This window comes from Streptomyces bicolor, from assembly GCF_000719285.1.
GTDB lineage: Bacteria > Actinomycetota > Actinomycetes > Streptomycetales > Streptomycetaceae > Streptomyces > Streptomyces bicolor.
This window is the reverse complement of sequence record NZ_JOFS01000031.1, coordinates 1-106,428: the sequence shown is the minus strand read 5'-3', so window position 1 is coordinate 106,428 and position 106,428 is coordinate 1. Positions and strand designations below refer to the sequence as shown.

The following is a 106,428-nucleotide window of genomic DNA, read 5'->3' as shown; positions in this document are numbered from 1 at the left end:
TGGAAGCACAGTAATGTGTGGAGGTGACCGGTACTAATAGGCCGAGGGCTTGTCCATAGAGGCTCGCGTCCACTGTGTTAGTTCTGAGGCAACGACCGTTGTCGGCTTTGAGTAGAACAGACAACAGAAGAGTGTGCTTGTTCGCTCGAAACCATTAGGGTTTCGGTGGTTATAGCGTGAGGGAAACGCCCGGTTACATTTCGAACCCGGAAGCTAAGCCTTACAGCGCCGATGGTACTGCAGGGGGGACCCTGTGGGAGAGTAGGACGCCGCCGAACAATCTTTGGAGGACCCCTGGTCACCAGCGTTCAGCTGGGACCAGGGGTCCTTTTGTTTTTACAATGCTTGCGGTACCGAAGACAGGAGTCACCGATGTCCACCAACTCTCCCGACGATCGACCGGAGCGCGACCAGCGGCGACGGGACAGTGGTGACCGCGGCGGTTTCCGAGGGGACCGTGGCGGCTTCCGTCGCGACAACGACCGTGGTGGCTACGGGCGTCGTGACGATCGGCGTGGTGACGACCGGGGCGGCGACCGCGGTGGCTTCCGCCGCGATGACCGACGTGACGACCGACGTGACGACCGCCGCGATGATCGCCGTGACGAGCGCCGTGGCGATGACCGTGGCGGGTTCCGGCGGGACGACAGCCGGGGCGGTGGCTACGGCCGGCGCGATGACCGGCGTGAAGGCGATCGTGGTTCCCGTCCGCCGTTCCGCAGGGACGACCGTTCCGGTGGGCCGCGTCGGGACGACCGCGACCGTGGCTTCCGACGCGAGGGCGATCGCCCAGCCTTCCGTCGCGACGACCGTGGGGCGCGTCGCGACGACGAGCGCGGTGGCTTCCGCCGCGATGACCGGCGGGACGACCGTCGGGATGATCGCCGTGACGACCGGGGCGGTTACCGGCATGATGATCGCCGTGACGACCGGGGCGGTTACCGGCGTGATGATCGCCGTGACGAGCGTCGTGGTGATGACCGTGGTGGGTTCCGGCGGGACGACAGCCGGGGCCATGGCTACGGTCGGCGCGATGACCGGGGTGGCGAACGCCGTAGCGACGAGCGTCGTGATGACCGGGGCGGCTTCCGCCGCGACGACCGGGACCGTGGTTTCCGCAGCGATGACCGGGACCGTGGTTTCCGCGACGACCGTGACCGTGGCTTCCGGCGTGACGACCGTCGTGGCGATGACCGCCGTGACGACCGGGGTGGTTACCGGCGTGATGACCGCCGTGACGATCGCCGTGACGAGCGTCGTGGTGATGACCGTGGTGGGTTCCGGCGGGACGACAGCCGAGGCGACCGTGGAGGGTTCCGTGGGCGCGACGACCGTGGCGGTCGTGGGCCCCGTCGCGACGACCGAGGTGGGCGTCCCGGAGGGTTCCGTGGGCGGGACGACCGGCGTGATGACCGGCGTGGCGGTGGCCGGTTCCGTGATGAGCGGGATCGGGACCGTGGGGACCGCGAGCCGATCAAGCGGTTGCCGATCCCCGAGGACGTCACGGGCGACGAGATCGACAAGGACGTACGGCAGGAGCTGCAGAGCCTGCCGAAGACGCTCGCCGAGGATGTCGCCAAGAACCTGGTGATGGTCGCGCGGCTCATCGATGAGGATCCCGAGGGCGCTTACGGGTACTCCAAGGTCGCGCTGCGGCTGGCGTCGCGCGTGGCTGCCGTGCGAGAGGCGGCCGGGTTCGCGGCGTACGCGAACCAGAAGTACGCCGAGGCGCTGGCCGAGTTCCGGGCCGCGCGGCGGATGACCGGGAACGTGGATCTGTGGCCGCTCATGGCCGACTGCGAGCGTGGGCTCGGGCGGCCGGAGAAGGCGCTGGACATGGCCGGCGCGGCCGAGGTGCACAAGCTGGACAAGGCCGGGCAGGTGGAGATGCGGCTCGTCGCGGCCGGCGCCCGGCGTGACATGGGGCAGCTGGACGCGGCCATCGTGACGCTGCAGAGCCCCGAGCTGGCCTCCAACGCCGTACAGCCGTGGACCGCGCGGCTGCGGTACGCCTACGCCGACGCGCTGCTTGCGGCCGGGCGGCAGGGTGAGGCGCGGGAGTGGTTCGCCAAGGCCGTCGAGGCCGACAAGGACGGCAGCACGGATGCCTCCGACCGGCTCGCCGAGCTGGACGGTGTCGAGTTCGTCGACGCCCTCGACGAGAACGAGGGCAAGAACGAGGACGCCACCGGTGAGGAGCAGCAGACTGAGGGCGGGTCTGACGAGGGCCACGTGGAGTGAGCGACGTCTGAGGTGAGGGGCGGGATCCCGGGTCGGGGTCCCGCCCCTCGCGCGTTCAGAGGTCCAGGGCGCGCAGGACCAGGCCCGAGGCCGGCTTCGGGCCGAAGGACGTCGACTTGCGGGGCATGGTGACGCCCTGGCGGGCGAGGTCGCGTACGACGTCCTCGCGGACGGGGTGCATCAGAACGGCCGTACCGCCGTCGCGTTCCGCCTTTCTGACGGTGGCGGCGGTGTCGTGGATGTAGGCGATGCGGGTGGGGTCGTCCTCGGGGACGCGCCAGACGTGGGCGAGGAGGGTGGCGTGCAGGACGGTCGCGTCCAGGGTGCGCCAGGCGGCGGGGTGCTCGGTGGGGACCGTGCGGGCGAGGAGGGCCGGGTCCGGTTGGTCGACGAGGTGGAAGGTGCCGTCGCCGGCGAGGAGGTAGGCGTTGCTCGCGCAGGCCGCGTCGGACAGGGCCTCCAGGGCCTCGGGCAGCGGGACTTCGAGGCGGCGTACGCGGAACAGGCCGTCGAGGGCGGCCAGGGCGTCCGGGACGGGCAGGTTGTGCAGGAGGCGGTGGATGGCGCGGACGCGGAGGGGATAGCGGGCCGTGTCGACCAGGAGGACGAGGCCGTAGTCCCAGGCGCTGGGGGAGGGGTGCTCCGCGCGTAGACGACGGTATGTCGCCCAGCGGTGGTGGCCGTCGGCGATCAGGGCCTGGTGGCGGGTCAGGTCCGACTGGATGCGGGACAGGTCGGCCGGGTCCGTGATCGACCACAGGCGGTGGCTGAAGCCGTCCTCCGTGGTGGTCGCGAGGAGCGGGGGGCGTTCGACCGCGCGCTCGATGACGGCGGTCGTGTCGGCCGCCGTGCCGTTGCCGCGGTAGGTCAGGAGCAGGGGTTCGAGGTTCGCGGACGTGGCGCGCATCAGGTCCGCGCGGTCGGCGACCACGTGCGGCATGACGTCCTCGTGCGGCAGGACCAGGCCCTCCGACGGCTCCGAGACGCGCAGGGCGCCGATGACGCCGCGCTGCAGCATGCCGTTGCCCTCGTGCTGTTCGTAGACGTAGAGACCGGGCTCGGGGTCGGCGGTCAGGACGCCTTCGGACAGCCAGTGGCGGAGGGTCTTGGCCGCCTGTTCGTTGCGGGCGCCGGGAGTGTCGGCCTGGGGGAGGATCAGGCGGACGATGTTGTGCGGGTCGGCCGACTCGAGATGGAGCAGGCCGTCGGGGCGGACCACGACGTCGTACGGCGGTGAGGTCACGGCCGCCAGGCTGCCGACCCGGTCGGGGTCGTAGCGAAGACCTCGGAACGGGGTGAGTTCGAGGCCTCGGTGCGCCGTTGCTTCCGGGTGACCTGCTGTGTTCATCCAGGCATCGTACGGGTGTCAGTGGCATGGGGGATGATCGGGGGAAAGCCGTCGAACGAGGAGCGATGCGGAATGAGCCAGAGCGTCAGGACGAGGCCAGAGGGCAGTGGCCAGGCCCTGAGCGAGGCGTACGACACGGCGCTGCTCGACCTCGACGGTGTGGTGTACGCGGGCGGCAACGCGATCGTGCATGCCGTCGAGTCGCTCGCCGTGGCCCGTGAGGGCGGGATGCATCTGGCGTACGTCACGAACAACGCGCTGCGGACTCCGGACGTCGTGGCCGCGCATCTGACCGCGCTGGGGATACCCACGGGCGCGGATGACGTCATCACCTCGGCGCAGGCGGTCGCGCGGCTGATCTCTGAGCAGGTACCGGCGGGCGCCCGGGTGCTCGTGATCGGCGGGGAGGGGCTGCGGGTGGCGTTGCGCGAGCGCGGGCTGGAGCCGGTCGAGTCGGCGGACGACGATCCGGCGGCGGTCGTGCAGGGGTACGGCGGGCCGGAGCTGCCGTGGGGGCGGTTCGCGGAGGCCTGTTACGCCGTCGCGCGCGGGGTGCCCTGGTTCGCGTCCAACACCGACCTGACGATCCCCGGTGCGCGGGGGATCGGACCGGGTAACGGGGCCGCGGTGGAGGTCGTACGGATAGCCACTGGCGCCGAGCCGCAGGTGGCGGGCAAGCCGTTGCCTCCCATGCACCGGGAGACGATCCTGCGGACCGGCGCCGAGCGGCCGCTGGTGGTCGGGGACCGGCTGGACACCGACATCGAGGGCGCGTTCAACGGGGACGTCGACTCGCTGCTCGTGCTGACCGGGGTGACCGACGGCGCGCAGTTGCTGGCCGCGCCGCCGCAGCACCGGCCGACGTATGTGGACGCCGATCTGCGGGGGTTGCTCACCGGGCAGCCGGAGGTCGTCGCCGACGGGGATGGCTTCCGGTGTGGTGGCTGGGCGGCGGTCGCGCGGGCCGAGCGGCTGGAACTCGAGGGTGAGGGTGCGGCTTTGGACGGACTGCGGGCGCTCTGTGCGGCGGCCTGGACCGTGGCCGGGGAGGGCACTTGCACGCTGGACGCGGAGAAGGCACTGGCCCGGCTGGGTTTGTGAGCTCCGTTGTACGGCTTCGGAGTGGTCGGTACGGCTTCCGAGGGCGGGGGTGCAGCGGGATCGTGGCCGAATAGGAGGGTAGGCTAACCTAACTGCGTGTTGGTCGACAGTCCTCCCGAACAGCGCGCGGAGTCCGTGTCCGCGCCCCCAACCCGACGGGCGATACGAGCCGTTGGGCTGCTCGTCTCCGTCCTGATCCTGGTGGTCGTCGCGTTGGCGAGCATCGCGATCGGGGCGAAACAGCTGTCCATCGGGGAGGTCTGGCACGGCCTGTTCGAGGCCTCCGGGACCTACGGCGACGTCGTGGTCGACGACCGGATCTCGCGCACCGTCCTGGGGCTGCTCGCCGGCGCCGCGCTCGGGCTCGCCGGGGCTGTGCTGCAGGCCCTCACCCGCAACCCGCTCGCCGATCCCGGCCTGCTCGGGATCAACGCGGGCGCGTCCGCCGCCGTCGTCACCGCCATCACCTTCTTCGGTGTCACGAGCCTGAGCAGCTATGTCTGGTTCGCCTTCCTCGGCGCGGCCGCGGTCGGGGCGATGGTCTGGTTCCTCGGCGGCAGCCGGGGCGCCACGCCGGTACGGCTCGCGCTGGCCGGTATGGCGATCACCGCGGCGCTCTACGGCTATCTGCAGGCCGTCATGATCATGGACGACGCGGCGCTCAACAGGATGCGCTTCTGGACGGTCGGTTCACTGTCATCGGCGACCGACGCGACCATCACCCAGGTCCTGCCGTTCCTCCTCGCGGGCACCGTCCTAGCGCTCGCCCTCGCCCGGCCGCTGAACGCCATGGAGATGGGCGACGACACCGCCAAGGCCCTCGGTGCCCACCTGAACCGCACCCGGGTGCTGTCGATGCTCGCCGCGACCGTGCTGTGCGGGGCGGCGACCGCCGCGTGTGGGCCGATCGTGTTCGTCGGCCTGATGGTGCCGCACGTCGTACGGTCCTTCACCGGCCCCGACCTGCGCTGGATCCTGCCGTACGCGGCCGTCCTGTCGCCCGTGCTGCTGCTCGGCGCCGACGTCCTCGGCCGGATCGTCGCCCGGCCGTCCGAGCTCCAGGTCGGCATCGTCACCGCGATCCTCGGCGGACCGGTCTTCATCTTTCTCGTACGACGGCGGAGGACGGCGCAGCTGTGAGGACCGCAGTGAAGAGCGATGCGAAGAACGCGTCGCGGAGCGAAGCGAAGACGGCGGAGAAGGCTTCCGCGAGGACCAGCCGTGCCACCCGCGCCGTGCGGACCCCGGGCGGGCTCTCCGTCCGCATGGACGTCCGGGCGCTGACCGTCGTCGTCCTGCTGCTCGTCGCCGCGCTCGCCGCGAGCGTTCTGCTGATCGGCACCGGAGACTTCCCGATCGCCGCGGGTGACGTACTCAGGACGCTGGTCGGCGACGGCAACGCGGGGCAGGAGTTCATCGTCAACGAGCTGCGGCTGCCGCGGGTCCTGGTCGGGCTCCTCGTCGGTGCCTCACTCGGCCTCGGCGGTGCGCTGTTCCAGGCGCTGTCCCGCAACCCGCTGGGCAGCCCGGACATCCTCGGCCTCGGGCAGGGGGCCACGGCCGGGGCGCTCGTGGTGATCGTGCTGTTCTCCGGAAGCGCCGGCCAGGTCACCGTCGGCGCGCTCGTGGGCGGACTCGCGACCGGGCTCGCCATCTATCTGCTCGCCTGGAAGCGGGGCGTGCACGGTTATCGACTGGTCCTGGTCGGTATCGGCATGTCCGCGATCATGACGGCGGTCAACGGCTATCTGCTGACCAAGGCCGACCTGGTCGACGCGGCCCGTGCGGTCGTGTGGATGACCGGATCCCTCAGCGGCCGTGACTGGGCCCAGGTCTGGCCGCTGCTCGCGCTGTGCGTCGTCCTCGTGCCCCTCGTCCTCGGCAACGCGCGAGCGCTGCGGATGATGGAGATGGGCGACGACGTCTCGTACGCCCTCGGAGTGCGTGTCGAGCGTGTACGGATGCTGCTGATGCTGGCGGCCGTACTGCTCACCGCGGCCGCCACCGCCGCCGCCGGTCCCGTCAGCTTCGTGGCGCTCACCGCCCCGCAGCTCGCTCGGCGTCTCACACGCTCGCCCGGGCCGAACCTGCTGCCCTCGCTGTGCATGGGCGCTGCCCTCCTCGTCGCCGCCGACTGGATCTCCCAGCGGGTCTTCGGAGCCGACCAGCTGCCCGTGGGCGTGGTCACGGGTGTGCTCGGCGGCGTGTACCTGCTCTGGCTGCTGGTCACCGAGCGCAAGGCGGGCCGTATATGAGCGCGGGCAGCAGCAACAGCAGCGAGAGCCTGAGCAGCGGGCCGAACAACGGGCTGAACAATCGAAGGAGCACTGTGAACCGCCTGTCCGCCGACAACGTCACCCTCGCCTACGACCAGCGGGTCATCGCCGAGCAGCTGTCGGTGGAGATACCCGACAACTCCTTCACCGTGATCGTCGGCCCGAACGCGTGCGGCAAGTCCACGCTGCTGCGGGCCCTGTCGCGGATGCTCAAGCCCAGCCAGGGCCGGGTCCTGCTGGACGGGCAGGCCATCCAGTCGATGCCGGCGAAGAAGGTCGCGCGCACGCTGGGGCTGCTGCCGCAGTCGTCGATCGCGCCCGACGGCATCACGGTGGCCGACCTGGTGGGCCGCGGCCGGTACCCGCACCAGGGGATCCTGCGCCAGTGGTCGACCGAGGACGAGCGGGTCGTACAGGAGTCGATGGAGCAGACCGGGGTGGCCGAGCTGGCCGATCGCTATGTCGACGAATTGTCGGGCGGTCAGCGGCAGCGTGTGTGGATCGCCATGGCGCTCGCCCAGCAGACCCCGCTGCTGCTCCTTGACGAGCCGACGACCTATCTCGACATCCAGCACCAGATCGACGTCCTCGACCTGTGCGCCGAGCTGCACGAGGAGCAGGGGCGGACGCTGGTCGCCGTGCTGCACGACCTCAACCACGCCGCCCGGTATGCCACGCACCTCATCGCGCTGCGCGGCGGCAAGATCATCGCCGAGGGTGCGCCGAACGACATCGTCACGGCCGAACTCGTCGAGGAGGTCTTCGGACTGCGCTGCCAGGTCATCGACGACCCGGAGACGGGGACGCCGCTGGTGGTGCCTGCGGCGCGGAAGGCGCGCGTCGAGGACAAGGCCGACAAATCCGACAAGACATACGTCAAGAAGGTCGCGGCTACGGAAGTGTCCTGAGGAGCGGGCTAGAGAAGCTTCCTGAGGAGCAGCAGGTCGCGCACACCCGCGTGCAGCTTCACGCGGCCCGAGCCCCAGGCCTTGGCGAAGTGCAGTTCGCCGTCGACCAGGGCGACCAGGTCGTCGCCGGCCATGCTCAGTCTGATCTGGGCCTTCTCGCGGGGCGGGCCCTGGATCGTGTCGTGGACGTGGATCCGGCCTCCGGCCATGCGGCCGGCGAACGTGACATCCAGGTCGGTGATGTGGCAGCTCACCGAGCGGTCCAGGGCCGCGGCCGTGCGGACGTCCCCTTCGGCACGCTGCATGTTGTCCGAGAGCTTTTCGAGTGCGGCGCGGCACTCCTCGATCGTGGCCATCGCGATCGACGGTACCCCAGCGGTTCGGGGTAGCGTCTGGGCATGAGCGACACAGTTCCGGAGAGGGAGATCCCGGAGGAGGCCGAGGCGGAGGTCGAGCCCGCTGCCGAGGCCGGGCTCGCGGGCGAACCCGAGTACGACCCCGCCGCCCCCGCCCCGCTGAACGTCCCGCGTACCCCCACCGGCAACGCCGACGTCGACGCCCAGCTGGAGCGGCTCGGCGACGCCGACCACCTCGCCACCGACGGGCACCTCGAGGTGTACGAGGATGTACATCGGGGGCTGCGCGACGCGCTCACCGCGCTCGACGCCCGCCCGGGACCGCCAGTTCCCACCCGTCACCCGACCACCACCCCTCAACGAGACCCTTCGGGTCGCACCTACTGAATTGCCGTATGGGACTAGGAGCTGAGCCGAAAGTGGCAGGAGTCGCACGTCGCCGTCTGGACGCGGAGCTGGTCCGCCGGAAGCTCGCGCGGTCGCGTGAGCACGCCAGCCAGCTGATCGCGGCCGGGCGGGTCACCGTCGGCAAGACCGTCGCGACCAAACCCGCCACGCAGGTCGAGACCGCGGCCGCGATCGTCGTGTCGGCCGATGACAGCGATCCCGACTACGTGTCCCGGGGTGGGCACAAGCTCGCGGGTGCGTTGAAGGTGTTCGTGCCGCAGGGGCTCGTCGTCGAAGGGCGGCGGGCGCTGGACGCCGGCGCGTCGACCGGTGGGTTCACCGATGTGCTGCTGCGGTCCGGAGCCGCGCACGTCGTCGCCGTCGACGTCGGATACGGACAACTCGCCTGGACTCTCCAGAGTGATGAACGCGTCACCGTCAAGGACCGTACGAACGTACGCGAGTTGACGCTCGAAGCGATCGATGGGGAACCAGTGGATCTTGTCGTGGGGGATCTGTCCTTCATCCCGCTCGGCCTGGTGCTGCCCGCCCTGGTGCGGTGTGTGAAGCCGGACGCCGATCTGGTGATGATGGTCAAGCCACAGTTCGAGGTGGGGAAGGAACGGCTGGGGAGCGGCGGGGTCGTCCGTAGCGCTGAGCTGCGGGCCGAGGCCGTGCGCGGCGTGGCCGAGAAGGCGTGGGGACTGGGCCTCGGCGTGAAGGGGGTCACGGCCAGTCCGTTGCCCGGGCCGTCCGGGAATGTCGAGTACTTTCTGTGGCTGCGTGCCGGGGCGCCCGCTCCGGACCCGGCCGACGTTGACCGTGCAGTGGCGGAGGGGCCTCGTTGATGCAGAACCGAGCTCGTACTGTTTTCCTGCTGGCCCACACGGGGCGGCCCGCCGCCATTCGCAGCGCGGAACTTGTGGTGAAGGGGTTGCTGCGGGAGGGCATCGGCGTGCGCGTCCTGGAGTACGAGGCCGCTGACCTGCCGCTGCCGGACGAGGTGGAACTCGTCAAGGAGGCGACCCCGCAGTGCCTCGACGGCTGCGAGCTGCTCATCGTGCTCGGCGGCGACGGAACGCTGCTGCGCGGTGCCGAGTTCGCCCGGGCGTCCGGGGTGCCGATGCTGGGCGTCAACCTCGGGCGGGTGGGGTTCCTCGCGGAGGCCGAGCGGGACGATCTCGACAAGGTTGTCGACCGCGTCGTGACCAAGGCGTACGAGGTCGAGGAGCGGATGACCGTCGATGTCGTCGTGCATCAGAACGGCAACGTCGTGCACACCGACTGGGCGCTGAACGAGGCGGCCGTGCAGAAGGCGGGCGCCGAGAAGCTGCTCGAGGTCGTGCTGGAGATCGATGGGCGGCCGGTGACGGGGTTCGGGTGCGACGGGATCGTGCTGTCCACGCCGACGGGTTCTACGGCGTATGCCTTCTCCGCGGGTGGGCCGGTGGTGTGGCCCGAGGTGGAGGCGCTGTTGATGGTGCCGATCAGTGCGCATGCGCTGTTCGCGAAGCCGTTGGTGACGTCTCCGGATTCTGTGCTGGCTGTGGAGGTTCTGCCGCATATTCCGCCGGGGGTGTTGTGGTGTGACGGGCGGCGGACTGTGGAGTTGCCGCCGGGGGCGCGGGTCGAGGTGCGGCGGGGGGCTGTGCCGGTGCGGCTGGCTCGGCTGCATCATGCGTCGTTCACTGATCGGTTGGTTGCGAAGTTTGCGTTGCCTGTTTCCGGGTGGCGAGGGGCGCCTCACTAGCCAACTGTGGGGGGTGGTTCGGAGCGTCGGTGGCTGCGGGTGGTCCGTGGCTGGTCGCGCCCGCGCGGCGGAGCCGCAAATCGATACAGCCCCGCGCCCCTAGGTGCCTCCACTCGCCTGGGTGACATGCGAGGCCGATACACATTCGTCACCTGGACCTTCACATCACGGGGGCTGGGGGGCGTCGCACTCCCCGCCCCCGACCTCGTAAGGTCGTGTCCGTGTTGGAGGAGATGCGGATACGGTCGCTCGGGGTGATCGACGACGCTGTCGTCGAGCTGTCGCCGGGATTCACCGCCGTCACCGGTGAGACGGGTGCGGGCAAGACCATGGTGGTCACCAGCCTCGGGCTGTTGCTGGGTGGGCGTGCCGACCCGGCGCTCGTGCGGATCGGGGCCGACAAGGCGGTCGTGGAGGGGCGGATCACCGTCGACGAGGGCGCGTCGGCCGTCGTGCGGGCCGAGGAGGCCGGGGCCGAGCTCGACGACGGGGCGCTGCTGATCAGCCGTACCGTTTCCGCGGAGGGGCGGTCGCGGGCGCATGTCGGTGGGCGCAGTGTGCCCGTGGGGCTGCTCGCCGACCTCGCCGACGACCTCGTGGCCGTGCACGGGCAGACGGACCAGCAGGGGCTGCTGAAGCTGTCCCGGCAGCGCCAGGCGCTCGACCGGTACGCCGGTGACGCGGTCGCCGGGCCGCTGGCCAAGTACGGCGAGGCCTACCGCCGGCTGCGGGCCGTGTCGGTGGAGCTGGAGGAGATCGTCACGCGCGCGCGTGAGCGGGCCCAGGAAGCCGACATGCTGCGGTACGGGCTCGACGAGATCGCGGGCGTGGAGCCGCGTGCCGGTGAGGATGTCGAGCTGGCGGAGGAGGCGGAGCGGCTCGGGCACGCGGAGGCCTTGTCGTCCGCTGCCACGGCCGCTCACGCCGCCCTTGCCGGGAACCCCGAGGATCCCGAGGGCATCGACGCCGCCACGCTCGTCGCGGGCGCTCAGCGGGCCCTGGACGCCGTGCGGTCGCACGATCCGGCGCTGGCCGCGCTGGCCGACCGGATCGGGGAGATCGGGATCCTGCTGGGCGATGTGGCGGGGGAGTTGGCGGGATACGCCGACGACCTGGACGCCGACCCCCTGCGGCTGTCGGCCGTCGAGGAGCGGCGGGCCGCGCTCGGCGCGCTGACGCGGAAGTACGGCGAGGACGTCGCCTCGGTGCTGGCCTGGGCCGAGAGCAGTGCCGCGCGGCTCACCGAACTGGACAGCGACGACGAGCGGATCGGGGAGCTGACCGCCGAGCGGGACGCGCTGCGGACCGAGCTCGGCGGGCTGGCGCAGGCGCTGACCGACGCTCGGGCGGAGGCCGCCGAGCGGTTCGCCGCCGCCGTGACCGCCGAGCTGGCCTCGCTCGCCATGCCGCACGCGCGCGTGTCCTTCGCCATCCGGCAGACCGAGGACCCGGAGGGGGTCGAGGTCGGCGGGCGTACGGTCGCGTACGGGCCGTCCGGTGTCGACGAGGTCGAGCTGCTGCTCGCGCCGCACCCGGGGGCGCCGGCGCGGCCGATCGCCAAGGGCGCGTCCGGTGGTGAGCTCTCGCGCGTGATGCTCGCCGTGGAGGTCGTGTTCGCGGGGACGGATCCCGTGCCGACGTATCTCTTCGACGAGGTCGACGCCGGAGTGGGCGGCAAGGCGGCCGTGGAGATCGGGCGGCGCCTGGCGCGGCTGGCGAAGTCCGCGCAGGTCGTTGTCGTGACCCACCTTCCGCAGGTCGCCGCGTTCGCCGACCGGCAGTTGCTCGTCGAGAAGACCAACGACGGGTCGGTCACCCGGTCGGGCGTGAAGGTCCTCGAGGGCGAGGAGCGGATCCGGGAGCTGTCCCGGATGCTCGCCGGCCAGGAGGACTCGGAGACCGCGCGGGCGCACGCCGAGGAGTTGCTGGCGACGGCTCGGGCGGACGTGTAGCGGAGCCCCTTCGCGCGAGGGCGGTTCTCTCGGGGGCTGCCGGGGCGTGTGGCGGACCGGGCTGTGATCGGCGGCCCGGTCGGTCGGTGGCGGTTGGGGTGGCGGCTGTGGCCGGGATTGTCAGTGACGGCGGGGGAGGCAGCTGTGGCCGGGATTGTCAGTGGTGGCTCGTAAGGTGGCCGAATGATCGAACGTGCCCCCAGGACCGCCGCCTTCGGCCTCTCCGCCGTCCTCACCCGCGCCACGGTCACCGCCCTGCGCGCCAAGGCCCCCGGTGGCCGCGGCCGTTGGGAGCGGAAGAACTACGCGGGGCGGACCGTGCAGCTGTACGCCGGTGCCGCCTCCGCGCTGGCGGCGACGGTCGCTGCCGGGCGGATACGGCCGGCCGCCGGGGTCGCCGTGGCCGTCGCCGGAGCCTGTGGGGCGTACGACGACGTCGCCGGGGCCGGTGATCCCCGGCGCGGGTTCCGGGCGCATCTGTCGGCCCTGCGGGACGGCGAAGTCACCAGCGGTGCGGTCAAGTTGTTCGGGATGTCCGCCGCCGGGCTCGTCGCGGGGGCGTTCCTTAGGGAGCGGCCCGTGGACAAGCTGCTCGCGGGCGTGGTGATCGCCGGGGCCGCGCACTTCGTCAACCTCGTCGATGTGCGCCCGGGCAGGGCCGCCGCCGCGGTGCTCGCGCTCGGGGCGCCGGGGCTGCTCCGTGAAGGGACCGGCGCCGGGATCGCCGCCGGCGCCATGGGAGCCGCCGCGGCCGTGCTGCCCGACGACCTGGGGGAGCGGGCGATGATCGGCGATACCGGCGCGCATGCGCTGGGCGCGGCCCTGGGCGCCGCTGTCGTCGCCGGCAACGGTCGGGCTGGGCTGGCCGCGCATGCCGCCGCCCTCGTGGCCGCCGCGGTGTACGGGGACAGGGTGAGCGAGGTGGCGCGGGCGTTGGGCACGCGCTGATTCGAGGGCTGCGGGTCCATCGACCCACTGCCGATCGGTCGGAGGCGACTGGTCAGCGGCCCAGTGCGGTGCGCTGGTTCGGGTCGGCTGTCGGGACATGCGCCACGCGCGCGTGTTCGGGCACACCAGCCCACCCCAACTCACTCGTGCAGGTGACTCGGTACGCCGTGTTGCCCGCCCTCCGCGCTCCCGCCGTTCCCGGAACACCGGTGCCTCCTGGCATCCTTGGCGTAAGCACGTCGTATGCGCGGGGATCCTCGCGGTACACCCCCTCCGCGCGATCCTTCTGTACTTTCTTCGTGACCGCCCGACCCACAACCAGGAGCCCCGGCCACGTGACCCCCGTGAGCAGCCACTCACCGCACGGCCAGTCGTCGCTGCGCACCGTGCAGGTGCTGGGCGGTGGCAACGCCGGCAGCAGCGCGCATGTGCGATCGCTGGCCTCGGGGCTCGTCGCGCGGGGTGTGCGGGTCACCGTGTGCGCCCCTGTCGAGGCCGATCACCTCTACGACTTCACCGGCGCCGGGGCCGAGCACGTGCACGTGCCGCGCAGCAGCGACCCCGGCTCCGTGGCCGCCCTGCGGGCCGCGTGCGCGGACGCCGACCTGGTGCACGCGCACGGGCTGCACGCCTCCTTCCGTGCCGTGCTGGCGCTCGGCGGGCGGCGCACTCCACTCGTCGTCACCTGGCACGACCGGGCGTATGCCGAAGGGGCCCGGGCCCATCTCGTGCGGCTGTTGGAGCGGCGGGTCGTCAAGGCCGCCTCCGTCGTGCTCGGGACCACCTCGGCGCTCGTGGACCGGGCCCGCCGGACCGGAGCACGGGACGCGCGCCTGGCCGCCGTCGCGCTGCCCGGGACCGGACGCCGGGCCGCCGAGCGCGACGAAACCGACCGGATGCGACCCAAGATCAGGGCCGAACTCGGCTCCACCGGGCGCCCGTTGCTGATCGCCGTCGGCTCGCTCGAACCGCATCGCGGTTACGACGTGCTGCTGGACGCCTCGCGCGCGTGGCTGCGGCTCGATCCGGTGCCGTTGGTCGTGATCGCGGGGGAGGGGGCGTTGCGGGCCGATCTGCAGCGGCGGATCGAGGACGAAGGGCTGCCCGTGCGGCTCATCGGGCGGCGTGACGACGTGTCCGAACTGCTGGCCGCCGCCGACATCGCGCTCGTGCCGAGCAGTTGGGAGTCGCGGTCCGTGCTCGCGCAGGAGGCCCTTCACGCGCGCGTGCCGCTCGTCGCCACCGACGTCGGAGGCATGGCGGAACTCGTCGGCGACGCGGCCGAACTCGTCCCGTACGGCAACGCGAAAGCGCTCGCCGACGCCGTAGTGAGGCTGCTGGGTGATCCGGAGCGCCAGGAGCTGCTCAAGGAGCGGAGTGGGCGGCAGGCGGCGACATGGCCGACCGAGGACGAGACCGTGGCCCAAGTGCTCAGTGTCTACGACGAGTTGACGCAACCACGGCCGATGATCTGAGCCCGGCCCTGAGCCAGACGCTCCTCGGCCGCCGTTCTTCCCTACGGCACATGCCTGCGCGCCCGCAGCGCCAGGCTCAACGCCAGCACCGTCTGCGGGTCGTCGAGGTCGGTGCCGAGCAACTCGCCGATGCGGGCGAGGCGGTTGTAGAGGGTCTGCCGGTTGAGGTGCAGTTCGCGGGCCGTCTCCGCCTTGCGGCCCGCGTGCGCCAAGTACGTCTCCAGCGTGGGCAGCAGGGGCGGCTTGGAGCGGTTGTCGTGGTCGCGGAGCGGGCCGATCGCGCGGTCCACGAAGGCCGCCAGGTCCGGGTGGTCGCGCAGCCGCCACAGCAGCAGGTCGATGTCCAGGCGGCGGGCGTCGTACCAGGGACGGTCCGACAGGCCCTGTGCCGCCGTCGCCGTCTCCGCCGCGTGCCGCAGGCTCGCCGAGGCCGCCGCCCACCCGCCGGCCACTCCGACGACCACGACCGGCGCAGGTGCCCCGGGCCGCTGGATCCCGGCCCGCTCCACGCCCGCCCGCAGCGCCGCCGCGACCCGGTCCGCGACCGACGACCGCTCCGCCTCCGAACGCAGGCCCAGCAGCAGCGGGACGCGCCCCTCGACCGGCCGTACGCCCAGCAGGACCGGCACTCCCACGGACGCCAGCTCCTCCCCGACCGCGCGCGCCAGCACCGCCCAGCCTCCCCCGCTCTCGAATCCGCTCGAGCGGGAGGTACCGCCGTCCGGCGACAGCACGTCCCCGAGCCGCATCACCACCGGCAGCAGCGGGCTGTTGCCCGGCTTGAAGCCCAGCACGCGCGCCTGTGCCGGGGCGTCCTCGGCAGAGACACGGCCCTCCGCGAGGTCGGTCAGGAAGTCACCGCGCCCGCGTGCCGCCAGCTCCTCCTCCTGCCGGGCCTGCATCAGCACCACGGCCAGGATGCCCGCGGCCCGCTCGGCGGCGATGCGGTGGACGGGGGTGAGCAGGCCCCGCACGGGAAGGAGGACCAGTCGCGCCCTGACCGAACCCGGCCCGGGGCCGCCACCCGGAACATCCACCAGCACCGACCCGGCGGGCGGCGGCGCGTCCTTGTGCTGCCCCCGCAGCCCCTCCCACACCTGCAACGGGTCCGCGCCCTCGGGACCGGCCCCGGCGGCGTACAGCAGCCGCCCGTCCGTCGTCTCCAGGAAGACCGGGTTGCCGCTGAAGTCGGCCAGGATGACGAGCACCTGGGGCACACCGCCGCCGCCGAGCAGTGCTTCCGTGCACCGGCGGTGCACCTCCTCCGCCCGTTGCAGCAGCGCGTAGTGGCCGTTGACGATCTCGGTGTGGATCTCCTCGGTCACCGTCACGAAGGGCACCTCGCGATGCAACTGGACCAGCGGCAGACCGGCCGTACGGGCCGTGTCGACCAGCGCGGCGGGCAGGCGTGTGAAGCGCGGGCCGAGTTCGACGACGAGGGCCGCGATGCCGCGCTCGGCCAGGGTGCGCACGAACGCGCGCTGGTCGGCGGGGCGGGTGCCGAGGCCGTAGCCCGTGGTCAGCAACAGCTCCCCGCCCTTCAGCAGGGACGCGATGTGGGGCACCTCGCCCGCGTGCACCCAGCGCACGGTCCGCCCCAGCCGGTCGGCGCCCGCGAGGATCTCGGGCAGCCCACTGCGCAGCCCGGGCAGCTCCAGCGCGCGCCGCACGGTGATCCCGGCGCCGGGGGTGTCGAATCCGCCGTCCACAGCGGCCGTGCCGCCGGCCATACCGCCCGTACCGCTGCCCATACCGCCCGAACCGCTCTCCATGAGCCGGACGCTACCCCTGGGGATGCTTCCACGACATATCCGGACCGTTACGGAGACGATCATCGGCCCCCGGCGCCCGACAACGCGCGCATGGCGGCGGCCCGGACACGGGCGCGCCCGCCGGCTTTCTCTTCGCGACGCTCGTGCTGACGGTGTTCTCCGTCGGATACGTCGCCATGGCCCGCCGTATCACCGCCGTCGGCGCCTTCTACGGCTACATCTCGCACGGGCTCGGCCGGATCACCGGCATGGCGTCCGGGATGCTCGCCGTGCTGGCGTACGTCGTCTTCGAGGCGTCCATCGTCGGCGTCTTCTCGTACTTCGCGCAGACGACGGTCCACGACCAGCTCGGCCTCGACCTGCCCTGGATCCTCTACGCCGCCGCCATGCTGCTCGTCACCGCCGTGCTGGCGTACTTCGACATCAACCTCACCGCGAAGGCCCTCGGCGTGATGCTGATCGCCGAGATCGCCGTCCTCTTCGCGGTCGCCACAGCCGTACTCCTGCACGGCGGCGGCCCGGACGGCATCCCCGTCGAGCCCATCGACCCCAGGAACGCCTTCACGGGCGCCTCCGCGGGCCTCGGCCTGTTCTTCGCCTTCTGGTCGTGGGTCGGCTTCGAGTCGACGGCGATGTACGGCGAGGAGTCCCGCGACCCCAAGCGCGTCATCCCGCGCGCGACGCTGATCTCGGTGATCGGCGTCGGGATCTTCTACATCTACGTCTCCTGGATGACCATCGCCGGCAACGGTCTCCCGGGGTCGGTCGAGATCTCCTCCGGCAGCAGCCCCCTCGATCTCTTCTTCGACCCCGCCCACACCTACATCGGCGCCTGAGCGGTCGACACCTTCAGTGGCTGCTGATCACCGGCTCGTTCGCCTGTGGGATGGCCTTCCACCAGTGCGCGGCGCGCTATCTGTACGCCGTCGGCCGCGAGGGCTTCCCGCACCCCGCGCTCGGCCGGACGCACGCCCGGCACGGATCGCCGGACATCGCCTCCTTCGTGCAGTCGGTCATCGCGGCCGGGCTCGTCGGCGCCTTCTGGCTGACCGGGCAGGACCCGTACATCCACCTCTACACACTGCTCGCGATCCTCGGCACGATGGCGATCCTCATCGTGCAGACCCTGTGCTCCTTCGCGGTCATCGGCTACTTCCGCCGCAACCACCCCGAGGACCGGCACTGGTTCCGCAGCTCACCGCCCCGCTGCTCGGCGGCATCGGCATGATCGCGGTCGTGGGGCTGCCGGTGACCAACCTGGACACCGCGGCCGGCACGGCGGCCGGCTCGCTGTTCTTCAGGGCCATCCCGTGGATCGTGGGGCTGGTGTTCTTCGGGGGCTCGGGCTCGGCTGGTATCTGAAGGTCCGGCGGCCGGAGCGCTACGACGTCATCGGCCGGATCGTGCTGGAGGACTCGGCCGAGCGGACACAAGCCCCGGTTGGGGCGCGCCCCGTGGGGTAGCGGCGCCTGCATGGAGTTCAGCGTGGTTGCCGTGGCACGGGAGGACGACAGTCCGGTCGAGGAGCCGCTGCGGGTGGCCGTGGTCGCCGACCGGCTCGGGTATCGCGAGGTGTGGGCGGGGGAGGGGCCCACCTGGGACTCCTTCGTCCTCGCCGCGGCCATCGGGCGGGACACCGAGCGGGTCGCGCTGACGGCCGGCCCGGTGGCGGTGTCGGTGCGGGACGCGTTCGGCATCGCGCGGGGCGCCGCCTCGGTCGCCGCGGTCATCGGGCGGCCGGTCGGAGTGGCGGTGGGAACGTCCAGCAAGCGGGTGGTCGAAGGCGTGCACGGCGTGCCGCGGGTGCGGCCCGCGGCGGCGATGGAGGCCTCGGCGGCGGCCGTACGCGGCTTCCTGCACGGCCGGCCCGGAGAGCCGGTGGTGCCTGGCAGCACTTTCCGGCGCCGTCTCCAACCGCCCGGCGGGCCGCTCACCGTGGCGGCCTTCGGCGACCGCGCGATCGCCACGGCCGCCGCGCACGCCGACCGGATGCTGCTCGACATCGTCTCGCCGGAACAGGTCCGCACGCTGCGCGCCAAACTCGACACCGCTGCCGAGCGCGCGGGCCGTACGTCGCCGCCGACCCTGGCCGCCTGGCTGCCGGCCGCCGTCGATCCGGACCCCGACTCCCTCGCGCAGGTCCTGCGAAGCATCGCCGGCTATCTGACGGTGCCGGGCTACAGCGACATGTTCGAGGCGGCCGGTTTCGGGGAGGCGGTCGAACTGGCCCGGACCGGTGCCGACGCCGGCGCGCTGGTGCGGGCGCTGCCCGCTGCGGCGGCGGGCACGGTGGGCCTGGTGGGCGACTTCGACGCCGTACGCGCGCGTGCCGAGGAGTACGCCGATGCCGGGCTCGACGAGATCGCCCTCGTCCCCGCGACGGCCGGCGATCCGGGCGGGGAGCGGACCCTGATTGCGCTCAGGCCGGCCTGATGTTGTGGTTGAACCGGAAGACGTTGTCCGGGTCCCACCGCCGCTTCAGCTCCGCCAGCCGCCGGGTGTTCCCGGCACCCAGACCGGCCACCACACGCTCCGCGCCCTCGTCGCCGATGAAGTTCAGGTACACGGCGCCGGTGCTCCAGGGCCGGACGCCGGTACGGACGTCACGCACCCACTGCACGCACCGCTCGTCGTCCGCCGGGTCCTCCCACATGCCGTAGGGATGGACCGCCCAGGGCGCGTCCCGGTAGGGCACCGGGAACTCGTGCGGACCGGCCGCGATCGCGCCGCCCTGCGGGAGGAGGGCGTACTGGGTGCCGGTCGGCACGGGCATCGTCCGGGCCTCGGCGGTGTAGACGTCCACGAAGTCGTCCGGCGCGCCCGTCAGGTACTCCGCCGACCAGTAGTGCCGCATGCCGGGCGGATCGTCGATCATGCACTGCACATCGGCGTACGGCATCGCGCCCACGATCTCCGCCTCGTGCGGCAGCGCCAGCAGCGGCTCGGCGTACTTGCGCATGTCCTGCTCGGCGCCGGCGTACGTGAGGAGCACACCGCACACCAGCTTGCCGACCAGGGACGGCGGTACGAAGTCCTCGGGCGGGCCGGTGAACCACAGGACGCCGCCGCCCACCTCGTCGGGGCCGGACTCGATCACGTCGCGGAAGGTGCGGACGGCATCGGGCGCGGTCTCGGGCCGGTACAGCGGCATCGCGATGGCGAAGCCGGGCAGTTCGTACAGCTTCAGCGTGATCGCGGTGGCGATGCCGAAGTTGCCGCCGCCTCCGTGCAGCGCCCAGAACAGGTCCGGGTTCTCGTCCGCGTTGGCGTGGACCCGGTCGCCGTCGGACGTGACCAGTTCCACACCGAGCAGATTGTCGACGGCGAGCCCGCAGCAGCGGTCCAGCCAGCCGGTACCGCCGCCGAGGACGAAGCCGCCGACGCCGGTGGTCGAGGCCCGGCCGCCGGTCGTGGCGAGGCCGTACGGCTGGGTGGCGCGGTCCAGGTCGCTCATCGTCGCGCCGCCCGCGATCCGTACCGCCTCGGCGGCGGGGTCGACGGTCACCGCCCGCAGGTGACGCAGGTCGACGACCAGGCCGTTGTCGTTCAGCGCCATGCCCGAGACGCTGTGCCCGCCGCCGCGCACCGCGATGTTGAGGTCCAGCTCCCGGCCGAACCGCACGGCCCGCACGACGTCGTCCTCGTCCACGCACTGCGCGATCACCGCGGGCCGCCGGTCGATCATGGTGTTGAAGACGGTCCGGGCGTCGTCGTACCCGAAGTCCCCCGGGGCGAACACGTCACCGGAGAGATCCTCGCGCAGCGCGTCGAGGGCCGCGCCCGCCTTCGACCGGGAAGCCATGGCCGCCCCCTTCCGACAAGGGGCAATCGCTTGCTTCCAGGCTAGGCGGGCACGTCACGTCCGTCCTGTCGGGCGGTGGGGCGGCCGGCTCAGCCGCCGTACGCGCCGGACGCCGTCAGCCGCAGGGCGGTGTCGATCAGCGGGACGTGGCTGAAGGCCTGCGGGAAGTTGCCGACCTGACGCTGCAGGCGCGGGTCCCACTCCTCCGCGAGCAGACCGAGGTCGTTACGCAGCGAGAGCAGCTTCTCGAACAGCTTGCGGGCCTCGTCGACGCGGCCGATCATCGCCAGGTCGTCGGCCATCCAGAACGAACAGGCCAGGAAGGCGCCCTCGTCGCCGGGGAGGCCGTCGACGCCCTCGTCGTCTCCCTGCGTCGGGTAGCGCAGGATGAAGCCGTCCTCGGTGGACAGCTCGCGCTGGATCGCCTCGATGGTGCCGATGACGCGCTTGTCGTCCGGCGGCAGGAAGCCCATCTGCGGGATCAGCAGCAGCGAGGCGTCCAGCTCCCTGGAGCCGTACGACTGCGTGAAGGTGTTGCGCTCCTTGTCGTAGCCCTTCTCGCACACATCCCTGTGAATGTCGTCACGCAGCTCGCGCCAGCGCTCCAGCGGGCCGTCGGCGTCGCCGGACTCGATGAGCTTGATGGTGCGGTCGACGGCGACCCAGGCCATCACCTTGGAGTGCACGAAGTGGCGACGCGGGCCGCGCACCTCCCAGATGCCCTCGTCCGGCTCGTCCCAGTGGTCCTCCAGGTAGCGGATGAGCTTGAGCTGCAGCAGCGAGGCGTAGTCGTTGCGGGCCAGGCCCGTCATGTGCGCCAGGTGCAGGGCCTCGGTGACCTCGCCGTACACGTCCAGCTGGAGCTGGTGCGCGGCGCCGTTGCCGACCCGGACCGGCGCGGAGCTCTCGTAGCCGGGCAGCCAGTCCAGCTCGGCCTCGCCGAGCTCGCGCTCGCCGGCGATGCCGTACATGATCTGCAGGTTCTCCGGGTCACCGGCGACGGCCCGCAGCAGCCACTCGCGCCAGGCGCGGGCCTCCTCGCGGTAGCCGGTGCGCAGCAGCGAGGACAGGGTGATCGCCGCGTCGCGCAGCCAGGTGTAGCGGTAGTCCCAGTTGCGGACGCCGCCGATGTCCTCGGGCAGGGAGGTCGTCGGGGCGGCGACGATGCCGCCCGTCGGGGCGTACGTCAGCGCCTTGAGGGTGATCAGCGAGCGGATGACCGCCTCGCGGTAAGGGCCGTGGTACGTGCAGTGCTCGACCCACTCCCGCCAGAACTCCTCCGTCGCCTCCAGCGACAGCTCCGGCTCCGGCAGCGCCGGCGGCTCCTTGTGCGAGGGCTCCCAGGAGATCGTGAACGCGATCCGCTCACCCGGAGCGACCGTGAAGTCCGAGTACGTCGTCAGCGACTTGCCGTAGGTCTCGGCCTCGGCGTCGAACCACACCGAGTCCGGGCCGGCGACGGCGACCGTACGGCCCTCGTGCTTGTGCACCCACGGCACCACCCGGCCGTACGAGAAACGCATCCTGAGCGCCGAACGCATCGGGACGCGGCCCGAGACGCCCTCCACGATCCGGATCAGCTGGGGCGCGCCGTCGCGCGGGGGCATGAAGTCGATCACCCGGACCGTGCCGCGTGGCGTGTCCCACTCGGATTCCAGGATCAGGGAGTCGCCGCGGTAGCTGCGCCGGGCCGCGGTGGGCGGCGGAGCGTCGGAGGCGTGGGCGGGGCCGAGCCGCCAGAAGCCGTGCTCCTCGGTGCCCAGCAGGCCGGCGAAGATGGCATGCGAGTCGAAGCGGGGCAGGCACAGCCAGTCCACCGTGCCGTCCCGGCAGACCAGGGCAGCGGTCTGCATGTCTCCGATGAGTGCGTAGTCTTCGATGCGCCCGGCCACGTGCAACTCCAGTCGAACGGCCACGTCACCCCCTTCTGACAAGGGGGCTCTCGCTAGTGCGGTCAAGGGGTGGTTGTAAATCGACGTTGAGCGGTGAAGCAAAGCAGTCGGTTCGGCGGTGAGGCAAAACGACTGGCGCTTCTCAACAATCTCTGCTCAACGAACTGACGAGCTCTCGTTGTTCCGGGTGCGACGGGCGGGGGTGGTGCCGTGTTTGCCGGCCGGGCTCGGCAGCGAATGTCCGAGCAGGATACGACGCACGTAGATGATCTGCGTGCCGCTCCGGGCAACCCGGGTCGGCCGAACGGGTGAGCAATGGGTGACCGACGGGTGGAAGACCGGTGAAGCGTGCGGATCCGTACCGACTCGTGTGCGGAGCGTGGCCGGAAGCCATCGCTTCTCGGCGCTGATACCCTGGTAGCCCGTGGACCGGTGGGCGTGAAGACCCCCGAACCGCACTTCAAGATCGCGACCACGGGAGCCCCCTCTTGGCCATGCCAAAATCCACGACGACCAAGCACATCTTCGTCACCGGGGGTGTCGCCTCCTCGCTCGGCAAGGGCCTGACGGCCTCCAGCCTCGGCATGCTGCTCAAGGCGCGGGGTCTGCGCGTCGTCATGCAGAAGCTGGACCCGTACCTCAATGTCGACCCTGGCACGATGAACCCCTTCCAGCACGGTGAGGTGTTCGTCACCAACGACGGCGCCGAGACCGATCTGGACATCGGCCACTACGAGCGCTTCCTCGACCGTGACCTGGACGGCTCGGCGAACGTCACCACCGGCCAGGTGTACAACACCGTGATCGCCAAGGAGCGGCGCGGCGAGTACCTCGGCGACACCGTGCAGGTCATCCCGCACATCACCAACGAGATCAAGCACCGCATCCGCCGCATGGCGACGGACGAGGTCGACGTCGTGATCACGGAGGTCGGCGGCACGGTCGGCGACATCGAGTCGCTGCCGTTCCTGGAGACCGTCCGCCAGGTCCGTCACGAGGTCGGCCGTGACAACGTCTTCGTCGTCCACATCTCGCTCCTGCCGTACATCGGCCCCTCGGGTGAGCTGAAGACGAAGCCGACCCAGCACTCGGTTGCGGCCCTGCGCAACATCGGTATTCAGCCAGACGCGATCGTGCTGCGCTGCGACCGTGAGGTGCCGACCGCGATCAAGCGCAAGATCTCGCTGATGTGCGACGTCGACGAGGCGGCCGTGGTGGCCTGCCCCGACGCCCGCTCCATCTACGACATCCCGAAGACCGTGCACGGCGAGGGCCTGGACGCCTATGTCGTCCGCAAGCTGGACCTGCCGTTCCGCGACGTGGACTGGACGACCTGGGACGACCTGCTCGACCGCGTCCACAACCCCGACCACGAGATCACTCTCGCCCTGGTCGGCAAGTACATCGACCTGCCCGACGCCTACCTCTCGGTCACCGAGGCGCTGCGCGCGGGCGGCTTCGCCAACAAGGCCCGCGTGAAGATCAAGTGGGTCACCTCCGACGACTGCAAGACCCCGGCCGGCGCCAAGCAGCAGCTCTCCGACGTGGACGGCATCTGCATCCCGGGCGGCTTCGGCGACCGCGGTGTGCTCGGCAAGGTCGGCGCGATCAAGTTCGCCCGCGAGAACAGGATCCCGCTGCTGGGCCTGTGCCTCGGCCTGCAGTGCATCGTGATCGAGGCGGCCCGCAACCTCGCCGACATCAACGACGCCAACTCCACCGAGTTCGACCCGGCCACCTCCCACCCGGTGATCTCCACCATGGCCGAGCAGCTCGACATCGTCGCCGGTGAGGGCGACATGGGTGGCACGATGCGGCTCGGCATGTACCCGGCCAAGCTGGCCGAGGGCTCGATCGTGCGCGAGGTGTACGACGGCAAGGAGTACGTCGAGGAGCGGCACCGTCACCGGTACGAGGTCAACAACGCCTACCGGGCGGAGCTGGAGAAGAAGGCGGGCATCCTGTTCTCCGGCACGTCGCCCGACGGCAAGCTCGTCGAGTACGTGGAGTACCCGCGCGAGGTCCACCCGTACCTGGTGGCCACGCAGGCCCACCCCGAGCTGCGCTCGCGCCCGACGCGTCCGCACCCGCTGTTCGCGGGCCTCGTGAAGGCCGCTGTCGAGCGCAAGAATTCCAAGTAACACACCAGTTGTACGGTGGCCGGGGTGCAAACCTTCAAAGGTGCGCACCCCGGTTTTCTTTGGTGGGTTCTTTTTTTGAAAGCGTGTGGAAGGGCAGAGCATGACGATCAAGGACACCGAGCAGGAGTGGGAGATCAGGGCGACGGACACCCCCTTCGTGGGTAACAAGACCTCCGTCCGCACGGACGACGTGCTCATGCCCGACGGCTCGGTGGTGCGACGTGACTACCAGGTCCACCCCGGCTCGGTGGCCGTCCTGGCCCTCGACGACGAGGACCGCGTCCTGCTCATCAAGCAGTACCGCCACCCCGTACGGCAGAAGCTGTGGGAGATCCCGGCCGGCCTGCTCGACATCCCCGGCGAGAACCCGCTGCACGCCGCCCAGCGCGAGCTGTACGAGGAGGCGCACGTCAAGGCCGAGGACTGGCGTGTCCTGACCGACGTCTACACGACCCCCGGCGGCTGTGACGAGGCCGTACGGATCTTCCTCGCCCGCAACCTCTCCGCGGCCGACGGCGAACGCTTCGAGGTCGAGGACGAGGAGGCCGACATGGAGCACGCGCGCGTGCCGGTCGACGAGCTCGTCCGGGGTGTGCTCGCGGGCGAGTTGCACAACAACTGCCTCGTCGTGGGTGTGCTGTCGCTGGTCGCCGCGCGCGGCGGCGACGGACTCGACGCGCTGCGCCCGGCGGAGGCGCCCTGGCCCGCGCGCCCCTTCGCGGCCTGATCGCGCGCGGCCTCGGGTTTCGCGATCCGGTCACCCACCCGTCAGTGTGAAGATCGGCTGATCCGGTCGGGGGATGTGCTCGCCGTGCCCGCCGTGCTCCGCACGGAACGTAGCAGAGCGTGAACTAGGCTCTGAACACGCCCGAACCGGAGTCCCGGCGGGCTTGCGCGTGTGGTGGGACGGGAGCGTGGCCCGTGACGGATCAGGTGGTGGACACAGGCGGCGTGCAGGTGTCGGCACAGGCGTCCGGCCGGAACCAGTTCCTGGGCCGTACCCGCGAGTTGAAGGAACTCCGCGCCGACATCGAGCGCGCGGGCCTGGACACCCTCTCCGGCCGCAAGGCGCCACGCGCGCGCGTACTGCTCATCGCGGGCCGTCCCGGCTCCGGCCGCACCGCGCTCGCCGAGGAACTCGTACGGCAGGTGGCGGACCGTTACGCCGACGGCGTGCTGCGCACCCGCCTGAGCGAGCCCGACGGCACCCCCGTCCCCGTCGAGCGCGCCGCCCGCGACCTGCTCACCGCCCTTGGCCGACCCATTCCGCCCGGCGCCGCCGAGGACGACCTCACGGCGGCGCTGCGCGAGGCGCTCGCCGGGCGCCGGGCCCTGCTCCTGCTGGACGACGCGGCCGAGGCCGAGCAGGTCGACGCCCTGCTGCCGGACTCCCCGGAGTGCCTGGCCGTCGCCGTCTCCGGCGGTCCGCTGACCGGGATCTCGGACGTACGGCCCTGCACTCTCGGCGGCCTGGACACCAAGTCGGCGGTGGAGCTGCTGTCCCGGTTCGCCGGCTCGGTGCGCATCACCGTCGACCCGCGTTCCGCCGAGGGCCTCGTCGAGGTGTGCCAGGGGCAGCCCGCCGCGCTGATGCTGGCGGGCGGCTGGCTCGCCGCCCGGCCCAAGGCGGCCGTCGCCGATTTCGCCAAGCAGTTGCGCGCCGAGGGCGAGGAGGGCACGCCGCTCGGCCGGGTCTTCCGCCTCGCCTACGGCTCCCTTCCCGCTCCCGCCGCCCGCATACTGCGCCTGCTCTGCCTCGCCCCGGGCGGCCTCGTCGACCCGCACACCGCCTCCGCCCTCGCCGGCTGCTCGGTCGACGGCGCCCGCACCACCCTGGACGACCTCGCCGCCCTCGGTCTGCTGCACTCCGTCGACTCGCCGCTGCCGCAGTACGAGGTCCCGGCCTGCCTGCACCCGTACCTCAGGACCCTCACCGAGACCCAGGACCGCCCCGCCGAGCTGCAGCTCGCCCGCGCCCGCATGCTGGAGCGGACCGTACGGCTGCTGCAGTCCTGCCGGGCGATCACCGAGACCGACAGCCCCGAGACCCGGCAGAAGCTCCTCGGCATGCCCCAGGCCCTGCGCTTTCCCAACCCGCGCGCGGCCGCCGACTGGCTGACCATCCGCAGGCCCGCCCTGCTGGCCTCGGCCCGGGCCGCGGTCGCCGACGGGGAGCTGGACACGCTCGCCCGGCGCCTGATGTCCCAGCTGGTCAGGGCGCTGGTCGCGCATGTCGGCACCCAGGCGGCCGCCGACGACCTGTACGCCATCCACAGCCTGGTCCTGGACGTGGCCGAGCGGCAGGACCTGCCCCGCGAGAAGACGGCGGCGCTGCTGAACCTCGGCGACGTCGACGCCCGCACGGGGCGCAGGCAGGAGGCGCTGGCGCGCTATCGGGCCGCGCTGGAGGCCGGGCGGCAGGCGAACGACCTGTACGCGACGGGTCGCGCGATGGAATCCGTAGGCGGCGCCCATCTGGAGCTCGGGGACTACGACCGGGCCGCCGACTGGTTCGGCCGGGCGCTCGCCCAGCGGCTGGCCCGCGACGAGCGCGTGGACGCCGCCCGGCTGTACGGCCGTATCGGCCAGGCCCACACCTATGCGGGCCGGTACGGCGAGGCGCTGCGGAACTGGCGGGCCGCCGTGGCCGGGCACCGCAAGAACGGCGATCTCGCCGGGCAGGCGCGGGCGTTGAGCGAGCTGGCCCGGGTCCAGGAGTACGCGGGCCGGCCGGAGGAGTCGCTGCGCACCTGCCAGGAGGCGGCGGAGTGGGCGCGGCGCGCCGAGGACACGCGGCTGCAGGGCGCCCTGTATCTGCGGCTCGCCGACACCCTCGACCATCTCGGTGATCCCGCGGCGGCGCAGCTGCACCGGAGCGCGGCCCGGCGGATGCTGGGGGAGGAGACCGAGGAGGCCGATGTGGACGAGCCGCTGCCCGAGCAAGACGCTTTCGAGCCGGAACACGGCCCTAACGCCTACGAAATCCGTAGTACATCCGCTGAAGATTGATGCAATGAAAGGCTAGACAGCGGGAACACCTTCATTAGACTGGCTCTGCCGCACCTTCTCCTGCGGTGTCTCCCGGTGTGCCCTGCATGCCTGGGTATGTCTTGCAATGCCCCCACACCCTCTGAGCCAAGGACCGTGATCGACGTGAAGGTCGGCATCCCCCGCGAGGTCAAGAACAACGAGTTCCGGGTGGCCATCACCCCCGCCGGCGTGCATGAGCTGGTGCGCCATGGCCACCAGGTCGTCATCGAGCAGGGCGCCGGTGTCGGCTCGTCGATCCCGGACAGCGAGTACGTCTCCGCCGGCGCCCAGATCCTCGGCACCGCCGACGAGGTGTGGGCCACCGCCGACCTGCTGCTGAAGGTCAAGGAGCCCATCGCCGAGGAGTACCACCGCCTCCGCAAGGACCAGACGCTCTTCACCTACCTGCACCTGGCCGCCTCCAAGGAGTGCACGGACGCGCTCATCGAGTCCGGCACCACGGCGATCGCCTACGAGACGGTCGAGCTGCCCTCCCGGGCCCTGCCGCTGCTCGCCCCCATGTCCGAGGTCGCGGGCCGCCTCGCCCCGCAGGTCGGCGCCTACCACCTGATGCGCTCGGCCGGCGGTCGTGGCGTGCTCCCCGGTGGTGTCCCCGGCACGCAGCCCGCGAAGGCCGTCGTCATCGGCGGTGGCGTCTCCGGCTGGAACGCGACGCAGATCGCCGTGGGCATGGGCTTCCACGTCACGCTGCTCGACCGCGACATCAACAAGCTGCGCGAGGCGGACAAGGTCTTCGGCACCAAGGTCCGGGCGATCATGTCCAACGCCTTCGAACTCGAGAAGGCCGTCCTCGAGGCCGACCTCGTCATCGGCGCCGTCCTCATCCCGGGCGCCAAGGCGCCGAAGCTGGTCACCAACGAGCTGGTCTCCCGGATGAAGCCGGGAAGTGTTCTTGTCGACATCGCGATCGACCAGGGCGGCTGCTTCGAGGACTCCCGCCCCACCACCCACGCCGAGCCGACCTTCCGGGTCCACGACTCGGTCTTCTACTGCGTCGCCAACATGCCCGGCGCGGTGCCCAACACCTCCACCTACGCGCTGACCAACGCCACGCTGCCCTACATCGTCGAGCTCGCGAACAAGGGCTGGGTCGAGGCGCTGCGCCGTGACCCCGCGCTGGCCAAGGGCCTCAACACGCATGACGGCAAGGTGGTTTACCGGGAGGTCGCGGAGGCGCACGGCCTGGAGCACGTGGAGCTCGAATCGCTGCTCGGCTGAGCCGATCGGTTAAGTCACTTTCTGGTAAAGGCGATACGTCAACACAAGTCGTCAACCGCACGCACCCGGCCGGACCTTGCCCGAAAAGGTCCGGCCGGATGTGTGTATGGTCACTTTGCGACTCTCGGTCAACTCGCCTCGAACGCAACCCTTCGACCGATTCGTACACCGGTGAAACCTGCTGTGCGACGGCCGTACGCCCTTGACAGCGGGATGTTTCATTGTCGACACATCTGCCCGGTCCGGCGGATTGTGTTGCTGCGGACCGCCGACACGCCATAGAGTCGCCAACCGTCGGCATGGTGCCACGCTGACCTGTCTAGAAGTTTCCTGGTCCCCAAGGAGGTAAGACGACTTGTGAATGAGTCGACATTTTCTCCCGGGGGTGGTCAACCAGGAATGCCGGTACGGGGCCAGGGTCCCGCGGGATTCGAGGCTGTCGGCTCCGTCGCGGTGCGCACCTTCGCAGCCCACCAGAGTCACCTGACCCAACGGGTGGCTCAGCCAGCAAACATGAGCATGGATGGCCATCACGTGAACGCCATGGCCGGCGACGGAAGTGGCGCGCCCCACAACCACTTCGCCGACTACGACGAACTGCCCGAGGGGCACTTCTACGACCCCGACGCGGAGTACGAGCCCGACCCCGAGTACGCGGCCACGCTCGCGCCCGACGCTGCCCGCCAGCGCCGCGAGCGCATCGGCCCGACCGGGCGTCCGCTGCCGTACTTCCCGATCCCGGGTCCACTGACCGACCACGGCCCCGCGAAGATCATCGCGATGTGCAACCAGAAGGGCGGCGTCGGCAAGACCACGTCGACCATCAACCTGGGTGCCGCGCTCGCGGAATACGGGCGCCGGGTCCTGCTCGTCGACTTCGACCCCCAGGGCGCGCTCTCGGTCGGCCTCGGCGTCAACCCGATGGAGCTCGACCTCACTGTCTACAACCTGCTCATGGAGCGGGGCATGTCGGCCGACGAGGTGCTCCTGAAGACGGCGGTCCCCAACATGGACCTGCTGCCGAGCAACATCGACCTGTCGGCCGCCGAGGTCCAGCTGGTGAGCGAGGTCGCGCGCGAGTCCACGCTCCAGCGCGCCCTGAAGCCGCTGATGGACGACTACGACTTCATCGTCATCGACTGTCAGCCCTCGCTCGGTCTGCTCACGGTCAACGCCCTGACGGCCGCCCACAAGGTGATCGTGCCGCTGGAGTGCGAGTTCTTCGCGCTGCGTGGTGTGGCGCTGCTGACCGAGACCATCGAGAAGGTCCAGGAGCGGCTCAACCCGGAGCTGGAGCTCGACGGGATCCTCGCCACGATGTACGACTCGCGCACCGTGCACAGCCGTGAGGTGCTGGCGCGTGTCGTCGAGGCGTTCGACGACCACGTCTACCACACGGTCATCGGGCGCACGGTCCGCTTCCCGGAGACCACGGTCGCCGGTGAGCCGATCACCACGTACGCCTCCAACTCCGTCGGTGCCGCCGCCTATCGCCAGCTCGCCAGGGAGGTGCTCGCCCGGTGTCACGCCGAGTGAGTCTGCCGGGGGCCGACGAACTGTTCCGTACGACAGGGGGTACAGCGCTCCAGCCGTCCACTCCCCGGCGCCCGGTCAACGGCGAGGCCCGGGTGCCGGCTCCCGCCGGAGAGTCCGACGCGGCCGCCGCGGCGGAGGACGCCCCGCAGTCGGTGCCCGCACAGGGCGGTGACGGCGACGGCGTGGAGCACGTGGCCGCCGACGCGGAGTCCGTCGACGCGGGCGAATCGCGCAGCCGGTCCGCCTCCGCCGAGCGTTCCGCGCGGCGTCAGGGGGCGCAGGAAGGTTCTGCCGCGGGTGCCTCCGGCGGTTCAGCCGCATCCGGCGCCGCCGCTTCCGCCGCCTCTGCCGCCGCGCCGCGCAAGCGGGGTCGCGCGGCCTCGCGCCGGCCCAGTGGCCGCGAACGGCACGACGAGAAGATCACTGTCTATGTCTCCGCCGAGGAGCTCATGGATCTGGAGCACGCGCGTCTGGTGCTCCGGGGTGAGCACGGGCTGGCCGTCGACCGTGGGCGGATCGTCCGCGAGGCGGTGGCCGTGGTCCTCGCCGATCTGGAGACCCGTGGAGACGCCAGCATCCTCGTACGACGGCTTCGCGGGCGGTAGCGGTAGCCTGCGGGGGCCATGACCTCGAACGACGTTCCCCCTCGCGGCGCCGGTGCCAGTGCCTCCGGCGGTCGGCGGCGTGCGCTGGGGCGGGGGCCGGGCGCTCATCGGGTCGAGCCGGTTCCTGCGCCGGCTCCGGAGGACGTGGGGCCGGAGGCGGTCGTCGCGGAGCCGGCACCTCAGATCGTTGAGCCGGAACCGCAGGTGGTGGGGCCGGAGCCCGAGGTTGTCCTCCCGGAGCCCCAACCTCCGGTCATCGCGCCGGATCCGGTACCGGAAGTCTCCGCTTCCGAGCCCGAGCCCGCCGCCCCCGAACAACCCGACGACGGCGTCTTCAAGGTCCGCCTGTCCAACTTCGAGGGCCCCTTCGACCTCCTCCTCCAGCTGATCTCCAAGCACAAGCTGGACGTCACCGAGGTCGCCCTGTCCAAGGTGACCGACGAGTTCATGGCCCACATCCGGGCGATGGGCGCGGACTGGGATCTCGACGAGACGACCGAGTTCCTGGTGGTCGCGGCCACCCTGCTCGACCTCAAGGCGGCCCGGCTGCTGCCCTCCGCCGAGGTGGAGGACGAGGCCGACCTCGCGCTGCTGGAGGCGCGGGACCTGCTGTTCGCGCGGCTGCTGCAGTACCGCGCGTACAAACAGATCGCCGATATCTTCAGCCGGCGGCTCGACGACGAGGCCCGGCGTTATCCGCGGACCGTTGGGCTCGAACCGCATCACGCGGAGCTGCTGCCCGAGGTCGTCATCAGCATTGGGGCGGAAGGATTCGCCAAGCTCGCGGTCAAGGCGATGCAGCCCAAGCCCAAGCCGCAGGTGTACGTCGATCACATCCACGCGCCGCTGGTGAGCGTGCAGGAGCAGGCCAGGATCGTCGTGGCGCGGCTGAAGGAGCTGGGCGAGGCCAGCTTCCGGGCGCTCATCGAGGACACCGACGACACGCTCACCGTCGTAGCGCGATTCCTTGCCCTGCTGGAGCTGTACCGCGAGAAGGCCGTGGCCCTCGACCAGGAGACCGCGCTCGGGGAGCTCGTCGTGCGGTGGACCGGCGGGGAAGGGGACGAGACGCCCATGGTGACCGACGAGTTCGACCGGCCGCCGGAGCAGCCCAAGGAGGAGAAGAAGGCGTGAGTGAGGAGACCACCGAGCTTCCGGCCGGACTGCGCGCCGTCGCGGACCTCGACCTCAAGCCCGCACTGGAGGCGATGCTCATGGTCGTGGACGAGCCCGCGACCGAGGAGCACCTCGCGAAACTCCTGGAGCGGCCCAAGCGCCGGATCGCCGATGCCCTGCGGGAGCTCGCCGACGAGTACGCCGTGCAGGGGCGGGGCTTCGAGCTGCGGTTCGTCGCGGGCGGCTGGCGCTTCTACACCCGCCCCGAGTACGCGGCCGCCGTCGAGCGCCTCGTCCTGGACGGCCAGACGGCGCGCCTGACCCAGGCCGCCCTGGAGACGCTCGCGGTCGTCGCCTACCGCCAGCCGGTCAGCCGCAGCCGCGTCTCGGCCGTGCGCGGAGTGAACTGCGACGGGGTCATGCGCACCCTCCTTCAGCGCGGGCTGGTCGAGGAGGCGGGCGCGGAACCCGAAACAGGTGCGATCCTGTACAGGACGACGAACTACTTCCTGGAGCGGATGGGCCTGCGCGGTCTGGACGAGCTCCCGGAGCTCGCGCCCTTCCTGCCGGAGGCGGAGGCGATCGAGGCCGAGACCCAGGAAGGGGTGCCGTCGTTCGACCCGGACGCTCCCGATGACGGTCCGGGGACCCCGGTCCGCCGGGGTACCGACGACGCAGACGACCAGACGGAACTTTGATGCGAAGCAGCGGCAGCGGCAAGAGCGGCGGGCGCGGTAACTACCGCGGTGCCGGCAACAACAGGGACCAGAAGCAGGGCGGCCAGGGCGGCCGTCCGCGCAAGCCCCGTCCCGAGGAGCGCCGCTACGACGTGGGCCCGGGGGCGACCAAGGACGGCCCGAAGTCCGGGCGCGGGGCCTCCGCGCGCGGAGGCGCCAAGGGCGGGCCGAAGCAGTCCCAGCAGCGCGACGGCGGACGCGGCCGCACGGCGCCTTCGCGCTCCCGTGAGTACGAGGCGCGGGCCGAGGAGCGCAACCGCGAGCGGTACGCGGGCAAGAAGGACGTCAAGCTGCCCAAGACCTTCCCGGGCGCCGAGCAGGAGGGCGAGCGCCTCCAGAAGGTGCTCGCGCGCGCGGGCTACGGCTCCCGGCGGGCCTGCGAGGAGCTGATCGACGAGGCCCGGGTCGAGGTCAACGGCGAGATCGTCACCGAGCAGGGCCTGCGGGTCGACCCGGAGAAGGACGAGATCAAGGTCGACGGCCTGACCGTCGCCACGCAGTCGTACCAGTTCTTCTCGCTCAACAAGCCCGCCGGTGTCGTCTCGACGATGGAGGACCCCGAGGGCCGGCAGTGCCTCGGCGACTACGTCACCAACCGCGAGACCCGGCTCTTCCACGTCGGCCGGCTCGACACCGAGACCGAGGGCGTCATCCTGCTCACCAACCACGGCGAGCTGGCCCACCGCCTGACCCACCCCAAGTACGGCGTGAAGAAGACCTACCTCGCGGCCATCGTCGGCCCGATCCCGCGCGATCTGGGCAAGAAGCTCAAGGACGGCATCCAGCTGGAGGACGGTTACGCGCGCGCGGACCACTTCCGGGTCGTCGAGCAGACCGGAAAGAACTACCTGGTCGAGGTCACCCTGCACGAGGGCCGCAAGCACATCGTGCGCCGCATGCTCGCGGAGGCCGGCTTCCCCGTCGAGAAGCTGGTGCGCACCGCCTTCGGGCCGATCACGCTCGGCGACCAGAAATCGGGCTGGCTGCGGCGGCTGTCGAACACCGAGGTCGGGATGCTGATGAAGGAAGTCGATCTCTAAGCACGCGTGTGTGCTGCGGGCCGGTTCCGGGTTGTCCCCGGGACCGGCCGATTTGTTTTCGCCTCCTGGCTGGTCTGCATCTGCGTCCGTGATCCGTATCCGTGATCCGTATCCGTGATCCGTATCCGTGACGGAGGGAGTGGCGATGACGAGGAGGATCGAGGCCGGAGCGCCCTCGGCACGTGTCAGACGGCGCTGGAGAGCCGCGCGCGGACTCCGCTGCCCTCGGGGCTCGGAGCGCCGTGGGAGGCGCCTGAGGGGCCACTGAGGGCCTTTGCGGCGGGTGCGGGCGGGCGGGGTGAGGGCAGATGAATTCCGGGGAGCTTGTGGAACCTCGCCTGCGGCTTCCGTACGCGCGCGTGCGCCGTGCTCGGCGCGTGGGCGGCCGGGCCGCCGGAGTCGGCGCTGGTGGCTGAACGGCCGCTGGACGTGCGGGTGATGGCCGCCCTGGGGGTCGTGGAGATCGCCGTGCACCGGGTGGGATGTCGCCCAGGCCGGCGGGGCGGTCCCGGCCCGTACCCGACGCGCTCGCGGCCGAGCTGCTGCCCGTCGCCAGGTGCGTGGTCGCGGAGGCGGACCAGGGCGTGCGGTTCGGCGCGCCGGTCGCGGTGCCGGTGGGCGCCGGACCTGATGTGCGGTTGTTGGGGTTCCTGGGGCGGTGTGACTCCTTGCCGGAGTGACGCGGGTTTGCCATCCGTTGGGTTGTGCAATCGGTCGACCCTCTTTATAGTCGTCATGACTAATAGTCGTGCTGACCATAAAAGGGGTGAGCGGCATGCCGGGACCCACCGTGCCAGAGGGCTACGACAAGCACGCCCACGAACCCTTCGCCGTCACCGCCGACCTCGCCGTCCTCACCATCCGCGACGGGGTCCTGCACGTCCTGCTCGTCGAACGCGGACAGGAGCCGTACAAGGGCCACTGGGCGCTGCCCGGCGGCTTCGTGCAGCCCGACGAGTCGGCGGAGACGGCGGCCCGGCGTGAACTCGCCGAGGAGACCGGCCTGTCGGACGTCTCCGGGCTGCATCTGGAACAGCTGCGGACCTACAGCGAGCCCGACCGCGACCCCCGGATGCGGGTCGTCACGGTCGCCTTCACCGCGCTGCTGCCCCACCCGCCCGAACCGCACGGCGGCAGCGACGCGGCACAGGCGCGCTGGGTGCCGTACGACAAGGCGGGGCCCCTCGCCTTCGACCACGACCGGATCCTGGCCGACGCCCATGACCGCGTCGGCGGCAAGCTCGAGTACTCCAGCCTCGCCACCGCCTTCTGCCCGCCCGAGTTCACGCTCGGCGAGCTCCAGCACGTCTACGAGGTCGTGTGGGGCACCGTCCTCGACCGGCCCAACTTCCGCCGCAAGGTGCTCGCCACGCCGGGCTTCGTCGAACCCGTCCCCGGCGCCGCCCGGCTCACCGGCGGCCGCGGGAAACCGGCCGCGCTGTACCGCGCGGGCACCGCGACCACCCTCCATCCGCCCCTGCTCCGGCCGATCCCGGAAGGACGCCCCGCATGACCACGACCACCGTCCGCAAGCGCGCCGCCACCGGCTCCCTGCTCGGCCTCGCCCTCGGGGACGCGCTCGGCTTCCCGACGGAGTTCAACGACGTGCCGTCGATCCTCGCCAAGTGCGGGCCGTGGCGCGAGATGGAGCTGCCGACGCCGGCGATCGTCACCGACGACACACAGATGACGCTGGCGCTCGGGAAGGGGCTGCGGACGGCGATGGACCGGGGCGTGCTCGGGCCGAAGCGGCTGGAGCGCCCGGTGCGGGAGGAGTTCGTGGACTGGTACCAGTCGCCGGAGAACAATCGCGCGCCGGGCCGGACCTGCCTCGTCGCCTGCAATCTGCTGAAGGACGAGCGCAGGCCCTGGCAGGACGCCGGCCAGATCAACTCCAAGGGCTGCGGCGCCAACATGCGCGTCGCGCCGATCGGGCTCATCCCCGGCCTGAGCGACGAACAGCGCGCGGGCGCCGCCCAGTTGCAGTCCGCCCTCACCCACGGGCATCCGACGGCACTCGCCGCCTCCGACCTGACCGCGCACGCCATACGCCTCCTCGCGCAGGGCGCCGACCCGTCGGGACTCGTCGGGCTGCTGCGGTCGTACGCCCTCGACAACCGCACCCACTACCACGAGCGCTGGCTCGGCGACCTGTGGACGCGCAGCCAGGACCCCGACCCCGAGCACTTCGTCGCGCGGGGCTGGGACGAGTGCCTGGCCATCCTGGACCGCCTCCAGGACGCCGTGCGCACGGCCTCGCCCGAGACCGACCCGTGTCTGGCCACCGGTGCGGGCTGGATCGCCGAAGAGGCCCTGGCCACCGGCCTGTTGTGCTTCCTGTGGTTCGTGGACGAGCCCCTGACGGCCCTGCGCCGGGCGGCGTGCACCTCCGGCGACTCGGACTCGATCGCGTGCCTGACGGGCGCGTTCGCGGGCGCCTGGCTGGGGGACGAGGCCTGGCCCACGGAGTGGGCGGACCGGATCGAGTACCGGGGTGACCTGCTGACCCTCGGAGCGCTCTGGGACGCTTGACGGATGATCGACGCCCTGGACATCGACCTCGCGCCCGTCGTCGCCGAACAGCCCGACCCGGTGCTGTTCGCGACCGTCTCCGGCGCGCATCTGTACGGCTTCCCGTCACGCGACTCCGACGTGGACCTGAGGGGCGTCCACCTGCTGCCCGCCGCCGACCTCGTCGGGCTGCGGGAGCCGGACGAGACGCGGTCGCGCATGTGGGTGCGGGACGGCGTAGAGATGGACCTGGTCACGCACGACCTGCGCAAGTTCGTACGGCTGATGCTGCGCCGCAACGGCTACGTCCTGGAGCAGCTGCTCTCGCCGCTCGTCGTGCACACCACGGACGCCCACCGGGAGCTGGCCGAACTGGCGCCCGCGGTGCTCACCGGTCACCACGCCCATCACTACCGCGGGTTCGCGAACACGCAGTGGCGGCTGTTCGAGAAGACCGGGGAGCTCAAGCCGCTGCTGTACACGTTCCGGGCGCTGCTCACCGGCGTTCACCTGATGCGCGCCGGTGAGGTGCAGGCGCATCTCCCCACGCTGCTGGAGCAGGTCGAAGCCCCGGCCTACCTGCCGGAGCTGATCGCGGCGAAGGCGGAGCGGGAGCACGGGGCCGCCGATGTCGACCACGCGCGCGTGGCGGCCGACATCGACCGGCTGCACGGTGTGCTCGACGAGGCGCAGACCGCCTCAGCGCTGCCCGACGCGCCGAGCGCCTACGACGCCCTGCACGCCCTCGTCGTACGGACCCGGCTGGAGGGCTGAGGCGCGGCGGGCCCGCGTCAGGAAGTCCTCCACGCGGCGGCGGTCCGGCTCGGCCGGGAGCGGGCTGTGCCGGAGGGCCTGCTCCGCCTCGCCCGCCAGGCGGGTCATCCGCGACTCGATCTCCGGCCAGGGGACCTCGCCGCGCTTGACCGCCAGCAGTGGCTCGCGCCGGTCGCCGACATCGATCGTCAGGCGGCCGGTGCGCAGCAGGTCGCGGGCGCTCGCCAGAAGGCGCAGGAGGTGCATCGCGTGCTTCCAGCGCGGGGCGCCGTGAGCGCGTACGTCGGCCTCCAGCTTCTTGCGCTGGCCGAGCGCGTAGCGGGTGAACGTCTCGTGGGCCTGGCGGGACAGGAAAGCCTCGCGCAGGGCGAGGAGCTCGCGGCCCGTGTCGTCGGCATACTCCACGAGTGGGGAGTGCAGGCACTCCAGGATGTTCGGGTTGGCGCGCAGCGCAAGCTCGCAGAAGCGCTCCAGTTCCCAGCTGAACTGCTCCTCCTGGGGGCCTTCGACGTGGGTGGGCGGCTTGTCGAAGCGCCAGAAGAGGGGGGTTGGGGCGAGGAACACGCCCCGGCGGTCGGTGTCGCTGCCGTCCGTCGCCAGACCGAAGGCGCGCGAGCCCATGACGCAGGCGTAGATCGTGTGGTCGCGTACCAGGGTCTCGGGGTGCATGCCCCGGAGCGTACGCGGCGGGTCACATCAGGCGGATCGAATTTCCGTCCACGGTGATCTGCTTCTCGGGCAGCGGCCGTGTCGCCGGAGGGTTGGCCACCGAGCCGTCCGTGATGCTGAACTTGCTGCCGTGGCAGGGGCAGTTGATCGTCCCGCCCGAGACACTGCCGACCGTGCACCGCTGGTGGGTGCAGATGGCGGAGAAGGCCTTGAACTCGCCCTGCTGCGGCTGGGTCACCACCACCTGCTCGTCCTTGAAGATCGTGCCGCCGCCGACCGGGACTTTGTCCGTGGTGGTCAGCTCCTGGCCGTCCTGGCCGGGGGAGCCGGTCGAGGTGGAGGTCGGTGTCGAGTCGCCGGAGTCGCCGTTGTCGCCGGAATCGCCGCAGCCCGCGACGAGCGCCGCCGCGCCCGCCCCGCCTGTCGCGATGAGGATCGTGCGCCGCGTCGGACGGATGCTCATGTCGTCACTCCGAAAGTGCGGAAGAACCAGAGGGCGGAGGCCAGCCAGATGATCGTGAGAGCGGTGAAGACCAGCCCGCCCACGATCGGCAGCAGCCGGCCGGGGGGTCGCTCCGACCGGAGAAACAGCATCTTTGCACTGAAAGCACAGAAGGAGAAGCAACCCAGGACAGAGTGCAAGAAAACGCGCGTTTCATACGTCTGGTAGCCCATTGCGTACAGGCAGTGCACCGCAACGGGGACGGACAGCAAGATCAGGGGGCCGCGGGGCGGGCGAGGGCTCGCCGTCGCGGGTGAGGACGTCGACCTGACGGCCGACCGGCAGCACGATCCAGCCGCCGTCGACCTCGGCGCCGCGCACGGTGGCGGTGGCCCGGTACAGGCCCGATGGCTTCCTCGTCCTGTCGGCGGTGAAGGCGTGGTGCTCACCGTCGATGTCGACCGTGCCGCGGATCCGCTTGCCCTCCTTGAGGCTGCCGTTCAGGACGCCACCGTCCTTGCCGGTGAGGAGTCGTCGTCGGTGCGGCCCGCGTAGCCGGCGTTCGGGACGGGTGTCTTCGACAGTGACGGGGTCGTCGGTTCGAGGGTGACGGGGAGGACGCGTTCTTCGCCCCCGTCGTCGCGTGAGAGCGGACCCGCGACCCGCCGTCCAGGGGTGTACGGAGGCGTTCGCGGTCCGGTCGCGAAATCGGGATGGACGGGCGACATTGGCTCAAAGCCGACGGCCCGTAGCCCAGGCGTCTCAGCGGGCGGGCGACCTGCGTCCGCCGCACGCGGGCTGACTAGGCTGGCGAGTCGAAGAGCCGATCCATAGAGCAGCGCAGAGCAGCGAGGAGCAGAGCCGTGGCGGTACGAGCGGTCCGGGGGGCCGTCCAACTGGAGCGGGACGAGGCCGGTCACATGGACGAGCAGGTCGGGGCCCTGCTCACCGCGATCCTGGAGCGCAACGGCCTGAGCGCGGACGACCTGATCAGCATCTGGTTCACGGCGACGCCCGATCTGCACAGCGACTTCCCGGCGGCGGCCGCCCGCAAGCTCGGCAGCGGCTTCGCCGACGTACCGCTGATCTGCGCCCAGGAACTGGACATCGAGGGCGCCATGCCGCGGGTCGTACGCGTCCTCGCGCACATCGAGTCCGACCGGCCCCGCGCCGACATCGCGCACGTCTACCTCGGTGCCGCGGCCGCCCTGCGCAAGGACATCGCCCAGTGAGAACCGCACTCGTCATCGGCACCGGCCTCATCGGTACGTCCGCCGCGCTGGCGCTGGCCGCGCGCGGGGTCGTCGTCCACCTCGCCGACCACGACCCCGAGCAGGCACGCACGGCGGCCGCGCTCGGCGCCGGCACCGACGATGCACCCGAAGGCCCCGTCGACCTGGCGATCATCGCTGCCCCGCCCGCGCACGTGGCGGGCGTGCTCGCGGACGCCATGCGCCGGGGTGTGGCCCGCGGCTACCTCGACGTGGCCAGCGTCAAGGGCGGGCCGCGCCGCGCGCTGGAGGCGCTCGGGCTCGACCTGTCGTCCTACATCGGCACGCATCCCATGTCGGGCCGGGAGAAGTCCGGGCCGCTGGCCGCGACCGGAGACCTCTTCGAGGGGCGCCCCTGGGTGCTCACGCCGACCCGCGACACCGACACCGAGGTGCTCAACCTCGCCCTGGAGCTCGTCTCGCACTGCCGCGCGGTGCCGGTGGTGATGGACGCCGACGCCCACGACCGCGCGGTCGCGCTGGTGTCCCACATGCCGCACCTGGTGTCCAGCATGGTCGCCGCGCGTCTGGAGAACGCCGAGGAGGCGGCCGTACGACTGTGTGGCCAGGGCATTCGGGACGTGACCCGGATCGCCGCGTCCGATCCCCGGATGTGGATCGACATCCTCTCCGCGAACCCGGGGCCCGTGGCCGATCTGCTCACGGACGTCGCCGGGGATCTGGAGGAGACGGTGCGGGCGCTGCGGGCACTGCAGTCGTCCGACGAGGCGAAGCGGCTGGAGGGGACCTCCGGTATCGAGGACGTGCTGCGGCGCGGGAACGCCGGGCAGGTCCGGGTGCCCGGCAAGCACGGGGCCGCTCCGCGGGTCTACGAGGTCGTCGCCGTGCTGATCGACGACCAGCCGGGACAGCTGGCGCGGATCTTCGCGGACGCGGGACGGGCCGGGGTCAACATCGAGGATGTGCGGATCGAGCATGCGACGGGGCAGCAGGCGGGTCTGGTCCAGCTGATGGTGGAGCCCAATGCGGCGCCGGTGTTGTCGGCCGGGTTGCGGGAGCGGGGCTGGGCGATCCGGCAGTAGGGTTTTTCGCCTCCGCCGCCCCCTGGACCCCCGTCGGCCCTGAAGGGGCCTCGTCCTCAAACGCCGGACGGGCTGAGAGTGCGCGGCCGGACGAGTGACGCGCACCCAGTAACCTTGTGCGGGGCGCCCTCGCGCCCGTCACCCCCAGCACACCGCACCAGGAAGGTGTCCCCCCGTGGAAAACGGTGCCGCCAAGCCCGTGATTGTCGCCATCGACGGCCCCTCCGGCACGGGCAAGTCGAGCACGTCGAAGGCCGTCGCCGCGCAGCTCGGGCTGAGCTACCTCGACACCGGCGCCCAGTACCGGGCGATCACCTGGTGGATGGTGACCAACGGCATCGACATCGAGGACCCGTCCGCGATCGCCGCGGTGGCCGGCAAGCCGGAGATCGTCTCCGGCACCGACCCGGCGGCCCCGACGATCAGCGTCGACGGCACCGACGTGTCCGGCCCGATCCGCACCCAGGAGGTCACCTCCCAGGTCAGCGCCGTCAGCGCGGTGCCCGAGGTGCGTGCGCGGATCACCGAGCTGCAGCGCTCCCTCGCCACCTCCGCCGAGTACGGCATCGTCGTCGAGGGCCGCGACATCGGTACGACCGTGCTGCCCGACGCCGACCTGAAGATCTTCCTCACCGCCTCGCCGGAGGCCCGCGCCGCCCGCCGCAGCGGTGAGCTCAAGGGCGCCGACGTGCACACGACCCGCGAGGCGCTGCTGAAGCGCGACGCGGCCGACTCCAGCCGCAAGACCTCGCCGCTCGCCAAGGCGGACGACGCCGTCGAGGTGGACACCACCGAGCTCACGCTGGCGCAGGTCATCGAGTGCGTCGTCACGCTCGTCGAGGAGAAGCGAGCCGGGAAGTGAGCGCCCGCCCGTCACCCGACCACCGCCCCTCAACGAGGCTCCCCCAGAGCCGAAAGCCCGGGGGGACCCCCACCGCGCCGCCCCAGCTTCCTTCCGAGCGGGGTGCCGAGGTCGGGCGGCGCATCGGCGTCGGCCTGATGTACGGGCTGTGGCGGCCCCGGGTCCTGGGTGCCTGGAAGGTGCCCGCGACCGGGCCGGTGATCCTCGCGGTCAACCACAGCCACAACATCGACGGGCCGATGGTGATGGGCGTGGCGCCCCGGCCCGTGCACTTCCTGATCAAGAAGGAAGCGTTCGTCGGCCCGCTCGACCCCTTCCTGACCGGCATCGGCCAGCTGAAGGTGGACCGTCACGCGGCCGACCGCACGGCGATCACGCAGGCGCTCGACGTGCTGTCGCACGGCGGTGTCCTGGGGATATTCCCCGAGGGCACCCGTGGCGAGGGCGACTTCGCCTCGCTGCGGGCCGGTCTCGCCTACTTCGCGGTGCGCAGCGGCGCGCCGATCGTCCCGGTCGCCGTGATGGGAAGTTCCGAGAAGCGGGGACGGTTGATGAAGGGGCTGCCTCCGCTGCGGCACCGCGTCGACGTCGTCTTCGGCGAACCCTTCGAGGCGGGCGACGGCAGCGGGCGGCGCACCCGCACGGCGCTGGACGAGGCGACCGAGCGCATCCAGAAGCAGCTCACCGAGCACCTGGAAATCTCCAAGCGGCTGACCGGCCGCTAGGCGACACTGAGTAGTGGATCAGCCGGGAAACACCCGGGTGCTCCACCGATCACCACGATGAACGAGGTACGGACTTCATGAACGACCACATCCACTCCGAGGGCTCGCTCGAAGAGCACGACCACGGAGAGCTTGGCGACGCCGAGTACGCGGAGTTCATGGAGCTCGCCGCGGAAGAGGGCTTCGACCTCGCGGACGTCGAGGGGGCGATCGAAGCGGCCGGTCACGGGCCGCTGCCCGTCCTCGCCGTCGTCGGGCGGCCCAATGTCGGCAAGTCGACTCTCGTCAACCGCATCATCGGGCGCCGCGAGGCCGTCGTCGAGGACAAGCCCGGCGTCACCCGCGACCGTGTGACCTACGAGGCCGAGTGGGCCGGCCGCCGCTTCAAGGTCGTCGACACCGGCGGCTGGGAGCAGGACGTCTTCGGCATCGACGCCTCCGTCGCGGCGCAGGCCGAGTTCGCCATCGAGGCCGCCGACGCCGTCGTGTTCGTGGTCGACGCCAAGGTGGGTGCCACCGACACCGACGAGGCCGTCGTACGACTGCTGCGCAAGGCCGGCAAGCCCGTGGTGCTGTGCGCCAACAAGGTCGACGGTCCCAGTGGCGAGGCGGACGCCGCGTACCTGTGGTCGCTGGGGCTCGGTGAGCCGTACCCCGTCTCGGCTCTGCACGGCCGCGGCACCGGCGACATGCTGGACGCCGTCCTGGAGGTGCTGCCGGACGCGCCGCGCGAGACCTTCGGCGGGGGCGGCATCGGCGGCCCGCGCCGTATCGCCCTCATCGGCCGCCCGAACGTCGGCAAGTCCTCGCTGCTGAACAAGGTGGCCGGCGAGGAGCGCGTCGTCGTCAACGAACTGGCCGGCACCACCCGTGACCCGGTCGACGAGCTCATCGAACTGGGCGGCGTGACCTGGAAGTTCGTCGACACGGCGGGCATCCGCAAGCGCGTCCACCTCCAGCAGGGCGCCGACTACTACGCCTCGCTGCGCACCGCCGCCGCCGTCGAGAAGGCCGAGGTCGCCGTCGTCCTGATCGACGCGACCGAGTCCATCTCGGTGCAGGACCAGCGCATCGTCACCATGGCCGTGGAGGCGGGCCGCGCGATGGTGATCGCCTACAACAAGTGGGACACCCTCGACGAGGAGCGCCGCTACTACCTGGAGCGGGAGATCGAGACCGAGTTCGGCCAGGTCGCATGGGCGCCCCGGGTGAACGTCTCGGCACGCACCGGGCGGCACATGGAGAAGCTGGTCCCGGCGATCGAGACGGCCCTCGCGGGCTGGGAGACCCGGGTCCCGACCGGGCGGCTGAACGCCTTCCTCGGCGAGCTGGTCGCCGCCCACCCCCACCCGATCCGCGGCGGCAAGCAGCCCCGCATCCTCTTCGGCACGCAGGCAGGCACCAAGCCCCCGCGGTTCGTGCTCTTCGCCTCGGGCTTCATCGAGGCGGGCTACCGCCGCTTCATCGAGCGCCGGCTGCGCGAGGAGTTCGGCTTCGAGGGGACGCCGATCCATATCTCGGTGCGCGTGCGCGAGAAGCGCGGCAAGAAGAAGTAACGGACGCAAAAACGCAAGGGCGGCCCGATGCGGGCCGCCCTTCGTGTGTGCTCAGCCTCTGCGCGCCGGGGGCAGCGCGGCGGGGACGTGCTGCATCCCCGAGCCCTGCGGACCGATGTGCCCGACGCGCTGCCACTGCGGCTGCTGACCGCTGCCGTGGCGGGCGCTGTGGGCGCCCGCGCTGTACGCGCTGTAGGAGCTGCTGAACGACCCCGGGCGATGGCCGCCGTACGAGCCCGCACTCCGCGGCATGTTCCCGAACGCGGTGAACCCCAGGTCCTCCTCGCCGCTGCGGTCACCCGGCAGCGAGCGGAAGGATTTGACGTACTCGGCGTAGAGCGCGTCGTAGATAGGCGTGGCCGATGGGCCGCCCTGAAGGCGGGGAACGTCGTATGCATGCACGTATGTCCAAACGACACCGCGCTCGAAGAGATGCGGCCGTCGTGACGGATCGCCTGCTCATCGGGGCCGCGGGCGGTGCCTCCGGGGTGCGGGGAGCGGCTCTCAGGTCCCCGCGAGAGGCAGCGCGGCCGCGACCAGCTTCCCGTTGGCGGCGGCCTTGTCCAGGGCATCCCTGAGCAGGTCCTCCCTGGGCTGACGGCCGATGGAGCCCACCGGTGCCGCGAACATCAGTACCTGCTGATGCTTGTTCGCGGCGGCCCGCCATCCGTCCGTCACCAGCAGCGGCTGATGTGCCTGCCACCACGCGACCGGCTGCCCCCCATTCGTGCCGGGCTGCAGAACCGCGTGCAGCTGCCCCATGGCCAGCAGCACGGACCAGCCGTGCAGCACCGGCGGCACGTCCGCCAGCTCCGGCACCGGCATGAACCCCTGCTCGATGAGCAGCGGAAGGAAGTCGTCCCCGGCGCCGGTCGCTCCGGGGCGCACGATGGGCCCGGTCGGCTCTACCACCAGGGCGGGGTGCAACTCCCCGGCGATCAGCACCAGTCCGCTGGTCACACCGAGCACGGCCTGCTCCGGCACGATCGTCTCGGGCTCCAGGTCGACCCTGTCGCCGGTGATGGACTTCACGGCGCCCCGCAACTGCTCCTCGGTGACCTGGACCACCTGCGAGGGCAGGCAGGTGGCGTGGGCGAAGGCGAGGACGGCGGTCTCGTCCCCGATGAACAGGACGGTGCTGGTGCGCTCCTGTTCGGAGTCGCCCGGGGTGCGACAGGACGTGCAGTCGTAACTGCCGGGGGCGTTGTCCCCGGCGAGCAGCCGGTCGGCTTCCTCGTCGCCGATCTCGGCACGTACCTCGTCGCTGACGTCGAGCATGCGTGGCACGGGTGGCTCCTCGGGATGTGGTGCGTGGCGGGGCCGGGTGGCTCCCGGCCCGTGAACCGGGCGGGTCCCGGGCTCATGAAGAAGACAACGGGCGATCTGTGGCGGGAGTCACGCCCCACACCGAACGGAATCGAACCATCCACCGCACACGGTCACCGCCGGTACGGAATCGCGCACTCACCGTCAACTCCTAGGAATGCCAAGGAAGTTGGTTGCGTGAGGTGAGTCACAGATCGTCGAGGTCGTTGGTCGACAAATCCCGAAATCAGCGAATGAAGTGGGTGGCCGGAAATCGCCGATACCGGAGGTAACGGCGAACTGGCCTGGAATGACAAGGAGTTGGTTGATACCGGCCGGTCCGCGTCCCTACATTCCTCGGCCGTGTGCAACGAGCACCGCTCGGGTACGTCCGCCGACCGCACCAGCCAGCACTCAGCACCAACCCTCGGCGGACGGGGCGGGCGCGACTCACACGCCCCATGGCGTGCGCAGTGGCGTTCCGTTCTGGGGGACCCCGGGTCCTTCGAGAGGGATCTACATGTCCGAATGTGCCGATAACACTCACGACAACGCTCGGAAGGCGCCGAAGGCTCCCATCGGGAGCCGGACTCGTACGACGGCGGTCCTCGCCGGGGCGGCACTGCTCGCCCCGCTCGGGCTGCTGGCCGCGACCGGCAACGCCGCAGCGGCGGACAACGGAGTGTGGGACCGCATCGCACAGTGCGAGAGCGGCGGCAACTGGCACATCAACACCGGCAACGGCTACTACGGCGGACTGCAGTTCGCCGCCTCCACCTGGCGCGCGTACGGCGGTACGGCCTACGCGCCGACGGCGGACCAGGCCACCAAGGCCCAGCAGATCGCGGTGGCCACCAAGGTCCAGCGTGCCCAGGGGTGGGGCGCGTGGCCGACCTGTTCGGCCAGGGCCGGGGCGTACGGGAGCGCACCCGCGGCTCCCGCGACCGGCTCGGCGGCCTCCTCCTCGACCAAGGCCGCCCCCTCGGACAACGAGGCGGCCCCGTCGAATCCGGCGCGGACGCCGGAGCGTTCGTCGGGACACACGACCCGTGGCTCGTCCCGCGGTGACTACACCGTCCGCGAGGGCGACACGCTGAGCGGTATCGCCGCCCGGCACGGGACCACATGGCAGCGGATCTTCGCCGCCAACAAGGCGGTCATCGGCGGTGATCCCGACGTGATCGTGCCCGGGCAGCGACTCGAACTCTGAGCATCGCTCCCCTGCCGGGGCACGGGCCCCATCCGGTCCGCCGACCGGGTGGGGCCCCAGCGTCCCTCGGACGCGCCGCGACGGCTGACCGCAACGAGCTGCCTAGCGTGCTCATATGAAATGCACACCGCTCACGATCGTCATCGCCGCCACACTGCTGACCGCCGTTGCCCCGGGAACCTCGCAGGCAGCGCCGGCCACGCACACAACACGCGCAAGCCATACGGCGCCGCCACGACCGGCTCCTGGACCGCCTCCCAAACACACGTCGTTCGGCTGTGCCAAGGACCAGTGGCCCTGGGGTTGCGTGGCCAAGTGCGAGAGCGGCGGCAATTGGCACATCAACACCGGCAACGGCCACTACGGCGGACTGCAGTTCTCGCAGCCGACCTGGGTCGCCTTCGGGGGTGGGAAGTACGCCCCGCGCGCGGATCTCGCCAGCCGCAAGGAGCAGATCACGGTCGCCAAGAAGGTGGTGGCCGTGCAGGGATGGGGGGCCTGGCCGCACTGCTCCAGGCGGTACGGGCTGAAGGGCCGTATCCAGACGTGGAAGCCCATCGTCGCGGATCGGCTGTCCACGAGGGCGTTGCTGGTCAACCGGAAGGGCCCGACCCGGTTCGGTGCACTGCACGGCGCTCCCATTCGCCCCGTTCGCCGCTGAACACGACCGCGCCCCGGCGCAGTTCGTAGACGAGTGCCGTCCGGCCGTGCGGGACGGGCGGCACTCGTTGCTCGGCGACGACCACGCACGCGTCGAGTTCGCTCAGCAGCGCGTACGTACGGGCCGCGACCGTGGGCGACATGCCCTGCGCGGGCTCGTCGACGAGCAGCACGCGCGCGCGTGCCAGCAGGGCGCGGGACAGCGCGAGCATGCGCTGCTCGCCGCCGGAGAGGGTGCCGGCGTGGCGCGCCAGCAGCGGCGCCAGCGCGGGATAGGCGTCGAGGGCGATGTCGTACGAGGGCGCGGCGAGTTCGAGGTTCTCGCGCACGGTGAGGGAGCCGAACACGGCCCGGCGCTCGGGGACCAGGCACAGTCCGCGGCGGGCCCGCTCGTGGGCGGGCACCCGGGTGATGTCGGTGCCGTCCCACACCACCGTGCCGCCGGACAGGGGCACGATTCCGGCCAGGGCGCGCAGGGCGGTCGTACGGCCGGATCCGTTCCGGCCGAGCAGAACGGTGAGGCCGGGGCCGGGGGCGGCGAGGGTGACGCCGTGGAGGGCCTCCAAGGGGCCGTAGCGCACGCGCGCGTGCCGCAGGGCGATGGTGGTCATGCGGGGGTCTCCTGGGGGCCTGCGGCGTCGAGTACGCGGTCGGGTGGGCCGGAGGCGACGATGCGGCCCGCCGTCATGACGTGCACGGTGTCGGCGAGGTCGGCGACCAGGTCGAGGTCGTGCTCCACGACGAGCAGGGCGGTGCCGTCGGCCGCGAGCGCCTTCAGGATCCGGGTCAGTGCGGTGACCTCGGTGGTGTCGAGGCCGGCGGCGGGTTCGTCGAGCAGGAGGACGCGCGGGCTGCCGGCGAGGGCCCTGGCCAGCTCGACGCGTCTCAGGGTGCCGGTGGGGAGGTCGGCGGCGGGCAGGGAGCGGACGGGGCCGTCCAGGCCGAGGAGTCTCAGGGATCGCTCCACCGCTGACGGGTCGCGGAGTCTGCCCTGTTCGGCGCCTACGCGGACGTTCTCGGCGACGGTCAGTGAGGGGAAGACGGCCAGTTGCTGGAAGGTGCGGGCGATGCCGAGGCGGGTGCGGGCATGGGCGGGGAGGTGGGTGATGTCGCGGGGGCCGAGGAGGACTTGGCCCTGGGTGGGGCGGTGGGTGCCGGCCAGGCAGTGGAACAGGGTGCTCTTGCCCGCGCCGTTGGGCCCGATGACTGCGGTGATGTGACCGGGCGGGACGGTGAGGGTGACGTCGTGCAGGGCGGTGAAGCCGTCGTAGCGGGCCTGGAGGTGGTGGGTGGTCAGTGCCGGTGGGTGGGGGTGCGCGCGGCGGCCCTCGGCCGCGTCTGGCTTCCCACCCGCACCACCCGTACAACTCTCGTCGTCGGGTGCGGGTGGCCCTTGTGGGGGCCGAGCGCCGTCGGCGGCCGCGGGGGGTTGAGCGGGCGCTCCGCGGCCGCCGGCTTCTCCGCGCGGTTTCCCGGCGTCCGTCGTGTCGTCCGTCTGTCGGCTTGCCGTGGGGTGGTTCTGTTGCCGTTGTGGTGGCCCAGTGGTCCCGCCTGGTCGTCGCCGTGGTGGGCCGGCGGCCCCGGCTCGCTCGGTCCGGCGCGTCGTTCCTGGGGCGTCCGACGTGGTCAGGCCGGTCAAGGTTGGCTGGGGGGTGGTTTCGTGGGCTGTTCGGTGTAGGAGGCTTCGTAGCTGTGCTCCCAGTGGCGTCAGTGTTGCTCTGCGTCGCGGGCGCAGGTTCTGTGCCGTCGTTCGTAGCGCCTCGTACGGCCCTCCTGGGAAACGGCCCACGAGCACCGCGAGGACGCCGATCAGTGCCGCCGCCACCCCGCCCCGGGCGCCCGCGTCGAGGCCGACCAGGAGGGCTGCCGCGGCCAGGGCGCCCAGGGTGCTGTCGGCGCCCAGGACCACCACCGCGGCGAACCAGAGGAGGCCGCGGACGGGGTCGTAGGCGGACGGGTCGAAGGCGCGCAGGCCCATGCCGAGCAGTCCGCCGCCCAGGGCTGCCAGGGCCGCGCCCGAGACGAAGGCCAGGAGCTTGAGGGAGGGGACCTGGACGCCTGCCGCCGACGCCCCCGACTCGTGGTCCCGCATCGCCGCCAGGGCCCGGCCCGTGCGGCCACGGCGCAGCAGCCAGGTCGTCAGGAGGGCGGCCGCCAGGAGGGCCAGTTCCAGGACGTAGTACGCGCGGTCGCCCTCGAAGCCCGCCGGTCGGCCCAGCGAGAGGCCCGAGATCGCGTACGGCTGGGCGAAGACGAAGCGGCTCACGCCGACGCCCACCGCGAAGGTCACCAGCGCGAGGGCCAGGCCGCGACGGCTGATCGCCGGCCAGCCCGTGAGGAGGCCCAGGGGGGCCACCAGGACGACAGCCAGCGCGAGCGCGGCCAGCTCCGGCAGGCGTGGCAGGCCCGGGAAGCGGCCCGCCGCCAGCAGGGCCGTGAACAGGGCGCCCAGGCCCGCGTACGCCGCCTGGCCCAGGGAGATCTGGCCCCCTCGGCCCGTGACCGTCACCAGCGAGAGCAGCACCACGGCCAGCGCGGGCACCTGCACCGAGGTGTGCAGGTCCGAGCCCGCGAAGCCCAAGGGGAGCAGGAAGAGCACCGCCGCCACGATCCAGGCGCCCGGCGGGGTCGGCACGCGCGTGGTGGCGCTGCGGGGGAGCGCGTCGCGGGTGCCGAGGCTGGGGAGGGTCAAGGCCGCGATCAGCAGGGCCACCACGAAGAGGTTCGTGCTGACCGCCTGGACCAGGGGGGCGCCCCAGCCCGACGGGTGCAGACGCGTCAGCTGGCTCTGTGCCACGCCGATGGCCAGCGCCGTCAGCACGGCGATCGGAAGGCTGCGCATGCGGGCGGCCACCGCCACCGCGACCACCTCCATGACCAGCAGCGGCAGGCCGTACGGGTCGAGACGGACGTACGGTGCCAGCAGGACGCCCGTCAGGCCCGCCGTGAACGAGCCGAACGCCCAGCCCGCCGCCGCCACCCGGTCCGCGTCGACGCCGCCGAGGACGGCCAGTTGACGGTCGTCCACCACGGCACGCAACTCCCGGCCGAAGCGGGTCCGGCGGATCACCGCCCCGACACCCGCGGCCAGCAGCAGGGCCACCGCCAGCTGCCCCCAGGGGTCCGCCGACACCAGCTCCGGCGCGTCGTCCCGCGCCCCCTGGCCCCACAGCAGCGCCGCACCGCCCACCAGCAGCACGAACACGCCGATGGACGCGACCAGGGTCTGCGCCGGGTCGCTGCCCAGGACCGACAGCGGCCGGAAGACGAACCGTTCCAGCACCATCCCGATCCCGGGTGCGACGAGCAGCAGCGTCACCGTCGCGCCCGCCCACAGCGGCCAGCCCCACTCCACCACGCACTGGCGCAGGACGTACGCGCACACCATCGCGATCGCCCCGTGCGCGAAGTTCAGCACGCCGGTCGCGCGATAGGTGACGATCAGGCCGATCCCGGTGAGCGCGGCGGCGCTGCCGACCGACAGGCCGGCCAGGGTGAGGTCGTACGTCAGCGAGGACATCGGTCATCCGCTTCAGTCGTCCGCTTCGGCGGGCTCACAGATCGGGCACGGGCCCAGTTCGCCGCTCCTCACCAGCTTCGCATCGACGGGTACGGCCTCCACCTTCCCGGCGACCAGCGGGCAGTCGGCGCGGTGCCACAGGGTGCCGCCGGGCACCATCAGCAGGTCCCCGCTGACCGCGAGCGGCGCCGTGGCCGGCTGCTCGGACTCCTCGGCGTCGGCGGGCTCCGCGGCCACCAGAAGGCCGTACAGCTCCTCCACGCGCGCGGCGGCGAGCACGCCCCGGCCATGGGTCAGCAGCACCGACCCGGCGATGATCAGCGCGGCCCCGGGAACCGTGCAGGACGCGAGATACGGCAGCTGCCGCTCGGCGAACCGCTCGCCGGAGACGCCGTACCAGCCGATCACGCACAACACCGCGCCGGCCGCGAGCGCGGCCCAGCCGGCCCAGAGGACGGGGTGCACTCTCCGCAGTCGGGCTGTCCGCATCGCCGGCTCCCACACGTCGGGTTTCGGGGCAGGCACAGCGGGTTTCTGTGCGTGTGCCTGTCCATGTCAGCCAATGGCTTGCACTATGCCTCCTGCAAGCTGACCCTGAAAGCACCGGGCGTACCCGGCCCGGATCGACACCCGGCGGTGAGCCAGATGGTTCTCGGGAGCGACCTCAGGCGGAGCAACGCGCACAGGGGACGGGGGACGGCGCTGGCGGCCGCCCTGCTCCTCTTCCTCGCCCCGGCCTTCGTGGCCTGCAGCGACGACGAGGGAGGCGGCGGCAACGAGACACCGCCGACACCGACCGTCGAGCAGACCGAACCGGCCGAGCAGTCCCCGGCCGCGACGGCGCCCGCCGACGTGGGGGCGGCCGAGACGGAGATCAAGCAGAACTGGCAGAAGTTCTTCGACCCGGCGACGTCCATGGAGGACAAGCAGACCGTCCTGGAGAACGGCGAGCAGATGGCGCCGGTCCTGCAGGCGTTCAGCGGCGACGAGCGCGGCGGGCAGGTCCAGGCCAAGGTCTCCAAGGTCGAGTTCACCTCGCCGACCGAGGCGAACGTGACATACGACCTGACCCTCAAGGGCGCGACCGCCCTGCCGAACGCCTCCGGGACCGCCGTCGAACAGGACGGCACCTGGAAGGTGTCCGCCAAGACACTGTGCGCGCTGGTCCAGTTGAGCGGCAATGGGTCGCCGATCCCGGGGTGCTGAGGCGGCGATCGCCGTGGTGATGCTGGCTCTGAGTACGGCGTGCGGCAGCCGGCTGCCGGAGAGCGACTTCGAGCACCGCGACCGGAGCACTCCCTCGGCTCCCGCGGGCGACCGCACCCCGATCCGCGTCGGCATCATCACCAGTGCCACCAGCCCGGTCGGCGGCAACGTCTTCACCGGCCCGCGCGACGGCGCCAAGGCCTTCTTCGACCGCCTCAACGCGCGCGGGGGCATCGACGGCCGCCGCGTCGAGGTGCGCGAGTGCGACGACGGCGGCAGCGGCGTCGGCAACAACGAGTGCGTGCACGAGCTGATCGACGAGGAGAAGGTCGTCGCCCTGGTCGCCACCACCGCCCTGGACTACGCGGGCGCCTCCCGCGTCTCACGCGCGCGCGTGCCCGACATCGGTGGCCAGCCCATCGGGGCCGCCTACGACACCTACCCGCACCTGTACGGCATCTACGGCAGCCTCGCACCCCGCGACGGCACGACCGGCTGGGACGGCGAGCAGTACGGCGGCACGGAGGTCTACCGCTACTTCAAGCGCGAGCACGGCGCCCGTACGGCCGCCGTCGTCTCGTACAACCAGCCCGCGTCCGCCGCCTACGCCCGGCTCGTCGAGCGGGGGCTGAAGGCCGAGGGCTACGAAGTGGTCACCGAACAGGTCGACTTCGCGCTGCCCAACTTCCGGGCGGTGGCCGCCGATCTGCAGGAGCAGGGCGCCGACCTCGTCTTCGACGCCATCGACAGCCACGGCAACGCCCGGCTGTGCGAGGCGATGGACGACGTCGGCGCCGAGGTCACCGCCAAGGTCACGAACGTACAGAACTGGACGTCCACCGTCGCCGAGGACTACAAGGACGCTCCGCGCTGCCGGAACGCCCTGTGGGCGACCGGGTCGTCCCGCAATTTCGAGGACAAGGGCCATGCCGCCGTACGGGAGTTCCGGGACGCCACCAACGGCCTCGAGACGCACTCCCAGTGGCAACTCGAGGGCTGGGCCGCCGCGATGTGGTTCACGGACGCGGCGAAGGCCTGCGCCGAGCGGGGCGTCACGCGCGCGTGCGTCGACGACTTCATGAACCGCAGCCAGGGATACACCGCCGACGGCCTGCTCATCCCGGTCAGGTTCGAGCGCCTGGCCGAGCCGCCGAAGAGCCGCCGGACCTGTCTGTCGGTGGCCCGCTGGGAGGACGGCAGGGGCTGGGTGGCCCAAGGAGACATGAACAACACGTGCTTCGACGTGCCGCAACTGTCGTACCGGCCGTGACGGGCAACCAAATGGCGGCATCGCCGGTCCAACCGACAGAGCAGAGAGCGGAGGAGGAACCGCAGCGCATGACGCCCGTGCCGCAGGCCGCACCACTGCGCGCCGACTGCATCGCGGATTCGGCCGGCGGGTTGACCTTCGACGTCAGCGCGACCGGGGCGACCGAGCCCGCCCACCTCGTCCTGCGCCACCGCGAGGGGCGCGAAGAGGTCACCCTGCCGCTGACCCCGGCCACGAAGGGCCACCTGCGCGCCGCCCTGCCGAGCAGCGTCGCCCTGCCGGAGGGCCACTGGGACGCGTACGCGCGCGTGACGGAAGGAGAGCCGCACCGCCTGGCACCGGGCGACATGGACGTGAACCCCCTCGCCTCCCGAGTCCCGTACGAAACCCGCCAAGGCAACCTGAGCGTGGAATGCCGGTTAGCCACGACGCCCTACAGGGGCGCGGGGAACTGCGCGACAAGCCACAACGGGCCCGCAGCCGCCCGTGAACCCGTACCCCCGAGCTGTTAGGCGACTGGCAAACTCGGATCATGCTGGACACTTCCGCCAGACTCCTGCGGCTGCTCTCCCTCCTCCAGTCCCACCGCGAATGGTCCGGCGCCGCACTGGCCGACCGCCTCGGCGTCACCCCCCGCACGGTCCGCCGGGACGTCGACCGCCTACGGGAACTCGGCTACCCCGTCAACGCCAGCCCCGGCACCGGCGGCGGCTACCAACTGGGCGCCGGCGCCGAACTGCCACCCCTGCTGCTGGACGACGACGAGGCCGTCGCGGTCGCCGTAGGCCTGCGCACCGCCGCAGGCCACGGCATCGAGGGCATCGGCGAGACCTCCGTACGCGCCCTCGCCAAGCTCGAGCAGGTCCTGCCCAGCCGCCTGCGCCGCCGCGTGGGCGCCCTCAACGCCTTCACCGTGCCCATGCTGCGCGGCCCCCAGCCCTCCGCGGTGGACCCGGCCGTCCTGACCGAGCTCGCCAACCTGTGCCGGGACGCCGAGCGCCTGCGGTTCGAGTACCGCGACCACGAGGGCGCCCCCACCCGCCGTACCGTCGAGCCGCACCGCCTGGTGTGCAGCGAGCGCCGCTGGTACCTGGTCGCCTGGGACCTCGATCGCGACGACTGGCGTACGTTCCGCGTCGACCGCATCGCCCCCAGGCCGCCGCACGGCCCGCGCTTCGCCCCGCGCACCCCGCCCGCCGAGGACCTCGCCGCGTACGTCTCGCAGGGCGTCTCCACGCGCGCGTACGCCTCCCACGCCGTCGTCCGGCTGCTGGTGCCCCTGCGGGAGGCCGCCGAGCGCATCTCGCCGTCCGCGGGCACGCTGGAGGCCGACGGGGACGCCGCCTGCATCCTGCGCACCGGGGCCGCGAGCCTCGACGTGATGGTGCTGCACATCATGATGATCGGCATCGAGTTCGAGGTGCTGGAGCCCGTCGAGTTCACCGAGGCGATCAGGGGCGCCCGGGATCTGCTGTCCCGGGCTCTGGAGCGGGGCGATTCTCACGCTCGTCGATCGCCGCGTGCGCCGGATGGTGCAGATCGAACGCCGGGGACTCGGAGCGGATCTTCGGCAGCGACGTGAAGTTGTGCCGCGGGGGCGGGCAGGAGGTGGCCCACTCCAGGGAGCGGCCGTAGCCCCAGGGGTCGTCGACCTCGACCTTCGTGCCGTACTTGGCGGTCTTCCAGACGTTGTAGAGGAACGGCAGCGTCGACAGGCCGAGCAGGAACGCGCCGATCGTCGAGACCGTGTTCAGGGCCGTGAAGCCGTCGGCGGCGAGGTAGTCGGCGTACCGGCGCGGCATGCCCTCCGCGCCCAGCCAGTGCTGCACCAGGAACGTGGTGTGGAAGCCGATGAAGAGCGTCCAGAACTGGATCTTGCCGAGCCGTTCGTCGAGCATCTTCCCGGTGAACTTCGGCCACCAGAAGTAGAAGCCGGCGAAGATCGCGAACACGACCGTGCCGAACACGACGTAGTGGAAGTGCGCGACCACGAAGTACGTGTCCGTGACGTGGAAGTCCATCGGCGGCGAGGCCAGGATCACCCCAGTGAGGCCGCCGAAGAGGAACGTCACCAGGAAGCCCACCGACCACAGCATCGGCGTCTCGAAGGACAGCGAGCCCCTGAGCATGGTGCCGGTCCAGTTGAAGAACTTCACGCCCGTCGGCACCGCGATCAGGAAGCTCATGAACGAGAAGAACGGCAGCAGCACCGCGCCCGTCGCGAACATGTGGTGCGCCCACACCACCACCGACAGACCGGTGATCGCCATCGTCGCCGCGACCAGCGTCAGATAGCCGAACATCGGCTTGCGCGAGAAGACCGGGACGATCTCGCTGATGATGCCGAAGAACGGCAGCGCGATGATGTACACCTCGGGATGGCCGAAGAACCAGAACAGGTGCTGCCACAGCAGCGCACCCCCGTTGGCCGCGTCGAAGATGTGCGAGCCGAACCGCCGGTCCGCCTCCAGGCACAGCAGCGCCGCCGCCAGCACCGGGAACGCCATCAGGATCAGGATCGACGTGAACAGCGTGTTCCAGGTGAAGATCGGCATCCGGAACATGGTCATGCCGGGGGCGCGCATCCCGATGATCGTGGTGATGAAGTTGACCGCGCCGAGGATCGTGCCGAAGCCGGCCAGCGCGAGGCCCATGATCCACAGGTCGGGGCCGATCCCGGGGGAGCGCTCCAGGCTGTTGAGCGGCGCGTAGGCGAACCAGCCGAAGGAGGCCGGCCCGTTCGGCACGATCAGCGAGCCCATCACGATCAGGCCGCCGAAGAGGAACAGCCAGTACGAGAACATGTTGAGCCGGGGGAAGGCCACGTCCGGGGCGCCGATCTGCAGCGGCATCAGCTCGTTGGCGAAGCCCGCGAAGGTCGGGGTCGCGAACAGCAGCAGCATGATCGTGCCGTGCATGGTGAACATCTGGTTGAACTGTTCGTTGGTCAGCAGCTGCAACCCCGGCCGGGCGAGTTCGGCCCGCATCAGCAGTGCCATGACACCGCCGGCCAGGAAGAACGCGAACGACGTGATCAGGTAGAGATGCCCGATCTTCTTGTGGTCGGTGGTGGTCAGCCAGTCGACGACCACCCGGCCGCCGGGCGGCTTGTCCCGCATGGGCCGTGCCGTCGCCTGTGCGGTCTGCGTCCCCATCGCTCGCTCGCCCCTTCGCTCGTCGCGCCCCGGGCCCGCTGGATCCCGCGCCGCACGCGCCGACGCGAGCTCACGCCATGATGCTCGCGTCGACAGCGCTCCGACAGGGGGCGTACGGGGGTTCTGTGCCGGAACCATGTGCTTTATGTGTGGAACCGGCTCCCGCGGCCGGCGCGGAATGGCGGGGAAAACGAGTTCGGGGGCAGTTCTCCCGGAACTTTTCCGCCGGGCTATTGGCAGGGTCGGCGCGACACGCGGAAATTACGATCGAATGCCTGCGGAAGGCCTATGGAACCGCTCGTCCGTGTGACGAAGTGTGGCCGAAACGCATGTCGTGATCCTGTGACAAAAGCGTGACCCAAGAGGCACGTGTGACCCGGATGGCCGCTACAAAGGTTCACGGTCCGCTCTGGCCCGATCCTTCCGACAGGGCCTAGCGTGGCGCCATGGCACCCATTCCGAAACCCTTTGACGAACCCCAGGACAACCCGGACACCTATGTTGGACTCGCCGCCGACCGGGCCGAGCGGCTCGCCCGCGACCGAGGGTGGTCGACGGTCCGTGCGCTGCCGCCGGGGGCGATCATCACCATGGAGTACCGCTCGGGACGGCTGAACTTCGAGGTCAAGGATGGCCAGGTGGCGCGGGCCTGGAAGGGCTGACGCAGGCCTGGTCACGGGCGACGGCCCCGGCTCCTGGAGAGGAGCCGGGGCCGTCGTCGTGCGGGGCGGTCGTGCGTACCGACCCCCGCTGTCCTGCGGTCCTGTGGTCAGCCGCCCGTCAGCGGCCGGGCCGTCGGGGCCGCGCCGCGTGCCAGGCGGTCCGGGTGGGGCGGGCGGCGGCTGCCGACCGGAGTGACCGGTGTGCGCTCCGAGCGGGTCGTGTGCGGGACCGGCGCCAGGTGGATCGTGGCGCGTGGTGAGTGGGCCACGGAGGCCGCCTCGTGGGCCGCGGCCTCGTCCTCGGCCGCGACCGGGCACGGCTTGAGCCGCACCGGCACCTCGACCGGAACGGGCGGCAGCTGCGCCGGGGCGGTCTGACGTGCGCGCCAGCGGTCGCGCAGGTCCAGGATCCAGGTCTCCGAGCGCGCGATCAGCGGCTCGAACCACGGCAGCGCCAGCAGGATCAGCAGGCCCGCGGCCCAGCCGAGCAGCACATCGCTCAGCCAGTGCGTACCGAGGTAGACCGTGGCGAGGCCGACGCCCAGCGAGGTCACCGCCGACAGGGCCGACAGCCAGCGGCGCGCTCTCGGGGTCGAGGCCAGATAGGCCAGGATTCCCCAGGTCACCACGGCGTTGGCGGTGTGGCCGCTGGGAAATATATCGCCGCCCAGCCACATCTCGTTCGAGCCGATGGAGGTGGCGTAGTGGGGGCCGAGGCGCCCCATGCCGAGCTTGGCGGCGCCGACGGTGATGTTCAGCAGGAGCAGTGAGACACCGAGCGCCAGCAGCGGCCGCAGCGTGTGCTGCCGCCACGAGCGCCAGCCCAGCCAGGCCGCGACCATCACGGCGGTCGGGCCGCGCTGGCCGAGCACCACGTAGTAGTCGACGAACGCGTGGATCTCCGCCCACTGCTGGTACGGCCGGAAGAACATGACCTGCCAGTCCAGCCGGACCAGCCACGACGTGATGACGACGGCCCAGACGATCGCCACATAGAAGGCCAGGGTGGAGGCGAACAGCACGATCCGGTGCCGGCTCATCCTCGGCACATCGATGTGTGCCGGACGTTCCGGTTCCCGGTCCAGCCTGGCGAACACCCGGTCCAGACGGGTGAGGGTTCGTTCGGTACGCACCCAATCGACGTTACAGCGAGTGAGCTCTGTTCCCGTGCGATACCGCCGGTTTGTGATGACGATGTGATGTGGGATTCCTCTCAGAGAGAGGTTTGTTTTCTCGGAATCCACAATCCTCGGACGGTGAACCCTTCATTTTCTTCGATCATTCAGATGGGCGGTTTTTCTCCGCTTATGAATTCGTTCACCGAATGCTGGGTTGCAATTCGCCGGGCGCTCATCGACGGCCGGGAGCCGGTCACGGCGGACCGGAGCCGTTCAGCCAGAACGCCCCGTACACCGCCGAGGCCGTCGCGACCCCGGCCAGCACCGCCGCCGACCTGGGCGTACGCAGCCGGGCCAGGGACAGCGCGAGGGGCAGCAGTAGAGGGAAGGCGGGCAGCAGCAGGCGCGGTTTCGAGCCGAAGTAGCTCGACGCGCACAGGGCGAGCGCGGTGACGACACCCCCGTACACCAGGAGCGGGAGGGGCTGGCGCTGCCGTACACAGACGACGTACAGCCACACCACCAGCCCGACCCCGACGATCAGACCGACCCCCGCCAGGGCGGACGGAAACGACGTGAACTTGTCGGCGACGAACCGGGCGAAGGCGTAGCCGCCGTCGAAGCCGTTGCGCCAGCCGGCCTGGACGTCGAGATACCCGAGGGGGCCCTTTCCGGTGCGGTGGCCGACCCAGAGGACGTAGCCGGTGGTGCCGAGGGGGGCGAGAAGCATGCCGAGGGCGCGTGTCGCGCGCCGTGTGCCGTGCGGCCCCGGGTTGCTTCGGTCTCGCACGGAAGAGTCACTTCGGTCTCGCGCGAAAGAGGCGAGGCCCGCCGCCCACACCGCCGCGACGACGGCGATCCCCACCGGGCGGGTCAGGCCCGCCAGCAGGGCCAGGGTGCCCGCCGTCGGCCAGCGGCCGGTCAGGACGGCGTACAGCGACCAGGCGGCGAGCGCGGTGAAGAGCGACTCGCTGTACGCCATCGACTGCACGATCCCGACCGGGAGCACCGCCCACAGCAGTACGGCGCACACCCCCGCCCGACCGCCGTACAGGTGATCGGCGACCGCGAAGATCCCCCAGGCCGCCGCCAACGAGGCGAGCAGGCTCACCGCGAAGCCCGCGTCGGCGTACGACAGCGGGGTCAGTGTCGCGCCGAGCCGCTCCAGCCAGGGCAGGAGGGGGAAGAAGGCCAGGTTCGAGTGCACGTCGCCGTTCGGCAGGCGTACCTCGTAGCCGTAGCCCAGCTCCGCGACCCTCGTGTACCACAGCGCGTCCCAGCGGGCCGTCAGCAAGGTGTACGCGCTCTTGTCGCGCGCCGCGCTCCACAGGGCCAGGGTGAGCAGGCCCAGGGCGCGCACGGCCGCGTAGCCGAGGAGGGCCGGGGCAGCGCGGCGCAGGGGCGACGAACGGGCCGGTGCCATGCGCGTGTCAAGATCGGTCACGGGCTCGATTATCGACGGGGGGCCGAACCGCACCGACCGCCGGGACGTGGTCATACAGGAGGGGAGTGGCGTACGCCACACGCGTTCTGTGCGTGGTCTGAGAGGTCCGCCACTGGGCGCCGACCGGAACTCGCGTAACCTGACGAGTCACTCGCCCTTCGTTGCGCGGGCCGGAGACCACCGCTCCTCTCCGGCCGAGTCACGGGGAGTCCCCACCCCGTGAGCCCGCCGAGGGAGAGGAAACACTGGGAGGTACGTACATGTCCGGGACGACCACGGCCGCTGCGCTGCGCCGTCGGGCGGCCGGGGCCGGTGCCAACCGCTGGGTCGTCCTCGTCGTCCTCTGCGTCAGCCTGCTCCTCGTCGCCGTCGACGCGACCGTGCTGCACGTGGCGGTGCCCGCCGTCACCGAGGACCTCCGGCCCGGCGCGATAGAACTGCTCTGGATCGTCGACATCTACCCGCTGGTCTGCGCCTCGCTGCTGATCCTCTTCGGCACGCTCGGCGACCGGGTGGGCCGCAGAAGAGTCCTGCTCCTCGGATACGGCCTCTTCGGCATCGCCTCCGGCCTCGCGGCCCTCGCACACGACCCGCAGGTGCTGATCCTGGCCCGCGCCCTGCTCGGCGTCGGCGGCGCGATGATCATGCCCGCGACGCTGTCGATCCTGCGCCAGGTCTTCCCCGACCGGCGCGAGCGCGCCCTCGCGATCGGCATCTGGAGCGCCGTGGCCGCCGTGGGCGCCGCGGTCGGGCCGCTGCTCGGCGGCTTCCTCCTGGAGCACTTCTGGTGGGGCTCGGTCTTCCTCGTCAACATCCCGCTGATGCTGGTGAGCCTTCCGGTGGGACGGCTTCTGCTGCCCGAGTCCAAGGGCGACGGCAAGGGCCCCTGGGACGTGATCGGCGCGCTCCTTGCGGCGGCCGGGCTGTTCGGTGTGGTGCTGGGCGTGAAGCGGCTCGGCGGCGGGGAGCCGGTGGACAGCGTGTTCACGGTGGCGCCGCTGGTGATCGGTGCGGCAATGCTGGTGCTCTTCGTGCGACGGCAGCGGCGGCGGGCGTATCCGCTGGTGGACCTCAAGATGTTCGCGCGACCGGCGTTCAGTACGTCCGTCGGGTGCATCGTGCTGGCGATGCTCGCGCTGGTGGGGCTCGAACTGATCGCGGCGCAGTATCTGCAGTTGGTGCTGGAGCTGTCGCCGCTGGAGACGGGGCTACGGCTGCTGCCGCTGACCTTCGCCGCGATGGCGGCGGGGCTGGCGGGGGCGCGGATGCTGCGGCGGTTCGGGCCGCGCAGCATGGTGTGCTTCGGGTTCTGCCTGACGGCCGGTGCGGTCGTGCTGCTCACGGCGATGGGGCGGGCGGACAACTCCGCGCTGATGGTGTCCGGTTTCGTGCTGCTCGGGTTCGGGCTGGAGACGACCCTCTTCGGGGCGTACGAGTCGATGCTGAGCGAGGCTCCGCAGGAGCAGGCCGGTGGGGCGGCGGCGGTCGGGGAGACGTCGTACCAGCTGGGCGCCGGGATCGGGATCGCGTTGCTGGGCAGCGTGATGAACGCGGCGTATGCGCCCGCGCTGGAGACCGTGTCGGGTGTTCCGGCGTCGGCGTCCACTGCGGCTTCGCACTCGTTGGGTGAGGCTTACGAGGTTGCCGCGCAGCTGGGCGGGCCGGCGGGGGTTGCCCTGCGGAATGCGGCTCGGGACTCGTTCGTGCACGGGCTGCATGTGACGTTGCTGGTGAGTGCGGGGTTGTTGCTGCTCGGGGCGGTGATGGCGTTGCGGTTGCCGCGGGTCATGCAGTGTGAGGCCGCGGAGGCTGTGGAGTTGCCCAAGCCCAGGGAAGTCGCGGAGTCCCGCGTCTCTGCTTGACCAGGCCTTCTCCCGCCCACGCACCACCCGTTTCCAGTTCGTTGATGGGTGGACGTCTCCTGTGGGGGTGCTCGCCGTTGGCGGCTTGCGGTGAGTGGGTCGCCTTGCTCGGCCGCGATCGCCGGGCTGCCTCTCCCTGACAGTCGGTGCTGCCCCTCCGCGACAGCCAGTGCTGGAAGTCCGTGACAGCCGGTACTGGACGTTCGCGACCCCGCGTCGTAGCGTCGGCGGCACAGTCGTGACTAGCGGCGCTAGTTTTAGTCGTTGCCGGAGGGTCTCCCATGTCCGCGTCCTCGAAACTGCCCCCGTTCGACCCCGCCGACCCCCTCGGCATCGACGACCTCCTGGAGCCCGAGGACCTGGACATCAGGGGCACCGTGCGGGAGTGGGCGGCGGATCGGGTCGTGCCGTATGTCGCCGAGTGGTACGAGAAGGGCGAGCTGCCGGGGATTCGTGAGCTTGCCCGGGAGCTCGGGGAGATCGGTGCCCTCGGGATGTCGCTCAGTGGGTACGGGTGCGCCGGGGCCTCCGCCGTGCAGTACGGGCTGGCCTGTCTGGAGCTGGAGGCCGCCGACTCCGGGATTCGGTCCCTTGTCTCCGTGCAGGGCTCCCTTGCCATGTACGCGATTCATCGGTTCGGGAGTGAGGAGCAGAAGCAGGAGTGGTTGCCCCGTATGGCCGCCGGTGAGGTCATCGGGTGCTTCGGCCTGACCGAGCCCGATCACGGGTCGGACCCGGGCTCCATGCGGACGTATGCCAAGCGGGACGGCTCGGACTGGGTGCTCAGCGGGCGGAAGATGTGGATCACCAACGGCTCCGTGGCCGGGGTCGCCGTCGTGTGGGCGCAGACGGAGGAGGGGATCCGGGGGTTCGTGGTGCCTGCCGACAGCGCCGGGTTCTCCGCTCCCGAGATCAAGCACAAGCTGTCGCTGCGCGCCTCCGTCACGAGTGAACTGGTCCTGGATGACGTACGGCTGCCCGCTGACGCCGTGCTCCCGGAGGTCGTCGGGCTCAAGGGGCCGCTCAGCTGTCTTTCGCACGCCCGGTACGGGATCGTGTGGGGTGCCATGGGTGCGGCGCGGTCCTGTTTCGAGGCCGCTGTCGACTACGCGAAGACGCGGGAGCAGTTCGGCCGGCCGATCGGGGGCTTCCAGCTCACCCAGGCCAAGCTCGCCGACATGGCGCTCGAACTGCACAAGGGGATTCTGCTCGCCCACCATCTGGGGCGGCGCATGGACGCCGGCCGCCTGCGTCCCGAGCAGGTCAGCTTCGGCAAGCTCAACAACGTCCGTGAGGCCATCGACATCTGCCGTACGGCGCGGACGATTCTCGGTGCCAACGGGATCTCGCTCGAATACCCCGTGATGCGGCACGCCACCAACCTCGAATCGGTGCTCACCTACGAGGGCACCGTCGAGATGCACCAGCTCGTGCTGGGCAAGGCGCTCACCGGACTCGACGCCTTCCGCTGAACCCCACCAGACGGGGGGCAGGGCCGGTGAGCGGCCCTGCCTCAGCTCTGGTTGTAGAAGCCGTCCTCGCGGTGCGGCGCGCGCTCGCCGCTGATGATCTCCGTGTCGGCCGGGGTCAGCAGGAACACACGGTTGGACACGCGGTCGATCGAACCGCGCAGACCGAAGATGAGCCCCGCCGCGAAGTCGACGACGCGCTTGGCGTCGGCGGGCTCCATGGCCGTGAGGTTCATGATGACCGGGACCCCGTCCCGGAACAGCTCGCCGATGGCGCGGGCGTCCCGGAAGCTGTCCGGGGTGACCGTGCCGATACGGCGGCCCTTCTCCTCGGCCACGTCCGAGGCCACCTTGACCCTCGGGTCGGTGACCCAGGCGTCCCCGGGCTCGGTCCCTTCGGAGTAGTCGTCGTCGTAGTAACGCTCGTCATCGTTGTCGTCAACGAGGCCCAGCCAGGCACTCGCCTTGCGTACCGATCCCATGGACGCCTCCTCTCACAGCGTTCTTTCTTTCTTTCCTTCCGCATCCCTATGGTCATCCATGATGCGGACGTCGTGCCAAGTGGATAGACGCCGCGCGGGGGGTTTGTGACGGTACTGGTGCACAGCGAATCCGTCGAGAGCCCGTGTCCCCCAAGGGGCATGCCACGTACGGCTGCTGACTGGGAGTGAAATATGATTCTTCGCGGCGTATGGGTGATGCGGGGTGCGTCCGGGTGAACGAGCCGGGAGTCGCGATCGGTACTCCGGTCGGTACGATGCGGCAGCTCAGCGTCTTGGCCACGTTGTAAGAACCTCGGGGGAACGTCGTGTTCGGAATCGTCCGGCCCTGTCGTCATCGGCTCGGAGAGAAGCTCGCCGACCAATGGTTGGCGCATTTGTGCGGGCTTTGCCTCTCCTTGCGCGGGGACCACGGTCAGTTCGCGCGGATCGTGACGAACTACGACGGGCTCCTCATCTCCGTTCTGACGGAGGCTCAGGCCGAGCAGGGCGGCGAACTACGGCGTACGGCGGGACCGTGCCCGTTGCGCGGGATGCGCACCGCGTCCGTCGCCCAGGGCGAGGGCGCTCGGCTCGCCGCCGCCGTCTCGCTGGTACTCGCCTCGGCCAAGGTGCGTGACCATGTGGCCGACGGCGACGGGCTGCTGGCCCGCAAGCCCGTGGCGCTCGCCGCGCGCCGGGTGGCCGCGGGCTGGGGTGCGGCGGGTGCCCGCAGCGGCTCGGCCGTCGGGTTCGACACCGCCGTACTCGTCGACGCCGTGGACCGGCAGGTCGGCATCGAGGTGCTGGCCGGGATCGGGACGTCGATCCTCGAGGTGACCGAGCCGACCGAGACGGCGACCGCCGCCGCCTTCGCCCACACCGCGATCTTGGCCGGACGGCCGCACAACGCCGAGCCGCTCGCCGAGGCCGGGCGCCTCTTCGGACGGCTGGCGCACCTCCTGGACGCCGTGGAGGACCGGGCGGCCGACGCCCAGTCGGGTGCGTGGAACCCGCTGAGTGCGACCGGGACCTCGCTCGCCGAGGCGCGGCGGCTCGCCGACGACGCCGTGCACGGGGTCCGGCTGGCGCTGCGTGAGGTCGAGTTCGCCGACGCCAAGCTCGCCCATCTGCTGCTGGTGCACGAGCTGCGGCGCTCGGTGGACCGGGCGTTCGGCACGGTGCCGACGTGTGCGTCCCATGGGTCCCATCAGCCCGGGCCCTATGGGCAGCCACAGCAGGGGCAAGGTCAGGGCCAGGGGCCGTACGGGGTGCCGCAGAATCCGTATGCCGGTGGCGGGAATCCGTACGCCGGTGACAACCCGTACGCCGGCGGTGGGGGCGCGCCCGGCGGAGGTGGTGCCGGTGGCGGCGGTGGTGACTTCGGCGGGTTCGGCGGTGGGCCGGCCCCTCAGCCGCCGAAGGGGCGGCGGGGGTTCTGGGCCGGCTGCGGGATGTTCTGGCTGCTGTGCTGCACCTGCAAGCTGTGCTGCGCGAAGGAGTACGAGGGCCCGTGGTCCCGTAAGAAGCGCGAGGGCTGCTGCCGTGACTGTGACTGCGACTGCTGCGACGGCTGCTAGCAACGGGGGGCGGCTGGCGCTGCACACCCGGAGAGGCGACTTCCGGACATCCCTGGGGCATGGGGGCCCGATGGGGGTGGAGTTGTGCTGTCTGTCCTTTCCTGTCACCCGGGAACACGTCTGCCGTCGCGATCGCGGCGGGGGAGCGCACCCTGCGCCGAGAGCGGGGCGGCCGGGGCCGATCGTGGCAGCACCGGCCAATTCACGTAGATCGTTCAATGGTTGACGGCCGAAAGGCGCCCTTGCGTCTACCGGCCGTCCGGCCGAATACTCCCCCCAGCGCTTGTCAGGGGCACGACGTGTTCGGAATCCGGACTCGTGGCCCGCTGACTGCGCCTCACGGGCCCCGACCCCACGCGGGCCCCCCGATTTCCCTTGGAGGGAACGACAAGTGAGGATCAAGCGCACCACCCCCCGCAGTGGCATTACGAGACGGACCCGGCTGATCGCCGTTTCCTCCGGCCTCGTGGCCGCGGCCGCGATCGCGATCCCCAACGCGACCGCCGCCGACACCACCACCTTCAGCGCCGCCGAGCTCAAGAGCGCCAGCGGCTCAGTACTGAAGGCCGACATTCCGGGCACCGCCTGGGCCGTCGACAGCAAGACCAACCGCGTCACGGTGACCGTCGACAGCACGGTCTCCCAGGCGGAGATCGCGAAGATCAAGGAGCAGGCCGGCGCCAACGCCGACGCTCTCACGATCAAGCGCACCCCCGGCAAGTTCAGCAAGTTCATCCAGGGCGGCGACGCCATCTATGCGAGTAGCTGGCGCTGCTCGCTCGGCTTCAACGTCCAGGACAGCAGCGGCAACCAGTACTTCCTGACGGCCGGCCACTGCACCGACGGTGCGGGCACCTGGTACTCGAACTCCGGCCGCACCACGGTCATCGGCTCGACCGCGGGCTCCAGCTTCCCGGGCAACGACTACGGCATCGTGCGCTACTCCGGTTCCGTCAGCCGGCCCGGCACCGCGAACGGCGTGGACATCACCCGCGCGGCCACCCCCAGCGTGGGCACCACCGTCATCCGCGACGGCTCCACCACCGGTACGCACAGCGGCCGGGTCACCGCCCTCAACGCGACCGTCAACTACGGCGGCGGCGACGTCGTCGGCGGTCTGATCCAGACCAACGTCTGCGCCGAGCCCGGCGACTCCGGCGGTTCGCTCTACGGCAGCAACGGCACCGCGTACGGTCTGACCTCCGGCGGCAGCGGCAACTGCTCCTCCGGCGGCACGACCTTCTTCCAGCCGGTCACCGAGGCCCTCAGCGCGTACGGCGTCAGCGTCTACTGACGGCCAGTACTCGTGTGACGGCCCGTACTCGTATGACGGCCGGTACTCGTACCACGGTCAGTGCCTGTGTGGCCTGATCCGCAGCCAGCAGCACCGCGAGCCCTCGCACGCAACTGTCGTGCGGGGGCTCGCTCTTGGTCGCGTCGCGGGGTTACCGTCGAAGTGCAGGAAGTGCTCCCCTGTGATGCGCCCACGTCGGACCCCGGGGGGTCGTGATGGTCGAGGAGCTGGTGGCGGCGGGAGTGGCGCTCGCGTCCGCCGGAGTGGTGTACGTGGCGGCGGCAGCGCGGGTCGTCAAGCAGTACGAACGGGGCGTGGTGTTCCGCCTCGGGAAGCTCCGGTCCCAGGTGCGCGGGCCGGGGTTCACCATGATCGTTCCGGGCGTCGACAAACTGCGCAAAGTGAACATGCAGATCGTGACGATGCCCGTGCCCGCGCAGGAGGGCATCACGCGGGACAACGTCACCGTGCGAGTCGACGCCGTCGTCTACTTCAAGGTGACCGCGCCGGCCGAGGCGGTCGTACGGGTGGAGGACTACCGGTTCGCGGTCTCGCAGATGGCGCAGACGTCGCTGCGGTCGATCATCGGCAAGAGTGAGCTCGATGACCTGCTGTCCAACCGCGAAAAGCTCAACCAGGGGCTGGAGTTGATGATCGACAGCCCGGCGGTGGAGTGGGGTGTGACGATCGACCGGGTGGAGATCAAGGACGTCTCCCTTCCCGAGACCATGAAGCGGTCCATGGCCCGGCAGGCCGAGGCGGACCGGGAGCGGCGGGCGCGGCTGATCAACGCCGACGCGGAGTTCCAGGCCTCGAAGAAGCTGGCGGAGGCCGCTCATCAGATGGCCGATGCACCTGCGGCTCTGCAACTGCGGTTGCTGCAGACCGTGATGGCCGTGGCGGCCGAGAAGAACTCCACACTGGTGCTGCCGATTCCGGTGGAATTGTTGCGTTTTCTGGAGAAAGGGGCGCAGGTCGCGGTTTCCGGGCAACAGTCGGGGGGTGTGAAGGGGCGAGCGGAGGGGGGCGTTCCGCATCCCCTTGAATCCCGCTTGGATTCGGGTCATGATTCGGGCCACGAAGGGTCGGATTCAAGACAGGCGTAGACCTTACGCGTTGCTGATGTGTCGATAGCTCGGGGTGTTTGCTGTGCGAAGAAACCGGGTGTGACTGTGCACGGTCAAGGCTGCGGGTGAGTACAGCCGTGTTCTACGCGCGTCCGGAAGTCGACCTTGTGCGCTCCCTATGAGCCCCGAAATAGTGAGTGTTGTTCAACCGGCCCGGGCGTGGCTTTTGTTGTGAGCCGCCTCCGGAGCCGTACGCCTTCCGGTCCGTCGAGGTCCCCACAACCTCTCGGGCCGACCCCCCACAGGAGGACGTGAGTTGAAGCACCGACGCATACCCAAGCGGCGTGCAGCCGTGGCAGGTGCGGGCATCGCCGCACTGGTGGCCGCGGGAGTGACTTTGCAGACTGCGAACGCGAGTGAGACGCCCGAGGCGCCCGCGCTCAAGACCCTCTCGGTCGGCGCGGCCGGAAAGCTCGCCTCGACGCTCGCCAAGGACCTCGGCGCCGACGCCGCGGGTACCTACTACGACGCGCAGACCAAGAACCTTGTGGTGAACGTCCTCGACGAGGCCGCCGCCGACGCCGTCGAGGCGGCCGGTGCCAAGGCGAGAGTCGTCGAGAACTCGCTCGCCGAGCTGAAGAGCGCGCGTACGACGCTCAAGCAGGACGCGACCATTCCGGGCACCTCGTGGGCGACCGACCCCACGACCAACAAGGTCGTCGTCACCGCGGACCGTACGGTCTCCAAGGCCGAGCTGGCCAAGCTGACCGAGGTCGTCGACGGGCTCGGCGCCAAGGCCGAACTCAAGCGGACGAAGGGGGAGTTCAAGCCCTTCATCGCCGGTGGTGACGCGATCACCGGCAACGGTGGGCGTTGCTCGCTCGGCTTCAACGTCGTCAAGGGCGGCGAGCCGTTCTTCCTGACCGCCGGGCACTGCACCGAGGGCATCACCAGCTGGTCGGACTCGGACGGCAACGTCATCGGTGAGAACGAGGTCTCCAGCTTCCCGGACAACGACTACGGGCTGGTCAAGTACACGGCCGAGGTCGACCACCCGAGCGAGGTCAACCTCTACAACGGGTCCTCGCAGGCCATCAGCGGGGCCGCGGAGGCCACCGTGGGTATGGCGGTCACCCGGAGCGGCTCCACCACCCAGGTGCACGAGGGCAAGGTGACCGGGCTCGACGCCACCGTGAACTACGGCAACGGCGACATCGTCAACGGGCTGATCCAGACCGACGTCTGCGCCGAGCCGGGTGACAGTGGCGGGTCGCTGTTCTCCGGGGACAAGGCGGTCGGGCTCACGTCCGGTGGCAGCGGTGACTGCACCTCCGGTGGGGAGACGTTCTTCCAGCCGGTGACCGAGGCGCTGTCGGCCACGGGTACTGAGATCGGCTGACGGTTCGTCGATTCTTCGTGAGGTCCCGCCCTTCGTATGGAGGGCGGGACTTTGCGTGTTGGGTGCGGGTTTCGTCTCGTATGCCTGCGGCGCCTGTGCGGGTTCGGTGGGGGCGTGCGTACCTCCGTGCGTTTCTACGGCGTCCTGGGCGCCGTGCGGCCGGCCGTTCGCAGTGATGCCGCCAGGAGTGTGACTACGATCCCTGCCGCCGCCCACGCCGACAGCACCAGCAGTGATGCGGTCATGTCGTTGCCGTCGAAGTAGGCGATCGAGCGTGTGGCCCAGGTGCCCGCGCCGGGCGGTAGTGCTGGGCCGATGTCTCGCCAGAACGGTGGGAGCAGGGGTGGTGGGAGGGCGCCGCCTGCGCTCGGGTTGCCCAGGATGACGACGATCAGGATGACCAGGCCGATGCCGGCCATGCCGAAGACGGTCTGGAAGGCGAGTGTGGCCGCGCCGACCGCGAAGATGATCAGGGCGCCCAGGCCCCAGAGGGCGGCGATGCCGCCGGGCAGGGCGTTGAGGATCGGGCCCACGATCAGGGCGCCGCCGAGGCCGCCGATCAGTGCGACCACGGCCATGGCGATGAGACGGATCACCGAACGTCTTGGGGTGGGGCGGCCGGCGCCCGAGCTGATCGTCATGATCGACGCGCACAGGTAGCCGCCCACGCACCAGCCCACGGTCACGTAGAAGGACGTGAGTCCGTTGGCGTCGTGTGGGTCGGCGGGGGCCGCGTCGAGGGTGCGCAGGGTGCGTGCCTCGGATTTCTCCAGGGTGGTGACGAGGGTCTCCAGGGTGGTGGCCAGCACCCTTCCGCCGCCGGTGGCGACCAGGAGGGTGTCGGTGGTGCCGGTCGGGTCGATCAGCAGGGCGCCGTCGATCTCCCGGTTCAGGATCTGCTCGCGGGCCGTCCGCTCGTCGGGCAGGGCGCGTGGGTCGAGTGGGTCGCCGGGGAGGTTCTCCAGCCGGGTCACCGACTGCTGGGCGGCGGCCCGGGGGGCCACGACTCCGAAGGGCACGTCCTTGGGCCTCGGGTCGTGGAGTGCGCCCACGTAGGAGGCGATGAAGAGCAGGTGGAGGATCACCACACCGGTCACGAGCAGGGTGGCTCGTGGGGTGACCGCGTCCTTCACTTCGGCGAGGAAGGGGCTGCGGGGAGTGTCGGCGCCGGTGGTCTGCGTCATGCCCCCACGGTCTGGGGCCTGTGGTGTTCGTGCAGGTGGGAGGCGGCCGAATGGATGCCGTACGGATGTTCTGTGCCGTGTTCCTCCCTCAACTGCTCCGCCCGGCCGGGGAGTCGGTGGAACAGGGGCTTGTTTCGATCGCTGTTCGACTCTCAAGAATCGATGACGTGTTCGAATGCGGGTCGCTGACCGGGCCTGATCGGGTTAGAGTAATCGAACGCGAGTACGATGAACATATCGGGCTTATGGCTCAAAAGGGGTGGAGTGATGGAGGTGCGGCATGGAGGGTTTCGCCCACGTGCACGTCGCGTCCGGTTACTCCGCCCGCTACGGCGCATCCCACCCCGAACAGCTCGTCCGGCGGGCGGCCGAGCGGGGGATGGCGGTGCTCGCGCTCACCGACCGGGACACGGTCACCGGGGCTGTGCGGTTCGCGAAGGCGTGTGCGGAGGCCGGGGTCCGGCCGGTTTTCGGCATCGACCTGGCGGTGGAGGCTCTTGCGCCCCCGCCACCCGGCCGGCGCCGCCGCACCCCGGCACGCGGCGGTGCGCACGTCGTCGAGCCGCCGCTGCGGTTCGTGCTGCTCGCCCAGAACCGGGCGGGATGGGCGCGGCTGTGCCGCATCACGTCGGCCGCCCATGTCGGCGCCCTGTCCGGTACGCCGCCGGTGGTGCCGTGGGAGGCGTTGCGTGAGTACGGCGGTCCCGGGCTGGTGGCCCTGCTCGGGCCGCTGTCGGAGCCGGTGCGGGCGCTGTCGGTGGGGCGGGAGGACGTCGCGGTGAAGCTGCTGGCGCCGTGGAAGGAGATCTTCGGGAGGGGAGTCCGGCTGGAGGTTGTCGCGCAGAAACGTTTTGGCACAGGTCCGGGGTCGCTTCGGCTGGCTGCCCGGACCCTGGCGCTGGCCGATCGCACCCGCACCACCGCGGTGCTCTCCAACGCCGTCCGCTACGCCGATCCCGAGCAGCATCGGCTTGCCGATGTCCTGGACGCCGCCAGGCTGCTGCGGCCGATCGACCGACGCCACCTGGACAGCGGGCAGCGCTGGCTCAAGGACGAGAGGGCGATGACGGTCGTCGCACGGATGGTCGCCGAGTGCGCCGGAGGGGATGCCCGGCGGGCCCGCCGCCTGCTGGCGGACACCGCTGCCACGGCGGCCGAGTGCACCGTCGACCCCGGAGCGGACCTCGGGCTGGGCACGCCGCACTTCCCGGAACCGTCGCTCTTCGGCGCCGGGCCCGGAACGGGAGGAGCCGCCCAGCTGCTGCGCCGGCAGTGCGAGGCCGGCATGGCCCGGCGTGGCCTCGACCGCGACCGGGCGGCGCTCGACCGGCTGGACGAAGAGCTCAAGGTGATCTCCGCGCTGGACTACGACTCGTACTTCCTCGCCATCGGACAGGTGGTGGCCGACATCCGGGCCAAGGGCATCCGGGTCGCGGCCCGCGGCTCCGGTGCCGGGTCGATGGTCTGCCACGCGCTGGACATCGCCACCGCCAACCCGCTCGACCACCGTCTGCTGTTCGAACGCTTCCTGAGCGTGCGCCGGGCCTCGCTGCCCGACATCGACATCGACGTGGAGTCCGCCCGGCGCCTGGAGTGCTACGACACGATCTTCGAGCGGTTCGGCAAGGAACGGGTGGCGGTCACCGCCATGCCCGAGACCTACCGGGCCCGCCGGGCCCTGCGGGACACCGGTCTCGCGCTGGGGATCGAGCCGGCGGACGTCGACCGGATCGCCAAGAGCTTCCCGCACCTGAGGGCCGCCGACATCACCGGCGCCCTCGCCGAACTGCCGGAACTGCGGCAGCTGGCGGGCGAGGCGGGCCGGTACGGGCCGTTGTGGGAGCTCGCCGAGGGCCTCGACTCCCTGGTCCACGGCATGGCCATGCACCCCTGCGGCGTGGTCATCAGCGACGCCACCCTCCTGGACCGGCTGCCGGTCCAGCCCACCCCGCAGGGCGACTACCCCATGGCCATGGCCGCGAAGGAGGAGATCGAGGCGCTGGGCAACATCAAGCTGGATGTTCTGGGTGTGCGCATGCAGTCCGCGATGGCCCACGCCGTCGCCGAGATCGAACGGACCACCGGCAACCGCATCGACCTGGACGACGCCGAGCAGGTGCCGCTCGACGACGTCTTCGCGTTCAAGCTCATCCAGGAGAGCCAGACCCTGGGCCTGTTCCAGCTCGAGTCGCCAGGCCAGCAGGACCTGCTGTCGCGGTTGCAGCCGCGTGATGTGCAGGACGTCATCGCCGACATCAGTCTCTTCCGGCCCGGGCCGGTCGCCGGCGGCATGCCCGAGCGGTACATCGCCGCCCGGCACGGCGGCAGACCGTCGTACGCCCATCCGGACCTGGAGCCGGTGCTCGCCGACACCTACGGCGTGACCATCTGGCACGAGCAGATCATCGAGACACTGCATGTGATGACCGGCTGCGACCGGCCCTTCGCGGAGATCACCAGGCGTGCACTCGGCGACAAGGAGCAACTGCCCGGGATCAAGGACTGGTTCCACGAGCGGGCACGCGCGCGTGGCTACAGCGCGCCCGTCCGGGACGAGGTCTGGAAGACCATCGAGGCCTTCGGGGCGTACGGCTTCTGCCGCGCCCACGCGGTCGCCTTCGCCGTACCGGCGCTGCAGAGCGCCTGGCTCAAGGCCCACTACCCGGCGTTCCTGCTGGCGGGCCTGCTCGAGCACGACCCCGGGATGTGGCCCAAGCGGGTGCTCGTCTCCGACGCCCGTCGCCGTGGTGTGCCCGTCCTGCCCGTCGACGTCAACCGCTCCCAGGTGAGGCACACCGTGGAGAAGGCCGTCGGAGACCAGTGGGGTGTACGTCTCGCCCTGTCCGCGGTGCACGGCATCAGTGAGGACGAGTGCGCGCGGATCGAGGAGGGGCAGCCGTACGGATCGCTGTCGGACTTCTGGCAGCGGGCCCGTCCCAGCAGGCCCGTCGCCGAGCGCCTCGCGGAGATCGGCGCCCTGAACCCTCTGCACGACGGCCGGCTCACCCGGCGTGATCTGCTGCTCCAGATCGCCGAGTTGCACCGGCAGTCCCGCACCCGGTCCGCGCACGAGGGCCAGCTGCCCATCGTCGCGGGCGCCGTCGGCGGGGCGGAGCCGAGCGGGCTGCCGGAGATGACCGGGCGGGAGGCGCTGAGCGCGGAGCTGAGCACGCTCGGCATCGATGTCTCCAGGCATCTGATGGAGCACCACCACCGGCTGTTGCGGGAGATCGGCGCGACCGACGCGGCCCATCTGGCCGGACTGCGTGCCGGTCAGCAGGTCCTCGTCGCCGGCGTACGGGCCTCGACCCAGACCCCGCCGATCGCGAGCGGCAGGCGCATCATCTTCGTCACCCTGGAAGACGGCTCCGGCCTGGTCGACCTGGCCTTCTTCGAGGACTCCCACCCGGCCTGCGCGCACACCGTCTTCCACAGCGGGCTGCTGCTGGTACGCGGCACGGTACAGGTGCGCGGCACCCGCCGTACCGTCGTGGGCACCATGGCCTGGGACCTGGACGAGATCGCCGCCGCCCGCCGCGACAACGGTCCCGAGGCCGCGCTCGCCCTCCTCGGCGAGACCCGTCCGCACCCGACCCCCGCCCAGCCGCACCGCACCCTGGTCAACGGCACGACAGGGGCCCGGTTGCATCCGTACGCCGACCTGCAGCCCGCCGGCACCCGCTCGGCCGATCTGAAGAAGTTCGGTCACCGCAGTTCGGGGAGCGCGGGATGAGTACACGTCAGCGGCACATCGCCCACCTCCATCTGCACGCGGCGCTCACCGAGGCCCAGTACGGTGATGTAATCGAACTGATGTCCGGTGTCACGCCTCATGTGCAGGCCGTTCCGCCCGACGCCGTCCAGCTCGACCTGACGTCGGCGCTCAGGTACTTCGGCCTCTCTCCCTACGACCTGGTCCAGACGACGATGATGAGACTGAAGCTCCTCTACGGCATCGACTGCAGCGCCGGGCTCGCGGGCAACCGGATGCTGGCGGCGATGGCGGCCGACGCGTCCGCGCCGGGCGAGACCACCTGGGTCCCCGCCGAGCGGGCCGCCGACTGGCTCCACCCCCGCCCGGTCACCGCGCTGCCCGGTATCGGCCGCGCCACGGCGTCGACGCTCGGCAGATACGGCCTGCACACCATCGGTCAGATCACCGACCTGCCCTCGGGGACCCTGCAACGGCTCCTCGGCGCCGGCCAGGCACGGCTGCTGGCCGAGCGCGCCCGTGGCCACGACCCGCGCCCGGTCACCCCCGCGGAACCGGCGGAGCACCTGATCGCCGACCTGGTGCTGGAACGGGACTGCCTCGATCCCGCCGGGCATCACCGTGCGGTCCTGGGGCTCGCCGAGCAGCTCGGCGGGCGCCTGCGCGGCGAAGGGCGGATCGCGAGCCGGCTCACCCTCACGGTGCGGTACGCCGACCGCAGTGCCAGCACGCGCACGCGTGCGCTGCCGGAACCCACCCACCACTCACCCGCCCTCGCCGCGACCGCACTCGGTCTGCTGACCTCCCTCGGACTGCAGCGGGCACGCGTCCGCGCCTACGCGATCCGCGCCGACGGTCTGCTGCCGGCCGAGAGCGCCTACTGGCAGCTCTCCCTGGATCCCGGCGACGCCCGGGCCCGCGCGGCGGAAGCCGCCGCGGACCGCGCCCGCCGGCGCTTCGGGCCGCAGGCCGTACGGCCCGCGACGCTTGCGGACTGATCACGTGCACCGGGAACGCCGTCCCCCGACGCCGGCCGCCAAGGCCTTCCGGCGGTCGGAAACGGTGGGGCAGGCCCTGGGCCGGGTGAATCCAAATGCCCGCGGGATACGAACCGAACCCGGGGGCCGATCCGCGACTGGCGGATCAAACCCCTTCACGAGTACGGAAGTTGTACGGAAGTTGCGGCACCAGAGCCCGGGGAGTGCGGGATGACGATCCTCTGCGTACGTTTCCACCTGCCGCCGGCGGGCGAGGCGGCGGCCCTGCCGGGGCTGCTCGGGTTACTGGAGGACTTCACGCCGGTCGTGGAGGCGCTGCCGCCGGACGGGGCGCTGGCCGATCTGCGCGGTGTCGAGCGGCACTTCGGGCGCGGTGTGGTCGAGCTGGCCTCGGTGATCCGGGCACGCGCGCTCGCCCATCACGGGGTCGACTGCGCGATCGGCGCCGGACCGGGGCCGATGCTGGCCCGCGTGGCGCTGCGGGACGCCCGGCCGGGGGAGACATGTGCCGTCCCCGAGGGCGCCGTCGCGGAGTTCCTCGCCGGGAAGCCCGTCGCCGCGCTGCCCGGCGTCGGCGCCGCGACCGCCCGCACCCTGCGCGAGTACGGCCTGGACACCCTCGGCCTGGTCGCCGCCGCACCCCTGTCCAGGCTCCAGCACCTGGTCGGCCCCGGGGCCGGCCGCGAGCTGCGCGAGAAAGCGAGCGGGATCGACCGGGGCCGGGTCGTCCCGAACGCCGTGGCGCGCTCGCTGGTCACGGAACGCCCCTTCACCCGCGAGGAGCCGGACTCCGCGGGGCACCGCCACGTCCTGCTCTCGGCCGCCGAGGAACTGGGCGCCCGGCTGCGTGCCCTCGGCAAGGTCTGCCGCGCTCTGACCCTCACCGTCCGCTACACCGACTGCTCCTCGACGACCAGCGGTCGTAGCCTGACGGAACCGACGGCCGACCCCGCCGCGCTGACCAGGGCGGCGTACGACATGTACGACGCCCTCGGCCCCCGCCACCCCCGCGTCCGTGCCCTCGCCCTGCGCGCCGAGGACCTCGACCTCGCCGAGCGGGCCGCCGGTCGGCCCACCTTCGACCCGCTCGCCGCCCAAGGCTCAGTTCGCCCACGGCGGCGTGATCCGCGTGCCGTCGGCCAGCTCCGCCGTCAGGCCTATGGACGTGGTGACCCAGGTGACGGCGGTCCGGTCGGCCGGGTTCTCGATGGTCAGCGTCGCGCCGGGATTGATGATCAGGGTGTCGCCCGAGCTGATCCGTGCGGTGCGGTCGTCGAGCGTGATCAGCAGCTCGCCGGCGAGCAGGTGGAGGATCTCCTCCCGGCTGACGGTGTGCGCGGGCGCCTTGGTGCCCGCCGGTATCTCGCCGCGCCAGGCGCACAGCTCCTTGCTGCCGGTGCGGGGGGTGGCGTACGAGACGAATCGGGCGCCGTGGATTTCGTGGGTGACGGCTTCGGACGCGCGGATCACGGGCATGTGGGCTCCTGTGGGTAACTGGTCAAGTAGCTTGACTATGCGGGCTGGAGTTATGGTCAAGCCGCTTGACCAATTCGTCAAGGGTGTTTCAATGCCTGCGTGCGCAACTCCGAAGCCATGGCCCTGTCCGCAGCCCTGCTCGCCGTCGCCGGTGAGCTCACGCAACGCATCCATGACGGCGTGGTGGCCCGTGGCTTCGAGGGGCTGCGGCCCGCGCACGGCTTCGCGTTCGCCCGGCTCGCCCCGGACGGCGCCACGGTCACCGACCTCGCCGGCCATCTCGGTGTGACCAAGCAGGCCGCCAGTCAGCTCGTCGACGAGATCGTGCGCAAGGGGTACGCCGAGCGCCGGCCGCATCCGGAGGACGCGCGTGCCCGTCTGGTCGTGCTGACCGAGCGAGGGTGGGCCTGTACCCGTGCGGCCGAGGAGGCGGCCGCGGACGCCGTGCGGGCGTGGGGTGATGCGCTGGGCGAAGGGGAAATGCGCACGTTGCTCGAGCAATTGGCTCGCATCGCGCCCAACGGGCCCATTCGGCCCGCCTGGTGACGGTCCATCAGTGATGATGTTCCGCCGCTGACTATCACTGGAGGTTTTTACTGACGCGTAACTTCACACGTCTACTACTCGCCCGTAACTTGACGAGTGAACAGCATCCTCGTGATCCGGATCACAGGGCGTAAGGCAGTCGCACCTCCCTTGAGCCGCAAGGAGATCACCCGATGCTGCCCTGGAAACGAGTGCTCAGACCCCTGGCCGCGCTGCTGCTGACCGCCGCGGTCGCCGTCGTCCCCACCGCCACCGCCGCCACCGCCGCCCAGGCGGCCGAAGCGACGGCGACCTCGAACAGTGGCTGGAACGACTACTCCTGCAAGCCGTCCGCCGCCCATCCCCGCCCCGTCGTCCTCGTGCACGGCACCTTCGCCAACTCCGTCGACAACTGGCTCGGCCTCGCCCCCTACTTGAAGAACCGGGGCTACTGCGTCTTCTCCCTCGACTACGGCCAACTGCCGGGCGTGCCGTTCTTCCACGCGCTCGGCCCCATCGACAAGTCGGCGGAGCAACTGTCCGCCTATGTCGACAGAGTGCTCGCCGCGACCGGCGCCGCCGAGGCCGACCTGGTCGGCCACTCGCAGGGCGGCATGATGCCCCGCTACTACCTCAAGTTCCTCGGTGGCGCCGCCAAGGTGAACGCCCTGGTCGGCATCGCGCCCAACAACCACGGCACCACGCTGGCCGGACTCACCAACCTGCTGCCGTACTTCCCCGGCGCCGAGGACCTGCTCTCCACCGCCACTCCCGCCCTCGCCCAGCAGGTTGTCGGCTCCGACTTCATGACCAGGCTCAACGCCGGTGGCGACACCGTCCCCGGCGTCCGTTACACGGTCATCGCCACCAAGTACGACGAGGTGGTCACGCCGTATCGAAGTCAGTTCCTCAGCGGGCCCGACGTGAAGAACGTCCTGATCCAGGACCTGTGCGCGGTCGACCTGTCCGAGCACGCGTTCCTGGGTCTGACCGACCGGATCGCCTTCCACGAGGTGGCCAACGCTCTCGACCCGGCCCGTGCCACCCCGACCACCTGTGCGTCGGCGATCGGCTGAGATCGGCTGAGCACACACCGCCGGGGCCTGACCGGCCTGAGCCGCCGGTCAGGCCCCGGAGCCTTTGGGTCAGCCGGTTCAGCGGCCGGGACGACCGCCGCCGACCGCGCGCCTGCGCACCGACGCGAACAGGACCGCCGAGCCGAGCGCCAACGTCGCCGCACCGCCCATCGCCAGATACGCCGTGCCGCTGTCCCCACCCGTCTCGGCGAGGTTCTCGGTGGCGCCGGCCGCCTTCGGCTGGTTGGCCGGGGCGGCGGACCGCACATCCCCGGCCGCCGCGGCCGGCTCCGCCGACGTACTGGCGTCCTGGTCGCCGTGGCCGTTGTGCTCGATCGTCGACTTGTCGTTACCGGCCTCGATCTGTTCCTCCGAGGGCGCGGTGGCGCTCGGGGCCGCCGCGGCCGCGTCACCGTTGCCGCCGCTGCCGGAGCTGTCGGTGCCGCCGCCCGAGCTGCTGCCGCCGCCGTAGGTGACGTCCGAGCAGGAGTAGAACGCCTCCGGGCTGTCCGAGCGCTGCCACACCGCGTACAGCAGCTGCTTGCCGGAGCGCTCGGGCAGGGTGCCGGAGAACGTGTAGAAGCCGCCCGAGGCCGCCGGGTCGGTGGCCGTCGCCACCGGGTTCGCCAGGTCCAGGTCGGCCCAGGCCAGCGGCTTCGTGGGGTCGTAGCCCGCCTTGGTGATGTAGACCTTGAAGGTGCCCTTGTGCGGCGCGGTCACGCGGTACTTGAAGGTGTACGACCCACTGCTCACGCTCGTCGCCGGCCAGTCGGCGCGGGCCAGGTCGAGGCCCTTGAACTCCTCGCTGTTCGCGCTGCACAGCTTGCCGTCCGGGATCAGCTCCTGGTGGCGGCCGGCCGCGTCGCCGATGCGGATGCCGTTCCAGTCGTAGAGGGCCTGCGTGCCGCCCGCGGCGACCGCCGCCTTGCACGCGTCGGACTTCGGGCTCTCCGGGCCCTCCGCGTAGCACTGCGAGACCCGGCTGACCGGGTCGCCCATCGAACCGTGCGCCGACGCGGGAGCGGTGGCGAGGGCGGTCAGGGCGAGCGGAGTCAGGCCGACGGCGGCGACAGTGGCGGCCTTGCGGCGTGCGGACATGGGGGATCTCCTCGGAACCGGAACTGATGAGTGCCGGATCCAAGAAACCGTGAAATCGCCTGTCGCAGGGGGTTCGAGGCGATCTTTAGGGTCGCCTTAAGGGAGTGCTCAGACTGAGATCAGGTAGGTAGCGTTCACGCCATGACGAGCGAGGAGATCCGGCCTGCCACGGCCGCCGACGTACCGGCCGTGAAGGCCGTGACGGACGCGGCCTTCACGCCCTACATCGAGCGCATCGGCGTGGTCCCGGTGCCCATGGAGGCGGACCACGCGGCGAACGTGGCGGCGGGGAAGGTGTTCGTGACGGGCGATCCCGTGATCGGGCTCGTCGTGGTGGAGGCACGCGAGGACCATCTGTTCCTCGACAGCATCGCCGTCCACCCCGATGCGCACGGCACAGGCGTGGGGCGACGGCTGCTGCACTTCGTGGACGCACGCGCGCGTGCGCTGGGTCTGCACGAAGTCAGGCTCTATACGAACGCGATGATGTGGGAGAACCAGCAGATCTACCCGAAGTACGGCTACGAGTTGACCGAGCGTCGTGAGGACGGGCCGTACGACCGCATCCACTACCGCAAGCGGCTTGCCTGACGCGTCTCCGATTTTTTTCGGCCGGCGGGGCGTTTCAGCCGTCCGGCCACCAGGTTCGTGCGATGTCCTTGCGGACCTCCGGTCGTCCCGAGGGGCGCTCGTCCGCCTCCTCCTGTACCCGGCGGGCGTCCGACTTCCGCTTCAGGGGCTTCTGCACGGTCACACGGCGCATGACTGCCTCCTTCAGGGGCTACCGAGTTCCTCGTTCTCAAGGAGGTAGACCCGTTCGGCGAGAGTTCCTCATCGCCGCTGGTCCTGTCAGTGGCGGTTGTCACCATTCGACTGTCAGTGCGGGTGTCACTCTTTGCCGCATGACCAACATGGACTGGGACGCCGCGGCCGCCTCCTTCGACGACGAGCCGGACCACGGCCTGCGCGACCCCGAGGTGCGCCGGGCCTGGGCCTCCCGGCTGCGCTCCTGGCTGCCCGAGCGCCCGTCCGACGTGCTCGACCTCGGCTGCGGCACCGGCAGCGTGTCGCTCCTCGCCGCCGAGCAGGGACACCGCGTCACCGGGGTGGATCTGTCCCCGGCGATGGTGGACCTGGCCCGCGCCAAGCTCGCCGGGCGTCACGCGGTGTTCCTCGTCGGTGACGCGGCGGCCCCACCGGTGGGGGAGGAGCGGTTCGACGTGGTGTTCGTACGGCATGTGCTGTGGGCGCTGCCCGACCCCGCGCGCGTGCTGGGGCACTGGGCGGGGCTGCTGCGACCCGGAGCGCGGCTGGTGCTGGTCGAGGGCGTGTGGGGGACGGTCACCCCGGTCGGCATACCGGCGGACCGGCTCACCGAGTTCCTCGCCCCGCTGGCCGAGGACGTGCGCGTGGAGCGGCTGTCGGACGACGAGTCCCTGTGGGGGAAGGCCGTGCACGACGAGCGGTACGCCGTGGTGGCGCGGATCCCCGGAGCAGCGGCGTGATCCTCCGGACAGCCGCCAGGCCCTGTCGTTTGGATCATCCCGGCGTCGCGGGCCCTGACACGCACTGCTCGAACGGGCTTCGCCCGGCTCGCGCGGGGCCACCCCCATCGCCCCCGGCTCGGGTCGGCCGAGAGGAAGCGATCCTCGCAGCCGAGCTGATCCAAACGACAGGGCCTAGTCCAGCAGCGACTCCAGGCCGCCGTCGACGGTGGCGAACGCCTCCAGCTCGTCCAGGGCCGTCACCGCCGCCGCGGCCGCCTCCGGATCCGTCTCCGCCAGGCCGCTCGCGGCGAACTCGTCCTCGTCCAGGCGCAGTACGTCGGTGCCGTCGGCGGAGCGCCACAGGTCCAGGTCGAGGTCCTCGACGACCAGCTCGGCGCCGGACAGCGCGGCCGGGCGGGTGACGTCGCAGTACCAGCCCTTGAGGGCGCCCACGGCGTCGCGGACCTCCTTCACGGCGTACCAGCGGTCGCGCCAGTAGTACTCGGTGAAGACGTCGCCCGGCTCGAAGCGGACGAAGCCGAAATCGCGGACTCCGGCGCCGGACCAGGGGGCCCGGACGACGATGCGGGTGCCGTCGTCGGTGAGCAGTTCGGCCGCGTAACGGATCTTCGTACGGCCGCCCTTGACGAGCACCACATCCAGTTGGCGGGACCGGTCAGCCGAGTTCGCGGACATACCGCACCTCCGTCGCGCAGATCTCGTAGCCGAACCACTTGTTGATGGCGAGCATCGGGCCGTTGTCGGTGTCGTTGCCTGTGAACGCCTCCGTGAGACCGGCGGCGCGGGCGCGGTGCAGGGAGTCGTTCTTGGCGAGTTTGGCCAGGCCCCGGCCGCGGAAGGCGCGGGCGGTGCCGGTCATGACGGTCCCGTAGCGGGTGCCGCCGCCCGTGCGGGCCGCGCTGAAGGCGGCGGGGCGGCCGTCGACCAGGGCGACCGTGGTCAGTTCAGGGCTGAAGAGGGGGTGGTTCCAGGTGTTCTCCAGCCAGGCTTCGTAGTCGGTGAACTCGTAGTCGATGTCGCTCGGTTCGTCGGACATCGTCTCCGAGTCCAGCTCGAAGAACGGGCGCGGGTCGTCCGCGAAGTCGGCGCCCGTGCGCAGTTCGACGCCCGGGGGCGGGTCCTGGAGCGGGGGCAGGGTGCCTCCCGCCAGGTCCAGGCGCAGGAAGTGGGCGGAACGGCTGGCGCGGTAGCCGTGCCGTTCGGCGAAGGCGCGGTTGCCCGGCCGGTCCAGAACCCAGGAGTAGAGCTTGGTCGCGCCCTTGGCGGCCAGGTGCTCCTCGGCGGCCCGCACCAGGCCCGACCCGGCGCCGCGGCGCGTGCGCTCCGGGTGCACGTACACGTTGACGTAGCCCTGGCCCGGGTCCGGACTGTCGTGGACGATGCCGACCTGGGCCGTGCCGATCACCTCGCCGTCCTCCTCCGCGACGAGGGGGCGGTAGTGGGAGTCGGGGTGGGCATGGGTGAGGTCGTAGGCCAGGGAGTCGGGGGTGATGAGGTAGAAGGGCAGCGCGAGGTGGCGGACGCGGGCGAAACCCTCGACGTCGGCTCGGACCTCGGGACGGAGATCGCGCACAGTCATGGTCATATGGGCGCACGTTATGCGGGAGATGCCTCCCGGTGCCTCTCATTTTCGAGTGGGTGCGGGACAATCCCTGCGTGACCTTGAAGATCCACATCGACGACAGCGCACCACCGTACGAGCAGGTGCGGGCCCAGATCTCGGAGCAGGCGCGGTCGGGGGTGCTGCCGGTGGGGTACCGGCTGCCGACCGTGCGCGGGCTGGCGGAGTCGCTGGGGCTGGCGGCCAACACGGTCGCCAAGGCGTACCGGGCGCTGGAGAGCGACGGGGTGATCGAGACGCGGGGGCGCCACGGCACGTTCGTGGCGGCCGCCGGCTCGGCCGCGGAGCGGGAGCTGGCGTCGGCCGCGCAGGCGTACGTGGAGCGGGCTCGGCGGCTCGGGCTCACGGAGGCGGATGCGTTGGCGGCTGTGCGGGATGCCCTGCGGGCGGCTTACGGGGAGTAGGGGCGTTGCCCTGTCGGGGGTTGGGCAGCCGGGGCGTTGCTCTGTCGGGGGTTGAGCAGGGTCGGCACCGCCGGGATGCGATAGTCGTGGCTGAGCACCGCCGCGGCGGGAGAAGAGAGCGGCGTGATGACGGAAGCAGTGGAGAACGACGCGCGCTAGGCATGCGCCAGGTGCTTCGGTGTGCGCGTCGGCTCCAGGCCCGCCGTCTGCGCCACCCGCGCGAACGTCATCGCGTCCTCCACCGCCGCCCCCGTCGGGTCGTTGTTGAAGTACGCGTACACGTCCTCGCCGGACCAGGTGTCCGCGATGCGGTGGGCCCAGGTGTCCAGGGCCTGGCGGCCGTAGTGCGGCCAGCGTTGGGCGCGGCCCTGGTGGAAGCGGACGTAGCCCCAGTCGGTGGTGCGCCACAGCGGGGTCACGGGGCGGGACTCGACGTCGGCCCAGCACAGGGCGGCGCCCCGGGACTCCAGCACCTCGCGTACCTCGGGCGTCCACCAGCTGTCGTGCCGGGGTTCGACGGCGACCCGGGTACGCGACGGGAAGCAGGCCAGGCAGGCGTCCAGCAGCTCGGTGTCCGCCCGCAGGGTGGGTGGCAGCTGGAGGAGCACGGGGCCCAGGCGGGGGCCCAGGCCCTCCGCGTGCGTCATCAGGCGGGTCACCGGCTCCTCGGGATCACGTAGCCGCTTGATGTGGGTCAGGTAGCGGCTCGCCTTCACCGCGACCACGAAGTCTCCCGGCACCCGGTCCCGCCACGCCTCGAAGTTCTCCCGGGTCGGCAGGCGGTAGAAGGCGTTGTTGATCTCGACGGTGGCGAAGTGCGCCGTGTACTCCTCCAGCCACCGGCGCATGGGCACGCCGGCTGGATACAGGACGTCCCGCCAGTCCCGGTACTGCCACCCCGACGTGCCGACGAACAGGGTCATACGTCCATCAAAGCACTACAGATACAGCCCCGAGTCCGCCCCCTCCCGAGGCTCCGGCAGCGACGTCGGAGACGTGCCCCGCTGCAGCGCGTACAGCTCCGCCAGCGTGGCGCCCTCGCGGCCGACGCCCTCCTCCGTGCCCAGCCAGTTCACCGCCTCCCGGCGGGTCAGCGGCCCCACCTCGATGCGGGCCAGACAGCGGCCGGGGCGGACGACGGCCGGATGCAGCCGCTCCAGGTCCTCGTTGGTCGTCACGCCGACCAGGACGTTGCGGCCCTGGCCCAGCAGGCCGTCGGTCAGGTTCAGCAACCTCGACAGGGCCTGGCCCGCCGTGTGCTTCGCCTCGCCCCGGATCAGCTCGTCGCAGTCCTCCAGGAGCAGCAGCCGCCAGCGGCCCTTGCCCGTCGCGTCCTCCTCGCCGATCGCGATGTCCATCAGATAGCCGACGTCGGAGAACAGGCGCTCCGGGTCGAGGACGCAGTCCACCTGGCACCAGTCCCGCCAGGAGCGGGCCAGCGTCCGCAGCGCCGACGTCTTGCCGGTGCCCGGCGGGCCGTGCAGCAGGAGCAGACGGCCCGCGATGTCCTCCGGGGTCGTCTTCATCAGGCGGTCCATCGCGTCCGCGACCGGCGCGGTGTAGTTGGCGCGCACCTCGTCCCAGGTGCCCGCCGAGATCTGCCGGGTGGTGCGGTGCGGGCCGCGTCTTGGAGAGACGTACCAGAAGCCCATGGTCACGTTCTCCGGCTGCGGCTCGGGCTCGTCGGCCGCGCCGTCCGTCGCCTCGCCCAGCACCCGCTCCGCCAGTTCCTCGCTGGTCGCCGTCACCGTGACATCGGCGCCCCGGTTCCAGCGGGAGATCAGCAGGGTCCAGCCGTCGCCCTCCGCCAGCGTCGCGCTGCGGTCGTCGTCGCGGGCGGCGCGCAGCACGCGGGCGCCCGGCGGCAGGAGCGTCGCCCCGGACCGTACGCGGTCGATGTTCACCGCGTGCGAGTACGGCTGCTCGCCCGTCGCGAAGCGGCCGAGGAACAGCGCGTCGACGACGTCGGACGGCGAGTCGCTGTCGTCGACGTTGAGCCGGATCGGCAGAGCGTCGTGTGGGTTCGCAGACATGCGGCCATGATCCGGCACGGGGCGCCCCTGTGCACCCGGTTTCCGTGGCACGTCCCGCCAACGGTGCACGCCCGAGGGGCCAAAGACGTGCCGATGCGCCCCTCATTTCCCCCTCCGACTCCGCTCCGTCCCGTTACAGGACCGTGTACGTGCGGAACCTGCCCGTACGGAGGCCACCCCCGTTACCGTTGTCCTTGATGGGACGTCATGGGTGGAATTCGGGGGCACGGCGGTGGCGGCTCACCGCGCTGCTCGGCGTGGGCGCGGTGGCTCTGGCCCTGGTGGTGACCCTGTTCACCACGCTTCCGGGGAACGGCGTGAACACCGACGGCACCTCACGCGACGGCGACAAGGTGCACGGCACCCCGACCGCCACGCCGGACGCGACCGATCCCGAGGTGGGCTGGGGGTTCACCCACACCCAGCACAGCGCCGACGAGGGCGCTCCGGCCGCCGTGAAGCGCGTCGAGGGACGCCTCGCGGACGCCGGGGGACTGCCGCAGATCCAGCACATCATGGGCTGGGGCGCCGACAACCCCGAGCCGGTCGAGGGACGTTACGACTTCGAGGCCATGGACCGCCGTATCGACTTCGTCCGCGCCTCCGGCAGCACCCCGGTCGTCACCCTGTGCTGCGCCCCCGACTGGATGAAGGGCGGAAAGGCCGGCGTCGACAACACCGACTGGAGCCAGGCCGCCCTGGAGACGGCGCCCGAGCCCGAGCACTTCGACGACTTCGCCGCGCTCGCCGTCACCGTCGCCAAGCGCTACCCGGACGTACGGCACTTCATCGTCTGGAACGAGTTCAAGGGCTTCTGGAACGACGCCGAGGCCCGCTGGGACCACGAGGGCTACACCGAGCTGTACAACCTCGTCTACCGGGCGTTGAAGAAGGTCAACCCGGAGATCATGGTCGGCGGGCCCTACCTCGTGATGGACAGCGTCGACCCGCGCGCGGAGGAGGCCTCGCCCGCCTTGAAGGGCTCCTGGGGCGCCCTGGACCGGCGCCCCGTCGACGCCTTCGCGTACTGGAACGAGCACAAGGCCGGCGCCGACTTCGTCGTCGTGGACGGCTCCAGCTACACCCGGGACGACGAGCTCCTGCCCGACGAGTTCACCGCCACCGACAAGTTCACGGCCGTGAGCAGGTGGGTGCGGGGGCAGACCGGCGACCTGCCGCTGTGGTGGGCCGAGTACTACGTCGAGCCCGCCGACGGCAACGACGACCGCAAGGACTGGTCCGAGGCCCGCCGGGTCGCCGTCCAGGCCGCCGGCATGATCGCGCTGGCCAAGGGCGGGACCACCTCCGGCTTCTACTGGAACCCGCAGGAGGAGAAGGGCACCGAGTGCGCCGGCTGTCTGTGGACGCCGACCGACACCGCGGGCGGTGGCGCGAAGCTGCCCATGTACGACCTGGTCGCACGGTTCGGCAAGGAGTTCCGGCCGGGGACCGAGTACGAGTCGGTGTCCGTGGACAAGCCCGACGTGTTGGTCCTGGCCACCGGCAAGGTGATCCTGGCCGTGAACACCCTCGACCGGCAGACCAGCGCGAAGATCGACGGCGAGAAGGTCGAGCTTCAGGCGTACGAGGTCAAGTGGCTGGGGCGCTGAGCCACTTGACCGGGGCGAGGGCCTAGTCGATCGTCAGGAACCGCTGGACCAGCGAGGCCAGCAACACCGCCAGCAGCGGCAGCGAGAACCAGAAGCTGCTCTGCAGCCACCGCAGTTGCCGCACGCTCGGCGCCATCGCGACCCGGACGATCTCGCGGGCCATCAGCAGCACGATCAGCGCGACCGCCGCGAGGCCGCCGACCACCGACCACGGCGTCCAGGTCACCTGAGGCCCGATCGGCCCGGGATCGGCCTTGGGCACCTCACCCGCCGGCTGCTTCCTGAGCGCGTACATCGTCGCGTCCTCGTTGACGAAGACCTTCTTCAGCTCCTGCCGCTTGTCCAGGTTCTGGATCAGCCGCGACTCCCAGGTCGCCGAATAGCCGACGTCCAGCCGGAGATAGGTCACCTGGCTTCGGTTGATCATCAGATACGAGTTCGGGCCGGCGTCCTTGAGCGCCTTCACCAGCCCCGACACCAGCACCGGGTCGGCCGGCGCGAGCGTCGGCAGGTACTCCACCTTCTCCATGTCCCGAGAGCCCCACGGCATCGACGGCGTCACGACGTTGACCGGGTCGTCGCTCAGCCACAGCAGCCGCACGCTCGGATCGTCATGGGCGTACACGTACTCCATGGCGGCGACCTCGCCGGACCGCACCCGCTCGAACGGCTCGTTGCCCCAACGCGCCACCAGGAAGCCGCCCATCAGCACCAGGCCCGCCATGAGCGCGGCCAGCGGGGCGAGGCTCACCCGGTCCTTGTCGCGCTCCTTGGCGGTGACGCCGGTGCGCGGGAAGAAGGCGAGGCCGGTGAGCAGGGCCGCGCCGGGCAGGGCGAACATGAAGACCCGCAGCGCCATCTCACCGCCGTACGACTGCATGCCGAAGCCGAGGAACGGCACGAAGGTGAGGACGAGCAGCGAGCGCTCCCGGTAGTGGTGGAAGCGCCGGCGCCACCAGCCCCAGCAGGCGAAGGCCATCACACCGCCGGCCAGGAGCACGCGCGTATAGAGGACGAGTTTGTGGGTCGAGCTGCCGCCTTCGATACGGCCGGAGACCGAGGACGACACATTGCCGCCCACGCCGCCGACCCCGCCGAAGAGTTCGTCGAAGTGCCCGGACCAGTACGGCTCGGCCAGGAAGCCGATCCAGACGGTCACCATGACGCCGAACAGGATCGGCAGGCCGCGCAGTTCGGACTTGCCGATCAGGACGAGACCCGTCAGCACGCCCAGCATCACGAACGGCGTGAGCTGGTGAGCCGGGACGCTCGCCGCGAACAGCCCGATGACGACCGCCAGCAGCACGGCCTGCTGCCGCCGGTTCGCGGGCTCGACCTCCACCTCGCCGGGACGACGCTTCGTCCAGATCACGTGCGGCGCCCGGAACCAGACCAGAAGGATCGCCGCGAACACCAGATACAGCAGATAGGTGAAGCCCTGCGGCGAGAAGTAGTCCTGGCCCACCCAGCCGCTGAGCACGAAGACCCAGATGCCGGTCCACTTGGCGCGCCAGCTCGCCCGCATCGAGCGCACCAGCAGGAACATCGGCACCAGGTACAGCAGTTGCATGGTCAGCGGCCACCAGCGGATGACCTCGGTGAAGTCGCTGACCCCGCACGCCTTCGCGACGAACGCGGCCGCCGCGAAGAAGCCCGGCCAGCTCCAGCGCGCGTCCAGGTCGGGCACGGCCGAGCCGGTGCGGTCGATGTAGTCGAGGAAGCCGAGGTGCTGCCAGGCCGTCGCGAACCTCGGCTCGGTCTCGATCAGCGCGGGCAGGGCGTGCAGGGACACGACCGTCGCCAGCAGGGTGACCAGCAGCAGCGCCCTGTGCTCGCGCCCCAGCCACAGCAGCGAGGCGAACACCACCGCCAGCAGCGCGGCCCCGACCAGCGTCGGCATCGGCAGCACGGAGACCAGCCCGAGCCCGCCCATCCCGTCCAGGTCGGCCTCGCCGAGCCGCAGCGCGGGCACCCAGTACAGCAGCAGCGCGGCGATCAGCAGACAGCCGAGGACCACCCCGAGCCGGGTGGGCATCAGCCGCTCGCGCCAGGACAGTGAGGGCGCGGCGGGCTGTCGTACGGGCTCTTCGGGCATCGGCGGCTCTTCCCGTACGGCAGATTCCGGCCGTACGACGGCCTCCTCGCGTTCCTCCGGTACGGCCTCCTCGCCCTCGCCCGCGTCGAAGGCGGCGTCGAAGTCCGTCTCGAAGTCCGTCTCGAAGGGCGCGTCCACCTCGGCGGGCCCCAGCGAGGCATCCGAGCCGGGCTCCCGTTCTTCGACCGGCAGCCCGACCTCGGGCTTGCGCGCCCAGGTCGGCCGGTGTTCCGGCGGTACCGGTGGCGTACCCGTGGGCGGTGTGCCCGGGCCCGGGCGGACGTCCGGCCGGCGCTCCAGATGGTCGAAGTCGACGTGGACGCCGAGGGCGAGGGTGTCGGTGTCGAGCGCCCAGGCGGGCATGCGCCCCCGCGCCCCGTCGGGAACCTCGCGCGCCCCCAGGTCGGCGAGGTCACCGTCGGGGGCCGCGTCCTCCGGGACCTCGGCCGAGGTCGCACGGGCCGTCCTGTACAGCTTGGGCGCGGCGATCGCGACGATCACCGAGAGAGAGGCGATCTCGGCGACACCGGCGCCGGTCAGGCCCATCCGGGGGAGCAGCAGCAGGGTCAGGCCGAGCACCAGGGCGCACAACAGGCCCTGCAGCCAGGCCAGTCCGGCGGTACGGCTCTGTGCGCGCAGAACGGCGAAGTACGTCTCCATGACGACCCGCAGCAGCGCGCCGACGGCGAACCAGCGCAGCAGCGGGGTCGCCGCGTCCGCGTAGCCCTGGCCGAAGACGCCGAGGATCCAGGGCGCCCCGAAGAACAGGATCGCGGCGACCGGCACCATGATCCGCGCCATGCGCCTGAGCGCCGCCCGGGTGTTGGCGGCCAGCCGCCCCGGATCGTGCGAGCCCTCGACCGTGAGGGAGGCGCCCATGTTGATGGCGAGCAGATTGACCGTGCCGCCGATCGTGGCCGTGATGTAGAAGTACGCGTTGTCCTCGGCGGAGACCTGTGCGGCCACGATCACGGGGATGAGATAGACCACGGCGAGCGAGAACAGGGAGCCGGTGTAGTCGCCCGCGAGGAACTTCCCGACCTCCTTCAGGGACGGCGGTTCGGCGTTGTCCTCGGTCGCCTTCACATGGCGCGGCACCAGACGCCGGAACACCAGCCAGCCCAGTGGCAGCACCGACACCGCGATGGCCGCGACCCATGACACGAAGACCCCGGCGGTGGGGATCGCCACGGCGAAGGCCACCAGCAGCCCCAGCTTGACCGCGGAGAACACGGTGTTGCCGACCGGCACCCACACCGCGCTGCGCAGCCCGGTCAGCACGCCGTCCTGGAGGGTGAGCAGGTTCCAGGCGATGACGGCCACGACGAAGAAGAGCCCGCCCGCCGCGCCGTTCAGGAACCGGTACGACGGCCCCCACAGGTCCAGCGTCAGCAGGAACACGCCGGCCGCCAGGGCCACCACCACACAACTGCCGGCGTACGTACGGAAGATGAGCCGGCCGCTCCTGCGTCCCGCCACCGGGATGAACCGGGCCAGCGCCCCCGTCAGCGTCACCGCGGTCAGACCGGCGAGGAACTTCATCGCGGCGATCGCGGCGGAACCCTGCCCGACCGCGGCCTCGGAGTAGTAGCGGGCGGCGGCCAGCCAGAACCCGAGCCCCAGCACGGCCGAGATGCCGGTGTTGATCATCAGGGCGTAGGCGTTGCGGAACAGCTGACTTCCCCCGGAGGACCCGCCCATGCCGGGCAGGCGAAGCCGGCGCCCCGACTGCTCGGGCGCCGGCGCGTCGGTCGAGGCGGGCTCGGTCGTGGCCGTCGTGTCAGACACGGGAACGGATGGCCTTCCGGCGGACCTGTCGGGCTCTGCGGACCACGGCGTACCCCTTGGTGAGGGCGCGGTCCCTGGCGAAGGTGCGGGCGATGGCACGGCCCTCGACCATCCGCGCGAACTCCTCGATGCCGGTGGTGCGGCGCACGGTCAGGCGGGTGAGGGCGTACGGCCCCTGCCGACGCCGTGCGAGGCCGTTGTTGACGGCGAGCGCCTGGGCGTACCCGGTCTCCCGCACCGCCTCGCGCACCCGGCGGCTGGAGTAGCCGTACGGGTAGGCGAACGAGGCCGGGACGGTGCCGAGCTGGTCCGAGACGATCTCCTTGCAGAGGATCAGCTCGGAGCGCAGCCTGCCGTCCGGGAGCTGGTCGAGCTGGGGGTGCGTGTGGCTGTGGCCGCCGATCTCGACGTCCGCCGCGGAGAGTTCGCGGACCTGGTCCCAGTCGAGCATGGTGTCCAGGCCGCCGCCCATGTCGTGCGGGCCCTTCAGCCAGCCCGTGGAGACGAACACCGTGGCCGCGAAGCCGTGCTTGGCGAGCACGGGCAGGGCGTGCCGGTGCACGCCTTCATAGCCGTCGTCGAAGGTGATCAGCACCGGCCGCTCGGGCAGCGGTCTGCCGGAGCGCCAGCGCGCCGCGAGGTCGGCCGTCTTCATGGGCGTGAGGCCCAGGCCGCCGATCAGCGCCATCTGCTCCGCGAACGCCTCCGGCGCCACCGACAGGTCGCGGGTGGCGTCGTTCGGCGAGGTGGAGACGGCGTGGTACATCAGGATCGGCACACGCGCGTCGGTCATCTGCTTCCCCCCTTGATGCCCGGTTCCTCCTCAGCGCCCGCCTCGAGCCCTGCCACCGAGTACGTGGCACCGCCCCGGCGGGCCCGGACACTCCCGACCACGTACCCACCGGCCGCGGTCAGCACCCCGGCGACGATCGCGCCCGCCCGCCCCGCACCGCCCGGCCGGGCCAGCAGGGCGTCCCGCAGCCCGCGTGCCACCCCGGCCGGCAGGACCCTGGTGGTGTACCGGCGCTCGGACTCGAGTCCCTTGTCGGCGCCGACACTTCGGGCCACCAGCGCCTTCGACAGGCCCTCGGCGTAGGTGCGCGTCCGGAAGTACCCGAAGTGCTCACGCGCCTCGGGCACCCGGTGGTGGATCACCGCCCGGTCGTCGATCAGCAGCACGGCGTCCGGCCTGGCCCGCGTCAGCCGGATGCACAGCTCCGTCTCCTCGCCGCCCAGCGGCAGCCGGTCGCCGTCGCGCCCGATGCCGCTGGCGAAGCCGCCCGCGAAGTCGAACGCCGTACGCCGGAAGGAGGCGTTGCCGCCGAGGACGTTGCGCACCTTCACCCGGCCGCGCGGCAGCCCCCGGTACGTGCAGCCGACCACCCAGTCGAACTCCTCCGGGAACCAGTCCGGCCGGCGCCCCGACGCCCAGATCGGCTCGGTGCGCCCGCCGACGGCCATCACGCGCGGGTCGGCGTACCCGGCCGCGAAGTGCTTCAGCCAGTCGCGCTCGGCCACGGCGTCGTCGTCGAGGAACGCGATGACCTCGCCGTAGGAGGCGGCGATGCCGGTGTTGCGGCCGGCGGACAGACCGCGGGGGCCCGCGTTGGCGAGCACCCGCACATCGGTCGCTTCCTTGTACTCCTTGGTCAGCCGGTCCAGGAGCGCCGCGTTGTGGTCGACGACCAGCAGCGTCTCCAGGGCCGGATACGCCTGCGCCCGCACCGAGGAGACCGCCGCGAGGATGTCCTCCCAGCGGTCCTCGGTGTACACGCAGATCACGACGGAGATGTCGGGACCGCTCAAGACGCCTCTCCCCGGACCGAGGGAACCGAGCGGACCGCCGGCACCGAGTCGAGCGTCGGGGAGTGCGCCGCGGCACTGCGGCGGCGCAGGGCGCGCCGGTTGGAGCGCTCCTTGAGGATCACCTTGAGCACCCGCAGCCCGTCCCGCACGGCGCGCAGATTGCTCGTGCCGTGGATGCGGAGGTACTCGTGGCTCGGTATCTCCTGCACCTTCAGTCCCGCCTTGACGACCCGGATGTTCATCAGGGTCTCCACCTCGAAGCCGGTGCAGTCGAGGTCGATCTTGTCGAGGCAGTGCCGCCAGAACGCGTTGTATCCATAGCAGAGATCGGTGTAGCGGGCGCCGAACTTGCGGTTGACGGCCGTGCACAGCGCCCAGTTGCCCAGCTTGCGGATCGGCGTCATGTCGTCGGTGCCGCCGCCGTTGGCGAAGCGGGACCCCTTGGCGAAGTCCGCGCCCGAGACCAGGGCGGAGACGTAACTCACGATCTCCTGGCCGTCGGCCGAGCCGTCCGCGTCGACCATCACGATGATGTCGCCGGTGGCCGCCTCGAACCCGGTGATCAGGGCATCCCCCTTGCCCTTGCCGCGCTGCCGCACGACCTTGACGTCGGGCCACAGTTCACGGGCCACTTCGACGGTGTTGTCGGTGGAGTTGCCGTCGACCAGGACCACTTCGTGTATCCAGTCCGGCAGTGTCTTGAAGACGTACGGAAGGTTCTCCGCCTCGTTCATGGCCGGGATCACCACGCTCACCGGCGGCGCGATGGCCAGGTGGGTGGAGACGGGCCGGTACTTGCCGACCGGTGACGGATCTTGGTCCGCGACCGCCGGGCGCAGAACAGAACTCATGAGTCAGGTCCCTCTCGTCCGGTGGACCGCCCGCCCCTGGGCGGCCCGGCTCTTGGTCCGGTTCGAAAGGGGGGTATCTCACTCACGGCACGGATAAGCGGTTCTCCGCGCGCGTGTGGTGAGCTGGCATTTCTGGCCGGCCACCAGAAGATCGGCAGCCGGTCGCGCGGCACGACTCGATGGCAAGTGCGGACACCTTCACCGAGCACCCCCCTACCGCGTCCCGCGCCGGACCGTCGCGGTCCCTGAGCCCTCCCCTGGAGCCGTTGGCCGACCGTCCGATGCGAGTGAGATGTACGACGGTATTGATGATTGAGACTGTATGGCAAGAGCTGGAACGAGCTCTCACGTTTTTGTTGGTTTGACCGTAACCGGCCCTTTCGGTTCGGCCGTCACCGGCGGCCCGAGCGGATCTTCCCCATGCTCTTGAGGAGCCGGTCCGCCGGTTCGAACAGCTCCGGCCGTGCCTGCACGGTGTTGCGCAGCGCCCGGACCGGGGCACGCCGTGCCCGGTGTCCGAACGCGACCGGGTGACGCCTGGTCACCCACCCCTCCGACACCGTCAGCTCGCGTGTCTTCAGGGAGTCCTTGTACTCCTTCTGGCCCCGGCCGAGATCGAGGTAGGCGATGCCGTCGGCGGCGGCCGCCTCGGCCATCCGCAGATGCAGGACCAGCCCGGGCGAGTACTTCGAGAACGCCGGGTCGTAGGCCGGGAACCAGCACGCCAGCACCCGCTCGCTGCGCAGCCCGAAGTGCGCGGCGATCGGCTTGCCGCCCGCGTACAGCACCGACAGGATTCCGGCGAACGGCTCGGAGCGGCTGTGGAACAACTGCTCCACGAGCCGGGTGATCCACTCGTGCGCGAACCGGTCGCTACGTCCGGTCCTGCGGTACTGCGCGGACTTCCAGCCCATCAGCGTGCGCAGGGCGGCCGGATCACACTCGTCGTGCACATAGCGCACGCCGTCGTGGTCCCGGCCCAGCTTGCGCTCCTTGGCGAGCGTCGACTTGGTGAACTTCGGTGACCGCTCGCGGAGTTGGGCCAGATACGCCGCGTAGCCCTGGTCGACGTCCATGACCGGGGACGGGTACCTGCCGGACGCCTCCGCCGCGAACGCCGTCTGGCCCTCCACCAGGTGGTCGAACTCCCATACGGCGAGCCCGCACGCCTTCAGCAGCTCCCGCGCGTCCCAGGTGAACCCGGGCCGGTGCACCACCCCCTGGGCGTCCGAGACGCCGAGTCCGATGGCCCGGCCGACGCCGGCCGCCGTCCGCTGGAACGGGAAGAACGCGGCCGGCTCACCGCCTTCCCGGACGACCGCGATCCGCACCCCGCGCCGGCAGCGGCCGACCGCGAGGGCGAACTCGGGGGAGAGGAAGGGGTTGCCCAGTTCGGGTGAACCCTGGAGATGGGCCTTGGACTGCATCGATGTCCACGCCGCACGGTCGGCGGAGCTGAGCTCGCCGGGGCGGTACACGCTGATGTCCACGTCAGTCAGTCCGCCTTCGCGTCGTACGACCGCGCAGCCGCCGTACCAGGACCAGCAGGAGAATGAGGGCGCTGATCGCGGTCACGGCCACGATCCCGCCGCGTACCGACCACCGGTGCACGGCCAGCATGCCCTGGGTCACCAGCATGTTGACGACGACCGCGCCCGCAACCGAGGCGACGGTACGGCCGAAGGGTTCCAGCCCGCGCAGCGCGGCGGCGATCGCCGCGGCCGGTGCCGCGAGCAGGAAGAACAGAGTGAAGGGGCCGCGCAGCGGCGAGCCCGAGTCGACGAGCGCGAGGACCGCGCCGATTCCCCCCACAGCCGTCGCGGCGCCCGCGAGCAGCGGCGTCAGGTCCCTCCCCGGCCCTGGTCGCGCTCTCTCGGTGTCCTCGGACGAAGCTGTCTTGATACGTAAGGTCTGCATTGGCGACGTTTCCCCCCGAAGCGTCGGATGCCGGGCTTCAATGTCGCTCAGCGCCGCGTATGCCGTCAAGATGCGAATGGCCCCTTGACATTTGTTCGTTTCCGGCCCGGGAGCGCAAGTTCCCCGGAGGCAGTGGGGGCCTCCGGGGAACCGTCGTTCAGTTGATGCGCGTGTGCCTTACGACACGAGCTTCAGCAGCCGGTTCGGCGAACCGGTGCCGGGGCTGGTGACCACGTTCGTGGTGGCCCCGGCGGTCAGGGCCGAGGCGACCTGGGCCGGAGTGGACGAGGTGTGGCCCGCCAGGTAGACCGCGGCCGCGCCCGCGACGTGCGGGGTCGCCATGGACGTACCGGAGATGGTGTTCGTCGCGGTGTCGCTGGTGTACCAGCCCGCCGTGATCGAGGAACCCGGCGCGAAGATGTCCAGGACCGAGCCGTAGTTGGAGTAGCTGGCGCGCGCGTCCGAGCTGGTGGTGGCGCCGACGGTGATCGCCTCGGTGACCCGGGCCGGGGAGTACGAGGAGGCGTTGGCGCTGCTGTTGCCGGCCGCGATGGCGTAGGTCACGCCGCTGGCGATGGAGTTGCGCACGGCCGTGTCCAGCGCGGTGGAGGCGCCGCCGCCCAGCGACATGTTGGCGACCGAGGGGCCGGAATGGTTGGCCGTGACCCAGTCGATGCCCGCGACCACGCCGGCCGTGGTGCCCGAGCCGCTGTTGTTCAGCACCCGGACGCCCACGATGTTCGCCTTCTTGGCGACGCCGTAGGTGGAACCCGCGATGGTGGAGGCCACATGGGTTCCGTGGCCGTTGCCGTCCTGCGCGGTGGTGTCGCCGTCGACGGCGTCGTAGCCGTACGAGGCACGGCCGCCGAAGTCGCTGTGCGTGATGCGGACGCCGGTGTCGATGACATAGACGGTCACGCCGCTGCCTGCGGAATCCGGGTACGTGTAGGTGCCGGACAGCGGAAGCGAGGTCTGGTCGATGCGGTCCAGGCCCCAGGGGGCGTTGGACTGTGTGGCGTCCATCTGGACCCGTTGGTTCTGCTCGACGGAGGCCACCGCCGGGTCGGCCGCGAGTCTCCTGGCCTCGGCCGCGGAGAGGGTGGCGGTGTAGCCGTTCAGCGCCTTGGTGAACGTCTTCTTCACCGAGCCGCCGTACTCCTCGACCAGGTCCTTGCCGGCGGCAGAGGCGGCCTTGAGGCCCGCGCTCTTCTTGAGCGTGACGATGTAGCTGTCCTTGATCGCCGTGGGGGAGCCGGCGGCCAGGACCTTGCCCTCGGCCGGGGCGGCCTGGGCGGGGAGGGAGGTGAGCCCGCCCACGAGGGCGGCGGTCGCCAGGCTGGTTATCGCGGCGAACCGGACCTTCTTGCTACGCAGTTGTGCCATTACGAGGGAGTCCTCCTCCAGGCGGCGCGCATACGGGTTGGATGCGCGCGATGTGGGGGGTGCGCGCGTGATCGCGGGCACGACCTCGGAACGTCGCGTTCCCGTTCCGAAGCCGAGGTAAAGGATCTGTGGTCCCGGGGTGACCGACAAGGGAGTTGACGACCTGTCAACAACTCTGTCATGAACACGCAACAAAACCCACAGCAAACCGACAGGGTGAAGGTCGCGATGCCCGGAAAATTCTTGGCATGGACACTTCCTGTCAACACGCGTAGTTGGTACGACGGTTAAGGCAGAGATCCTGCTATAGGGAGGTTCCATGAGACGTTCCCGACTTTCCGCATACGTCGCCTCACTCCTCCTCGCCGTCGGCACCGCCCTCACCGGGGCCGGCGCCGCACAGGCCGCCGAAACCGCCGCCACCGGCGGCTATGTGGCCCTCGGCGACTCGTACTCCTCCGGTCTCGGTGCGGGCAGCTACCTCGCCTCCAGCGGTGACTGCGCACGCAGCACCAGGGCGTACCCGTACCTGTGGGCGGCCGCGAACTCACCCTCGTCGTTCGACTTCACGGCCTGCTCGGGCGCTCAAACGGGTGATGTGACCGCCAGTCAGCTCGGCCCGCTCAACTCCACCACCGCGCTGGTGTCCATCACGATCGGCGGCAACGACGCCGGTTTCGCCGACATCATGACGACCTGTGTGCTCCAGTCCGACAGCGCCTGCGTCTCACGGATCAACACCGCGAAGGCGTTCGTCGACTCGACGCTGCCCGGCCGGCTCGACACCGTCTACTCGGCCATCCGGGCCAAGGCCCCGTCCGCGCATGTGGTCGTTCTCGGCTACCCCCGCTTCTACAAGCTGGGCGTGTCGTCGTGCCTCGGCCTGTCGGAGACCAAGCGCAGGGCGCTCAACGACGCGGCCGATTACATCGACGCCGCGACCGAGAAGCGCGCCCTGGACCACGGCTTCGTCTTCGGCGACGTACGGCCCACGTTCACCGGGCACGAGATCTGCTCCGGCAGCTCGTGGATGCACGCCGTGAACTGGCTCAACATCCCGGAGTCGTACCACCCGACGGCCGCGGGCCAGTCGGGTGGTTATCTGCCGGTGCTGGACGCCGCGGCCTGAACGGCCGGTGTCACGACCTGCCCTAGGAACTCGGTGACGCGGTAGGCGATGGCGAGACCCCGCCCGTCGGGGTCTCCGTCACACAGGTCACCGAGAACGGCACCGAGTCGGACTTCGTCTCCACCGGATCGCGGACCTCGACGCTGATCTCGGTCTCGAAGGTCCCGCTGTCGTCGTACGTCGTCACAAAAGCCCTGTCCTGCTTGGTCAGCCCTCCGCCCTCGGGGAACGACAGGGTCTTCCAGCCCTGATCCATGACGTTGCCGTCCGCGGACACCCACCGATAGGTGACCTGCGCGGGCAGCTTCCCCACCGTGAACGTCGCCGTGAACGCGGGCGCCTGCTCGCGGGGCGGCGGACAGGCCCCCGAATACTCCGTGTTCGTGCCCGCCAGCGTCACCCGCACGGACTGCGGTGCCGCGGAGGGCGTGTCACTGCCGCTCGGGCCCGGTGTCGGGCTCTGAGCCCCTCCGGAGGCGTTCTCGTCCTCGGTCTCCGTCGGCGAAGTCCCCCCGCCCGTCTGGCTGGTGGTGTTCCCGCCGCCCCCCTTCTCGCCGTCGCCGCCACGGTTGAGGAGGGCGTACGTCAGCCCTGCCACGGCCAGTGCGAGGGCGGCGACACCGGCGATCAGGGCGGTGGCGGCCCGGCGGTTGCGGTCGGGGCGGACGGGGGCCGTGGTGGCGGCGGGGGCGCCCGGGCCGGTGACGGGCCTGGTCGGCGTGGGCGGGGGGACCGGGGCCGTCGGGGCGGTCCGGGACGGCGCCGGGAAGGCCGCGACCGTCGGGGTGTACGGGGACGCCCGCCCGGTGTCCGCGCGCGGTGTGCCTCCCGCGCCGATGATCCGCAGGTCCTGCTCGGCACGGTCGGCGGACAGCCGCTCCGCCGGGTCCTTGCGCAGCAGACCCTCGATGACGGGGGCCAGCGGGCCGGCCCGGTGCGGCGGGGGCAGCTCGTCGTCGACGATCGCGCGCAGGGTGCTGAGCGGGGTGTCCTGGCGGAAGGGGGAGTTGCCCTCCACGGCCGCGTAGAGGAGCACGCCGAGGGACCACAGGTCGGACTCCGGGCCCGGTGTGCGGCCCAGCGCCCGCTCCGGGGCCAGGAACTCGGGGGAGCCGATGACCTCGCCGGTCATCGTCAGCGCCGAGCTGCCCTCGACCATGGCGATGCCGAAGTCGGTGAGGACGACCCGGCCGTCGTTCGACATGAGCACGTTGGCCGGCTTCACGTCCCGGTGCAGCACCCCGGCCTCGTGCGCGGCCCGCAGCGCCGCCAGCACCTCGGCGCCGATGTGCGCGGCACGCTGCGGGCTCAGCGGCCCCTCGGCGTCCAGCAGCTCGGCCAGCGAGATGCCGCGGACCAGCTCCATCACGATCCAGGGTCTGCCGTCCTGTGTGGCCACGTCGTACACGGTGACGACATTGCGGTTGGCGACCCGCGCCGCCGCCCACGCCTCGCGCTCCAGCCGGGCGTACATCCGCTCGACCTCCGGCGCCGGCAGCCCGTGCGGCGCACGCACCTCCTTGACGGCGACCTCGCGGTGCAGCAGCTCGTCGCGGGCCCGCCACACAGTGCCCATGCCGCCCTCGCCGAGCGGGGACAGGAGGCGGTAGCGGCCCGCGATCACACGTTCACTGCCGTGTTCTTCGGACACGGGCGTCCCCCATTCGCATCCGTGCGCATTCTCCACAAAAGTAGCTCAACCGAGTGCGGATGCCGCCCCCTGGAGAACCAATCCGGCCCCGATCAGTACGACGAGCACCGCGGACCCCAGCGGTGCGGTCCGGCGGACGAAGACCGTCACGGGATGCGTCAGCCAGCGGGGACGCTTGTCCAGCAGCCGCATCGCCCCTGTACCCAGCCGTACGACGGCGAACCCGGCCGCGGTGAGAGTGAGCGCCAGCCCCACGCCGTACGCCACGACGAGCAGCAGTCCGAACCACGCCTTGCCGAGCGCCGCGGCGCCGACGAGCACGACGACCGCGGACGGGCTGGGCACGAGGCCGCCCGCGAAGCCGAGGAGGATCGTGCCGCGGAGGGTGGGGGCGGTGGGGTGGGTGTGGGTGAAACCGTTGTGGGTGTGGGTCAGCAGGCCGTGGGTGTGAGTGTGGGTGCGGCTGTGACCGTGACCGTGGGTGTGGTGGCGGCCGTCGTCGTGCCGATGGCCGTGGTCGTGGTGATCCGCGGGGGCGTGTCCAAGGGCGTGGGCGGGTGTGGGGGCGGGAGTGTCCCTCGCGGTGTGAGTGTGCGCGGCGACCAGGACCGGTTGGCGGTCGTGGGCGTGGTCGGTCTCGTGGGGGTGGTCGTGTGTGTGGGAGTGCTCGTGCGGATGGGTGTGGTCGCCGTGATCGTGTGAGTGCCCGTGCCCGTGCCCGTGCCCGTGGCGGCGGATGTGCCAGGCCCGGCGTACGAGTGTTCCGCCCGCCGCGATCACCAGGGCGCCGCTCGCGATGCCCAGCCAGGTGATCACCGAGGGCGCCGCCGCCGAACCGGCCGTGACCAGGAGGCCGAGGGCGACCACGCCCAGGGTGTGGGTGACCGTCACCGAGGCGGCCAGCGGCAGCACGTCCTTCATGCGGGCCCGGCCGCCGCGGGCCGCCGCCACCGCGGCCATCAGGGTCTTGCCGTGGCCGGGGGCGAGCGCGTGCATCGCTCCGAGGAAGACGGCGACGACCAGCGCGAGGGCGGCGAAGCCGAGGGTGAGGTCCTGGCGGGAGACCAGGCCGTCCAGGGTCCGCGTCCAGCGGTCGGCGCCGCGCGGCAGGACCGAGGAGGCGGGGGCGTCCTGCTCGGACTCGGCGAGGGCGGGTCCGCCGGGACGTACCCGCAGGGACGCGGTCTTGGTGCCGGCGGGGGAGGAGAGCAACTCCTCGGGGTACTCGGTCAGTTCCCCGGAGATCGACTCCTTCGGTACGTCCGAGGCGGTGAGCGTCATACGGTCGCCGCGCGCGGTGATCTCCCGCCAGCCGGGGCCGGCTTGCGCACCCGCACCGCGGAAGCCGAGCGCGACCGTCGCGTCCTCGGGGAGCGGTGTCGTCAGCCGGCACTCCACGCGGACGGTGTCGAGCCCGGCCTGACCGGGCCGCACGCGCGCGTGGCTGCTGTTCAGCGTCAGTTCGACCGTACGGCCGTCCACGGTGACCTCGCTGCCCCGCGCCGCCTTCTCGCAGCGCTCCCGGGCCCACGCCGTCATGCCCGCCTTCTCGATGTCCGGCCCGGCCTGCGTCGCGGGGATCTCGGCGAGGTCCTCCACATGGTGGACGCGCAGTTCGCCGGGGGCGGCGACGAGGCCGTCGTAGCGGTTGACGGTGAAGTTGCCGAGGGGGTGCGCGCTCGCGGGAGGGGAGGGGAACAGCGCGAGCGCGCAGGCCGCCGTGAGGACGGCGGCGCCGGAGGCGAACAGCCGACGAGGGGTCACTTGGCCGCCTCCAGGTCCTTGAGCGCCTTACGGGCTTCCCGGGCGCCCAGCGGGGAGAAGCCGGGGTTCAGCCCCAGCGCGGCTCGCAGATGCTCGCGGGCGTCCTCGGAGTGGCCCGTGGCGCGCTCGATGATGCCGCGGTGGTAGCGGAACGCGGCGTTTCGGTAGCCGGTCGCGGTGGCCTTGCGGGCGTAGGGCAGGGCCTCCTCGTCCTTGCCGTTGACGTGCAGGGCCCAGGCGAGGGCGTCCGCGGTGTGCACGGTCTGCCGGCGGTCCCACTCGGCGCGGGCGGCGCGCAGGGCGGACGCCTTGTCGCCGTGGTCGGCGGCCGCGAGGGCGGTGTCGAGGTCGGCGTTGACGCCGTTGGCGCGGGCGAGGGCCGTCCAGGCGTCGACGAGGGCGTACTGGTCGTCGGCCTTGACCTTGTCGCCGGCCGACTCGTACAGCTCGCCCAGTTCGACGAGCGGGCCGGGGAGGGGGTAGCGGGAGACCACGTCGCGCAGGCCGTTGAGCGCACCGGTGGTGTCGCCGCTCGCCGCCTGCGCGCGGGCGCGGCCTTCGAGCGCGGGGACGTAGTTCTCGTCCACGGCGAGGGCGCGGGCGTAGTGGGTGAGGGCCGTGTCGTAGTCGCCCTGGTTCCAGGCGAGTTGGCCGAGCTGGGTGGCGACGTACGCGATGTCGCCCGGGGTGACCGCGGAGGAGAGTGCCTGGTCCAGCACGCGTTGGGCCGTGCGGACATCGCCTCGCAGCTCGTGGACGTACGCGTACCTCGTGAAGACCGGGATGCCCGGGCGGCGGTCGTCGGCGGTGTCGGCGGCCTTGGACGCGTCGGTGTAGCGGCCGAGTTCGACGAGGGCGTCGACGCGGGTGCACAGGGCGCGTTCGCTGTACGGGTTCACCTTCAGGGCCTGGTCGGCGTACTTCAGGGCGTCCTCGAAGTCGTGGCGCGCGGCGGCGAGGGCGGCGCGGCCGGCGAGGGCCTGGTCGTTGTCGGGGCTAAGGGACAGGGAGCGCTTGAAGGCCTGGGCGGCCTGGGGGTAGCGGGAGGGGTCGCCGTTGGTGCGGGCCTGTTCGACGTAGGCGAGGCCCAGGGTGGCCCAGCTGGTGAAGTCCCTTGGTTGGGTGCGGAGGTGGGCCTGGAGGGAGGTGATGGCGGTGTCGAGGTCGCCGGTGGTGAGGAGGCCGGGGGAGACGGCGGCGGATGCGGGGGCGACGTTCGTGGGGGCGTTGTCGTGTACGGCGCCGATCGCTATGGAGCCGGCGGTGAGTGCTACGGCCAGCAGGGCGGCGCATCCGGCGAGGTGCAGGGCGCGGTGGCGGCGGCCGGCCGCGGCGGCGCGTCGTACGGCGGTGACGCGCTGATCGGCGGTTTTCTCGCCCCCGCCGCTCCTACCCGTCCCATCCTCCAGGGGCGCTGCCCCTTCGAGCCCGGGCCCCTGGGGGCTGCCGCCCCCAGACCCTCGCTTCGGCCCTGAAGGGGCCTCGTCCTCAAACTCCCCCAGAGGGGGGACCCCCAGACGGGCTGGACGATGCGGACGCATGGCCGCCAGGCGTCGTACAGCGGCAACGCGCTCATCCGTGCCGTCGGTGGTGGCTTTCGAGCCCGTGGTCGCGGTGGAGTCGCTCTTGCCTCCCGCGGCGGCGGCATCCGCACCGGTGGCTGTGCTGTTCTCCTCGTGCTCCGGCGCGTTGTCGTTCGTACGCGGGGCCATGCCCTCTCCTCAATCGAGTTTCCAGCGGCGGTTGTTGCGGGATGGCGGCGCGGCCCGCGCCGTGGGGGATGAGTACTGCGCGGGCCGCGCCAGTCAGGGGGCGGTTCGGCGGCGCCCCAAGGGGCGCGGGGCTGTATCTCTATGCGGCTCAGCCGCGTGGGCGCGACCAGCCACGACCAACCCGCAGACGAACGACGGCATATCGCCGCATTCGCAGCGCAGCGCCTAGTACGCCCGGTCCCGCATCCGGCGCCACCAGGCCAGGGCCCCGCCGACCAGCAGGATTCCCAGCGCGCCGGCGCCCGCCGAACCGGCGATCAGGGTCGTGTCGTCCAGGCCGCCGGAGGCGCCCGCCGGCTGCAGGGCGTCACCGAGCTGGCTGCGGACGTCGGTCTCGCCGTCCGTGCCCTTCGCGAGCGGGCCGCGCGAACCCTCGGTCGGCAGGGCGACGTACGGGAAGGCCTTCTCGAAGTCCTTGTCGTTCTTGTCGACCGCGTCGCCCAAGTCGTTCTTGGCGCCGAGGAGTTCACCCTCGACGACCTGGAGCGAGGCGTCGATCACGTCGTCGGTGAGGCGACGGCCGTTCGGGAAGCCCGCGGTGTCACCGTCGAGGACGCCGAGCCGCTTGGGTTCGGCGGCCGGCTTGATCGAGGTGTTGAGGCGCAGCATCTCCGACGGCGTCACGTGCGGCGGCTGGTTGAGGTCCTTCACGCCCTTGAGGAAGACGTCGACCAGGTCGTTGCGCGGCTCCTCGGGCGCCGGGATCTTGTAGATCGCCTCGATGAGCTTCGGCAGCTCGGGGTTGGTGACGTTCTTCAGGAACCGGGCGTCGTCCCAGGGCGCGGACGCGTTGAACTTGTCCTTGTCCTTCAGCGGGTTGACGACCTCGTTGACCAGCGGCATGCCGAGTCGCGACACCTGGTGGAACTGGCCGTCGGCGCCCTTGCGCTGGGTTGTCGACCAGATGCCCACGATCGGCTGGTCCGCCGACTCCGCGATCATGTGCGACGGGACCTGGAGGGCTATGGAGTTGACGTTGTAGCCCTTGAGCGTGTCGTTGCCGACCTCGGAGAGGTTCCCGCCGTAGAGGAGGTCGAAGACCCTGAGGTCCAGGAAGAACGGGTCGTCGGCCTGGCCGGCGAACGACGTCGCGTCGCCCGCGAGCTTGTGGACGGCCTGTTCGCGCAGTTTGGCGTAGTCCGGCATCGACGCCTTGCCCACGTTCGACGGCGCCACCGGCACGTCGTTGGCGACCTTCGTCTTCGACACCGGGTACTGGTCCTTGAGCTTGATCAGCTCGACGTCGTACGTCTGCGTGATGTTGAGGTCGGGGTCGTCGAGGCTCTCGACCGGACCCGTGTTGTACAGGAACGTCTTCTTGTTCTTGATGTGCGTGTCGAAGGTGAAGCGGTAGAGCAGCTCGCCCTGCGCGTCACCGTTGTTGTCGATGTGGATGTCGTACTGCGCGTCCTCGGCGAACGTGAAGAAGTTCGGACCGCCGGCCGGCTCCTCGAACGGGATCCAGTTCGCGATGATCGTCGTCGTGTCCGGCTTGTCCGGGCTGACGAACGCGTACACGTCCGTGTTGTCGTACTGCGGCGTCCCCGAGATCAGCGGGGCCTCCCGGTGGCTGGAGGCGGAGGCCGCCCCCGGTGCCAGCGCGGCGACGCCGGCGGCTGCGAGCCCCCCGGCGGCCAGCGCACCACATACGAGGGTCGCGAGGCCCTTGCGTCCCGCACCGCTCCTGGAAATAGGTGTCATGCCGTCCGTCCTCAGTGCCAACTTGCCTGACGAACCCGATTCGGAGCCGTCGCCAGGGTGGATTGGTTCGAATCCCAAGCGTTCTTACGGCGGAACTGAAAAGTTGTTTCATCGGCGGGCGACCCGCGTTTTCGGCCCGCTGATCCGTAACCCCATCCGGAGGTGGGTTCGTTGCGAATGCCTCGTGGGACGAGACGGCCGCGCTGCGGCCTCGCGGGAGGGGGAGACGAGTTGGAGGCGGACGAGCTGTTGGTGCTCGTTGCGGGCGGTGACCAGAAGGCGTTCGAGGAGCTGTACGGACTGGTCTCCGGGCCGGTGTACGGGCTGGTGCGGCGCGTGGTGCGCGATCCCGCGCAGTCCGAGGAGGTGGCGCAGGAGGTGCTGCTCGAACTGTGGCGGTCCGCCGGGAAGTTCGACCCGGGGCGGGGCAGCGCCCTGTCGTGGATCCTCACTCTCGCCCACCGCCGCGCCGTCGACCGGGTGCGCAGCGCCCGCGCGGCCGGCGAGCGCGAGCAGCGGGAGGCGATGCGCGCGAACCAGCCGGCGTTCGACCACGTCGCCGAGGAGGTCGAGGCCGGCCTCGAACGCGAGTGGGTGCGCCGCTGCCTGGACCGCCTCACCGCGCTGCAGCGCCAGTCCGTCACCCTCGCCTACTACGAGGGCTACACGTACCGTGAAGTGGCCGAGCGGCTTTCCCTGCCGCTCGGCACGGTCAAGACCCGTATGCGCGACGGACTCACCCAGCTGCGCAAATGTCTGGGAGGTGCCGCGTGAGCTTCGTCGACCGCCTTCTGCGGCGCGAGGACCTGCACTCCCTCGCCGCCCCGTACGCCCTCGACGCCCTGGAACCCGGTGAGCGGCTCCGCTTCGAGAAGCACCTGCGGGACTGTGACAGCTGTGCCGCCGAGGTGCGGGTCCTGACCGAGGACGCCGTGCGCCTCGCCTGGTCCGCGGCCGCCCCGGCGCCGGCCGCGATGCGCGACCGGGTGCTGGCCGCCGTACGGACGACTCCGCAGGAGTCCGCCGGGCGGGAACCGGCACGCGCGCGTGCGACGCAGCTGCCGCCGCATGTGTGGGGCACCCAGCCGCCGCCACGTACCCGTGCGGCCAGGACGCGCCCGTTGCTCGTGCCGTTCGCCACGGCCACCGCCGCCGCTGCCCTCGTCGTCGCCTCCCTCTTCGCCGTCCAGGCGAACCGGACGCAGGATCAGCTGGACGCCCAGCAGGACCGGGCGAGTGAGATCGCTAACGTTCTGGCGGCTCCCGACGCCCGGGCGACGTCCGGTGCGGACGCGGAGGGCCGAACGATCGGAGTGCTCGCTTCCGCATCCGAGGGGCGCGCGATCGTCACTCTGAGCGGATACGGCGACCTGCCCAGCGGCCGAGTGCACCAGCTCTGGCTCATGCTCCCGGACGGACAACCGCGCTCCCTCGGGCTTTTCGACGGCGACACGCCCTTGCTCGCGTCCGGTCTCGACACGTCGGCGACGTCACTGGCTGTGACGGTGGAGCCGGACGGAGGCTCGCCGCAACCCACCAGCCAGCCCGTTGTCCAACTCGCCCTGAAATCGGTCGGATTCGGAGAGTAATCAACGACGAGTCGTCAACACCCTTACGGGGAAGGTGAATCCTGTGACCGCGATACACGAGTGCCCCGCCGGGGCGATAGGGTTAACCTGCCCGGGCCGGGTGGACTCGTACGGGTGGGGAGTGACATGGATCAGATAACAGTGCGCAGCAGGGCCAGGGTCCCTGCGATCACCTGCGGGAGCAGCGCGACCAGTTCGCGCCTCGACCGCCATCTCTCGGTGCTGGCGGGTCCCGCCGTGCCGCAGACGGAGGCGGCCGAGGCGACCTCGCTGATGCGCGAACTGACCACTCGTGACACCACCCAGGCGCGCAGCGACCAGGGTGCGCGGGTGCGCCGGGTCTCGCTCTTCGCCCCACTGCGTCGGCTCCGCCGTTCGCTGTTCGGTGGACGCTGACTCGTACCGGCGTTCCTCGCACGACTCGCAGGCCCGCGCCCGGCAGTTCCACCGTCTCCGGTGTCGTACCGCGCTGTCGTCGCCGTCATCCCCACGGCACGCGGCGTGGCTTCGGAGTGCCACCCGGGCGCGGGTACGTCCCCCTGACTTCACCCACCCCGCTCATCGGCCCCGTCCCCTGCGTAACAGCTCTGTCACGCACGGATGTTGACGGGGCCGTTGTCATGCCCGGCTTTTGCGGGCCGCCTTGAGGGGACGTGCCCTCAGCGCTCGCCGCGCGTGTAATTGCGTACGGCGAGCGGCACGAACACCGCGAGCAGTACCGCGCACCACGCCAGCGAACCGGCTACCGGGTGGGCGACCGGCCAGGCGGCGCCGTCGGGCACGGGTGCGTTGCCGAAGAGGTCGCGCAGGGCCGTGGTGACGGCGCTGATCGGATTCCACTCGGCGAGTGTGCGCAGCCAGTCCGGCAGGCCGTCGGTGGGGATGTACGCGTTCGACAGCAGCGGCAGCAGGAAGACCGCCCCGCCGAGCTGACCGGCGGCCTCCTCGTTCCGGGTGAGCAGTCCGAGGAAGATCCCGACCCACGTCGTCGCGAACCGGAACAGCAGCAACAGCCCCAGGGCGCCCGCCGCTTCGAGCGCGGACCCCTCGATCCGCCAGCCCACCGCCAGTCCGACCAGCAGGAACGGCACCGTCCCGGCGGCCGTCACGACCAGGTCGGCGGCCGCCTGCCCCAGCGGTACGGCGGCCCGGCTCATCGGCAGCGTCCGGAAGCGGTCCATCACGCCCCGGTGCGTGTCCTGGGCGGCCTGGAACATGCCGGTCATGATCCCGTTCGCGGCGGTCGCCACCAGCAGACCGGGCACCAGGAAGGAGCGGTACTGCGCGCCGGGCATCGCCAGCGCGCTGCCGAAGACATAGCCGAAGAACAGCAGCATGGTGATCGGCATCGTCTGGGTCAGGATGAGCAGCCCCGGGTTGTTCCGCGCCCGCCGCAGCTGCCGGCCCAGCATCGCGCCGCCGTCGTAGGCCAAGGTGCTCATTAGAGGACCATCCCTTCTGCAGCCCTGGGTAGGGTTGTGACCTCTCGGTCCCGGTGGGTGCACGGCCAAGGGTGCGAGCCAGGTGATGGC

Annotated in this window: 95 protein-coding genes, 1 rRNA gene and 3 pseudogenes; 61 read left to right on the top strand and 38 right to left on the bottom strand. The window is 71.2% G+C overall.

The window, feature by feature from the left end; translation table 11 throughout:
- Window positions 1-161: 161 nt before the first annotated feature.
- Window positions 162-278 (top strand): 5S ribosomal RNA (rrf, locus tag IF78_RS0133230).
- A gap of 88 nt (window positions 279-366) precedes the next feature.
- On the opposite strand, the gene IF78_RS49910 is transcribed toward rrf, so the two are convergent.
- On the bottom strand, window positions 367-912 hold the full coding sequence (locus IF78_RS49910) for a hypothetical protein (protein WP_051828344.1): 546 nt from the start codon (window positions 910-912) through the stop codon (window positions 367-369).
- Between IF78_RS49910 and IF78_RS49905 the strand changes: the two genes are divergently transcribed.
- Both IF78_RS49905 and IF78_RS49215 read left to right on the top strand, forming a co-directional pair.
- Window positions 878-1,591 (top strand): hypothetical protein, encoded by a 714-nt coding sequence (locus IF78_RS49905; RefSeq protein ID WP_234439918.1) that lies wholly within the window; start codon window positions 878-880, stop codon window positions 1,589-1,591. The two genes, IF78_RS49910 and IF78_RS49905, sit on opposite strands and share 35 nt — an antisense overlap.
- Window positions 1,483-2,241, top strand: a complete 759-nt coding sequence (locus IF78_RS49215) for a tetratricopeptide repeat protein (protein ID WP_199921438.1) — start codon at window positions 1,483-1,485, stop codon at window positions 2,239-2,241. Before IF78_RS49905 ends, IF78_RS49215 begins: the two co-directional genes overlap by 109 nt.
- A gap of 55 nt (window positions 2,242-2,296) precedes the next feature.
- Here the strand turns inward: IF78_RS49215 and IF78_RS0133215 are convergent, their stop codons facing one another.
- The gene (locus IF78_RS0133215) at window positions 2,297-3,589 is read right to left on the bottom strand and encodes a DUF1015 domain-containing protein (RefSeq protein WP_031486258.1); all 1,293 of its coding nucleotides are present in this window, start codon (window positions 3,587-3,589) and stop codon (window positions 2,297-2,299) included.
- Between the two features lie 72 nt (window positions 3,590-3,661).
- Here IF78_RS0133215 and IF78_RS0133210 point away from each other — a divergent pair, with 72 nt between their 5' ends.
- From IF78_RS0133210 to IF78_RS0133195, 4 genes are all read left to right on the top strand, one after another.
- Window positions 3,662-4,690, top strand: coding sequence for an HAD hydrolase-like protein (locus IF78_RS0133210; protein ID WP_031486257.1), 1,029 nt, complete (start codon window positions 3,662-3,664; stop codon window positions 4,688-4,690).
- A 96-nt stretch (window positions 4,691-4,786) separates the two neighbouring features.
- Window positions 4,787-5,830, top strand: a complete 1,044-nt coding sequence (locus IF78_RS0133205; protein WP_031486256.1) for a FecCD family ABC transporter permease — start codon at window positions 4,787-4,789, stop codon at window positions 5,828-5,830.
- Window positions 5,831-5,955: 125 nt separating this feature from the next.
- Entirely contained in the window at window positions 5,956-6,945 is a 990-nt protein-coding gene (locus tag IF78_RS0133200; RefSeq protein ID WP_051828348.1) for a FecCD family ABC transporter permease, read from the top strand.
- A complete protein-coding gene (locus IF78_RS0133195; protein ID WP_031486254.1) occupies window positions 6,942-7,874 on the top strand; it encodes an ABC transporter ATP-binding protein in 933 nt (310 codons plus the stop codon). The genes IF78_RS0133200 and IF78_RS0133195 overlap by 4 nt, the downstream gene beginning before the upstream one ends.
- Before the next feature lie 8 nt (window positions 7,875-7,882).
- On the opposite strand, the gene IF78_RS0133190 is transcribed toward IF78_RS0133195, so the two are convergent.
- Window positions 7,883-8,230, bottom strand: coding sequence for a sterol-binding protein (locus IF78_RS0133190; RefSeq protein ID WP_031486253.1), 348 nt, complete (start codon window positions 8,228-8,230; stop codon window positions 7,883-7,885).
- Window positions 8,231-8,272: 42 nt separating this feature from the next.
- Here IF78_RS0133190 and IF78_RS0133185 point away from each other — a divergent pair, with 42 nt between their 5' ends.
- From IF78_RS0133185 to IF78_RS0133160, 6 genes are all read left to right on the top strand, one after another.
- Complete coding sequence (locus tag IF78_RS0133185) at window positions 8,273-8,617, top strand: hypothetical protein (protein WP_031486252.1); 345 nt, start codon at window positions 8,273-8,275, stop codon at window positions 8,615-8,617.
- A 32-nt stretch (window positions 8,618-8,649) separates the two neighbouring features.
- Complete coding sequence (locus IF78_RS0133180) at window positions 8,650-9,465, top strand: TlyA family RNA methyltransferase (protein ID WP_031486251.1); 816 nt, start codon at window positions 8,650-8,652, stop codon at window positions 9,463-9,465.
- Complete coding sequence (locus IF78_RS0133175) at window positions 9,462-10,367, top strand: NAD kinase (RefSeq protein ID WP_031486250.1); 906 nt, start codon at window positions 9,462-9,464, stop codon at window positions 10,365-10,367. The genes IF78_RS0133180 and IF78_RS0133175 overlap by 4 nt, the downstream gene beginning before the upstream one ends.
- A gap of 233 nt (window positions 10,368-10,600) precedes the next feature.
- Complete coding sequence (recN, locus tag IF78_RS0133170; RefSeq protein ID WP_031486249.1) at window positions 10,601-12,319, top strand: DNA repair protein RecN; 1,719 nt, start codon at window positions 10,601-10,603, stop codon at window positions 12,317-12,319.
- Between the two features lie 183 nt (window positions 12,320-12,502).
- Window positions 12,503-13,267: a hypothetical protein gene (locus IF78_RS0133165; RefSeq protein WP_031486248.1), complete on the top strand. Its 765-nt coding sequence runs from the start codon at window positions 12,503-12,505 to the stop codon at window positions 13,265-13,267.
- A gap of 335 nt (window positions 13,268-13,602) precedes the next feature.
- Window positions 13,603-14,742, top strand: coding sequence for a glycosyltransferase family 4 protein (locus IF78_RS0133160; RefSeq protein ID WP_031486247.1), 1,140 nt, complete (start codon window positions 13,603-13,605; stop codon window positions 14,740-14,742).
- A gap of 41 nt (window positions 14,743-14,783) precedes the next feature.
- On the opposite strand, the gene IF78_RS0133155 is transcribed toward IF78_RS0133160, so the two are convergent.
- Window positions 14,784-16,472: a PucR family transcriptional regulator gene (locus tag IF78_RS0133155; RefSeq protein WP_031486246.1), complete on the bottom strand. Its 1,689-nt coding sequence runs from the start codon at window positions 16,470-16,472 to the stop codon at window positions 14,784-14,786.
- A 185-nt stretch (window positions 16,473-16,657) separates the two neighbouring features.
- Between IF78_RS0133155 and IF78_RS49900 the strand changes: the two genes are divergently transcribed.
- From IF78_RS49900 to IF78_RS0133145, 4 genes are all read left to right on the top strand, one after another.
- Window positions 16,658-17,350, top strand: a complete 693-nt coding sequence (locus IF78_RS49900) for an APC family permease (protein ID WP_234439917.1) — start codon at window positions 16,658-16,660, stop codon at window positions 17,348-17,350.
- Between the two features lie 50 nt (window positions 17,351-17,400).
- Window positions 17,401-17,742 carry an APC family permease gene (locus IF78_RS49895; RefSeq protein WP_234439916.1) on the top strand — a complete coding sequence of 114 codons (342 nt, stop codon included), beginning with the start codon at window positions 17,401-17,403 and terminating at the stop codon, window positions 17,740-17,742.
- Entirely contained in the window at window positions 17,739-17,876 is a 138-nt protein-coding gene (locus tag IF78_RS49890) for a hypothetical protein (RefSeq protein ID WP_244889802.1), read from the top strand. Before IF78_RS49895 ends, IF78_RS49890 begins: the two co-directional genes overlap by 4 nt.
- A 111-nt stretch (window positions 17,877-17,987) precedes the next feature.
- Window positions 17,988-18,947 (top strand): LLM class F420-dependent oxidoreductase, encoded by a 960-nt coding sequence (locus tag IF78_RS0133145; protein ID WP_031486245.1) that lies wholly within the window; start codon window positions 17,988-17,990, stop codon window positions 18,945-18,947.
- On the opposite strand, the gene IF78_RS0133140 is transcribed toward IF78_RS0133145, so the two are convergent.
- Both IF78_RS0133140 and IF78_RS0133135 read right to left on the bottom strand, forming a co-directional pair.
- Window positions 18,934-20,316: an FAD-binding oxidoreductase gene (locus IF78_RS0133140; protein WP_031486244.1), complete on the bottom strand. Its 1,383-nt coding sequence runs from the start codon at window positions 20,314-20,316 to the stop codon at window positions 18,934-18,936. The two genes, IF78_RS0133145 and IF78_RS0133140, sit on opposite strands and share 14 nt — an antisense overlap.
- 89 nt (window positions 20,317-20,405) lie before the next feature.
- Window positions 20,406-22,208 carry a glycoside hydrolase family 15 protein gene (locus IF78_RS0133135; protein ID WP_031486243.1) on the bottom strand — a complete coding sequence of 601 codons (1,803 nt, stop codon included), beginning with the start codon at window positions 22,206-22,208 and terminating at the stop codon, window positions 20,406-20,408.
- Between the two features lie 494 nt (window positions 22,209-22,702).
- Here IF78_RS0133135 and IF78_RS0133130 point away from each other — a divergent pair, with 494 nt between their 5' ends.
- From IF78_RS0133130 to IF78_RS0133070, 13 genes are all read left to right on the top strand, one after another.
- A complete protein-coding gene (locus IF78_RS0133130; protein ID WP_031486242.1) occupies window positions 22,703-24,349 on the top strand; it encodes a CTP synthase in 1,647 nt (548 codons plus the stop codon).
- Window positions 24,350-24,449: 100 nt separating this feature from the next.
- Window positions 24,450-25,076, top strand: a complete 627-nt coding sequence (locus tag IF78_RS0133125) for an NUDIX domain-containing protein (protein ID WP_031486241.1) — start codon at window positions 24,450-24,452, stop codon at window positions 25,074-25,076.
- A gap of 194 nt (window positions 25,077-25,270) precedes the next feature.
- Window positions 25,271-27,358: a tetratricopeptide repeat protein gene (locus IF78_RS0133120; RefSeq protein WP_031486240.1), complete on the top strand. Its 2,088-nt coding sequence runs from the start codon at window positions 25,271-25,273 to the stop codon at window positions 27,356-27,358.
- Window positions 27,359-27,502: 144 nt separating this feature from the next.
- Entirely contained in the window at window positions 27,503-28,618 is a 1,116-nt protein-coding gene (gene ald, locus IF78_RS0133115) for an alanine dehydrogenase (RefSeq protein WP_037641826.1), read from the top strand.
- Between the two features lie 399 nt (window positions 28,619-29,017).
- A complete protein-coding gene (locus IF78_RS0133110; protein ID WP_078662668.1) occupies window positions 29,018-30,154 on the top strand; it encodes a ParA family protein in 1,137 nt (378 codons plus the stop codon).
- Window positions 30,139-30,759: a hypothetical protein gene (locus tag IF78_RS0133105; protein ID WP_031486237.1), complete on the top strand. Its 621-nt coding sequence runs from the start codon at window positions 30,139-30,141 to the stop codon at window positions 30,757-30,759. Before IF78_RS0133110 ends, IF78_RS0133105 begins: the two co-directional genes overlap by 16 nt.
- A gap of 18 nt (window positions 30,760-30,777) precedes the next feature.
- A complete protein-coding gene (locus IF78_RS0133100) occupies window positions 30,778-31,893 on the top strand; it encodes a segregation and condensation protein A (RefSeq protein ID WP_051828340.1) in 1,116 nt (371 codons plus the stop codon).
- Window positions 31,890-32,573 carry an SMC-Scp complex subunit ScpB gene (gene scpB, locus IF78_RS0133095; protein WP_031486235.1) on the top strand — a complete coding sequence of 228 codons (684 nt, stop codon included), beginning with the start codon at window positions 31,890-31,892 and terminating at the stop codon, window positions 32,571-32,573. The genes IF78_RS0133100 and scpB overlap by 4 nt, the downstream gene beginning before the upstream one ends.
- Window positions 32,573-33,652 (top strand): pseudouridine synthase, encoded by a 1,080-nt coding sequence (locus IF78_RS0133090; RefSeq protein ID WP_031486234.1) that lies wholly within the window; start codon window positions 32,573-32,575, stop codon window positions 33,650-33,652. The genes scpB and IF78_RS0133090 overlap by 1 nt, the downstream gene beginning before the upstream one ends.
- 482 nt (window positions 33,653-34,134) lie before the next feature.
- Entirely contained in the window at window positions 34,135-34,332 is a 198-nt protein-coding gene (locus IF78_RS49885; RefSeq protein ID WP_234439915.1) for a hypothetical protein, read from the top strand.
- A gap of 95 nt (window positions 34,333-34,427) precedes the next feature.
- Window positions 34,428-35,165: an NUDIX hydrolase gene (locus IF78_RS0133080; protein ID WP_031486233.1), complete on the top strand. Its 738-nt coding sequence runs from the start codon at window positions 34,428-34,430 to the stop codon at window positions 35,163-35,165.
- On the top strand, window positions 35,162-36,184 hold the full coding sequence (locus IF78_RS0133075) for an ADP-ribosylglycohydrolase family protein (protein ID WP_031486232.1): 1,023 nt from the start codon (window positions 35,162-35,164) through the stop codon (window positions 36,182-36,184). The genes IF78_RS0133080 and IF78_RS0133075 overlap by 4 nt, the downstream gene beginning before the upstream one ends.
- Window positions 36,185-36,187: 3 nt before the next feature.
- Entirely contained in the window at window positions 36,188-36,937 is a 750-nt protein-coding gene (locus tag IF78_RS0133070; RefSeq protein ID WP_031486231.1) for a nucleotidyltransferase domain-containing protein, read from the top strand.
- Here the strand turns inward: IF78_RS0133070 and IF78_RS0133065 are convergent.
- The 3 genes and pseudogenes from IF78_RS0133065 to IF78_RS0133055 all read right to left on the bottom strand — a co-directional run.
- On the bottom strand, window positions 36,863-37,606 hold the full coding sequence (locus tag IF78_RS0133065) for a nucleotidyltransferase domain-containing protein (protein WP_031486230.1): 744 nt from the start codon (window positions 37,604-37,606) through the stop codon (window positions 36,863-36,865). The genes IF78_RS0133070 and IF78_RS0133065 overlap by 75 nt on opposite strands.
- 22 nt (window positions 37,607-37,628) lie before the next feature.
- Entirely contained in the window at window positions 37,629-38,069 is a 441-nt protein-coding gene (locus IF78_RS0133060; protein ID WP_031486229.1) for a Rieske (2Fe-2S) protein, read from the bottom strand.
- Window positions 38,066-38,320, bottom strand: a pseudogene (locus tag IF78_RS0133055) (DUF6529 family protein); the annotation flags it as partial. The gene IF78_RS0133060 and the pseudogene IF78_RS0133055, both read right to left, overlap by 4 nt.
- A gap of 591 nt (window positions 38,321-38,911) precedes the next feature.
- On the opposite strand from IF78_RS0133055, the gene aroH reads away from it, so the two are divergent.
- The 5 genes from aroH (at window position 38,912) to der (ending at window position 43,505) form a co-directional block, all read left to right on the top strand.
- Complete coding sequence (gene aroH, locus IF78_RS0133045) at window positions 38,912-39,280, top strand: chorismate mutase (protein WP_031486227.1); 369 nt, start codon at window positions 38,912-38,914, stop codon at window positions 39,278-39,280.
- Window positions 39,277-40,362: a prephenate dehydrogenase gene (locus IF78_RS0133040; RefSeq protein WP_031486226.1), complete on the top strand. Its 1,086-nt coding sequence runs from the start codon at window positions 39,277-39,279 to the stop codon at window positions 40,360-40,362. Before aroH ends, IF78_RS0133040 begins: the two co-directional genes overlap by 4 nt.
- A 175-nt stretch (window positions 40,363-40,537) precedes the next feature.
- The gene (cmk, locus tag IF78_RS0133035) at window positions 40,538-41,224 is read left to right on the top strand and encodes a (d)CMP kinase (RefSeq protein ID WP_031486225.1); all 687 of its coding nucleotides are present in this window, start codon (window positions 40,538-40,540) and stop codon (window positions 41,222-41,224) included.
- 137 nt (window positions 41,225-41,361) lie between these two features.
- A complete protein-coding gene (locus tag IF78_RS0133030) occupies window positions 41,362-41,949 on the top strand; it encodes a lysophospholipid acyltransferase family protein (protein WP_234439919.1) in 588 nt (195 codons plus the stop codon).
- A 77-nt stretch (window positions 41,950-42,026) separates the two neighbouring features.
- Complete coding sequence (der, locus tag IF78_RS0133025; RefSeq protein ID WP_031486223.1) at window positions 42,027-43,505, top strand: ribosome biogenesis GTPase Der; 1,479 nt, start codon at window positions 42,027-42,029, stop codon at window positions 43,503-43,505.
- Between the two features lie 51 nt (window positions 43,506-43,556).
- On the opposite strand, the gene IF78_RS0133020 is transcribed toward der, so the two are convergent.
- Window positions 43,557-43,907 (bottom strand): hypothetical protein, encoded by a 351-nt coding sequence (locus IF78_RS0133020; protein WP_031486222.1) that lies wholly within the window; start codon window positions 43,905-43,907, stop codon window positions 43,557-43,559.
- Between the two features lie 102 nt (window positions 43,908-44,009).
- The gene (locus IF78_RS0133015; RefSeq protein WP_031486221.1) at window positions 44,010-44,792 is read right to left on the bottom strand and encodes a hypothetical protein; all 783 of its coding nucleotides are present in this window, start codon (window positions 44,790-44,792) and stop codon (window positions 44,010-44,012) included.
- A gap of 538 nt (window positions 44,793-45,330) precedes the next feature.
- Between IF78_RS0133015 and IF78_RS0133010 the strand changes: the two genes are divergently transcribed.
- A complete protein-coding gene (locus tag IF78_RS0133010; RefSeq protein ID WP_031486220.1) occupies window positions 45,331-46,020 on the top strand; it encodes a LysM peptidoglycan-binding domain-containing protein in 690 nt (229 codons plus the stop codon).
- Window positions 46,021-46,135: 115 nt separating this feature from the next.
- Window positions 46,136-46,681, top strand: a complete 546-nt coding sequence (locus IF78_RS46715) for a transglycosylase family protein (protein WP_078662667.1) — start codon at window positions 46,136-46,138, stop codon at window positions 46,679-46,681.
- Here IF78_RS46715 and IF78_RS0133000 read toward each other — a convergent pair.
- The 3 genes from IF78_RS0133000 to IF78_RS0132990 are packed head-to-tail and all read right to left on the bottom strand — an operon-like array spanning window position 46,614 to window position 50,689.
- Window positions 46,614-47,291 (bottom strand): ABC transporter ATP-binding protein, encoded by a 678-nt coding sequence (locus IF78_RS0133000; protein ID WP_037641813.1) that lies wholly within the window; start codon window positions 47,289-47,291, stop codon window positions 46,614-46,616. The genes IF78_RS46715 and IF78_RS0133000 overlap by 68 nt on opposite strands.
- Window positions 47,288-50,200, bottom strand: a complete 2,913-nt coding sequence (locus tag IF78_RS0132995; protein ID WP_031486217.1) for an ABC transporter permease subunit — start codon at window positions 50,198-50,200, stop codon at window positions 47,288-47,290. Before IF78_RS0132995 ends, IF78_RS0133000 begins: the two co-directional genes overlap by 4 nt.
- 12 nt (window positions 50,201-50,212) lie before the next feature.
- The gene (locus tag IF78_RS0132990) at window positions 50,213-50,689 is read right to left on the bottom strand and encodes a hypothetical protein (RefSeq protein WP_031486216.1); all 477 of its coding nucleotides are present in this window, start codon (window positions 50,687-50,689) and stop codon (window positions 50,213-50,215) included.
- Window positions 50,690-50,845: 156 nt separating this feature from the next.
- On the opposite strand from IF78_RS0132990, the gene IF78_RS0132985 reads away from it, so the two are divergent.
- The 4 genes from IF78_RS0132985 to IF78_RS0132970 all read left to right on the top strand — a co-directional run bounded on the left by IF78_RS0132985 (window position 50,846) and on the right by IF78_RS0132970 (window position 54,258).
- Entirely contained in the window at window positions 50,846-51,406 is a 561-nt protein-coding gene (locus tag IF78_RS0132985; RefSeq protein WP_031486215.1) for an MTB12 C-terminal domain-containing protein, read from the top strand.
- On the top strand, window positions 51,381-52,676 hold the full coding sequence (locus IF78_RS0132980) for an ABC transporter substrate-binding protein (protein WP_031486214.1): 1,296 nt from the start codon (window positions 51,381-51,383) through the stop codon (window positions 52,674-52,676). Before IF78_RS0132985 ends, IF78_RS0132980 begins: the two co-directional genes overlap by 26 nt.
- Window positions 52,677-52,744: 68 nt before the next feature.
- Window positions 52,745-53,188, top strand: coding sequence for a hypothetical protein (locus IF78_RS0132975; protein WP_425314635.1), 444 nt, complete (start codon window positions 52,745-52,747; stop codon window positions 53,186-53,188).
- A gap of 20 nt (window positions 53,189-53,208) precedes the next feature.
- Window positions 53,209-54,258, top strand: a complete 1,050-nt coding sequence (locus IF78_RS0132970) for a helix-turn-helix transcriptional regulator (protein ID WP_078662666.1) — start codon at window positions 53,209-53,211, stop codon at window positions 54,256-54,258.
- On the opposite strand, the pseudogene ctaD reads toward IF78_RS0132970, so the two are convergent.
- Window positions 54,140-55,831 (bottom strand): annotated as a pseudogene (gene ctaD / locus IF78_RS0132965) (aa3-type cytochrome oxidase subunit I); the annotation flags it as partial. The gene IF78_RS0132970 and the pseudogene ctaD overlap by 119 nt on opposite strands.
- Window positions 55,832-56,277: 446 nt before the next feature.
- On the opposite strand from ctaD, the gene IF78_RS0132960 reads away from it, so the two are divergent.
- On the top strand, window positions 56,278-56,493 hold the full coding sequence (locus IF78_RS0132960; RefSeq protein ID WP_031486210.1) for an I78 family peptidase inhibitor: 216 nt from the start codon (window positions 56,278-56,280) through the stop codon (window positions 56,491-56,493).
- Window positions 56,494-56,600: 107 nt separating this feature from the next.
- On the opposite strand, the gene IF78_RS0132955 is transcribed toward IF78_RS0132960, so the two are convergent.
- The gene (locus IF78_RS0132955) at window positions 56,601-57,626 is read right to left on the bottom strand and encodes a phosphatase PAP2 family protein (protein ID WP_031486209.1); all 1,026 of its coding nucleotides are present in this window, start codon (window positions 57,624-57,626) and stop codon (window positions 56,601-56,603) included.
- Window positions 57,627-57,864: 238 nt separating this feature from the next.
- Window positions 57,865-59,055 (bottom strand): glycosyltransferase family protein, encoded by a 1,191-nt coding sequence (locus IF78_RS0132950; RefSeq protein ID WP_031486208.1) that lies wholly within the window; start codon window positions 59,053-59,055, stop codon window positions 57,865-57,867.
- Between the two features lie 260 nt (window positions 59,056-59,315).
- Here IF78_RS0132950 and IF78_RS0132945 point away from each other — a divergent pair, with 260 nt between their 5' ends.
- Window positions 59,316-60,917, top strand: coding sequence for an MFS transporter (locus IF78_RS0132945; RefSeq protein ID WP_031486207.1), 1,602 nt, complete (start codon window positions 59,316-59,318; stop codon window positions 60,915-60,917).
- Between the two features lie 281 nt (window positions 60,918-61,198).
- Complete coding sequence (locus IF78_RS0132940; protein WP_031486206.1) at window positions 61,199-62,389, top strand: acyl-CoA dehydrogenase family protein; 1,191 nt, start codon at window positions 61,199-61,201, stop codon at window positions 62,387-62,389.
- 41 nt (window positions 62,390-62,430) lie between these two features.
- On the opposite strand, the gene IF78_RS0132935 is transcribed toward IF78_RS0132940, so the two are convergent.
- Window positions 62,431-62,868: a cell division protein SepF gene (locus IF78_RS0132935; protein WP_031486205.1), complete on the bottom strand. Its 438-nt coding sequence runs from the start codon at window positions 62,866-62,868 to the stop codon at window positions 62,431-62,433.
- A 326-nt stretch (window positions 62,869-63,194) separates the two neighbouring features.
- Here IF78_RS0132935 and IF78_RS0132930 point away from each other — a divergent pair, with 326 nt between their 5' ends.
- From IF78_RS0132930 to IF78_RS0132915, 4 genes are all read left to right on the top strand, one after another.
- Window positions 63,195-64,445, top strand: a complete 1,251-nt coding sequence (locus IF78_RS0132930; RefSeq protein WP_031486204.1) for a DUF5685 family protein — start codon at window positions 63,195-63,197, stop codon at window positions 64,443-64,445.
- A 391-nt stretch (window positions 64,446-64,836) separates the two neighbouring features.
- The gene (locus IF78_RS0132925) at window positions 64,837-65,739 is read left to right on the top strand and encodes a S1 family peptidase (RefSeq protein ID WP_031486203.1); all 903 of its coding nucleotides are present in this window, start codon (window positions 64,837-64,839) and stop codon (window positions 65,737-65,739) included.
- A gap of 215 nt (window positions 65,740-65,954) precedes the next feature.
- Window positions 65,955-66,845, top strand: coding sequence for a slipin family protein (locus IF78_RS0132920; protein ID WP_037641807.1), 891 nt, complete (start codon window positions 65,955-65,957; stop codon window positions 66,843-66,845).
- Window positions 66,846-67,122: 277 nt separating this feature from the next.
- Window positions 67,123-68,205, top strand: coding sequence for a S1 family peptidase (locus tag IF78_RS0132915; protein ID WP_031486201.1), 1,083 nt, complete (start codon window positions 67,123-67,125; stop codon window positions 68,203-68,205).
- A gap of 134 nt (window positions 68,206-68,339) precedes the next feature.
- Here IF78_RS0132915 and IF78_RS0132910 read toward each other — a convergent pair whose 3' ends face one another.
- A complete protein-coding gene (locus IF78_RS0132910) occupies window positions 68,340-69,389 on the bottom strand; it encodes an ABC transporter permease (RefSeq protein ID WP_031486200.1) in 1,050 nt (349 codons plus the stop codon).
- 280 nt (window positions 69,390-69,669) lie between these two features.
- Between IF78_RS0132910 and IF78_RS0132905 the strand changes: the two genes are divergently transcribed.
- The 3 genes and pseudogenes from IF78_RS0132905 to IF78_RS0132895 all read left to right on the top strand — a co-directional run.
- Window positions 69,670-73,122, top strand: a complete 3,453-nt coding sequence (locus IF78_RS0132905; RefSeq protein WP_031486199.1) for a DNA polymerase III subunit alpha — start codon at window positions 69,670-69,672, stop codon at window positions 73,120-73,122.
- Window positions 73,119-74,099: a DNA polymerase Y family protein gene (locus tag IF78_RS0132900; protein WP_031486198.1), complete on the top strand. Its 981-nt coding sequence runs from the start codon at window positions 73,119-73,121 to the stop codon at window positions 74,097-74,099. The genes IF78_RS0132905 and IF78_RS0132900 overlap by 4 nt, the downstream gene beginning before the upstream one ends.
- A 210-nt stretch (window positions 74,100-74,309) precedes the next feature.
- Window positions 74,310-75,188, top strand: a pseudogene (locus IF78_RS0132895) (DNA polymerase Y family protein); the annotation flags it as partial.
- A 12-nt stretch (window positions 75,189-75,200) separates the two neighbouring features.
- On the opposite strand, the gene IF78_RS46710 reads toward IF78_RS0132895, so the two are convergent.
- Window positions 75,201-75,575 carry a cupin domain-containing protein gene (locus IF78_RS46710; RefSeq protein ID WP_078662672.1) on the bottom strand — a complete coding sequence of 125 codons (375 nt, stop codon included), beginning with the start codon at window positions 75,573-75,575 and terminating at the stop codon, window positions 75,201-75,203.
- A 99-nt stretch (window positions 75,576-75,674) separates the two neighbouring features.
- Between IF78_RS46710 and IF78_RS0132890 the strand changes: the two genes are divergently transcribed.
- The gene (locus IF78_RS0132890) at window positions 75,675-76,121 is read left to right on the top strand and encodes a MarR family winged helix-turn-helix transcriptional regulator (RefSeq protein ID WP_031486196.1); all 447 of its coding nucleotides are present in this window, start codon (window positions 75,675-75,677) and stop codon (window positions 76,119-76,121) included.
- A gap of 173 nt (window positions 76,122-76,294) precedes the next feature.
- A complete protein-coding gene (locus IF78_RS0132885; RefSeq protein WP_031486195.1) occupies window positions 76,295-77,176 on the top strand; it encodes an esterase/lipase family protein in 882 nt (293 codons plus the stop codon).
- Between the two features lie 78 nt (window positions 77,177-77,254).
- Here IF78_RS0132885 and IF78_RS0132880 read toward each other — a convergent pair whose 3' ends face one another.
- Window positions 77,255-78,274 carry a lytic polysaccharide monooxygenase gene (locus IF78_RS0132880; protein WP_031486194.1) on the bottom strand — a complete coding sequence of 340 codons (1,020 nt, stop codon included), beginning with the start codon at window positions 78,272-78,274 and terminating at the stop codon, window positions 77,255-77,257.
- A gap of 141 nt (window positions 78,275-78,415) precedes the next feature.
- Between IF78_RS0132880 and IF78_RS0132875 the strand changes: the two genes are divergently transcribed.
- Window positions 78,416-78,865, top strand: coding sequence for a GNAT family N-acetyltransferase (locus IF78_RS0132875; protein WP_031486193.1), 450 nt, complete (start codon window positions 78,416-78,418; stop codon window positions 78,863-78,865).
- A 34-nt stretch (window positions 78,866-78,899) separates the two neighbouring features.
- Here the strand turns inward: IF78_RS0132875 and IF78_RS47935 are convergent, their stop codons facing one another.
- The gene (locus tag IF78_RS47935; RefSeq protein WP_107050061.1) at window positions 78,900-79,037 is read right to left on the bottom strand and encodes a hypothetical protein; all 138 of its coding nucleotides are present in this window, start codon (window positions 79,035-79,037) and stop codon (window positions 78,900-78,902) included.
- Window positions 79,038-79,176: 139 nt separating this feature from the next.
- Between IF78_RS47935 and IF78_RS0132865 the strand changes: the two genes are divergently transcribed.
- Window positions 79,177-79,779 carry a class I SAM-dependent methyltransferase gene (locus IF78_RS0132865; protein ID WP_031486192.1) on the top strand — a complete coding sequence of 201 codons (603 nt, stop codon included), beginning with the start codon at window positions 79,177-79,179 and terminating at the stop codon, window positions 79,777-79,779.
- A 174-nt stretch (window positions 79,780-79,953) separates the two neighbouring features.
- On the opposite strand, the gene IF78_RS0132860 is transcribed toward IF78_RS0132865, so the two are convergent.
- Together IF78_RS0132860 and IF78_RS0132855 are read right to left on the bottom strand one after the other, a co-directional pair.
- Window positions 79,954-80,457, bottom strand: a complete 504-nt coding sequence (locus IF78_RS0132860) for a ribonuclease FAU-1 family protein (RefSeq protein ID WP_031486191.1) — start codon at window positions 80,455-80,457, stop codon at window positions 79,954-79,956.
- Entirely contained in the window at window positions 80,438-81,367 is a 930-nt protein-coding gene (locus tag IF78_RS0132855) for a GNAT family N-acetyltransferase (RefSeq protein ID WP_031486190.1), read from the bottom strand. The genes IF78_RS0132860 and IF78_RS0132855 overlap by 20 nt, the downstream gene beginning before the upstream one ends.
- A gap of 71 nt (window positions 81,368-81,438) precedes the next feature.
- On the opposite strand from IF78_RS0132855, the gene IF78_RS0132850 reads away from it, so the two are divergent.
- Window positions 81,439-81,807, top strand: a complete 369-nt coding sequence (locus IF78_RS0132850) for a GntR family transcriptional regulator (RefSeq protein ID WP_031486189.1) — start codon at window positions 81,439-81,441, stop codon at window positions 81,805-81,807.
- 155 nt (window positions 81,808-81,962) lie between these two features.
- Here the strand turns inward: IF78_RS0132850 and IF78_RS0132845 are convergent, their stop codons facing one another.
- Window positions 81,963-82,730, bottom strand: coding sequence for a DUF72 domain-containing protein (locus IF78_RS0132845; RefSeq protein ID WP_031486188.1), 768 nt, complete (start codon window positions 82,728-82,730; stop codon window positions 81,963-81,965).
- Window positions 82,731-82,745: 15 nt separating this feature from the next.
- Window positions 82,746-83,840: a DUF5925 domain-containing protein gene (locus IF78_RS0132840; protein ID WP_031486187.1), complete on the bottom strand. Its 1,095-nt coding sequence runs from the start codon at window positions 83,838-83,840 to the stop codon at window positions 82,746-82,748.
- Window positions 83,841-84,037: 197 nt separating this feature from the next.
- Here IF78_RS0132840 and IF78_RS0132835 point away from each other — a divergent pair, with 197 nt between their 5' ends.
- A complete protein-coding gene (locus IF78_RS0132835) occupies window positions 84,038-85,450 on the top strand; it encodes a GH39 family glycosyl hydrolase (RefSeq protein WP_031486186.1) in 1,413 nt (470 codons plus the stop codon).
- A gap of 22 nt (window positions 85,451-85,472) precedes the next feature.
- Here the strand turns inward: IF78_RS0132835 and IF78_RS0132830 are convergent, their stop codons facing one another.
- The 7 genes from IF78_RS0132830 to IF78_RS0132800 all read right to left on the bottom strand — a co-directional run bounded on the left by IF78_RS0132830 (window position 85,473) and on the right by IF78_RS0132800 (window position 95,290).
- Window positions 85,473-89,333 (bottom strand): lipopolysaccharide biosynthesis protein, encoded by a 3,861-nt coding sequence (locus IF78_RS0132830; RefSeq protein WP_031486185.1) that lies wholly within the window; start codon window positions 89,331-89,333, stop codon window positions 85,473-85,475.
- Window positions 89,326-90,126, bottom strand: a complete 801-nt coding sequence (locus tag IF78_RS0132825) for a polysaccharide deacetylase family protein (protein ID WP_031486184.1) — start codon at window positions 90,124-90,126, stop codon at window positions 89,326-89,328. The genes IF78_RS0132830 and IF78_RS0132825 overlap by 8 nt, the downstream gene beginning before the upstream one ends.
- A complete protein-coding gene (locus tag IF78_RS0132820; protein ID WP_031486183.1) occupies window positions 90,123-91,139 on the bottom strand; it encodes a glycosyltransferase family 2 protein in 1,017 nt (338 codons plus the stop codon). The genes IF78_RS0132825 and IF78_RS0132820 overlap by 4 nt, the downstream gene beginning before the upstream one ends.
- Window positions 91,136-91,990, bottom strand: coding sequence for a glycosyltransferase family 2 protein (locus IF78_RS0132815; RefSeq protein WP_031486182.1), 855 nt, complete (start codon window positions 91,988-91,990; stop codon window positions 91,136-91,138). The genes IF78_RS0132820 and IF78_RS0132815 overlap by 4 nt, the downstream gene beginning before the upstream one ends.
- Before the next feature lie 392 nt (window positions 91,991-92,382).
- On the bottom strand, window positions 92,383-93,480 hold the full coding sequence (locus IF78_RS0132810; RefSeq protein ID WP_031486181.1) for a GNAT family N-acetyltransferase: 1,098 nt from the start codon (window positions 93,478-93,480) through the stop codon (window positions 92,383-92,385).
- Between the two features lies 1 nt (window position 93,481).
- Window positions 93,482-93,907, bottom strand: coding sequence for a hypothetical protein (locus IF78_RS0132805; protein ID WP_234439914.1), 426 nt, complete (start codon window positions 93,905-93,907; stop codon window positions 93,482-93,484).
- Between the two features lie 177 nt (window positions 93,908-94,084).
- Window positions 94,085-95,290 (bottom strand): S8 family peptidase, encoded by a 1,206-nt coding sequence (locus tag IF78_RS0132800; protein WP_031486179.1) that lies wholly within the window; start codon window positions 95,288-95,290, stop codon window positions 94,085-94,087.
- Between the two features lie 319 nt (window positions 95,291-95,609).
- On the opposite strand from IF78_RS0132800, the gene IF78_RS0132795 reads away from it, so the two are divergent.
- On the top strand, window positions 95,610-96,419 hold the full coding sequence (locus IF78_RS0132795) for an SGNH/GDSL hydrolase family protein (protein ID WP_031486178.1): 810 nt from the start codon (window positions 95,610-95,612) through the stop codon (window positions 96,417-96,419).
- Between the two features lie 22 nt (window positions 96,420-96,441).
- Here IF78_RS0132795 and IF78_RS0132790 read toward each other — a convergent pair whose 3' ends face one another.
- From IF78_RS0132790 to IF78_RS0132775, 4 genes are all read right to left on the bottom strand, one after another.
- Window positions 96,442-98,070: a serine/threonine-protein kinase gene (locus IF78_RS0132790; RefSeq protein WP_031486177.1), complete on the bottom strand. Its 1,629-nt coding sequence runs from the start codon at window positions 98,068-98,070 to the stop codon at window positions 96,442-96,444.
- A 45-nt stretch (window positions 98,071-98,115) separates the two neighbouring features.
- Window positions 98,116-99,834, bottom strand: a complete 1,719-nt coding sequence (locus tag IF78_RS0132785) for a sulfite exporter TauE/SafE family protein (RefSeq protein WP_031486176.1) — start codon at window positions 99,832-99,834, stop codon at window positions 98,116-98,118.
- A complete protein-coding gene (locus IF78_RS0132780; RefSeq protein ID WP_031486175.1) occupies window positions 99,831-101,546 on the bottom strand; it encodes a tetratricopeptide repeat protein in 1,716 nt (571 codons plus the stop codon). The genes IF78_RS0132785 and IF78_RS0132780 overlap by 4 nt, the downstream gene beginning before the upstream one ends.
- A 225-nt stretch (window positions 101,547-101,771) precedes the next feature.
- On the bottom strand, window positions 101,772-103,307 hold the full coding sequence (locus IF78_RS0132775) for a DUF4331 domain-containing protein (RefSeq protein WP_031486174.1): 1,536 nt from the start codon (window positions 103,305-103,307) through the stop codon (window positions 101,772-101,774).
- Between the two features lie 231 nt (window positions 103,308-103,538).
- Here IF78_RS0132775 and IF78_RS0132770 point away from each other — a divergent pair, with 231 nt between their 5' ends.
- The 3 genes from IF78_RS0132770 to IF78_RS0132760 all read left to right on the top strand — a co-directional run bounded on the left by IF78_RS0132770 (window position 103,539) and on the right by IF78_RS0132760 (window position 105,292).
- Window positions 103,539-104,081 (top strand): sigma-70 family RNA polymerase sigma factor, encoded by a 543-nt coding sequence (locus IF78_RS0132770; protein ID WP_031486173.1) that lies wholly within the window; start codon window positions 103,539-103,541, stop codon window positions 104,079-104,081.
- Entirely contained in the window at window positions 104,078-104,896 is an 819-nt protein-coding gene (locus tag IF78_RS0132765) for an anti-sigma factor (RefSeq protein ID WP_031486172.1), read from the top strand. The genes IF78_RS0132770 and IF78_RS0132765 overlap by 4 nt, the downstream gene beginning before the upstream one ends.
- Before the next feature lie 126 nt (window positions 104,897-105,022).
- The gene (locus IF78_RS0132760) at window positions 105,023-105,292 is read left to right on the top strand and encodes a hypothetical protein (RefSeq protein ID WP_031486171.1); all 270 of its coding nucleotides are present in this window, start codon (window positions 105,023-105,025) and stop codon (window positions 105,290-105,292) included.
- 263 nt (window positions 105,293-105,555) lie between these two features.
- Here IF78_RS0132760 and IF78_RS0132755 read toward each other — a convergent pair whose 3' ends face one another.
- Window positions 105,556-106,338 carry an ABC transporter permease gene (locus IF78_RS0132755; RefSeq protein ID WP_031486170.1) on the bottom strand — a complete coding sequence of 261 codons (783 nt, stop codon included), beginning with the start codon at window positions 106,336-106,338 and terminating at the stop codon, window positions 105,556-105,558.
- Window positions 106,339-106,428 lie beyond the last annotated feature (90 nt).

Excerpts from the sequence above, each read along its gene's own strand:
- IF78_RS49905 (WP_234439918.1), top strand. The coding sequence starts at position 878 with ATGATCGCCGTGACGACCGGGGCGGTTACCGGCATGATGATCGCCGTG.
- IF78_RS49910 (WP_051828344.1), bottom strand. The coding sequence starts at position 912 with ATGCCGGTAACCGCCCCGGTCGTCACGGCGATCATCCCGACGGTCGTC.
- IF78_RS0133215 (WP_031486258.1), bottom strand. The coding sequence starts at position 3,589 with ATGAACACAGCAGGTCACCCGGAAGCAACGGCGCACCGAGGCCTCGAA.
- IF78_RS0133210 (WP_031486257.1), top strand. The coding sequence starts at position 3,662 with ATGAGCCAGAGCGTCAGGACGAGGCCAGAGGGCAGTGGCCAGGCCCTG.
- IF78_RS0133200 (WP_051828348.1), top strand. The coding sequence starts at position 5,956 with ATGGACGTCCGGGCGCTGACCGTCGTCGTCCTGCTGCTCGTCGCCGCG.
- IF78_RS0133195 (WP_031486254.1), top strand. The coding sequence starts at position 6,942 with ATGAGCGCGGGCAGCAGCAACAGCAGCGAGAGCCTGAGCAGCGGGCCG.
- IF78_RS0133190 (WP_031486253.1), bottom strand. The coding sequence starts at position 8,230 with ATGGCCACGATCGAGGAGTGCCGCGCCGCACTCGAAAAGCTCTCGGAC.
- IF78_RS0133185 (WP_031486252.1), top strand. The coding sequence starts at position 8,273 with ATGAGCGACACAGTTCCGGAGAGGGAGATCCCGGAGGAGGCCGAGGCG.
- recN (WP_031486249.1), top strand. The coding sequence starts at position 10,601 with ATGCGGATACGGTCGCTCGGGGTGATCGACGACGCTGTCGTCGAGCTG.
- IF78_RS0133165 (WP_031486248.1), top strand. The coding sequence starts at position 12,503 with ATGATCGAACGTGCCCCCAGGACCGCCGCCTTCGGCCTCTCCGCCGTC.
- IF78_RS0133155 (WP_031486246.1), bottom strand. The coding sequence starts at position 16,472 with ATGGCCGGCGGCACGGCCGCTGTGGACGGCGGATTCGACACCCCCGGC.
- IF78_RS49895 (WP_234439916.1), top strand. The coding sequence starts at position 17,401 with ATGGCCTTCCACCAGTGCGCGGCGCGCTATCTGTACGCCGTCGGCCGC.
- IF78_RS49890 (WP_244889802.1), top strand. The coding sequence starts at position 17,739 with ATGATCGCGGTCGTGGGGCTGCCGGTGACCAACCTGGACACCGCGGCC.
- IF78_RS0133145 (WP_031486245.1), top strand. The coding sequence starts at position 17,988 with ATGGAGTTCAGCGTGGTTGCCGTGGCACGGGAGGACGACAGTCCGGTC.
- IF78_RS0133140 (WP_031486244.1), bottom strand. The coding sequence starts at position 20,316 with ATGGCTTCCCGGTCGAAGGCGGGCGCGGCCCTCGACGCGCTGCGCGAG.
- IF78_RS0133130 (WP_031486242.1), top strand. The coding sequence starts at position 22,703 with ATGCCAAAATCCACGACGACCAAGCACATCTTCGTCACCGGGGGTGTC.
- IF78_RS0133125 (WP_031486241.1), top strand. The coding sequence starts at position 24,450 with ATGACGATCAAGGACACCGAGCAGGAGTGGGAGATCAGGGCGACGGAC.
- IF78_RS0133110 (WP_078662668.1), top strand. The coding sequence starts at position 29,018 with ATGCCGGTACGGGGCCAGGGTCCCGCGGGATTCGAGGCTGTCGGCTCC.
- IF78_RS0133100 (WP_051828340.1), top strand. The coding sequence starts at position 30,778 with ATGACCTCGAACGACGTTCCCCCTCGCGGCGCCGGTGCCAGTGCCTCC.
- IF78_RS0133090 (WP_031486234.1), top strand. The coding sequence starts at position 32,573 with ATGCGAAGCAGCGGCAGCGGCAAGAGCGGCGGGCGCGGTAACTACCGC.
- IF78_RS49885 (WP_234439915.1), top strand. The coding sequence starts at position 34,135 with ATGTCGCCCAGGCCGGCGGGGCGGTCCCGGCCCGTACCCGACGCGCTC.
- IF78_RS0133080 (WP_031486233.1), top strand. The coding sequence starts at position 34,428 with ATGCCGGGACCCACCGTGCCAGAGGGCTACGACAAGCACGCCCACGAA.
- IF78_RS0133075 (WP_031486232.1), top strand. The coding sequence starts at position 35,162 with ATGACCACGACCACCGTCCGCAAGCGCGCCGCCACCGGCTCCCTGCTC.
- IF78_RS0133070 (WP_031486231.1), top strand. The coding sequence starts at position 36,188 with ATGATCGACGCCCTGGACATCGACCTCGCGCCCGTCGTCGCCGAACAG.
- IF78_RS0133065 (WP_031486230.1), bottom strand. The coding sequence starts at position 37,606 with ATGCACCCCGAGACCCTGGTACGCGACCACACGATCTACGCCTGCGTC.
- IF78_RS0133060 (WP_031486229.1), bottom strand. The coding sequence starts at position 38,069 with ATGAGCATCCGTCCGACGCGGCGCACGATCCTCATCGCGACAGGCGGG.
- IF78_RS0133030 (WP_234439919.1), top strand. The coding sequence starts at position 41,362 with ATGTACGGGCTGTGGCGGCCCCGGGTCCTGGGTGCCTGGAAGGTGCCC.
- der (WP_031486223.1), top strand. The coding sequence starts at position 42,027 with ATGAACGACCACATCCACTCCGAGGGCTCGCTCGAAGAGCACGACCAC.
- IF78_RS0133010 (WP_031486220.1), top strand. The coding sequence starts at position 45,331 with ATGTCCGAATGTGCCGATAACACTCACGACAACGCTCGGAAGGCGCCG.
- IF78_RS46715 (WP_078662667.1), top strand. The coding sequence starts at position 46,136 with ATGAAATGCACACCGCTCACGATCGTCATCGCCGCCACACTGCTGACC.
- IF78_RS0133000 (WP_037641813.1), bottom strand. The coding sequence starts at position 47,291 with ATGACCACCATCGCCCTGCGGCACGCGCGCGTGCGCTACGGCCCCTTG.
- IF78_RS0132995 (WP_031486217.1), bottom strand. The coding sequence starts at position 50,200 with ATGTCCTCGCTGACGTACGACCTCACCCTGGCCGGCCTGTCGGTCGGC.
- IF78_RS0132990 (WP_031486216.1), bottom strand. The coding sequence starts at position 50,689 with ATGCGGACAGCCCGACTGCGGAGAGTGCACCCCGTCCTCTGGGCCGGC.
- IF78_RS0132985 (WP_031486215.1), top strand. The coding sequence starts at position 50,846 with ATGGTTCTCGGGAGCGACCTCAGGCGGAGCAACGCGCACAGGGGACGG.
- IF78_RS0132980 (WP_031486214.1), top strand. The coding sequence starts at position 51,381 with ATGGGTCGCCGATCCCGGGGTGCTGAGGCGGCGATCGCCGTGGTGATG.
- IF78_RS0132975 (WP_425314635.1), top strand. The coding sequence starts at position 52,745 with ATGACGCCCGTGCCGCAGGCCGCACCACTGCGCGCCGACTGCATCGCG.
- IF78_RS0132970 (WP_078662666.1), top strand. The coding sequence starts at position 53,209 with ATGCTGGACACTTCCGCCAGACTCCTGCGGCTGCTCTCCCTCCTCCAG.
- IF78_RS0132960 (WP_031486210.1), top strand. The coding sequence starts at position 56,278 with ATGGCACCCATTCCGAAACCCTTTGACGAACCCCAGGACAACCCGGAC.
- IF78_RS0132945 (WP_031486207.1), top strand. The coding sequence starts at position 59,316 with ATGTCCGGGACGACCACGGCCGCTGCGCTGCGCCGTCGGGCGGCCGGG.
- IF78_RS0132940 (WP_031486206.1), top strand. The coding sequence starts at position 61,199 with ATGTCCGCGTCCTCGAAACTGCCCCCGTTCGACCCCGCCGACCCCCTC.
- IF78_RS0132935 (WP_031486205.1), bottom strand. The coding sequence starts at position 62,868 with ATGGGATCGGTACGCAAGGCGAGTGCCTGGCTGGGCCTCGTTGACGAC.
- IF78_RS0132920 (WP_037641807.1), top strand. The coding sequence starts at position 65,955 with ATGGTCGAGGAGCTGGTGGCGGCGGGAGTGGCGCTCGCGTCCGCCGGA.
- IF78_RS0132910 (WP_031486200.1), bottom strand. The coding sequence starts at position 69,389 with ATGACGCAGACCACCGGCGCCGACACTCCCCGCAGCCCCTTCCTCGCC.
- IF78_RS0132905 (WP_031486199.1), top strand. The coding sequence starts at position 69,670 with ATGGAGGGTTTCGCCCACGTGCACGTCGCGTCCGGTTACTCCGCCCGC.
- IF78_RS0132900 (WP_031486198.1), top strand. The coding sequence starts at position 73,119 with ATGAGTACACGTCAGCGGCACATCGCCCACCTCCATCTGCACGCGGCG.
- IF78_RS46710 (WP_078662672.1), bottom strand. The coding sequence starts at position 75,575 with ATGCCCGTGATCCGCGCGTCCGAAGCCGTCACCCACGAAATCCACGGC.
- IF78_RS0132885 (WP_031486195.1), top strand. The coding sequence starts at position 76,295 with ATGCTGCCCTGGAAACGAGTGCTCAGACCCCTGGCCGCGCTGCTGCTG.
- IF78_RS0132880 (WP_031486194.1), bottom strand. The coding sequence starts at position 78,274 with ATGTCCGCACGCCGCAAGGCCGCCACTGTCGCCGCCGTCGGCCTGACT.
- IF78_RS0132875 (WP_031486193.1), top strand. The coding sequence starts at position 78,416 with ATGACGAGCGAGGAGATCCGGCCTGCCACGGCCGCCGACGTACCGGCC.
- IF78_RS47935 (WP_107050061.1), bottom strand. The coding sequence starts at position 79,037 with ATGCGCCGTGTGACCGTGCAGAAGCCCCTGAAGCGGAAGTCGGACGCC.
- IF78_RS0132865 (WP_031486192.1), top strand. The coding sequence starts at position 79,177 with ATGACCAACATGGACTGGGACGCCGCGGCCGCCTCCTTCGACGACGAG.
- IF78_RS0132860 (WP_031486191.1), bottom strand. The coding sequence starts at position 80,457 with ATGTCCGCGAACTCGGCTGACCGGTCCCGCCAACTGGATGTGGTGCTC.
- IF78_RS0132855 (WP_031486190.1), bottom strand. The coding sequence starts at position 81,367 with ATGACCATGACTGTGCGCGATCTCCGTCCCGAGGTCCGAGCCGACGTC.
- IF78_RS0132845 (WP_031486188.1), bottom strand. The coding sequence starts at position 82,730 with ATGACCCTGTTCGTCGGCACGTCGGGGTGGCAGTACCGGGACTGGCGG.
- IF78_RS0132840 (WP_031486187.1), bottom strand. The coding sequence starts at position 83,840 with ATGTCTGCGAACCCACACGACGCTCTGCCGATCCGGCTCAACGTCGAC.
- IF78_RS0132835 (WP_031486186.1), top strand. The coding sequence starts at position 84,038 with ATGGGACGTCATGGGTGGAATTCGGGGGCACGGCGGTGGCGGCTCACC.
- IF78_RS0132825 (WP_031486184.1), bottom strand. The coding sequence starts at position 90,126 with ATGACCGACGCGCGTGTGCCGATCCTGATGTACCACGCCGTCTCCACC.
- IF78_RS0132815 (WP_031486182.1), bottom strand. The coding sequence starts at position 91,990 with ATGAGTTCTGTTCTGCGCCCGGCGGTCGCGGACCAAGATCCGTCACCG.
- IF78_RS0132805 (WP_234439914.1), bottom strand. The coding sequence starts at position 93,907 with ATGCAGACCTTACGTATCAAGACAGCTTCGTCCGAGGACACCGAGAGA.
- IF78_RS0132800 (WP_031486179.1), bottom strand. The coding sequence starts at position 95,290 with ATGGCACAACTGCGTAGCAAGAAGGTCCGGTTCGCCGCGATAACCAGC.
- IF78_RS0132795 (WP_031486178.1), top strand. The coding sequence starts at position 95,610 with ATGAGACGTTCCCGACTTTCCGCATACGTCGCCTCACTCCTCCTCGCC.
- IF78_RS0132780 (WP_031486175.1), bottom strand. The coding sequence starts at position 101,546 with ATGGCCCCGCGTACGAACGACAACGCGCCGGAGCACGAGGAGAACAGC.
- IF78_RS0132775 (WP_031486174.1), bottom strand. The coding sequence starts at position 103,307 with ATGACACCTATTTCCAGGAGCGGTGCGGGACGCAAGGGCCTCGCGACC.
- IF78_RS0132760 (WP_031486171.1), top strand. The coding sequence starts at position 105,023 with ATGGATCAGATAACAGTGCGCAGCAGGGCCAGGGTCCCTGCGATCACC.
- IF78_RS0132755 (WP_031486170.1), bottom strand. The coding sequence starts at position 106,338 with ATGAGCACCTTGGCCTACGACGGCGGCGCGATGCTGGGCCGGCAGCTG.